The organism is Rhodoglobus aureus (assembly GCF_039527955.1).
Lineage (GTDB): Bacteria > Actinomycetota > Actinomycetes > Actinomycetales > Microbacteriaceae > Rhodoglobus > Rhodoglobus aureus.
Map to the genome: position 1 here is coordinate 1 of NZ_BAAAKW010000016.1, position 112,679 is coordinate 112,679.

The 112,679-nt window shown below is 58.8% G+C and carries 120 protein-coding genes, 1 tRNA gene and 1 pseudogene; 60 read left to right on the forward strand and 62 right to left on the reverse strand.

The genetic code is table 11. The features are described 5' to 3' along the window. Positions 1–735: transposase (locus ABD112_RS02820; RefSeq protein ID WP_343922991.1), on the forward strand; the 735-nt coding region annotated here is incomplete at its 5' end. A gap of 200 nt (positions 736–935) precedes the next feature. Here the strand turns inward: ABD112_RS02820 and ABD112_RS02825 are convergent. Both ABD112_RS02825 and ABD112_RS02830 read right to left on the reverse strand, forming a co-directional pair. Further along, positions 936–2,153, reverse strand: coding sequence for an integrase core domain-containing protein (locus ABD112_RS02825; RefSeq protein ID WP_425563791.1), 1,218 nt, complete (start codon positions 2,151–2,153; stop codon positions 936–938). Between the two features lie 250 nt (positions 2,154–2,403). After that, a tRNA-Leu gene (locus tag ABD112_RS02830) sits at positions 2,404–2,487 on the reverse strand. Positions 2,488–2,639: 152 nt separating this feature from the next. Between ABD112_RS02830 and ABD112_RS02835 the strand changes: the two genes are divergently transcribed. Both ABD112_RS02835 and ABD112_RS02840 read left to right on the forward strand, forming a co-directional pair. Next, a complete protein-coding gene (locus ABD112_RS02835) occupies positions 2,640–3,971 on the forward strand; it encodes a M20/M25/M40 family metallo-hydrolase (protein ID WP_343922993.1) in 1,332 nt (443 codons plus the stop codon). 24 nt (positions 3,972–3,995) lie between these two features. Further along, a complete protein-coding gene (locus ABD112_RS02840; RefSeq protein ID WP_343922995.1) occupies positions 3,996–4,847 on the forward strand; it encodes an undecaprenyl-diphosphate phosphatase in 852 nt (283 codons plus the stop codon). 21 nt (positions 4,848–4,868) lie between these two features. Here the strand turns inward: ABD112_RS02840 and ABD112_RS02845 are convergent, their stop codons facing one another. Continuing rightward, positions 4,869–5,804, reverse strand: coding sequence for a proteasome assembly chaperone family protein (locus tag ABD112_RS02845; RefSeq protein WP_343922997.1), 936 nt, complete (start codon positions 5,802–5,804; stop codon positions 4,869–4,871). 65 nt (positions 5,805–5,869) lie between these two features. On the opposite strand from ABD112_RS02845, the gene ABD112_RS02850 reads away from it, so the two are divergent. The 11 genes from ABD112_RS02850 (at position 5,870) to ABD112_RS02900 (ending at position 17,169) form a co-directional block, all read left to right on the forward strand. Further along, positions 5,870–6,541, forward strand: a complete 672-nt coding sequence (locus ABD112_RS02850; RefSeq protein WP_343922999.1) for an HAD family hydrolase — start codon at positions 5,870–5,872, stop codon at positions 6,539–6,541. After that, positions 6,538–7,524 carry a tRNA (adenine-N1)-methyltransferase gene (locus tag ABD112_RS02855; RefSeq protein ID WP_343923001.1) on the forward strand — a complete coding sequence of 329 codons (987 nt, stop codon included), beginning with the start codon at positions 6,538–6,540 and terminating at the stop codon, positions 7,522–7,524. Before ABD112_RS02850 ends, ABD112_RS02855 begins: the two co-directional genes overlap by 4 nt. Before the next feature lie 10 nt (positions 7,525–7,534). After that, positions 7,535–8,536 (forward strand): FKBP-type peptidyl-prolyl cis-trans isomerase, encoded by a 1,002-nt coding sequence (locus ABD112_RS02860; RefSeq protein ID WP_343923003.1) that lies wholly within the window; start codon positions 7,535–7,537, stop codon positions 8,534–8,536. A gap of 48 nt (positions 8,537–8,584) precedes the next feature. Further along, positions 8,585–9,568 carry a helix-turn-helix transcriptional regulator gene (locus ABD112_RS02865; protein WP_343923005.1) on the forward strand — a complete coding sequence of 328 codons (984 nt, stop codon included), beginning with the start codon at positions 8,585–8,587 and terminating at the stop codon, positions 9,566–9,568. Continuing rightward, positions 9,561–10,547, forward strand: a complete 987-nt coding sequence (locus ABD112_RS02870; protein WP_343923007.1) for a helix-turn-helix transcriptional regulator — start codon at positions 9,561–9,563, stop codon at positions 10,545–10,547. Before ABD112_RS02865 ends, ABD112_RS02870 begins: the two co-directional genes overlap by 8 nt. Before the next feature lie 4 nt (positions 10,548–10,551). Further along, a complete protein-coding gene (locus ABD112_RS02875) occupies positions 10,552–10,899 on the forward strand; it encodes a hypothetical protein (protein ID WP_343923009.1) in 348 nt (115 codons plus the stop codon). 461 nt (positions 10,900–11,360) lie between these two features. Continuing rightward, positions 11,361–11,579 (forward strand): Sec-independent protein translocase subunit TatA, encoded by a 219-nt coding sequence (gene tatA, locus ABD112_RS02880; protein WP_343923011.1) that lies wholly within the window; start codon positions 11,361–11,363, stop codon positions 11,577–11,579. A 47-nt stretch (positions 11,580–11,626) separates the two neighbouring features. Continuing rightward, on the forward strand, positions 11,627–12,385 hold the full coding sequence (tatC, locus tag ABD112_RS02885) for a twin-arginine translocase subunit TatC (RefSeq protein WP_343923186.1): 759 nt from the start codon (positions 11,627–11,629) through the stop codon (positions 12,383–12,385). Between the two features lie 55 nt (positions 12,386–12,440). Next, positions 12,441–14,873, forward strand: coding sequence for a DEAD/DEAH box helicase (locus ABD112_RS02890; RefSeq protein WP_343923013.1), 2,433 nt, complete (start codon positions 12,441–12,443; stop codon positions 14,871–14,873). Positions 14,874–14,885: 12 nt separating this feature from the next. Further along, positions 14,886–16,451, forward strand: a complete 1,566-nt coding sequence (lnt, locus tag ABD112_RS02895) for an apolipoprotein N-acyltransferase (RefSeq protein ID WP_343923187.1) — start codon at positions 14,886–14,888, stop codon at positions 16,449–16,451. Beyond that, positions 16,444–17,169, forward strand: a complete 726-nt coding sequence (locus tag ABD112_RS02900; RefSeq protein ID WP_343923014.1) for a polyprenol monophosphomannose synthase — start codon at positions 16,444–16,446, stop codon at positions 17,167–17,169. The genes lnt and ABD112_RS02900 overlap by 8 nt, the downstream gene beginning before the upstream one ends. Here the strand turns inward: ABD112_RS02900 and ABD112_RS02905 are convergent. The 4 genes from ABD112_RS02905 to ABD112_RS02920 all read right to left on the reverse strand — a co-directional run bounded on the left by ABD112_RS02905 (position 17,166) and on the right by ABD112_RS02920 (position 19,906). Further along, the gene (locus ABD112_RS02905; protein WP_010202408.1) at positions 17,166–17,531 is read right to left on the reverse strand and encodes an RNA polymerase-binding protein RbpA; all 366 of its coding nucleotides are present in this window, start codon (positions 17,529–17,531) and stop codon (positions 17,166–17,168) included. The two genes, ABD112_RS02900 and ABD112_RS02905, sit on opposite strands and share 4 nt — an antisense overlap. Positions 17,532–17,674: 143 nt before the next feature. Beyond that, positions 17,675–18,457: a glycerophosphodiester phosphodiesterase family protein gene (locus tag ABD112_RS02910; protein ID WP_343923016.1), complete on the reverse strand. Its 783-nt coding sequence runs from the start codon at positions 18,455–18,457 to the stop codon at positions 17,675–17,677. Further along, on the reverse strand, positions 18,432–19,346 hold the full coding sequence (locus ABD112_RS02915) for an SPFH domain-containing protein (protein ID WP_343923018.1): 915 nt from the start codon (positions 19,344–19,346) through the stop codon (positions 18,432–18,434). Before ABD112_RS02915 ends, ABD112_RS02910 begins: the two co-directional genes overlap by 26 nt. Beyond that, entirely contained in the window at positions 19,343–19,906 is a 564-nt protein-coding gene (locus tag ABD112_RS02920) for an NfeD family protein (RefSeq protein ID WP_343923020.1), read from the reverse strand. The genes ABD112_RS02915 and ABD112_RS02920 overlap by 4 nt, the downstream gene beginning before the upstream one ends. A gap of 101 nt (positions 19,907–20,007) precedes the next feature. Between ABD112_RS02920 and ABD112_RS02925 the strand changes: the two genes are divergently transcribed. From ABD112_RS02925 to ABD112_RS02950, 6 genes are all read left to right on the forward strand, one after another. Further along, positions 20,008–20,784, forward strand: coding sequence for an SDR family oxidoreductase (locus ABD112_RS02925; protein WP_343923021.1), 777 nt, complete (start codon positions 20,008–20,010; stop codon positions 20,782–20,784). A 10-nt stretch (positions 20,785–20,794) separates the two neighbouring features. Further along, positions 20,795–21,250 carry an NUDIX hydrolase gene (locus tag ABD112_RS02930; RefSeq protein WP_343923023.1) on the forward strand — a complete coding sequence of 152 codons (456 nt, stop codon included), beginning with the start codon at positions 20,795–20,797 and terminating at the stop codon, positions 21,248–21,250. After that, positions 21,247–21,732, forward strand: a complete 486-nt coding sequence (locus tag ABD112_RS02935; RefSeq protein ID WP_343923024.1) for a heme-degrading domain-containing protein — start codon at positions 21,247–21,249, stop codon at positions 21,730–21,732. The genes ABD112_RS02930 and ABD112_RS02935 overlap by 4 nt, the downstream gene beginning before the upstream one ends. A 501-nt stretch (positions 21,733–22,233) precedes the next feature. Next, positions 22,234–22,605: an ArsR/SmtB family transcription factor gene (locus ABD112_RS02940; RefSeq protein WP_343923026.1), complete on the forward strand. Its 372-nt coding sequence runs from the start codon at positions 22,234–22,236 to the stop codon at positions 22,603–22,605. Further along, positions 22,605–23,864 (forward strand): MFS transporter, encoded by a 1,260-nt coding sequence (locus ABD112_RS02945; RefSeq protein ID WP_343923028.1) that lies wholly within the window; start codon positions 22,605–22,607, stop codon positions 23,862–23,864. Before ABD112_RS02940 ends, ABD112_RS02945 begins: the two co-directional genes overlap by 1 nt. Positions 23,865–23,934: 70 nt before the next feature. Beyond that, positions 23,935–25,227, forward strand: a complete 1,293-nt coding sequence (locus tag ABD112_RS02950) for an APC family permease (protein ID WP_343923030.1) — start codon at positions 23,935–23,937, stop codon at positions 25,225–25,227. A 69-nt stretch (positions 25,228–25,296) separates the two neighbouring features. On the opposite strand, the gene ABD112_RS02955 is transcribed toward ABD112_RS02950, so the two are convergent. Further along, entirely contained in the window at positions 25,297–25,695 is a 399-nt protein-coding gene (locus ABD112_RS02955; protein ID WP_343923032.1) for a heavy metal-responsive transcriptional regulator, read from the reverse strand. 56 nt (positions 25,696–25,751) lie between these two features. Between ABD112_RS02955 and ABD112_RS02960 the strand changes: the two genes are divergently transcribed. The 5 genes and pseudogenes from ABD112_RS02960 (at position 25,752) to ABD112_RS02975 (ending at position 28,954) form a co-directional block, all read left to right on the forward strand. Continuing rightward, positions 25,752–26,051, forward strand: a complete 300-nt coding sequence (locus ABD112_RS02960; RefSeq protein ID WP_343923033.1) for a thioredoxin family protein — start codon at positions 25,752–25,754, stop codon at positions 26,049–26,051. Between the two features lie 64 nt (positions 26,052–26,115). Next, positions 26,116–27,468 carry a dihydrolipoyl dehydrogenase family protein gene (locus ABD112_RS02965; protein ID WP_343923035.1) on the forward strand — a complete coding sequence of 451 codons (1,353 nt, stop codon included), beginning with the start codon at positions 26,116–26,118 and terminating at the stop codon, positions 27,466–27,468. A gap of 117 nt (positions 27,469–27,585) precedes the next feature. Further along, positions 27,586–28,278 carry a thioredoxin-like domain-containing protein gene (locus ABD112_RS02970; protein WP_343923037.1) on the forward strand — a complete coding sequence of 231 codons (693 nt, stop codon included), beginning with the start codon at positions 27,586–27,588 and terminating at the stop codon, positions 28,276–28,278. Positions 28,279–28,481: 203 nt separating this feature from the next. Next, positions 28,482–28,574 (forward strand): annotated as a pseudogene (locus ABD112_RS14575) (hypothetical protein); the annotation flags it as partial. Between the two features lie 14 nt (positions 28,575–28,588). Then, the gene (locus tag ABD112_RS02975) at positions 28,589–28,954 is read left to right on the forward strand and encodes a DUF305 domain-containing protein (RefSeq protein ID WP_343923039.1); all 366 of its coding nucleotides are present in this window, start codon (positions 28,589–28,591) and stop codon (positions 28,952–28,954) included. 15 nt (positions 28,955–28,969) lie between these two features. Here ABD112_RS02975 and ABD112_RS02980 read toward each other — a convergent pair whose 3' ends face one another. From ABD112_RS02980 to ABD112_RS02995, 4 genes are read right to left on the reverse strand one after another with little or no spacing between them, the layout of a single operon-like run. Then, positions 28,970–29,842 (reverse strand): 5-oxoprolinase subunit C family protein, encoded by an 873-nt coding sequence (locus ABD112_RS02980; protein ID WP_343923041.1) that lies wholly within the window; start codon positions 29,840–29,842, stop codon positions 28,970–28,972. After that, a complete protein-coding gene (locus ABD112_RS02985; RefSeq protein ID WP_343923043.1) occupies positions 29,839–30,468 on the reverse strand; it encodes a 5-oxoprolinase subunit B family protein in 630 nt (209 codons plus the stop codon). The genes ABD112_RS02980 and ABD112_RS02985 overlap by 4 nt, the downstream gene beginning before the upstream one ends. Beyond that, complete coding sequence (locus tag ABD112_RS02990; RefSeq protein WP_343923045.1) at positions 30,465–31,232, reverse strand: LamB/YcsF family protein; 768 nt, start codon at positions 31,230–31,232, stop codon at positions 30,465–30,467. The genes ABD112_RS02985 and ABD112_RS02990 overlap by 4 nt, the downstream gene beginning before the upstream one ends. A gap of 5 nt (positions 31,233–31,237) precedes the next feature. Beyond that, a complete protein-coding gene (locus ABD112_RS02995) occupies positions 31,238–31,579 on the reverse strand; it encodes a DUF7882 family protein (RefSeq protein ID WP_343923047.1) in 342 nt (113 codons plus the stop codon). Positions 31,580–31,676: 97 nt separating this feature from the next. Between ABD112_RS02995 and ABD112_RS03000 the strand changes: the two genes are divergently transcribed. The 4 genes from ABD112_RS03000 (at position 31,677) to ABD112_RS03015 (ending at position 32,902) form a co-directional block, all read left to right on the forward strand. Then, positions 31,677–32,009 carry a DUF7882 family protein gene (locus ABD112_RS03000; RefSeq protein WP_343923049.1) on the forward strand — a complete coding sequence of 111 codons (333 nt, stop codon included), beginning with the start codon at positions 31,677–31,679 and terminating at the stop codon, positions 32,007–32,009. Positions 32,010–32,195: 186 nt separating this feature from the next. After that, positions 32,196–32,378, forward strand: a complete 183-nt coding sequence (locus ABD112_RS03005) for a CsbD family protein (RefSeq protein ID WP_343923051.1) — start codon at positions 32,196–32,198, stop codon at positions 32,376–32,378. Between the two features lie 9 nt (positions 32,379–32,387). Then, positions 32,388–32,558, forward strand: a complete 171-nt coding sequence (locus ABD112_RS03010) for a hypothetical protein (protein ID WP_343923053.1) — start codon at positions 32,388–32,390, stop codon at positions 32,556–32,558. 71 nt (positions 32,559–32,629) lie between these two features. Then, complete coding sequence (locus tag ABD112_RS03015; RefSeq protein WP_343923054.1) at positions 32,630–32,902, forward strand: hypothetical protein; 273 nt, start codon at positions 32,630–32,632, stop codon at positions 32,900–32,902. A gap of 37 nt (positions 32,903–32,939) precedes the next feature. Here ABD112_RS03015 and ABD112_RS03020 read toward each other — a convergent pair whose 3' ends face one another. After that, positions 32,940–33,266 carry a GntR family transcriptional regulator gene (locus ABD112_RS03020; RefSeq protein ID WP_343923055.1) on the reverse strand — a complete coding sequence of 109 codons (327 nt, stop codon included), beginning with the start codon at positions 33,264–33,266 and terminating at the stop codon, positions 32,940–32,942. Then, positions 33,259–34,251, reverse strand: coding sequence for a hypothetical protein (locus ABD112_RS03025; protein ID WP_343923056.1), 993 nt, complete (start codon positions 34,249–34,251; stop codon positions 33,259–33,261). The genes ABD112_RS03020 and ABD112_RS03025 overlap by 8 nt, the downstream gene beginning before the upstream one ends. A 94-nt stretch (positions 34,252–34,345) precedes the next feature. Between ABD112_RS03025 and ABD112_RS03030 the strand changes: the two genes are divergently transcribed. Continuing rightward, complete coding sequence (locus ABD112_RS03030; protein ID WP_343923057.1) at positions 34,346–34,588, forward strand: hypothetical protein; 243 nt, start codon at positions 34,346–34,348, stop codon at positions 34,586–34,588. A 24-nt stretch (positions 34,589–34,612) separates the two neighbouring features. Here ABD112_RS03030 and ABD112_RS03035 read toward each other — a convergent pair whose 3' ends face one another. Further along, positions 34,613–35,017 (reverse strand): VOC family protein, encoded by a 405-nt coding sequence (locus ABD112_RS03035; protein WP_343923058.1) that lies wholly within the window; start codon positions 35,015–35,017, stop codon positions 34,613–34,615. A gap of 107 nt (positions 35,018–35,124) precedes the next feature. Between ABD112_RS03035 and ABD112_RS03040 the strand changes: the two genes are divergently transcribed. From ABD112_RS03040 to glpK, 13 genes are all read left to right on the forward strand, one after another. Then, positions 35,125–35,886: a GAF and ANTAR domain-containing protein gene (locus tag ABD112_RS03040; RefSeq protein WP_343923059.1), complete on the forward strand. Its 762-nt coding sequence runs from the start codon at positions 35,125–35,127 to the stop codon at positions 35,884–35,886. 29 nt (positions 35,887–35,915) lie between these two features. Then, positions 35,916–36,662, forward strand: coding sequence for a GAF and ANTAR domain-containing protein (locus ABD112_RS03045; RefSeq protein ID WP_343923060.1), 747 nt, complete (start codon positions 35,916–35,918; stop codon positions 36,660–36,662). 108 nt (positions 36,663–36,770) lie between these two features. After that, positions 36,771–37,967, forward strand: a complete 1,197-nt coding sequence (locus ABD112_RS03050; protein ID WP_343923061.1) for a Rossmann-fold NAD(P)-binding domain-containing protein — start codon at positions 36,771–36,773, stop codon at positions 37,965–37,967. Continuing rightward, on the forward strand, positions 37,967–38,293 hold the full coding sequence (locus ABD112_RS03055) for an NAD(P) transhydrogenase subunit alpha part 2 (RefSeq protein ID WP_343923063.1): 327 nt from the start codon (positions 37,967–37,969) through the stop codon (positions 38,291–38,293). Before ABD112_RS03050 ends, ABD112_RS03055 begins: the two co-directional genes overlap by 1 nt. After that, entirely contained in the window at positions 38,290–39,711 is a 1,422-nt protein-coding gene (locus ABD112_RS03060; RefSeq protein ID WP_343923065.1) for an NAD(P)(+) transhydrogenase (Re/Si-specific) subunit beta, read from the forward strand. The genes ABD112_RS03055 and ABD112_RS03060 overlap by 4 nt, the downstream gene beginning before the upstream one ends. Before the next feature lie 116 nt (positions 39,712–39,827). After that, positions 39,828–40,355, forward strand: coding sequence for a DoxX family protein (locus ABD112_RS03065; protein ID WP_343923067.1), 528 nt, complete (start codon positions 39,828–39,830; stop codon positions 40,353–40,355). 62 nt (positions 40,356–40,417) lie between these two features. Further along, positions 40,418–41,491 carry a 2,3-butanediol dehydrogenase gene (locus ABD112_RS03070; protein ID WP_343923189.1) on the forward strand — a complete coding sequence of 358 codons (1,074 nt, stop codon included), beginning with the start codon at positions 40,418–40,420 and terminating at the stop codon, positions 41,489–41,491. Beyond that, positions 41,481–41,927 (forward strand): pyridoxamine 5'-phosphate oxidase family protein, encoded by a 447-nt coding sequence (locus ABD112_RS03075; protein ID WP_343923069.1) that lies wholly within the window; start codon positions 41,481–41,483, stop codon positions 41,925–41,927. Before ABD112_RS03070 ends, ABD112_RS03075 begins: the two co-directional genes overlap by 11 nt. Before the next feature lie 76 nt (positions 41,928–42,003). Next, entirely contained in the window at positions 42,004–42,360 is a 357-nt protein-coding gene (locus ABD112_RS03080) for a DUF805 domain-containing protein (protein WP_343923071.1), read from the forward strand. Between the two features lie 53 nt (positions 42,361–42,413). Then, positions 42,414–43,361, forward strand: a complete 948-nt coding sequence (locus ABD112_RS03085; RefSeq protein WP_343923073.1) for a YHYH protein — start codon at positions 42,414–42,416, stop codon at positions 43,359–43,361. Positions 43,362–43,363: 2 nt separating this feature from the next. Beyond that, entirely contained in the window at positions 43,364–43,993 is a 630-nt protein-coding gene (locus ABD112_RS03090) for a DUF305 domain-containing protein (protein WP_343923075.1), read from the forward strand. A 103-nt stretch (positions 43,994–44,096) separates the two neighbouring features. After that, complete coding sequence (locus tag ABD112_RS03095) at positions 44,097–44,468, forward strand: YchJ family protein (protein WP_343923077.1); 372 nt, start codon at positions 44,097–44,099, stop codon at positions 44,466–44,468. 41 nt (positions 44,469–44,509) lie between these two features. Next, positions 44,510–46,018 (forward strand): glycerol kinase GlpK, encoded by a 1,509-nt coding sequence (gene glpK / locus ABD112_RS03100; protein WP_343923079.1) that lies wholly within the window; start codon positions 44,510–44,512, stop codon positions 46,016–46,018. 31 nt (positions 46,019–46,049) lie between these two features. On the opposite strand, the gene trpD is transcribed toward glpK, so the two are convergent. Next, positions 46,050–47,105 (reverse strand): anthranilate phosphoribosyltransferase, encoded by a 1,056-nt coding sequence (gene trpD, locus ABD112_RS03105; RefSeq protein WP_343923081.1) that lies wholly within the window; start codon positions 47,103–47,105, stop codon positions 46,050–46,052. 77 nt (positions 47,106–47,182) lie between these two features. On the opposite strand from trpD, the gene ctaE reads away from it, so the two are divergent. The 4 genes from ctaE to qcrB are packed head-to-tail and all read left to right on the forward strand — an operon-like array spanning position 47,183 to position 51,374. Next, complete coding sequence (gene ctaE / locus ABD112_RS03110; protein ID WP_343923083.1) at positions 47,183–47,818, forward strand: aa3-type cytochrome oxidase subunit III; 636 nt, start codon at positions 47,183–47,185, stop codon at positions 47,816–47,818. A gap of 17 nt (positions 47,819–47,835) precedes the next feature. Beyond that, positions 47,836–48,645 carry a cytochrome bc1 complex diheme cytochrome c subunit gene (gene qcrC, locus ABD112_RS03115; protein ID WP_343923085.1) on the forward strand — a complete coding sequence of 270 codons (810 nt, stop codon included), beginning with the start codon at positions 47,836–47,838 and terminating at the stop codon, positions 48,643–48,645. A 39-nt stretch (positions 48,646–48,684) separates the two neighbouring features. Then, positions 48,685–49,761 (forward strand): cytochrome bc1 complex Rieske iron-sulfur subunit, encoded by a 1,077-nt coding sequence (gene qcrA, locus ABD112_RS03120; protein WP_343923086.1) that lies wholly within the window; start codon positions 48,685–48,687, stop codon positions 49,759–49,761. Beyond that, entirely contained in the window at positions 49,758–51,374 is a 1,617-nt protein-coding gene (qcrB, locus tag ABD112_RS03125; protein ID WP_343923088.1) for a cytochrome bc1 complex cytochrome b subunit, read from the forward strand. Before qcrA ends, qcrB begins: the two co-directional genes overlap by 4 nt. A 301-nt stretch (positions 51,375–51,675) precedes the next feature. On the opposite strand, the gene ABD112_RS03130 is transcribed toward qcrB, so the two are convergent. The 6 genes from ABD112_RS03130 to ABD112_RS03155 form a co-directional block, all read right to left on the reverse strand. Then, on the reverse strand, positions 51,676–52,137 hold the full coding sequence (locus ABD112_RS03130) for a GNAT family N-acetyltransferase (RefSeq protein WP_343923090.1): 462 nt from the start codon (positions 52,135–52,137) through the stop codon (positions 51,676–51,678). Beyond that, entirely contained in the window at positions 52,106–52,528 is a 423-nt protein-coding gene (locus tag ABD112_RS03135; RefSeq protein ID WP_343923092.1) for a cytochrome c oxidase subunit 4, read from the reverse strand. The genes ABD112_RS03130 and ABD112_RS03135 overlap by 32 nt, the downstream gene beginning before the upstream one ends. Positions 52,529–52,531: 3 nt before the next feature. Further along, a complete protein-coding gene (ctaD, locus tag ABD112_RS03140) occupies positions 52,532–54,211 on the reverse strand; it encodes an aa3-type cytochrome oxidase subunit I (RefSeq protein ID WP_343923094.1) in 1,680 nt (559 codons plus the stop codon). A gap of 5 nt (positions 54,212–54,216) precedes the next feature. After that, positions 54,217–55,074: an aa3-type cytochrome oxidase subunit II gene (gene ctaC, locus ABD112_RS03145; RefSeq protein ID WP_486374863.1), complete on the reverse strand. Its 858-nt coding sequence runs from the start codon at positions 55,072–55,074 to the stop codon at positions 54,217–54,219. Between the two features lie 137 nt (positions 55,075–55,211). Then, the gene (locus ABD112_RS03150) at positions 55,212–55,568 is read right to left on the reverse strand and encodes a HesB/IscA family protein (protein ID WP_343923097.1); all 357 of its coding nucleotides are present in this window, start codon (positions 55,566–55,568) and stop codon (positions 55,212–55,214) included. 9 nt (positions 55,569–55,577) lie between these two features. After that, complete coding sequence (locus ABD112_RS03155; protein WP_343923099.1) at positions 55,578–56,996, reverse strand: dipeptidase; 1,419 nt, start codon at positions 56,994–56,996, stop codon at positions 55,578–55,580. 38 nt (positions 56,997–57,034) lie between these two features. Between ABD112_RS03155 and ABD112_RS03160 the strand changes: the two genes are divergently transcribed. Continuing rightward, positions 57,035–57,613, forward strand: a complete 579-nt coding sequence (locus ABD112_RS03160) for a DUF3043 domain-containing protein (protein ID WP_343923101.1) — start codon at positions 57,035–57,037, stop codon at positions 57,611–57,613. 50 nt (positions 57,614–57,663) lie between these two features. Here ABD112_RS03160 and ABD112_RS03165 read toward each other — a convergent pair whose 3' ends face one another. Genes ABD112_RS03165 through hisD form a run of 3 tightly spaced genes read right to left on the reverse strand, consistent with a single transcriptional unit; the run spans position 57,664 to position 60,542 of the window. Next, positions 57,664–58,698 carry a quinone-dependent dihydroorotate dehydrogenase gene (locus ABD112_RS03165; RefSeq protein ID WP_343923102.1) on the reverse strand — a complete coding sequence of 345 codons (1,035 nt, stop codon included), beginning with the start codon at positions 58,696–58,698 and terminating at the stop codon, positions 57,664–57,666. 51 nt (positions 58,699–58,749) lie between these two features. Continuing rightward, positions 58,750–59,208, reverse strand: a complete 459-nt coding sequence (gene nrdR / locus ABD112_RS03170) for a transcriptional regulator NrdR (protein WP_343923103.1) — start codon at positions 59,206–59,208, stop codon at positions 58,750–58,752. A gap of 20 nt (positions 59,209–59,228) precedes the next feature. Next, a complete protein-coding gene (hisD, locus tag ABD112_RS03175) occupies positions 59,229–60,542 on the reverse strand; it encodes a histidinol dehydrogenase (protein ID WP_343923104.1) in 1,314 nt (437 codons plus the stop codon). 68 nt (positions 60,543–60,610) lie between these two features. Here hisD and ABD112_RS03180 point away from each other — a divergent pair, with 68 nt between their 5' ends. Next, complete coding sequence (locus ABD112_RS03180; RefSeq protein WP_343923106.1) at positions 60,611–61,114, forward strand: flavin reductase family protein; 504 nt, start codon at positions 60,611–60,613, stop codon at positions 61,112–61,114. Here the strand turns inward: ABD112_RS03180 and dnaE are convergent. From dnaE to ABD112_RS03275, 19 genes are all read right to left on the reverse strand, one after another. Beyond that, entirely contained in the window at positions 61,111–64,575 is a 3,465-nt protein-coding gene (dnaE, locus tag ABD112_RS03185; protein ID WP_425563793.1) for a DNA polymerase III subunit alpha, read from the reverse strand. The two genes, ABD112_RS03180 and dnaE, sit on opposite strands and share 4 nt — an antisense overlap. A gap of 121 nt (positions 64,576–64,696) precedes the next feature. Next, positions 64,697–65,617 carry an RluA family pseudouridine synthase gene (locus tag ABD112_RS03190; RefSeq protein WP_343923108.1) on the reverse strand — a complete coding sequence of 307 codons (921 nt, stop codon included), beginning with the start codon at positions 65,615–65,617 and terminating at the stop codon, positions 64,697–64,699. A gap of 142 nt (positions 65,618–65,759) precedes the next feature. Then, on the reverse strand, positions 65,760–66,587 hold the full coding sequence (locus ABD112_RS03195; protein ID WP_343923109.1) for a DivIVA domain-containing protein: 828 nt from the start codon (positions 66,585–66,587) through the stop codon (positions 65,760–65,762). A gap of 121 nt (positions 66,588–66,708) precedes the next feature. Then, positions 66,709–67,008, reverse strand: a complete 300-nt coding sequence (locus tag ABD112_RS03200; RefSeq protein WP_343923110.1) for a YggT family protein — start codon at positions 67,006–67,008, stop codon at positions 66,709–66,711. A 44-nt stretch (positions 67,009–67,052) separates the two neighbouring features. After that, complete coding sequence (locus ABD112_RS03205) at positions 67,053–67,514, reverse strand: cell division protein SepF (protein ID WP_343923112.1); 462 nt, start codon at positions 67,512–67,514, stop codon at positions 67,053–67,055. A gap of 36 nt (positions 67,515–67,550) precedes the next feature. Continuing rightward, entirely contained in the window at positions 67,551–68,237 is a 687-nt protein-coding gene (locus ABD112_RS03210) for a YggS family pyridoxal phosphate-dependent enzyme (RefSeq protein WP_343923114.1), read from the reverse strand. A gap of 5 nt (positions 68,238–68,242) precedes the next feature. After that, positions 68,243–69,394 carry a cell division protein FtsZ gene (gene ftsZ / locus ABD112_RS03215; protein WP_343923115.1) on the reverse strand — a complete coding sequence of 384 codons (1,152 nt, stop codon included), beginning with the start codon at positions 69,392–69,394 and terminating at the stop codon, positions 68,243–68,245. A gap of 222 nt (positions 69,395–69,616) precedes the next feature. Next, positions 69,617–70,612 (reverse strand): FtsQ-type POTRA domain-containing protein, encoded by a 996-nt coding sequence (locus tag ABD112_RS03220; protein ID WP_343923116.1) that lies wholly within the window; start codon positions 70,610–70,612, stop codon positions 69,617–69,619. Beyond that, a complete protein-coding gene (gene murC, locus ABD112_RS03225; protein WP_343923118.1) occupies positions 70,599–72,047 on the reverse strand; it encodes a UDP-N-acetylmuramate--L-alanine ligase in 1,449 nt (482 codons plus the stop codon). The genes ABD112_RS03220 and murC overlap by 14 nt, the downstream gene beginning before the upstream one ends. Beyond that, on the reverse strand, positions 72,044–73,138 hold the full coding sequence (locus ABD112_RS03230) for a UDP-N-acetylglucosamine--N-acetylmuramyl-(pentapeptide) pyrophosphoryl-undecaprenol N-acetylglucosamine transferase (RefSeq protein ID WP_343923119.1): 1,095 nt from the start codon (positions 73,136–73,138) through the stop codon (positions 72,044–72,046). Before ABD112_RS03230 ends, murC begins: the two co-directional genes overlap by 4 nt. Continuing rightward, positions 73,135–74,370, reverse strand: a complete 1,236-nt coding sequence (gene ftsW / locus ABD112_RS03235) for a putative lipid II flippase FtsW (protein WP_343923121.1) — start codon at positions 74,368–74,370, stop codon at positions 73,135–73,137. Before ftsW ends, ABD112_RS03230 begins: the two co-directional genes overlap by 4 nt. Positions 74,371–74,530: 160 nt before the next feature. Beyond that, complete coding sequence (murD, locus tag ABD112_RS03240; RefSeq protein WP_343923123.1) at positions 74,531–76,075, reverse strand: UDP-N-acetylmuramoyl-L-alanine--D-glutamate ligase; 1,545 nt, start codon at positions 76,073–76,075, stop codon at positions 74,531–74,533. Next, complete coding sequence (gene mraY / locus ABD112_RS03245) at positions 76,060–77,157, reverse strand: phospho-N-acetylmuramoyl-pentapeptide-transferase (protein ID WP_343923125.1); 1,098 nt, start codon at positions 77,155–77,157, stop codon at positions 76,060–76,062. The genes murD and mraY overlap by 16 nt, the downstream gene beginning before the upstream one ends. Next, positions 77,154–78,557, reverse strand: a complete 1,404-nt coding sequence (locus ABD112_RS03250) for a UDP-N-acetylmuramoyl-tripeptide--D-alanyl-D-alanine ligase (protein ID WP_343923127.1) — start codon at positions 78,555–78,557, stop codon at positions 77,154–77,156. The genes mraY and ABD112_RS03250 overlap by 4 nt, the downstream gene beginning before the upstream one ends. 36 nt (positions 78,558–78,593) lie before the next feature. Beyond that, the gene (locus tag ABD112_RS03255) at positions 78,594–80,327 is read right to left on the reverse strand and encodes a peptidoglycan D,D-transpeptidase FtsI family protein (protein ID WP_343923128.1); all 1,734 of its coding nucleotides are present in this window, start codon (positions 80,325–80,327) and stop codon (positions 78,594–78,596) included. Positions 80,328–80,355: 28 nt separating this feature from the next. Continuing rightward, a complete protein-coding gene (gene ftsL / locus ABD112_RS03260; RefSeq protein WP_343923129.1) occupies positions 80,356–80,976 on the reverse strand; it encodes a cell division protein FtsL in 621 nt (206 codons plus the stop codon). After that, positions 80,973–81,926 (reverse strand): 16S rRNA (cytosine(1402)-N(4))-methyltransferase RsmH, encoded by a 954-nt coding sequence (gene rsmH, locus ABD112_RS03265; protein WP_343923131.1) that lies wholly within the window; start codon positions 81,924–81,926, stop codon positions 80,973–80,975. Before rsmH ends, ftsL begins: the two co-directional genes overlap by 4 nt. A 99-nt stretch (positions 81,927–82,025) precedes the next feature. Then, positions 82,026–82,457 (reverse strand): division/cell wall cluster transcriptional repressor MraZ, encoded by a 432-nt coding sequence (gene mraZ / locus ABD112_RS03270; protein WP_343923133.1) that lies wholly within the window; start codon positions 82,455–82,457, stop codon positions 82,026–82,028. A 242-nt stretch (positions 82,458–82,699) separates the two neighbouring features. After that, positions 82,700–83,083 carry a DUF3040 domain-containing protein gene (locus ABD112_RS03275; protein WP_343923134.1) on the reverse strand — a complete coding sequence of 128 codons (384 nt, stop codon included), beginning with the start codon at positions 83,081–83,083 and terminating at the stop codon, positions 82,700–82,702. Between the two features lie 73 nt (positions 83,084–83,156). On the opposite strand from ABD112_RS03275, the gene ABD112_RS03280 reads away from it, so the two are divergent. Further along, complete coding sequence (locus tag ABD112_RS03280) at positions 83,157–84,275, forward strand: polyprenyl synthetase family protein (protein ID WP_343923135.1); 1,119 nt, start codon at positions 83,157–83,159, stop codon at positions 84,273–84,275. Positions 84,276–84,313: 38 nt separating this feature from the next. Here the strand turns inward: ABD112_RS03280 and ABD112_RS03285 are convergent, their stop codons facing one another. Next, positions 84,314–84,655 (reverse strand): Rv2175c family DNA-binding protein, encoded by a 342-nt coding sequence (locus tag ABD112_RS03285; RefSeq protein ID WP_343923136.1) that lies wholly within the window; start codon positions 84,653–84,655, stop codon positions 84,314–84,316. Between the two features lie 205 nt (positions 84,656–84,860). On the opposite strand from ABD112_RS03285, the gene ABD112_RS03290 reads away from it, so the two are divergent. Both ABD112_RS03290 and pknB read left to right on the forward strand, forming a co-directional pair. Then, entirely contained in the window at positions 84,861–86,348 is a 1,488-nt protein-coding gene (locus tag ABD112_RS03290) for a muramidase family protein (protein ID WP_343923137.1), read from the forward strand. 58 nt (positions 86,349–86,406) lie between these two features. Then, positions 86,407–88,371: a Stk1 family PASTA domain-containing Ser/Thr kinase gene (gene pknB, locus ABD112_RS03295; RefSeq protein ID WP_343923138.1), complete on the forward strand. Its 1,965-nt coding sequence runs from the start codon at positions 86,407–86,409 to the stop codon at positions 88,369–88,371. A gap of 164 nt (positions 88,372–88,535) precedes the next feature. Here pknB and ABD112_RS03300 read toward each other — a convergent pair whose 3' ends face one another. Beyond that, the gene (locus ABD112_RS03300; protein ID WP_343923140.1) at positions 88,536–89,906 is read right to left on the reverse strand and encodes a class II 3-deoxy-7-phosphoheptulonate synthase; all 1,371 of its coding nucleotides are present in this window, start codon (positions 89,904–89,906) and stop codon (positions 88,536–88,538) included. A gap of 86 nt (positions 89,907–89,992) precedes the next feature. Continuing rightward, entirely contained in the window at positions 89,993–90,688 is a 696-nt protein-coding gene (locus tag ABD112_RS03305) for a lysophospholipid acyltransferase family protein (protein ID WP_343923142.1), read from the reverse strand. A 163-nt stretch (positions 90,689–90,851) separates the two neighbouring features. On the opposite strand from ABD112_RS03305, the gene ABD112_RS03310 reads away from it, so the two are divergent. Beyond that, a complete protein-coding gene (locus tag ABD112_RS03310) occupies positions 90,852–92,675 on the forward strand; it encodes an AMP-dependent synthetase/ligase (protein ID WP_343923144.1) in 1,824 nt (607 codons plus the stop codon). Positions 92,676–92,785: 110 nt separating this feature from the next. Here ABD112_RS03310 and ABD112_RS03315 read toward each other — a convergent pair whose 3' ends face one another. The 3 genes from ABD112_RS03315 to ABD112_RS03325 all read right to left on the reverse strand — a co-directional run bounded on the left by ABD112_RS03315 (position 92,786) and on the right by ABD112_RS03325 (position 98,114). Beyond that, positions 92,786–93,277 carry a peptide deformylase gene (locus tag ABD112_RS03315; RefSeq protein ID WP_343923146.1) on the reverse strand — a complete coding sequence of 164 codons (492 nt, stop codon included), beginning with the start codon at positions 93,275–93,277 and terminating at the stop codon, positions 92,786–92,788. 4 nt (positions 93,278–93,281) lie between these two features. Then, entirely contained in the window at positions 93,282–94,604 is a 1,323-nt protein-coding gene (locus tag ABD112_RS03320; RefSeq protein ID WP_343923148.1) for a nucleotide-binding protein, read from the reverse strand. Between the two features lie 105 nt (positions 94,605–94,709). Continuing rightward, complete coding sequence (locus tag ABD112_RS03325; protein ID WP_343923149.1) at positions 94,710–98,114, reverse strand: pyruvate carboxylase; 3,405 nt, start codon at positions 98,112–98,114, stop codon at positions 94,710–94,712. A gap of 121 nt (positions 98,115–98,235) precedes the next feature. On the opposite strand from ABD112_RS03325, the gene ABD112_RS03330 reads away from it, so the two are divergent. Then, on the forward strand, positions 98,236–99,036 hold the full coding sequence (locus ABD112_RS03330) for a ParA family protein (RefSeq protein ID WP_343923191.1): 801 nt from the start codon (positions 98,236–98,238) through the stop codon (positions 99,034–99,036). Between the two features lie 64 nt (positions 99,037–99,100). Here ABD112_RS03330 and ABD112_RS03335 read toward each other — a convergent pair whose 3' ends face one another. From ABD112_RS03335 to ABD112_RS03350, 4 genes are all read right to left on the reverse strand, one after another. Next, a complete protein-coding gene (locus ABD112_RS03335) occupies positions 99,101–99,649 on the reverse strand; it encodes a MerR family transcriptional regulator (protein ID WP_343923150.1) in 549 nt (182 codons plus the stop codon). Between the two features lie 227 nt (positions 99,650–99,876). Continuing rightward, positions 99,877–100,575 (reverse strand): transcriptional regulator FtsR, encoded by a 699-nt coding sequence (ftsR, locus tag ABD112_RS03340; protein ID WP_425563792.1) that lies wholly within the window; start codon positions 100,573–100,575, stop codon positions 99,877–99,879. Then, entirely contained in the window at positions 100,575–101,084 is a 510-nt protein-coding gene (locus ABD112_RS03345; protein ID WP_343923153.1) for an FHA domain-containing protein, read from the reverse strand. Before ABD112_RS03345 ends, ftsR begins: the two co-directional genes overlap by 1 nt. 43 nt (positions 101,085–101,127) lie before the next feature. Further along, positions 101,128–101,712, reverse strand: a complete 585-nt coding sequence (locus ABD112_RS03350; RefSeq protein WP_343923155.1) for a CDP-alcohol phosphatidyltransferase family protein — start codon at positions 101,710–101,712, stop codon at positions 101,128–101,130. A gap of 83 nt (positions 101,713–101,795) precedes the next feature. On the opposite strand from ABD112_RS03350, the gene ABD112_RS03355 reads away from it, so the two are divergent. Then, positions 101,796–102,239, forward strand: coding sequence for a hypothetical protein (locus ABD112_RS03355; RefSeq protein ID WP_343923157.1), 444 nt, complete (start codon positions 101,796–101,798; stop codon positions 102,237–102,239). Beyond that, positions 102,239–102,637, forward strand: coding sequence for an RNA-binding S4 domain-containing protein (locus tag ABD112_RS03360; RefSeq protein ID WP_343923159.1), 399 nt, complete (start codon positions 102,239–102,241; stop codon positions 102,635–102,637). The genes ABD112_RS03355 and ABD112_RS03360 overlap by 1 nt, the downstream gene beginning before the upstream one ends. Positions 102,638–102,823: 186 nt before the next feature. On the opposite strand, the gene ABD112_RS03365 is transcribed toward ABD112_RS03360, so the two are convergent. The 4 genes from ABD112_RS03365 to ABD112_RS03380 all read right to left on the reverse strand — a co-directional run bounded on the left by ABD112_RS03365 (position 102,824) and on the right by ABD112_RS03380 (position 105,827). Further along, positions 102,824–103,609, reverse strand: a complete 786-nt coding sequence (locus tag ABD112_RS03365; RefSeq protein WP_343923161.1) for a thioesterase family protein — start codon at positions 103,607–103,609, stop codon at positions 102,824–102,826. Positions 103,610–103,626: 17 nt separating this feature from the next. Next, positions 103,627–103,893: a DUF7218 family protein gene (locus ABD112_RS03370; RefSeq protein WP_343923163.1), complete on the reverse strand. Its 267-nt coding sequence runs from the start codon at positions 103,891–103,893 to the stop codon at positions 103,627–103,629. A gap of 209 nt (positions 103,894–104,102) precedes the next feature. Continuing rightward, positions 104,103–105,194 (reverse strand): Rv2578c family radical SAM protein, encoded by a 1,092-nt coding sequence (locus tag ABD112_RS03375; protein WP_343923164.1) that lies wholly within the window; start codon positions 105,192–105,194, stop codon positions 104,103–104,105. A gap of 54 nt (positions 105,195–105,248) precedes the next feature. Next, on the reverse strand, positions 105,249–105,827 hold the full coding sequence (locus tag ABD112_RS03380; protein ID WP_343923166.1) for a TetR/AcrR family transcriptional regulator: 579 nt from the start codon (positions 105,825–105,827) through the stop codon (positions 105,249–105,251). 83 nt (positions 105,828–105,910) lie between these two features. Between ABD112_RS03380 and ABD112_RS03385 the strand changes: the two genes are divergently transcribed. Beyond that, a complete protein-coding gene (locus ABD112_RS03385; protein ID WP_343923167.1) occupies positions 105,911–106,267 on the forward strand; it encodes a sulfur reduction protein DsrE in 357 nt (118 codons plus the stop codon). 77 nt (positions 106,268–106,344) lie between these two features. On the opposite strand, the gene ABD112_RS03390 is transcribed toward ABD112_RS03385, so the two are convergent. Beyond that, a complete protein-coding gene (locus tag ABD112_RS03390) occupies positions 106,345–106,800 on the reverse strand; it encodes a hypothetical protein (RefSeq protein WP_343923168.1) in 456 nt (151 codons plus the stop codon). A gap of 191 nt (positions 106,801–106,991) precedes the next feature. On the opposite strand from ABD112_RS03390, the gene ABD112_RS03395 reads away from it, so the two are divergent. Beyond that, complete coding sequence (locus ABD112_RS03395) at positions 106,992–107,507, forward strand: GNAT family N-acetyltransferase (protein WP_343923170.1); 516 nt, start codon at positions 106,992–106,994, stop codon at positions 107,505–107,507. Here ABD112_RS03395 and ABD112_RS03400 read toward each other — a convergent pair. Then, entirely contained in the window at positions 107,502–108,872 is a 1,371-nt protein-coding gene (locus tag ABD112_RS03400; protein ID WP_343923171.1) for an LLM class flavin-dependent oxidoreductase, read from the reverse strand. The genes ABD112_RS03395 and ABD112_RS03400 overlap by 6 nt on opposite strands. A 145-nt stretch (positions 108,873–109,017) precedes the next feature. Between ABD112_RS03400 and ABD112_RS03405 the strand changes: the two genes are divergently transcribed. After that, positions 109,018–109,596, forward strand: a complete 579-nt coding sequence (locus ABD112_RS03405; RefSeq protein WP_343923173.1) for a flavin reductase family protein — start codon at positions 109,018–109,020, stop codon at positions 109,594–109,596. Here ABD112_RS03405 and ABD112_RS03410 read toward each other — a convergent pair. Next, the gene (locus ABD112_RS03410; RefSeq protein ID WP_343923175.1) at positions 109,593–110,117 is read right to left on the reverse strand and encodes a hypothetical protein; all 525 of its coding nucleotides are present in this window, start codon (positions 110,115–110,117) and stop codon (positions 109,593–109,595) included. The two genes, ABD112_RS03405 and ABD112_RS03410, sit on opposite strands and share 4 nt — an antisense overlap. Before the next feature lie 151 nt (positions 110,118–110,268). On the opposite strand from ABD112_RS03410, the gene ABD112_RS03415 reads away from it, so the two are divergent. Continuing rightward, positions 110,269–111,342, forward strand: coding sequence for an NYN domain-containing protein (locus ABD112_RS03415; RefSeq protein WP_343923177.1), 1,074 nt, complete (start codon positions 110,269–110,271; stop codon positions 111,340–111,342). Between the two features lie 156 nt (positions 111,343–111,498). Here ABD112_RS03415 and ABD112_RS03420 read toward each other — a convergent pair whose 3' ends face one another. Continuing rightward, a complete protein-coding gene (locus ABD112_RS03420; RefSeq protein ID WP_343923179.1) occupies positions 111,499–112,548 on the reverse strand; it encodes an LLM class flavin-dependent oxidoreductase in 1,050 nt (349 codons plus the stop codon). Between the last annotated feature and the right edge of the window lie 131 nt (positions 112,549–112,679).

Consider the following 112,679-nt stretch of genomic DNA (forward strand, 5'->3'; position numbering starts at 1 on the left):
CAGTGGTGCGCTAGGGAATCGACGGCAGCGTGGACGGCACTACTGGAACGCCTCCCCGCCCCTACGGTCGTGGTCTGTGATGGTGGTGCCGGGATCGCCTCTGCGGTGCACCGTGTCTGGCCAGAAACGAAAACGCAACGGTGTTTGTTTCACGTGCAGATGAACATCCGCCGTCATCTCACTTTGAATCCCCGCACCGATGCCGGCCGCCGCCTGCTGACGTTATCCCGAGAGCTGTCCGCCGTGCGGGACGAGGACGCGGTGATCGCGTGGCGGCTGAAGCTCGAGGCCTGGTGGCAAGCCCACGGACACCTCACGAAGGAACGCAGCTCCGACGGTCACCGGTACTGGTTCACCCACGACCGGCTCCGCAAAGCCTGGCAACTACTGGCCAAACTCAGCCGAGACGGCACCCTATTCACCTACGTTACCCATGGCAACGCCCGCACCACCAGCCCACTCGAGGGCGGCATCAATAACGGCATCCGCACCGTGCTGCGCAACCACCGCGGCATGAACGAGGCCCACATGAAACGTGCCGCGGAATGGTTCCTCACCCTGCACGAAATACCACTGGAACGCGCCCACGAACTCACCCCAGGCCCCACCCCAGCCCCGACACCCGAAGACCAGAAAACTGACGCTGAGGAAGAAGCCGAGCCGAGCTACTACGACACCAACACAACAGCCGAAGAAGGCCTCTGGGCCAGATCAGGATGGGCCGGCCGGGCATGACACGCCCAAAGCCATCCACACGTTTTGGCCTATAAGCCGCAATTTGACCCAAAACTTTATGAAGTGTGGGCAAAATGTGGGCAAAATGTGGGCAAAAGAAAACAGTGTGATGTATCAGGACATGTGATGTCTCAAGACATCGGTGACAGTTCTGCCTCAGGACATAGGTAACACTTTATGTCTCAGGACATCGGTAACACTCAGCGAGTTTTGCGTGGCCTGCGGGGTCCGTGGGGTCGGCCGCTGCCGACGTATTTGGTTCCGGGCGCCGGCCAGGGGTGCTCGATGAGCAGGGTGCCTTGGTCGTCGAAGACCATCAGCGAAGCGCCTGTCTCGACGAGGTAGGCGAGGGTGCCGAACAGGGTGCGGCTGACTTGGAAGCGGATCCCGCGAATGAAGACGGTCCCGTTGTCTCGAATGCGGGTCAGCCGAACACCGTCAGGCAGGATCGCAGCGGGCCTCGGTGTCGGGCGGGGCGGTTCGACTTTCGGTGTTGCCTCCCAAGCCTGCTGGGGTGTGATCCGACCGGGCAGCCCTTGGTGCGGGCGGTCGTTGTTATAGATCTCATCGAAGCGATCAACCTGCTCCTGCAACTCCTCGAGACTCGCGGCGAGGGGCTGTTTGTCGAGGAAGCGGAACAGGGTTTGGTGGAAGCGTTCGTTCTTGCCCTGCGTGGTCGGTTTATAGGGTTTGCCGGTGATCGGCTCGACCCCAAGCGAGGTGACATAGGCCACCAGCTGACCCAGCACACCGCGACGCGACGGGTTCAACGCCGCCCCGTTATCGCTCAGCAATCGCTGGGGAACACCGTGCGCGGTGATGCCTTTCGTCACGACGGCGATGGCGCCTGCCGAGGTTTCACCCCACGCAATATGGGAGGCGATAGCGAGGCGGGAGTGGTCATCGATGAGTTGGAAGATCACACATTTGCGGCCCCCGGTGAGAACATATTCAGTGCCATCGAGCTGCCAGCATGCATTCGGCGCTGGATAAACAAACCGGCGGTAGGAGGCTCGCGGTTTCTTCCTCGGCTCCAACCGGGCAACCCCCGCGTCGCGGAAGATCCGTGCCAACGACGAGACCGCCGGCACCGGCTCCATCCGCAGAAAGCGCATCTTTTCGTGAACACTGATCGGGCCATGATCCAAACCCGACTGCTCAAGAGCGGCACGAACGCCGACCGCTTGCGCCTTCACCTCATCCGAGATCCGGTTCGGGCTCGCCGTCGGCCGACGGGTGCGGGGCTCAAGCGCTGCAGCCTGGCCCTCCAACCGTGCTCGTTTCCGGATCGCATAAAACGTCTTCCGCGCGATCTCGTGCTCAAGACAGAACGTCGTCACCGACCCCCGCGGCGCATCATCAGGCCATCGGGCGATTGCAAGACGGACACGAGGATCAACAGGTTCAACAGGGCTCATCCCTCAAACATCGATCAGAAGTGTCACCACCAAGACCGCCAGAACTGTCACCGAACTATTGGGGCAGAACTGTTACCTATGTCCTGAGACATCACATGATGTATCAGGACATGCCTGACAAATCTGCATCAGGACATCTCTGACAGTTCGTGCATCAGGACATCTCTGACACTTAGAGGGTTCTGGGTTGTCGTCCTCGGGGNACAATGTCGCGAGACATATGCGAACTATGTCCCGCGACATCACACAGTGCGCGAAGGGGGACTTGAACCCCCACGCCCTTTCGGGCACTAGCACCTCAAGCTAGCGCGTCTACCAATTCCGCCATCCGCGCGCATCAGCGGCGCTACAAGAGCACCGCCGAGATAAGAGAATAGCACCATTTCTGAGCACGAAATGACGCATCCGACCGACAGCACTGCCTGCAGCTCATCGGCTAAACCGTGGCATGCAGATATTTCCCGGTCAGACGGCTAGCGTGTCCTTATGACTTCTGAGCCCTCTCTCGAGCGCACCGCTCGCATCGCGCAAGATCTCATCCGCCTCGACACCTCGAACTACGGTGAGGGCAACTCCAACGGCGAAACTGAGGCCGCTGAATACTTGGGCGCGCTCCTTGAAGAGATGGGCCTCACCACCCAATATTTTGATGCCGCCACTGGCCGCACCACAGTTGTTGCCCATGTAGAAGGCAGCTACGACACCGAGTCATCGGCACCCCACGCGAAAGAACGTCCAGCGCTGATCCTGCACGGGCACACCGACGTTGTGCCCGCGGACCCCAAGAACTGGTCAGTAGATCCGTTCGGGGGAGAGATTCGCGATGGCCTGCTGTGGGGCCGTGGCGCCGTCGACATGAAGAACATGGATGCCATGATCATCACCGCCCTCGGTGACATTTTGGGAGCAGGAAAGCGCCCAGCGCGCGACCTGATCATCGCCTACTTCTCCGACGAAGAGAATGGTGGCGAATTTGGTTCGCACTTCATGGTTGACCACCACTCCGATGTCTTCGCTGGTGCCACCGAAGCCATCAGTGAAGTCGGCGGATATTCGGTAGACCTCCAAGGCCAGCGCGCCTACCTACTTCAGACCGGCGAGAAAGCTCTCGTCTGGATCAAGCTCACCGCATGCGGCATGGCCGCACACGGCTCGCGAGTGATCAGCAGCAACGCCGTCACTAAACTCGCCGAAGCTGTAGCAACCTTGGGCCGCCAAGACTGGCCAGTACGGCTCACCGACACAACCACGTTGCTCATCTCCGAGCTGTCACGCATCCTCAAGATTGATCCAGAAGAGGTTGGGCCAGACGAGCTCATCCTCGCCACCGGAACCGCGTCTGGGTTCTTGCAAGCCACCTTGCGCACAACAAGCAATCCGACGCTGCTAAAGGCCGGCTACAAGCACAACGTGATCCCCGACATCGCTGAGGCGCTCGTCGACATCCGCACCCTTCCCGGTGAAGAGGATGAGGTTCTCGCCCAGGTGCGTGCGCTCCTGCCCGATGAGATCGAGATCGAGGTCATGCACCGGGATATCGGCCTCGAGACCAGTTTTGACGGGCCACTTGTCGACGCGATGATCGGCAGCCTCAACGTGTTCGATCCCGGAGCACCTGTGTTGCCGTACCTGATGTCTGGCGGCACCGACAACAAAGCTCTCAAACGACTCGACATCACCGGCTATGGCTTCGCGCCCCTGCAGTTGCCTCCTGAGATCGACTTTCCCGGCATGTTCCACGGCGTTGATGAACGTGTGCCGCTAGACGCACTAGTCTTTGGCAGGCAGGTCTTGGGAGACCTGCTTCTCAAGTACTAATTCTCAGCTGACCAGGAGCGCTCCATGGGGTATATCGAGGCCATTATTTTGGGGCTTGTTCAAGGCCTCACCGAGTTTCTACCAATCTCCTCAAGCGCCCATCTGCGCATCATGGGCGAGTTTTTGCCCTCGGCCAGTGACCCAGGGGCTACATTCACGGCAATCACCCAGTTGGGTACCGAGCTTGCCGTCATCCTTTACTTTCGCAGGGATATCGCGCGCATCCTGAGCCGCTGGTTCCAGCAGTTTCGCAAGCCAGCCGGTTCACACCATGAGGTATTCGACAAGAATCATCCGGATGTTCGGCTCGGCTGGCTCGTCATCATCGGCACCATCCCGATCGTGCTCGTCGGCTACTTCGCGCAGGAGTACATCCGTTCCACATTCCGTTCGCTGTGGTTGGTTGCGACCGTACTGATCGTGTTCGGCATTATTTTAGGAATTGCCGACTACCTCGGCAAGCGCATACGCGCTCTCGACGAGATGAAGTACAGTCACGGCATCACGATCGGACTCGCGCAAGTGCTGGCGCTTGTCCCCGGCGTTTCGCGTTCAGGCTCCACGATGACGGCCGGCCTCGCGCTCGGCTATACCCGCCCTGCAGCAGCGCGCTTCGGCTTCTTGCTCGCCATCCCCGCAGTCTTCGGAAGCGGGCTCTACGAGCTCGTCCACAGCTTCGGCGAGACGGATCGGGTGTTCACTTACGCCGAAACCGCGGTCGCGACAGTGATCGCGTTCGTTGTTGGCTACGCGGTGATCGCGGCGCTCATGCGCTACATCGAGAAGCGCTCGTTCTTGCCATTCGTGATTTACCGCGTAGCGCTAGGCGTGACGCTGTTCGTGCTGCTGTCGCTCAACGTGATTCAGCCGGTCTAGCAGTCCGCAAAAAATGCGTGGCTAGTCTTTGCCCCGCCAGGGCTCATCGCCTGCAGAACCCTGATCTGGCTTGTCGTCGCCACGACGAAGGTACTTCTCGAATTCCTGAGCAATAGCCTCACCGCTGGCTTCAGGGGAGTCGACGGTGTCTCGTGCCCGTTCCAGCTGTTCGATGTACGACGACATGTCGTCGTCTTCCCCAGCGAGCGCGTCGATACCGGTTTCCCAATCGGTGGCCTCGCTCACGAGGTCGCCACGGGGAATCACGACATCCACAATTTCTTCAAGCTTGTCGATGATCGCCAGGGTCGCCTTGGGCGATGGCGCGTTGTGCACGTAGTGAGGAACGGATGCCCAGATCGACATTGTCGTGATTCCGGCTGCCTCGGCAGCTTGACCCAAAACCGAGAGGATGCCTACGGGGCCCTCGTAGTTGCTGCGCTCAATATCGAGAGCAGTACGCACTCCGGGGTTTTCGCTTGACGTAAAGACCGAGATCGGTCGAGTGTGCGGAACATCGGCGAGCATTGCGCCGAGAAAGACGATCGATGTGATGCCGTTGTCAACAATGGTCTCGAGGATGTCCCGCGTGAACGCTTTCCACGACCGAGAAGGCTCGGTGCCCAATAGCAGGTAGATGTTCGACTGGTTGTTAGCGCTCAGTTGCAACTCTGCGTCAGCAGCAATGCTTTCGGGGCGCGCACCATTGGGGCGCGATGGACCGTAAATAGTCACCGATGGCCAGGTCAGTGAGCGATTGCCGTCGTCATCGTGAGCCACGAGGGGCCGGTTGAACTGGTAGTCGAAATAGTCTTCGGGGTCGACTTCGGCGATGGGGTAGACGTCTAGCTGTTCCTTGAGGGATCTGACGGCGCCACTGGCCGCCTCTCCGGCGTCATTCCACCCCTCGAAGGCGACGACCAAGAGTCGTCCGTTCGCGAATGGGGTGTTAGTCACTGGTCTCCTTTTGGTCGAGTGCCACGAATGTCACTTACTCAAGGATAGAACTACGATGGTGCGTTGTGACTCACTCCACTCCGGCTGCCGTCCTCTGGGACATGGACGGCACCCTCATAAACTCTGAACCGTACTGGATTTCTGCCGAGGTCGACCTCGTTGAGTCGTTCGGTGGTGAATGGACCCATGATGACGCCATGGCTGTTGTCGGCAGTGGTTTATTCAATTCGGCACGCGCCATGCAGGCTAAGGGCGTTCAGCTGGATGAACAGACCATCGTTGATCGCCTTACAGATCGCGTGATGACCCAACTGCGGGAGTCGGGAATCCCTTGGCGTCCGGGTGCCCGCGAGCTGCTGCTTGAACTACGCAAAGCAAGCATCCCTACTGCGTTGGTCACGATGTCGATTAGTCGCATGGCGCATCATGTCGTCGACAACCTTGGCTTCTCTGGCTTCGATGCGGTGATATCGGGAGACGACGTTGAGAACCCGAAGCCGCATCCGCAGCCGTACCGTGTGGGAGCCGCTGCCCTCGGCGTAGACATTGCCCACTGTGTCGCCATTGAGGATTCCCCTCCCGGTGCGACCTCAGCCTTCAGCGCAGGAGCGACCGTGGTGGGTGTTCCCTTCATGGTCGAGATCCCCGAAGATCAGACTCACGCTCTCTGGCCAACCCTCGACGGGCGTACCTTAGAACATCTTTCAGAACTTCATGCAAAGGTAAGCACTCGATGAGCGACGTATTTCGACGACAGAGCGGTGAATTCCGCGTCGGTGACCGAGTTCAACTCACCGGGCCAAAAGGCCGACTAAACACCGTAACGCTTGAGCCCGGGGGAGCATTCCACACGCACCGCGGCGTGCTGAGCCACGACGTGATCATCGGTGTTCCGGATGCCAGTGTTGTTACCTGTTCGAACGGCATCGAATATTTGGCGATGCGCCCGCTGCTCACCGACTTCGTCATGTCGATGCCACGCGGTGCCGCAATCATCTACCCGAAGGATGCAGCACAGATTATCGGTCTGGCCGATATTTTTCCGGGCGCCCACGTGGTCGAGGCTGGTGTCGGTTCGGGTGCGCTGTCGCTCTGGCTATTGCGCGCTATCGGATCCAGCGGCCAGTTGAGTTCGTTCGAGCGTCGCGAAGAGTTCTCTGAGATTGCCCAGTCAAACGTTGAGGCGTTCCTCGGTGCGAAGCCAGAAAACTGGTCGGTTACTGTCGGCGATCTGCAGGAGCAGCTGCCGGCATCCGTCGAGCCTGGTTCTGTCGATCGTGTGGTGCTTGACATGCTTGCGCCGTGGGAGTGCATCGAGGAGTGTGCGACTGCGCTGACCCCCGGTGGTGTTTTGCTCTGCTATATCGCCACTGTGACTCAGTTGTCGCGTGTTGCCGAGGCTATCCGTGCTACCGGACTCTTCACCGAGCCTGATTCCAGCGAGACGATCGTTCGCGGCTGGCACGTCGAGGGACTCGCTGTGCGGCCCGACCACCGCATGGTCGCCCACACCGGCTTCTTGATGACTGCGCGTCGACTGGCACCCGGTTCGGTACTTCCAGAGCTCAAGCGTCGCGCATCCAAAACAGACTTCAGTGACGAGGATGTCGAGATCTGGACGCCGGGAGCGCTCGGAGAACGAAATGCGAGCTCAAAGCGCCTGCGAAAGACTGCACGTGAAGCGAAGGCGGCGGCAGAGGCCGCGTCTTCAGACCGGTAGAGTGTTGGCGATGTCTGTGTTGAAGAAAAGAGTGTTTGTGCGCAAGCTTGCAGTAGTGGCCCTGAGCGCCGGAGTCGTTTTTTCGGTGTCCGGTTGCACCAATTTTCCCTTCGACCTAGCGGCGTGTTCGCCTCTCTACACTTCGGGCAGCAACTCTGCTCTCGTGAGCGCCGATGGTGAGCTCAGTGCTGACCCTGAGGCACAGTTCCCGACACCCCTCATTGCAGACGGCGTTGAGAGCGAAGTAGTCACTGTTGGCGATGGTGAGCAGCTCGGCAACGGCGACGTTGCCTCGCTGCAGATCACGATCTACAACGGAGAAACCGGCGAGCAACTGATCTCTACCGGGCACGACAACGCCGGATTGCGCGTTCCGGTAACTGAACGCGCTCCCCACTTCGGTGAGATCGCTCAGTGCTCCACTGTGGGATCGCGCATCGTGACAGTCGGAACAGCCGGCGACATCTTGGGCACCGAGAACATCGCCCAGAACCAACTTCCGCTGACCGACAACGACACAATTGTCATGGTCAGCGATGTTGAGAGCCGTTACCCGGGCAAGGCGGATGGCGCCAATCAGGTTCCGCCCGCTGGGCTTCCAGCTATTGTGCTGGCCCCGAACGGTCAGCCAGGTTTCACTTTCCCCGGCCCTGATGCTCCCACCGAACTCAAGATTGCAACGCTCAAGGCCGGCTCTGGCCGAACTGTGGCCGAAGGCGATCTTGCCGTCATGCACGCGAGCGGCATCGAGTGGAACGCCGATAAGACCTTCATGAACAGCTGGGAAGATTCTGGGGTTCCTGGAAACTATCTTGTCGAGAGCAGCGAAACTTCTGAGCGTGGGCTTCCGCCCGGGCTTGCCGAAGCTCTCATCGGGCAGACCGTTGGTTCGCAGGTTCTCGTCGTACTTCCCCCTTCTGTGGGATTCGCTCAAGGAACTGAACCCGATGGCGTGACCAGCGGATCAACGCTGGTGTTCGTCTTCGACATTCTTGGAATCCAAGAGCAGTAATCGTTCAACTACGACACGGCCGGGTGTCAGAGACATAGGATTTGACTCGTGCCAGTACCCAAAGTTCCGAATGAGGAACGACTGTTTAGCTTGGTATTAGCCTTGCTGTCGTCTGAGGCGGGGCTAACGAAGAGCGAAATATTGTCGACCGTTCAGGGATACCGTCAACGCTTCGTACACTCCGGCGATAACTCCAATCTCGAGCGCCAGTTCGAGCGCGATAAAGATGATGTTCGCGAACTTGGGGTGCCGTTGGAGACGATTGAGTCTCCTGAGCAGGCCGGCAACAATCACAACTTGCGCTACCGCATCCCGCGCGTCGACTACGAACTTCCCGACGACATCAGCTTTTCTGCTGAAGAGTCGACGCTGCTCGGTCTCGCTGCGATGGTGTGGCGCGAGGGTTCGCTGTCTGAAGAGTCTCGACGCGCAATGGTCAAGCTGCGTTCGCTTGGCATTGCTACTGCCGAGCCCGTGCTCAGTTACGCACCGCAGTTGCGGGTGCGCGAGCAGTCATTTGAGCCGTTGCGCTCAGCGCTCGACAAGCGGGTACTGGTGACGTTCGAGTACCTCAAGCCGGGGGAGCAGACCTCGACCCAGCGCACTGTTGCTCCTCTCGCCCTTGTGCAGCATCAGGGCCGGTGGCACCTCTACGCAAACGATCCCGCGACGGATCGCTTTAAGACTTTCCTGCTCCGCCGCATCGTGAGCACAGTACGGGCGAGCAAAAAGCTTTTCGAGGATTCGACGGTGGATGCCGCGGCACGCGCCCTGGCCGAGTTGGAAGCCGTGTGGCAATCCAATGTCGCTGTAGTGCGCGTCGAGGCGGGCACCGACGCAGCAACCCGTTTGAGTAAACGTCGCGGCGCAACAGCAAGTCCGACTACCGATCTTGAACTTCACTTCACTGACCTCAACATCTTTGCTGATGAGCTGGCAAGTTTTGGGCCTGAGGTGCTTGTGGTTTCCCCGCCGGCGCTGCGTGTTGCGGTCGTTGAACGCCTGACCAGAACGGCGGCAGACCATGGCTAAGAAAGTTCAACCGCTGCGCGCCCAAGACAAGCTGGTCTATTTGCTCGCGCTTGTTCCGTATTTGATGGATCAGGACCGTGTGAGCGTCGCGGAGGCAGCCGCGCACTTTGGCGTTCCCGAGCAGCAGATTCGGGATGCCGTGCGTCTGATTGCGGTGTCGGGAATTCCTGGCGAGACGGCCACCTATCAAGACAGTGACCTGTTCGACATCGCTTGGGATGACTTCGAAGAGAACGACCAGATCGTGCTTACCCACATGGTGGCAATCGACGATTCACCGCGGTTCTCTGCTCGTGAAGCATCCGCTCTGATCGCAGGCCTTCAGTACCTTTCGGGACTGCCCGAGCACGCTGATCGCGCCGCGATTGCGACGCTGATGTCGAAACTCTCACGTGGGGCATCCGCTCAACCGACGGCTATGGGCATTGAGTCGAGCGATCTCGATGAAACTCTTGCCCTGATTCGCGAGTCGGTAGCCGCTGGCACCCAAATTGCGTTCGATTACCGCAATTCACGCGGAGAGTCGGAGCGACGTCGCATCGATCCATTGCGCGTTGAGTCAGTGGATTCCGATTGGTATGTTCGCGGCTGGTGTCACTCTCGTGAAGACGTGCGTACGTTCCGCCTTGACCGCATCTCGAACCCCACTATGACGTCGGAACCGATCACGCATACGGCAGCCGATGTGAGCCTTCCAGAGACGCTGTTTGATGCGTCGCCCGAAGATTTCGAGGTCACTATCGATGTTGTTGAGAGTGCGATCCCGTTGTTGGGCGACTATGTGGCTGAGAATGCTCGATTGGTTGCGACGGGGGATCGCGTGCGCACGACGGTCCGCGTTCCGCACTTCCATGGCCTCAAGCGTCTTGTAGCAGGACTCCCAGGTGTCGTCATGGTAATCGCACCCGCCGAAGCTCGCGAAGCGGTGTCACGGTGGGCTAGCGCTGGCGCTGACCGTTACACGGAATTACCAAGGTGATGCTGTGATCGAGTGGTGGGGATGGCTTCTTATCTGGGTGGGCCTCGTGCTCGCGCTATTGGTGGTGCTTGCATTTCTTGCTTACAGGCTCTTTCGCAAGGCGATTTCCCTTATGCACGAGTTGTCTGCCGTGGTTGACAAGACGTCAGTGCTGGATGCGGACACTGCTGAGCTCTCTCAGCCGCAGATTGCTGTTCTTGCCGAAATGAGTGATATCCGTGCGCGACATGAGTCTCAACGGCGTCGGCGCCTCGACTTGAAGCTTGCGCGTCACGAGCGCCGTATTGAGCGTGCTAAACGGATCACCAAGCGCGATGCAAGCACGGCACAGTGGCCAGAGAGTTGGTCGTAGGTGGGGTGGCTTATCGCGGCAGCCCTGCTGCTTCTCGCGCTGCTCTGGACAGCGACGCGGTTGCGACGGCGCTCTATCCGCACCTTATTGCTCGCGACTGGAGTCCAAACTTCAGGGACGAGCAGCCTCCACCGTAGGGGCCCTCGCACCCCGCGCATCGCGGTGCGTTACACAGACAATTCCGGCACCGAGCGAGTGGTGGTGAAGGCCCTGGTAAGTGCAGGGGATGCCGAGTTACTCAAGAAGCCCGCTGTTGTGCTCTACCATCCGAAGCGTGCTAGCCGTTCTGACTACGTGCTGGTCGGATTCGGACAACAACCGCGTACGTGGTTTCCTGTTGAGTTCGCACCAAGCACGAAAGCAGACCCAGTCCGCGAGTAATCCGGCCAGCCTTAGCGCCTCGGCGAAGCGCTGAGTATGATGGCTACACATAGTCTTCGACAGTCAAAGGATGTACCCACATGCTCGGCAATCTCTCCGGGGCACACCTGATCATCATTCTGGTGGTCATACTGCTGTTGTTCGGCGCACCCAAACTTCCTGGGCTCGCTCGCAGTATCGGTCAATCGATGCGAATTTTCCGCAGCGAAGTCAAGACTATGAAAGACGAGAACGACGGCGACGACAAGAGTTCGTCATCGTCCGCTGACTCCAACGACTCCACGCCTCCGAAGCCTTAGCTTTTATGGCGCGTACCAGTAGGTGGCGCAATAAGAGCGACGAACGGATGTCGCTCGGAGCCCACCTGATAGAGCTGCGTAAGCGGTTGACGATTTCAGCGATCGCCATCATCGCGACCGCCATTGGTTCCATTTTCATCGTGGAGTTCGTGATTGATGCCCTTCGCGCTCCGATCACGAACATTGCAGACGCGACCGGGCGGGGTGCGGCTCTCAACTACGACGCGGTGACTCAAGCGTTTGATATCCACTTCCAGATCATTCTCACCGTCGGAATTGTGGCGGCTAGTCCGGTCTGGCTCTACCAAGTGTGGGCGTTCTTGGTTCCTGGCTTGGTGCGCAAAGAGAAGCAGTATGCGATCGGGTTCCTGTCGGCCGCAATCCCGCTGTTCTTGGCGGGGTGTGCCGCTGGCTGGCTCATAATGCCGAACATCGTGACGCTGATGCTCAGTTTCGCCGGCGATCAGGATCTTTCCAATCTGAATGCCAAATACTACTATGATTTTATCGTCAAGTTGATGCTAGCGATCGGGATCGCATTCGTGCTGCCGGTCTTCATCGTCTTGTTGAACTTCGTCGGCGTTCTTTCGGCAAGCGCGATTCTCAAGGGCTGGCGCGTAGCGATTTTGGCAATCTGTCTGTTCACGGCGATGGCCACGCCCGCCGCAGATGTCATCTCGATGTTCCTGCTCGCGATCCCGATGGTGATCCTCTACTTCTCGGCCGCTCTTATTGCCTGGCTTCATGATCGACGAGCCGCTAAGCGCGCGGCGAAGTTCGATGCTGAGCTGGGCGCCGACGCCTAGGCTGCAACCGAGCATGCTGCACTCGTCTTTGCTGCCACCGTTTAGGCTGTAGTCAATGACTGATCTGTCTCCCGCCAAACGTTTCGCTGCGGCGAAGAAGCGTCGCGGTTACCCCGTGCTTGAAGCTTTTCGCGCCAGCCAGCGTTTTGACCTTGACGAGTTCCAGGTCTCGGCATGCCAAGTGGTTGAAGACGACAAGAGTGTTTTGGTCGCAGCCCCGACCGGTGCAGGCAAGACGATCATCGCCGAATTTGCGATCTATCGGGCGATGCAGCTCGACGGCCCGAAGGTCTTTTACACCGCGCCAATGAAGGCACTCAGTAACCAGAAGTTCCAAGAACTCGTCACTGAGTACGGCGCCGAGAACGTGGGCCTCCTGACGGGAGATACCAACGTCAATGCAAGCGCTCGGATCGTCGTCATGACGACCGAAGTGCTGCGAAACATGCTTTACGCCAAGTCTGACTTGCTGCGCAATCTCAGTACCGTGGTGATGGATGAAGTTCACTTCTTGGGCGATCGCTTCCGCGGTGCCGTCTGGGAAGAGGTAATCATCCACCTTCCTGAAGATGTTCATATGGTCTCGCTGAGCGCGACAGTATCGAATGCTGAGGAGTTCGGCGACTGGCTGCAGGCTGTTCGCGGCGATACAGAAGTTATCGTCTCAGAAGAGCGTCCTGTGCCTCTAGAACAGCATGTTCTGGTCAGCAGCAAGCTTGTGGATCTCTTCGACTCCTCCGGGCTCGCCGCAACTCATCGGGTCAACCCCGAGCTCGTGCAAATGGCTCGCTTTGGTGGTCGCAGCCAGAGCGTACGCAATCGCAAGAACAGCGGGCGTTACGAATCACGTGGCGGTCGACCTGCGCGTACCAAAATGGACCGCGCGGATGTCGTCGCGATGCTCTCATCCAAAAACCTCGTGCCCGCAATTTTCTTCATTTTCAGTCGCATGGGCTGCGATCAGGCAGTGAACCAGGTTCTTCGTGCTGGGGTTCGCCTGACGACGGTGCAGGAGCGTGACGAGATTCGCGAAATCGTGGAGGCTCGTTGCCGCACGCTGCTCGACGAAGATCTAGCCGTACTTGGTTATTGGGAGTGGCTGAATGCACTCGAGCGCGGTGTTGCGGCCCATCACGCCGGCATGCTTCCCGCTTTCAAAGAGGTCGTTGAGGAGCTTTTCCAAAAGAAGCTCGTGAAGGCCGTGTTCGCAACAGAGACGCTTGCTCTTGGCATCAATATGCCAGCTCGCACGGTTGTTCTTGAGAAGCTTGAGAAATTCAACGGTGAAGCTCGCGTTCCGATTACTCCGGGGGAGTACACCCAGCTCACCGGCCGTGCGGGCCGTCGCGGTATCGATATCGAGGGCCATTCGGTCATCCAGTGGGTTGACGGGCTAGACCCGCAAGCCGTCGCCTCTCTCGCGTCTCGCCGCACCTATCCGCTCAATTCAAGCTTCAAACCGACCTACAATATGGCGGTGAACCTGATCGAGCTCTTTGGTCGGGAGCACACACGCGAAATCTTGGAGTCAAGTTTCGCGCAGTTCCAAGCAGACCGCGCGGTGGTCGACTTGGCGCGCAAAGTTCGGTCTCAAAAGAACTCGCTTGAGGGCTATGAGAAGTCAATGCAGTGCCATCTGGGCGACTTTGCTGAGTACTCGCGCATCCGTCGTGAGCTGAACGACCTAGAGCGCAAGACCTCGCCAAAGAACGATCCGAACCAGCGGGCCGATCGGGAGAGACGCCAGCGCAAGCTCGCCAGTCTCCGCAGTCAGATGCGCAAACACGATTGCCATGCGTGCCCCGAGCGTGAGTCTCATGCACGCTGGGCCGAGCGGTGGTGGCGTCTTAAGCGCGAGACAGATCAGCTGACCCGTCAGATTCAGAACCGCACGGGTGCCGTAGCGAAGATTTTCGATCGGGTTACCGATGTTCTTACTCAGCTCAACTACATCGAGCCGGGTGCCAACGGTGAGATGACGATCAACGAGCATGGCCGAATTCTTCGTCGCATTTATGGTGAGCGTGACTTGCTCGTTGCCGAGTGTCTTCGTCACGGTTTTTGGAAAGATTTGGATGCCGCGTCGATGGCGGCAATGGCGACCACCCTTGTCTATGAACCCCGCCGTGATGAGGGCGACCTCAGCGACCGCTATCTTCCCCGCGGCCCGTTCCGCGAAGCCTTCGACAAGACGTCAACTCTGTGGGCACAGCTCGACGATCTTGAACGCGATAACCGCCTCCCGGGCAGCCAACCCCTCGCCACCGGGCTCTCACTCGCGATGTACCGCTGGGCAAACGGCGCGAACCTCGACTCAGTGCTTGACCTCGCCGACATGGCTGCTGGCGACTTTGTGCGCTCAACGAAGCAGGCAATAGACCTTCTCGACCAGCTCTCGGTCGTGGCCGATGGTGATGTGGGTCGCACGGCTCGCAAGGCTCTCGACGGTATCCGACGGGGAATCGTCGCATACAGTTCTGTCGCTTAGGCTCAACGAGTGATGCCCCACAAACCCGTTGCTGTGTTGCCCCTCTGGGCTGCAGTAGTTACTGCACTCGCCTCGGGGCCTGTACTGGATGCTGGATTCCCTGACAAGAACATCTGGCCGATGACCTTCGTCGGCATTGCTCTCGTGCTAGTTGCTGCGCGGGGCAGAAGCGTCGGCGGCTCTCTGCTGGTCGGCTTTCTCGCCGGCGCGGCATTCTATTTCACGCATATTCAGTGGGCCTCGCTCTTTCTGGGGCCAGTTCCCATGTCAGCTCTCTCAATTCTTGAGGCGATGTTCTTCGCTGTCGGCACGCTGGCGATCACTCTGGCCTATCGATGGTTACCGCGCGCGTTCGGAGCGGGGTGGGGTTCCACGATGGGGCTCGCGTTTGTTGTCGCCGGATTGTGGACTGCTCGGGAGGCCTGGGCAAGTGTGTGGCCGTATGGCGGATTCGCCTGGGGTCGCGTCGCGCTGTCGCAGTCAGAGAGTCCACTTGCAGAGCTTTTCGCCTGGCTCGGCATCTCCGGAGTCAGTTTTGTCATGGTTCTCGTTGTCGCGCTCCTCTTGGCAGCAGTGGAGTATTCCTGGGCGCACTATCGTGAGCTTCCCCTCGACGAGCGGTCGCAGCACGTCTCCCGGGCCTTGCGCACGGCATTTGTGCCGGTCGCAATCTTGACGCTCCTCATCAATGCTCCGGCGTGGACTGTGGTGACTGACGGCTCGCTTCGGGTTGGCGCCGTGCAAGGCAACGGCAAAGCCGCATATTTCGATAAGCGTGATCGCGGCGATCTTCTGACTGCACAGCTCGAGGCGACTGAACCCCTTTATGGCGAGGATTTGGATCTCGTTGTCTGGCCAGAGGGCGGCACCGATGTCTCACCGCTGAGCAACAGTTACGCCGCCTCCGCCTTCGACTACGTAACTGAACAAGCCGGAGCGCCGCTCATCTCCGGCGACATTACTGAACGTGACGGCAAGCTCTATAACAGCCAATTGCTGTGGATGGAGGGAGACGGAGTAGTAGATATATACGACAAGCGTCACCCTGTTCCGTTTGGCGAATATGTTCCCAATCGCGAGTTCTGGGCACAGTTCGCACCAGACCTCATCGGTCTAATCGGCCGCGAGTACACCCCAGGAACGACTGACATGGTCTTCGACGTCAATGGCGTCACGGTTGGCGTGAACATTTGCTTCGACATCGTCGATGACCAGATTCTGACCGAGTCGATCGAGCAGGGCGCGCAAGTGATTATCGCGTCATCGAACAACGCTGATTTCGGTCGCACCGATGAGAGCGCCCAGCAGTTAGCCACGGCGCGAATCCGTGCCCTCGAGCTCGGCCGCAGCGTTGTCAACATTTCTACTGTCGGTCTGAGCGCCATCATCGCGCCCGACGGAACGACGATCACTGAGCTGCCCTGGTACACCGCGGCGGCGATGATTGAGGATGTTCCGTTGAGTAGCACCATCACACCTGCGGTGGTATGGGGTCGCGAGCTTGAATGGCTCGTGTCTGCTATCGGACTCGGCGCGCTCATCGTCGCAGTACTCGCGGCTCGGAGAAAAAATGTCTAACGTCATCGTGGTCGTCCCCACCTACAACGAGATCGAGAACGTTTCGTCAATCGTCGGCAAGCTGAGGCAGGCCGTGCCGCGTGCGCACGTGTTGGTCGTCGACGACTCAAGCCCAGACGGCACAGGGGGGCGGGCAGATGAACTCGCATCCGCTGATCCAGGTGTATCCGTTTTGCACCGGGCGAAGAAGGAGGGGCTAGGTAAGGCCTATCTTGCCGGCTTTGCTCACGCACTTGACCATGGTTATGACTACATTGTTGAGATCGATGCGGATGGCTCACACGACCCAACAGAGCTGCCGGCAATGATCAAGCTCGCCAAGGCCGGAAATGATCTCGTCATTGGGTCCCGCTGGGTAGATGGCGGGTCTGTAAAGAATTGGCCATGGTTTCGACATAGCGTTTCGCGCGCCGGCAATGCCTACGCGCGTATGGTGCTCGGCTCACACATTCAAGACCTCACGGCCGGCTATCGGGTATTCCGTGCGAGCGCGCTAAAGGAGCTTGGTCTCGAAGGAGTCTCGTCGCAGGGTTACTGCTTCCAAGTGGAGCTGGCCTGGAACTTGGAACGTGCGGGCTACCGAGTGGTAGAGCATCCGATCACATTCGTCGAGCGTTCAACTGGCCGGTCAAAAATGCATGCAGGAATTGTTGCAGAGGCACTGCTCAGGGTCACCGGCTGGGGGCTATCGGCGACCCTGAGATCAGTACGTCGTTAGGCGCCGATTTTCTGCTGACCGCGACGGGCCCGCAGGAAATCGAGACGTTCCTGAAGAAGTTCTTCCAATTCGGGACGCGTGCGACGCTCAAGGAGCATGTCCCAATGACTACGGGGAGTTTTGACGTCCACGAGATCGAGTTCGACGAGTTCGCCGTCGCTATCGAGGAGCGTTCCCTCCTGACCAGTCTTGGCATCGTGCCACTGCTGGGGCACCTCGGCGTCTGACGAAAACATCACTTCGAACGTGTTGCCGTCTGCTGCCCTATATGTGCTCTTTTTCCGCGGGGAAAACTCGACACCCTCTTCGCTCTGTAGGCTCTGGGTTCCAAGTCGCATGCCGCGCAAGCTGCGATCTGCCATCGTGTGGCCTCCTTCAATTCGCGGTTTCTACAAGTAATAGACCCTCTTGCTGAACGAATGCTTCCAAGCGCGCAGTGTTCACAGCGAGTTGTCAGTCTTTAACAACGATTTCGCTGCTGAGACGTGGATTATGCACTGCCTGGTTAGGCGCGCGAGTCCACGACTTCGAGGGCTAGATCTGCTCGATCGGTGACGATTCCATCGACTCCCAAATCAAACAAGTGACGCATTCGCTGCGGTTCATTGATCGTCCACACATGTATCTCTAGTCCGAGAGCGTGCACACGTTGAATCATCCGCTGAGTGGTCACCCGCAACCCTAGCGCCTTCTCGGGCACTTGGATGGCGACGAGGCCGCTGAGCGCGCGGCGCGTTGCCGGCGAAATGCCTGTCTTGGCGCTGAGCAGCGCAACTAAAAAACGTCGGGCGGATGCCGAACTCGCCACCCCTGGCAAGTGTGCAACGGTCGCAGCCCGACGTTTCTCATCAAATGAGGTCACCAGTACGCGATCTGTTGCCGAAAGATCTCGGATGGCACGAACGGTGGGCAACACGGCGCCTCGAGATTTCACGTCGATGTTGAATCGTGTCTCGGGGAATGCGTCGAGGGCTTCGGAGAGTGAGCAGAACCCTTGACCATCGCCGAGGTCAATTCTTCGCAGCTCGGCCATGGTGAGTTGCTCCACTTTGAGATCGCGGCCGGCGACGCGAGTGAGGCTGGGGTCGTGGGCGACGACGGCCACACCATCGAGACTCGCGTGCACATCCGTCTCGATGTATTGAGCGCCGGTTGCTACTGCCTTGGCAAAAGCGAGCATCGTATTTTCGGGTACGTCGACCGCAAGCCCCCGGTGCGCGAGCACGCGGGGGCTTGCGGGGGAGAGGTACGACGAGTTGTCGCTAGCGCGCGACTGGTCCTTTGCCACTAAAGAATCCCTCACCAATGCCCTTGAGTGCTTCCGTCAGTTCAGACGGGATGATCCACATCTTGTTGGAATCACCGTTTGCAAGTTTAGGCAGCGTTTGCAGGTACTCATACGCAAGCAGCTTCGGGTCAGCGTCTCCTTCGTGAATGGCGGCGAAGACGGTCCTGATCGCTGCGGCTTCACCGTCTGCACGCAGCACAGCAGCCTTTGCTTGACCTTCAGCTTCGAGGATCGAGGCCTGACGTGAACCTTCGGCTTCGAGAATCGCGGCCTGTTTGGTTCCCTCAGCAGTAAGAATCTGTGCGCGGCGGTCACGCTCGGCACGCATCTGCTTCTCCATCGAGTCTTGGATCGAGAGGGGCGGGTCAATCGCTTTGAGCTCAACCCGACCTACGCGGATGCCCCACTTGCCGGTCGCTTCATCGAGTACGACACGAAGTTGCGTGTTGATGTTGTCGCGGCTCGTGAGTGCCTGTTCGAGGTTGAGGCCACCAACCACGTTACGAAGTGTGGTGGTGGTGAGTTGTTCGACAGCTCCCAAGTAGTTGCCGATCTCGTAGGTCGCGGCGCGAGCATCCGTCACCTGGAAGAAAACAACAGTGTCGATAGAGACGACAAGGTTATCTTCGGTAATAACCGGCTGCGGAGGGAACGAAACGACTTGTTCGCGCAGATCGATGAGCGGCAGCATCCGGTCGATGAATGGCACCAAGATGTTGAGTCCTGGCAGCAATGTCTTGCGGTACTTGCCGAGGCGCTCAACAACTCCTGCGCGAGCTTGCGGAACAATGCGAATCGCGCGGAACAGCGTCGCGATCACAAATATGGCGAGAACTACGAGGAGTATCACCACGAAGATTTGGCCTATGAAACCAGCGGGATCAATCACTTTTCTTCCTTTCTCGGCGATTTTCTGGTCGCTCGAGGTTTAGCGGTGCGGGGTTCGGATGCGGGAGGCGTGGGGTCCTTGGGCGGCACGGCAGCAGCAGGTTCGGGAATAACCACGGCGATCGCGCCTTCTATCGCGGCAACAGCCACGCGTTTGCCGACCGGGATCGCGGATGCGGCCGAGAGGTCGTCGATGCGAGCGGTCCAAGTCTCACCGTTGTCGAGCTTGACCTCGCCAACGCCGTTTACGAATGCACCGGTAACGCGTCCGCCGAGTTCGTAAAGCGCGTCGACGTTGCTCTTAGCCGGATCTGAGCCCTTTTCGAGGTTCATCAGCAGCACAGGTCGGATCGTGAAGATGAGCAGACCCGAGAGGGTAGCGGCGAGAGCGATCTGAAGCCACCAAGGCCAACCAAGCAGGTTGGCGCCGAGGCCGCCGAGGAGCGTTCCGGCAGCGATCATGAGGAAGGTGAACTCAAGAGTGAGCACTTCGATCACAATGAAAAGCACGACAAGGGCAAGCCACAGGATCCACAAGTATTCGGTTAGATCAATGAGCATTGTGCTGCGCCCTTCATCGTTGCGCTGATCGACAAATCTTCATTCCCGACGCTAGCACTTAGATCACTGCACGGCTCGGCTTCGACCGCTAAAGTCGTAGGGTGAATAGCGATAATTCGAATCCTCTGGCAGCCCACTCGCTCGACGGCGCACGCGCGCTCATTACCGGCTCGTCGCGAGGGATTGGTGCCGACACGGCCGCCTACTTCGCGCAGGCCGGCGCACGCGTTGCGATCAACTACCGCAACAAAGAGGCTCGCGCCCTCAAGTTGGTGGCTCAGCTCAATGAGACTGATGGGTCGGCGATCGCTATTGGCGCAGACCTCACCGACCCCGAGACAGTTTCGGCCCTGTTCGACACGGTGAAGGCCGAGTTCGGTGGCCTTGAAATTTTGGTGCTCAACGCATCCGGTGGCATGGAAGGTGGCATGGCCGAGGACTACGCCATGCAGCTCAACCGTGACGCACAGGTCAATTTCTTGAAGGCGATGTTGCCGCTGCTTCACGAGGGTTCGCGAGTTGTGTTTGTGACGAGCCACCAGGCGCACTTCATCCGCACCGTTGAGACGATGCCCGAGTATGTGCCCGTTGCTCTCAGCAAGCGCGCCGGTGAGGATGCTCTGCGCGAGTTGATCCCGGAGCTTGAGGCAAAGGGCATCAGCTTTGTTGTTGTTTCGGGCGACATGATCGAGGGCACCATTACCGCGACGCTGCTGCAGCGCGCTAACCCTGGCGCGATCGAGGCTCGCAAGGAGGCTGCTGGCCGCCTGTACAACGTGAGCGAGTTTGCTGCCGAGGTAGCTTCGGCGGCTGTCGAGCCGATTCCAGAGAACAACACGCGCTACGTTGGCGACGTCTCAGACTTCCTCAACAAGTAGCGAGTTGCGCATGCCGGTGAACCGGGCGACCAGTCGCGTGCTGCTGTTTGATCGCGATCAACGTTTCTTGCTCTTCCTCACGAAGGCGCCAGACACGAGCGGTGTCGCGCGCTGGCTGACGCCCGGCGGCGGCGTGGATCCGGGGGAGTCGCACTACGAAGCCGCTGTGCGCGAGCTCCAGGAGGAAACCGGGCTCGTGCTAACGGAGCTCGGCGAACCGGTGTGGACTCACGACTTTGCGGTCGAGTGGGATGCTGCCGACCATGACACCGGTCACGCGGTGTTCTATTCGGCCTCGACGGATGCGTTTGAGCCGTCTGATGCAATGTGGACCGATGATGAACGTGTGGATGTTCTCGAGCACCGCTGGTGGACGCTCGATGACCTTGCAGCCACACAGGATTGTTTTGAGCCCACTGAGCTTGTCAGCGTGATTCGTACACAGCTTCAGGAGATCAACAGATGACCCGACCACTACCTCACTATTCAGCGGCCGAAGTTGAGTATCTGAATGCGGTCGAGTTTGAGAGCATGACCAATGACGACGCCGTGACACTCGGGCTGATTGCGGTCCAGGTTATTCAGGCGTGGGATCTCAATCTGGCCGTCGAGATCGTCTTGCGCGATGACGTGGTGTTCAAAGCAAAGCTGAAATCAACGAATGCCGACAACGACCCTTGGCTTGCCGGCAAAGCCGCTACAGCGACACGATTCGGAGAGCCATCTCTTCTGGTGAAACTACGCCACCTTGAGGCCGGTACGCCCTTCGAAGAGAGAACAGACATCGACCATGACAGGTTCAAAGCTCATGGTGGATCCATTCCGCTAAGGGTCTACGGAGTTGTTGTTGGCACGCTCACCATGTCGGGGGAGCCGGACGCTCTCGATCACGAAGCCGCCGCAGAGGCCATGGCACGATTCATCAGCAGTCGGAAGTCACGATCCTAGGGAACGAATTACTTGAGACCTTATCAAGTTAAAGGTGTAGTCTGTTGTTGCCAGCGAAATCTGACAGTTCAACGGCTGTAAACATATGATTTGACGCGGAAATTATCAGGGGAGCGCCGCCGAAACTTCCGTTATGTCAGCTACACCGGAATTAGCCGAGATCGACGCCGCATTGGCGACCAGTAGCAACATCGGTGGATCCATCTCATCGTGACGAACTCGACATCGAGCCCGACGTCGCCTACTCGATTACCGTCTCGGCGGACGGCAACCCATTGTGGGCAGTGAGCGTTCCGTCAATAAAATGATTCTGGACCGAATCAAGCCCCCTCTCTAGCGGTAATTGAACATCCGATAATGCACATTATGTCAGTTAGCCTGAACGCGGGCTCCCCGACGACGGCACACTGGTCCGACCGGCCTCTCCCCCGAGACGCCAGGTCGGAAACGAGAAACCCGCATCGCGATGCGCCTTCCTGCGTCCTATGCGATAATCTGCGTATGAATGCAGATAATAGCGGAGTGCGGCACACGGAGCACCTATCCGTGGAACTGACGGTTGAAGTGTTCTCGATGCTCGCCGACGCCACACGGGTACGAATTATCCTCGCTTTGCGCGACGCGGAGCTGCCAGTGAACAGCTTGGCCGAGATCGTTGACAAGTCGCCAGCTTCCGTTTCACAGCACTTAGCGAAACTTCGATTGGCCCGGATCGTGCTCACCCGCAACGAAGGCACACGAATCTTCTACCGACTTGCCAATGAGCACGCGAGCCTCCTGGTCACCGAGGCCATGTTCCAGGCCGAGCACTCGTTGAGCATCGATCCGGCACACCACCGGGCCGCACATCCCGCAACTCCGGATGTTTCCTGATGCTGCAGGTGCTGCGAAACCCCACCTACGCCAAGCTTTTCTCGGCGCAGGTGGTTGCACTGCTGGGAACGGGCCTTCTCACGGTCGCCCTTGGGCTGCTCGCGTTTGACCTTGCCGGCGCAGCGGCAGGATTGGTGCTCGGCACGGCACTAACCATCAAGATGGCCGCCTATGTGGGAGTAGCCCCGCTCATCGCAGCAGCGGTCGATCGATTGCCGAAGAAGGCTGTACTGGTTAGTGCGGATCTAGTGCGGTTGGCGATTGCGCTCATGTTGCCGCTGGTCACAGAAGTCTGGCAGATTTATCTGCTCGTGTTCATACTGCAGTCTGCTTCAGCGACCTTTACTCCGGCGTTCCAGTCGCTCATTCCCTCAATCTTGCCCGAATCGCGAGACTATACACGGGCACTCTCGCTTTCTCGGCTCGCCTACGATCTCGAATCGCTCTTGAGCCCAATGATCGCGGCGGTGTTGCTCACTGTAGTGAGCTACAGCAATCTGTTCGTCGGCACAGCGCTCGGGTTCACCTCATCCGCCGTTCTCGTACTCGTTTCGACGCTTCCCGGTAGCGCCACCGGGCCAACAATTGCGACATTCTGGCAGCGACTCCCCCTCGGCGTCATTATCTTCGCTCGCACAAAAACCCTTCAGTTCCTCCTGCTCACCAACGTGGTCGTTGCCGCTGGCACTGCGCTGGTGCTGGTCAATTCGGTCGTATACGCCCGCAGCGTTTTTGCTCTCGATGCCGCGGCACTCGCTATCACTCTTGCCAGTTACGGGGCTGGCTCGCTGATCGTCGCGTTCAACGTTCCCTGGCTTGTGGCGCGCTTCGGGGTAATCCGCATCATGATTACCGGAATGGGCTTCGTCGTCGCAGGGCTCCTTGCCGCCGTGATCGTAACCGCATCTGCAAGCTCCTCCTTGGCCGGGTGGGGCTGGCTTTTGGCTACCTGGGCGTTGCTTGGCATGGGCACATCACTGGTGAGCACCCCCTCGGCAAGGCTGCTCGCCGACGCATCTACGCCAGCAGACCGTAACTTGGTCTATACAGCGCAGTTCGCGCTCTCCCACGCCTGTTTCCTGGTCACTTACCCGATCGCCGGATGGATCGGGGCAAGCAGCCTTACTGTCGCGGCCATCGTGCTCCTCGTTGTTGCCATAACCGCTGCTGTTCTCGCGAGTGGGTTTGCAATAAGACAAAGGCTGTACACCAAAAACGAGAAGCCAGTTGCGGCTTCGACTGAGATCGACGCAAAGTGAACTTCTCAAGATTATTTTACGATCATCACACCGTCTCGATAAAACACACTATGAACGGAAGGACAGGCGTATGCCTAAACGCACAGGCAAGATCTCGCTGACGGGGTCTGTCTCCTTAGGAACTGGCGTAATGATCGGCGCGGGAATCTTCGCACTCGTCGGCCAAGTCGCCGAATTCGCCGGCGACTTTTTCCCGATCGCCTTCCTCCTCGGTGCGATTGTCGCCGCAGTCAGCTCGTATTCTTACGTCCGCTATTCCAGCGTGAACCCTTCGTCCGGTGGAATTGCCATGCTGCTAAAAGATGCCTGCGGCCCTGGTGTCGCTGCTGGTTCGTTCTCACTGTTCATGTTCGTGTCCATGGTGGTAGCCGAGAGCCTTCTGGCGCGTACCTTCGGCACCTACCTACTGCGGCCGTTCGGCCTGCAGGACTCCGTGATTCTCGTTCCTGTGCTGGGTGTTGCCGCGATCGTCACTGCCGCGATCGTGAACTTCGTCGGCAACACGGTCGTCGAACGTTCAGCGACAACCACTGCAATAGTGAAAATTATCGGCATCGCCGTCCTCGCCATCGCGGGGCTGATCGGTGTCGCCGCTGGCGGCGACGGATTCTTTTCGAAGTCATCCGGCGACTCCATCGACCTCGTCGGTCTCTTGGCAGGCACCACATTGTGCGTGCTCGCATACAAAGGCTTCACCACCATCACCAATCAAGGTGATGATATTCGCGACCCGAAGCGCAATATTGCCCGTTCTATTCTCATTTCGCTCGCGATCTGCACTGTCCTCTACCTTCTGATCACGGTGTCTGTGAATTCGAGCATTGGCGCGAGCGGCGCAGTAGAAGCCCGCAACTATGCGCTGGCTCAGGCTGCAGAACCATTCTTCGGCGCATGGGGCGTTGGCATCACGGTTGCGATCGCCGTGGTCGCCACCCTTTCAGGCTTGCTCGCCAGCCTGTACTCTGTGTCACGGCTCTACGCGATGCTGCAGAAAATGCGGCAGGCGCCCTCGCTGCCGAAATCGGTCCCCCATCAGCCGATGATCATCACCGCAGGGCTCGCCATCCTCGTCACGGTATTCCTCGATCTCAGTCAGATCGCATCAATGGGGGCGTTCCTCTATCTGTCCATGGACATGGCAGTGCAATGGGGCGTTATCCGCCACCTTCGGTCGAGGATCGAGGCCAACATCTGGATCCCGATCCTGACCATCGTGCTTGACCTGGCGATCCTGATCCCGTTCACCATTCTCAAGGTTCAGAGCGACCTTTTCACCGTGATCGTCGCGGCCGTGGTGGCCGCTGCCATAGTCGCTGCGCAGATTGTCACGATCCGCACACAACGGCGCACAAGAAAAGGATAGCTAGAACTACAGCTGCAGGGACTCTCCCCACGAACGGCACACGCTCACCAAGGCGACGTTCACTCCTGACTACAAGGGAGCGATGATGTGACAAACTTCGGCGTCAGTGCAACGTGCAGGATCGAGCCGATCGCTTCGACTGATTAGTCCTTCGAGTTCTGTCTCGAGCGCCGCCAGCTCGGCCTGTCGTCGTCGAACATCGTGCAGCTTATCGGCGAGAAGCACGCTGACATGAGCACACGGGGCTATGCCTTCACCGCGCAGTTCGAGCACTGTCGAGATTTCGAGCAGAGTTAGCCCGGCTCCTTGCCCGCTGCGGATAAACCCAAGCCGGGAAAGCACGGCGGGGTCGTAGGCGCGGTAACCATTCGAATCACGCTGAGGTTGAGGAAGCAAACCCTTGCGCTCGTAAAAGCGAATGGTCTGAGTGGGCACCCCGGCGGCTGACGCGACTTCTCCTATACGCATTCTTTGATCCTAGACGCTTGACCTTGCACCATGGATCAAGGTTTAGTCTCGCAGTTATGGAAATCACTCTGCTCTACTTCGAAGGCTGCCCCCACTGGAAGATCGCCGATGAGCGATTGAAACTGCTGGCGATCGAGCGCCCTGAGATCACGGTTGCTCACCAGTTAGTGGAGACGCCTGAACAGGCGGAAGACGTCGGCTTCTTCGGCTCTCCTAGCCTGCAAGTGAACGGTGTCGACATATTCGCGGCGGATGGTGCCCGAGTAGGCCTCGCTTGCCGGAGATACCCCACTCCCAGCGGATATGACGGTGCGCCTACCGTCGATCAACTGCGCATTGCCCTCGCGAAAGCGTGATCTTCCGCAGCTCAGCGCGGCGCATCCCACTCCACATCCTGGCTAATTTAAAGGAAGATCGCTCATGAGCAAACCTTACGACCTAATCGTTGTTGGTGCCGGCATGGCGGGCATCGCAGCCGCCAACAAGTGCGCATCTGCCGGATGGCGGGTCGCCATCGTCGACTCACTGCCATACGGAGGTACGTGCGCATTGCGGGGATGTGACCCAAAGAAAATTTTGCGCCGCGGTGCCGAGATCGTCGATAGTGCTCGTCTCCTACGAGGTAAGGGCATCGACGAGTCAGGGCTAGCGATCAACTGGGCTGACTTGATGAAACACAAACACGGGTTCACTGACCCCGTCCCTGAGCGCATGGAGGACAACCTTGAGCACAACGGTGTCGACACTCTCCACGGTCACGCACGTTTCACTGCGCCCCACGAGATCGATATCGACGGCACCGGCTACCAAGCTGACAGATTTCTCATTGCAACAGGAGCACGTCCACGTCCCCTCGGATTTCCTGGACACGAGAGCGTTATCGACAGCACTAACTTCCTGGACCTCGACTCTCTTCCGGCGCGGATTCTCTTCATCGGCGGAGGCTTCGTTTCTTTCGAGTTCGCCCACATCGTTGCTCGCGCTGGTAGCAGCGCCGTCATCGTCGATCGCGGCAGACGCCCGCTTAAAAACTTTGACCCAGACCTCGTCGAACGTCTCGTTGACCGCGGTCGCGAGGTCGGCATCAACCTTAAGCGAAGCGCAGAGATCACATCAGTCGAGCAGACCGGACGGGGATATGTCGTCACCATCGAACGCGACGGGACCATTGAGACCATTGAGACTGATCTCGTTGTGCACGGCGCCGGACGCGTCGCTGACCTCGCCTCGCTAAACCTCAGCGCAGTGGGCGTGGAGTGGAACGAGCGTGGCGTCGCAGTCAGCGACCACCTTCAGAGCACAACCAATCCAGCGATCTGGGCCGCCGGTGACTCAGCAGACACCGCAGGGATGCCACTCACTCCAGTAGCGGTGTCAGAGGCGAAGGTCGCTGCATCCAACATGATCAAGGGCACAACCGCTATTCCGGACTACGCCGGAATTCCGACCGCTGTCTTTACGATCCCCGAACTCGCGAGCGTTGGACTGTCGGAAGCTGAAGCACGAACACAGGGATTCGACCTAAAGGTCCGTTACTCGGACACAAGCGGCTGGTACTCCAACTACCGTATCGGCGAGAATACAGCCGCGGCCAAAATCCTCATCGACCGTTCAACGGACCAAGTCATCGGTGCCCACCTTCTCGGGCCTGAATATGGGGAGCTCATCAATACCTTCGGACTTGCGATCAAACTCGGGCTCACTGCCCGTCAGCTCAAGTCTGCAACGGCCGCCTACCCCACGGTGGGATCCGATTTGGGTTCCATGCTTTAGGAACATTGCTTCAGCTCAGCCTCTACTTCGCTCTCCACTGTCCTCACAAATTGGGTGAACTATTCTTCGTAGATACAACTGTTCCCTGCCCGCTACACCGATGACAGGATCACCGTCGTGCCGCCTCGTAGTTCACAATCACCGCTCATTCCGCCAGCCGCCCCCACAGATCTGACCGTGAAGCAGCAGCGCACTGAGCGACGAGCGGTGAAAATCGCCGCCCTCAAAAAGAAGCAGGCTTCCGAGAAACGGAACCGGGTCATCGGCATCGTGACCGGCAGCGTCGCAGCGGTTGGTGTGCTTGCGCTGGTCGTCACCATGGTGGTCACGAACGGCACCCCGAAAGTAAGCCCGGACGCGATAGAGATCACCGGATTGCAGAACTACGCAGATGTCATCGCAGGGCATGTCGAGGGCGCGGTCGACTACGCGCAGAGCCCTCCGGCTGGCGGTGAGCACGCAGCTGCGTGGCTTAACTGTGGCGTGTATACCGAACCCGTCCCCAATGAGAACGCTGTGCATTCGCAAGAGCATGGCGCCGTTTGGGTCACCTACGACCCGGCTCAAGTTTCGGGAGACGACCTGGAGACGCTCCAAAGTTCTATGCCTGCGACCTATTCGGTGCTCTCGCCCCAGCCTGGCCTGCAGTCCCCCGTCGTTATCTCGGCCTGGGCCAATCAGGTTGAGTTGGACGGCGTTAATGACCCGCGACTGCAGGACTTCGTCGACAAATTCTGGCAGGCCGGCGACTCACCTGAGGCAGGGGCTTCCTGCTCGGGCGGGCTTGACGGTCCAGGTCGCATCGCTTGAGCGATCCGGCAGGCGCCCACTCAGGGAGGCCGCTGGCGCAAGTAGTCGTGGCGATACTCACCGCAGTCCTTTTGCTGACCGGCGGCGTCGTTCTTGGACGGCTGATGTTCCCGCCTGCTCCAACGACGCCCTCAACGACAAGCGCAGAAGCCGGCTTCGCACGCGACATGCAGGCTCACCACCAGCAGGCGGTCGAAATGGCCATGATTATCCGTGAGAACGGCGAAAATGAGGCCATCCGCACTCTCGCCTACGACATTGCAACCTCGCAGGCGCAGCAGTCGGGCCAAATGCATGGCTGGCTGACGATGTGGGAGTTGCCGCAGGCTTCGCCGGAGCCTTCTATGACGTGGATGATGCAGCCAGCGCTCGACGGCACCCCAGTGACATGGATTCTGCGGCCACATCCGACGCCACGATGCTCGGATTCGCCACATGGGAACAAATCGAGGCGCTCAAGGCCAGCGGGACTAGCGGGACTAGCGGAGCTAACGCCGAAGAGATGTTTCTCAAACTCATGATCACCCACCACGCCGGCGGCGTAGAGATGGCTCAAGCCCTAATTGAGCGTTCGGCCAACGAGGTAGTGACATCCCTTGCCGAAAGAATCGTGCGCACACAACAGAGCGAGATGACGTATATGAACGAGCTTCTCGTTCTGGTCGAGGGGCAATGACGGCCAAGCCAGTAGTCAGCTGCGGCCCGTCGCGAGCCGAAACTGGATGCCCTGCCCCGGGCGCAACTGAGCCAGAGCGTCGAGCGAGTCATTCGTGACAACTGCGATGACGGGGTAACCACCGGTCACCGGATGGTCAACAGCAAGGATTGTTGGCACACCATCCGGCGACACCTGAATGGCTCCAGACAGCATGCCTTCGCTGGGCAATTCGCGCCGCTCAGTGCGTTCCAACGCAGGGCCTTCGAGTCGGATGCCGGAACGATCTGATCGGGGCGATACGCGCCACTCATGGTCAAGAAGTTGCTCCCACGCCGCCGACGCGAACCAGTCTCGACGGGGGCCCGGCCGCACTTCGAGCATCACAACGGTGTCCGGGGGCGCATCGAGGGGAACGGCATCAACGGGAGGAACAGGGCGGTGGGGTTCGATTCCCATCAGGAGAATATCTCCTTCGGCAAGCGGTGCGGGACCGAGTCGTGCGAGGGTGTCACGTGAGCGCGAGCCAAGAACAAGCGGTGCCTCGATTCCTCCGCGCACCGCCAGGTAGTAACGGATGCCGTGAACTGCAGTTCCGAATTCGAGAGTCTCCCCTGCGTCAAGATGAGCTGCAGTGTTCTGCGGCACCGCGTGTCCGTCGATGGTCACACTTCCCCACGCACCCGTAACGGCTATCCACATCGCTTTTTCGGCTCGCAGCTCAACTGCACCGAATAGAATTTCGAGCCCGGCAGCATCCGGTTCATTGCCAACGAGTCGATTGGCAAGGGCCAGTGCGGCGCGGTCCATAGCGCCAGACGCACCAACGCCAAGACGCGCCAAGCCAGGGCGCCCGAGGTCTTGCACGAGCGTGAGCGGGCCGGGCTGAGCAATCACTAGTCGAGTCATGGTGCAGCCACCTCGAATCGCACAGTCATTCCCGGAGTAATCGCCGAGGGCGAGTCGCGAGATTCATCCCATAACGTCACGGCAGTTGTACCGATGATCTGCCAGCCGCCCGGTGAGGTTCGTGGATAGATTCCGGTGAATTCACCCGCTAGCCCAACCGAACCGGCCGGCACTGCTGACCGAGAAGTTTCTCGCCGGGGTATGTCAAAGTCAGTGTCCGTGCTTGCGAGATAGGCGAAGCCGGGTGCGAACCCGATGAACGCGCAGTGCCACTGCGCCTGTGAATGCCGCGACACGAGCTCATCGACGCTGATGCCCAGCAGTAGAGCCGTTGAGGCGAGATCTGGGCCCTCGTACCGCACCGGAATGGTGACGCTCTGAGCTTCACCCTCGCGCACGTTGTCGATACCGGTCGCGCACGCATAAGTGTCAGTGAGCCACTGCTCGGCAGCACGCAGCGAGAGCCTGGCCGGATCAACTCGGGCAAGCACCGTGGATGCTGCCGGAACGAGTTCGATAATTCCAGGTGCACGAGCCGCCTCGAACGCCCGAAACGCACTAATCGTCTCGTCGAGGCTAGTGAACTCAGCCAGAAGTGCTCGCTCACCGAACGGGAGAATTTTCATACGAACGCTCGGATTTCGAGGCCAGCGTGCTCGAGAAAGTTCCGGACAACCGCGGCCATCATGAACGCCCCCTCGGTATCGCCGTGCACGCAGAGGGAGTCAAATTCGACTCGCAAGAGACTGCCGTCGATCGCGACCACCTGACCATCAACCGCCATCCGCGCCGCCCTCTCCCCCGCCGCGAGTGGATCAGTGATGAATGCGCCATCCATCGAGCGTGGCGCCAGCGTCCCATCCGGCAGGTATGCACGGTCAACGAACGCTTCGCGAAAGAATTGCACACCGTGACGATCTGCAGCTCGGTGGATCTCAGTTCCGGCAAGCCCCAACACGGGCAAGTGTGAGCCTTTCGCGGCAAGCGCCACAGCATCCGCTTGCGCGTTGTCGACAGCGATCCGGTTGTAAAGAGCGCCGTGGGGCTTCAGATAGCGCACTCGCGTACCAGAAACGCTGGCAGCGGTGGTGAGAGCCTCGACTTGCTCCATGATGTCGCGCATTAGCGTTCCGGAGACGATCTCTGTTGCGCGACGTCCGAAGCCATCACGATCGCGGTACGAAGGATGAACCCCCAAACTCACACCGTGTCGAACCGCTAACCGGGCGCTAGCAAGCATGCTTCCGTGATCGCCCGCGTGAAATCCTGCGGCTACGTTCGCACTAGTGATGACGTCGAACATCACGTCATCGTTCGAGGCAGCGGCATCCGAAATTTCCTCGTCGAGGTTCCACTCGCCGAGGTCGCTGTTTAGGTCGATAGCGCTCACGGTTGTTAGCCAGTCGACAGGGTGGGCGGATGATCTCGCACGTATGCTGCAGCTTCTTCTTCGTCCAAGACGACCATTCCGCGATCGCTCAACGCCGTCATTGCGAGAGCTTTCAGCCACACTCGGTTCAGGTCTTCTGGGTGCGGGGTTTTAAATTGGAACTGCACTGGAATGGACGGTGACAGCCAGACGGTGACTCTGCCGGATCCTTCAGAGGCAGGTTTCACCCAGCTCAAGTAGAAGGACTCTTGACGACGCAACTTCAATCCTGCAGCCACTTTCACATGAGCCAGAGTTCGATCGGTGAAGTCGTACTTTGCGCCCGCACCGTACACGAATTGTCCCATCTCCATATACTGCGCCATGGTCTCTGCGAAAGCGACAGAAAACGTCACATGGACTTTTTCTCTTGCGCCCCAACTTTCTGTGTCGCGAGCTGAGGCAGTGGGTGAACTCATTTACGGCAGTGGAACTCGATACGACCTTGAAGACCGCACTCTGGCGCACATCAGGGTTGTCACCGGGGCAAGACTTCGCCGGTGGGAATCGTTCTATCTCAGCTGGATGTCCTCGAATGATCCTGAGACCGGACGAGTAAGCGTCTGGTTATCACCGTCAATCCCCTTGCAATTCCATTTCTTCGGCAACACTCCCCCGAAGATCAACCCGGTCTGGATTAGGGCTTTAGAGCTGAACGCCGCCGGGGACCGCGGAATGGTCGTCATGAACGAGGTCGAAGCAGCGAACTACATCCGTCAACGCCCTCCTCTCGACTAGTTCGACGGCTCGACTGACAGCCGCAACTACCCGCTGCCAATTACCGCGTTGGCTGCCCCGACCAGAGGTCAAACGTCGGGATCTTGCATCGCCAAGCGTCAAAAGTCAACCCCTTGTCGTGTGCGGTGTCGCTGGCGAAACTATCTCTGCCACACCACCTCACCTATCAAAAGAAGGGGTAATCTGATGAGCAATAAGGATGAGATCCACAACAGTGCCGAGAATGCTATCGGCAAGATGAAAGAGGGCGTCGGAGAAGCGACCAACAATGAGTCACTGGCCGCTGAAGGGCGAACCGACCAAGCAAAAGCAAACATCAAACAGGCTGGCGAAGACGTAAAAGACGCCGCCAAGAATCTGAAAGATTAGGTCCACATCATGAATCTTCTACTGATTATCGTCATTATCGTCGCGATTGTTCTCGCGATCACCGGTGGCCTCGTCCAGTCCCTGAACTTTTTGCTCTGGGTTGGATTAGTCCTCGCCGCCATCGCAATCGTGGCGTGGCTGATCCGCAAGGTCGCCGGCGGGAATGGATCCCGCGTGTAACCACATCGGATTGAGGGGGTATGCTTACCGCCCCGTAGGTGTACCCCTCTCTTATTTCACGCGGGAGCGTAATGAAGAACACACTGACGACCATGATCGACCTCAACGTGTTGCTGGCTGAAGTCGAGAAAAGCAAACGAAACGACGCGACTATCGACGAGAACAGCGTCCTCAAATTGACCTTGGCCTGGGAGCTCGATATCGATCGAGTAGCGGCAGGCAAGGAATCTGCCCCAATCGAGAAGCCCTCCTATGCAGCCGGAGCAACGACCCCAGACGCTGAGCGCGATAGCAAAAAGTCTGACGACTGGCGAGCTACGGTCGCTCAATTTCCGGATGATTGACCCGCGACACGAACTTCTGATCGCTTGGTGAAACGAGTTAGCCCGACCAGGCGCGGCGAAGGGCTGTGACCACATCATCTTCCCGAATGTTCTGGTCTTTCGCTTCGGAGACGAGCTCGCGGATTCGCACGACGATCGCGCCCGGCAACACGGCCGCCGCATCCGAGACTCGGGTGCCGGCGCCGGTGCGCGAGACGACAAGGCCGTCGGCTTCGAGCATTTTGTAGGCCTTTGCAGCGGTTCCATTGGCAACACCGAGGTCGTTGGCGACTTGGCGAACGGTCGGGAGGCGCTCGCCGCTGCCGACATGGCCAGAGACGATCATCCCGCGGAACTGCTCGTAGATTTCGTTAGCGTCAGTCATTGCTGCTCACGAGCTCCGGGGCTGCGGCGCGAACCCGCTTGCCGCGAACTGCGGCGACGAGGATCACGACGGCGACGGCTTGCAATACCGCGCCGATGACTGAAAGTGCCGGTGCGAAGTATGAGTAACCCAGAGTGAAGTTGAACTCACCCACACCAGGAATGCCGAACCCTGATGAACTCTGACCCGAACCGCCGATAGAAGTGAGCGCGCTACCCAGCGGCAAAAGCACGGTGCCGGTGAAAAATCGGAGAAGAGCTGACGTCGTGACTTTACGCTCACGTGTCTCGACGTCTACCGTCTCCGGGCGAACGAACGGCCTAACTGAACTAGTGCGGATCGCCCACCCGACGAGAAGCGCGAGCACAGCTGCCCCCAGCATCACCGGCACCGAATATGCCCAGCCATAAAAACTGGCTACGCCCGACGAGGAAAGTTCGGGATCGGTCACCAAATTTGCACCTGGGAGCAAGATGAGTGTGTGCAGTCCGTTCTCGTCGGTAATTGACGCGAGACCCGCGAGACCCGATACGACGCCGAGAAGGCTGAGAACGCTTGCTGCCGCGACTACCTCGGGTGTACGCGAGAAACTCAACCACCCCCGATACCGAACGGGCAGTACAGGAGCTTCGATGCCGGAATTCTCTCGGGCTAAGCGGTTCAGCACGACAACCATCACAATAATCGCGGCGACAACGGGGAACGGGTGGATCCACCAGAGATAGGCCCCAGGAGCGGGGCTGAAGTCGAGAGACGAGTCGGGAAGCGGGTACCGCTGCGCGAGGTCTAGAACCGGAAAGCATTTCACGGCGAGATAGGTCAGCAGCACGGCAAGCGATCCCCCGAAGGCGACTCGGCGCATGAATGTGCTTCGGCCGGCAGGTACGGCGACCTTTGTGCGGCCGCGGGTGACGATCAGCCATACGATGAGCGCGATCGTTGCAAGAATCAGCGGTGTCTGTAAAACAAGCAGTAGATCTAGCATTGAAAGCTCCCGTAGTTTGTGTCACTTGAATGATACAAGATTGAGGTGACTGATTGTCAATAGCTGGTAAGCGGTCATTCCACGAGTAGCTGAAGTGTTGAGGCGCACCAACCCTCGCGATAATGGTGACGCGGCATACGCGAACTCACACCGTCCCGACCTCAGGGAGGCACCCACGATGGCCAGCACCTCCAACCAGCACTCCCCCAGCCCGCACACCGCCGATACCCACGACGGTGGAAACGTTGTCTTCGAGGGCACACCAGCCGTTCTCATCGCAGGGAAGTCGACTCTCACCGGTGAGCACCTCGCGGCCTACGTCACTTCACGCAACTAGGCCACTCCCCTAGTGCGCGACGGACTACCAGCGATAAATTCGAGGGATGATCTTATGTCGGGTGACCTGATCTGGCCCGGGATACACGATCACGATCGGCATGTGATCAGGACTGAGTCCCTCTACTGCATCGAACCCATCAAGATGCTCTCGGCGCACCTGGGGTGATTCTCGGCGCAGGGCCTCCTCGCATCGTTGCAGGTCTTCCACACTGTCGGTACTCCACATGAGGTACTGAATTCCGATTGAACCGACCGCGTGACTCGCCTGCGCACCTTTTCCGCGCAGATACAGCTCATAATTTTCTGGCCCGACGAGCAGCGCTGCTGAGCCATCGCGAATAGAGCACGTGAGCTGCAGGAGATCGCAGTAAAACGCGATCGATCTGTCGAGATCAGAAACAAAAATGATTGCGGATGAGAGACGCATAGTTGCTCCTCAGTGAACGATTTCGGAGTCTCGCCGATTAGCGCGCTCAACCAGACAGTCTCAAAGAGAGCCAGTTCGTCGTCCTGTGCCAATGATAGGCTCCCCGCATGGGAGCAGGATCTTCCCGAACTCTTCCGACAATTGCCTGGGTTCTTCGTTGGATCAACGTTTCGTTGAAGGCCGTCATGAGTTCGGTACCGCTTCTCCAGAAGGCGCAAAACAACGAAGCCTTGTCTCTGTGCTCCCCTTTCCTGAAAGCCCTTGAAGTTGCGGGCGCATCGATTTCCGTCGCCGGCGAACTCAATCGGCACTCAACGATTTGCGTCAGTAGTCCTTTGGCTGCGCGACTTGATGCGTTGCAGTTCGAATTAGGAGAAGGCCCGCGGTGGGAAGCGCTCGCCTCGCGTTCCGCCATCATCTGTCCTGATCTTGCCCACGTCATCCAATCGCCGTGGCCCATCTTTCTCGGGGAGGCCCGCGCACTCGGAGTCCGCTCCGTGTTCTCATTCCCCATGAAGGTGGGTGCAGCATTGGTTGGCACCGTCGACTTGTGCTGCACATCATCGCGAGCCGCTGACGAGAAATTCGTCTCAATGGCCACCCTCATGGCCGGCCACGCCGCGAGCAACGCGGTGCAGCAAGCGGTGCGTTCAGCCGAAGATCACAACTCCTTAGAATCCGAGTGGTCGCCAGCGCTGCGACGGGAGGTCCACCAAGCGACCGGGATACTCATTTCCCAACTCGACCTCTCTGCGACCGATGCGTTCTCACTCCTCCAGGGGCATGTTTTCGCAAGCGGCAAGCCAATCGACCAGATTGCGCACGACGTTGTCTTGCGCGCGCTGGTGTTCAGCCACATCCCCGAATGACTCTCCCACTCATCAGAAAATTGGATCATATGGACGGCACGTCCCGCGAAGCTGAGATCAACGCCGCATTCGTCGCGGTCGCAGACACTCTCACAACCGACTACGACATGGTGGACCTGCTACACACACTCGTCCAACGTTGCGCAGCAATCCTTCATATGGAGGCTGGTGGGCTGATGCTCGTCGACGGGGCAGGTGAACTTCAACTAATGACGTCAACCAGCGAGGCGGCGGGGTTGGTCGAAGTCATGCAACTCAACGCCGCAGCCGGGCCGTGCATTGATTGCTTTCGCACCGGATCTGCTATCTCGGTTAACGACATCTCGGTGTCGACGTCGTGGCCAGCCTTCCGCACGGCCGCGCTCAAACAGGGTTTCCACTCCGCGCTTGCCACGCCGATGAAACTGCGGGGAAAGATCATCGGAACGATGAATCTCTTCGGCGCAGCCAGTGCAGGTGTTAGCGCTCGCGATGCGGCCGTTGCTCAGGCACTCGCAGACGTCGCGACGATCGGCATCCTCCAAGAGCGCGTCATTCAGGAAGGCCACCTGATGGAGCAACAATTACACCGTGCTCTCGACAGCAGGATTGTCATCGAGCAGGCTAAAGGAGTCATTTCGAATGGACTCTCGCTCAGCATGGATGATGCCTTCTTACTGCTGCGAAAGTATGCTCGGGACCACAATCTCACGATCAGAACCGCGTCGGAGAGTGTGAGCAGACGCGTGGTCTCAGTGCAGTCGATTGCCTCCAACCCCGCAAAGTTGAGACGCTAAACACACCTGAGGTTGCGCGCAACACAGCACGTTCAGCAGGTGTACAGTGCCACTAGTTGCTCCAATCCTTGGCAACGGAATTTATTCCGTTATGACGCGAGGATGGCAATGGCCAATTCAGGTATCAGCCTCACAGTTGGGGTGCTTTCCGAGCGCGATTCCCACGAGCATCGGGTTGCACTCGACCCCAGTGCGTGCGGCCGCCTCGTTCACTCCGAAATGGCTGTGCTCGTTGAGTCAGATTGTGGATTGGATGCCGGTTTCCCCGATCACGCCTATGAGGCCGCTGGTGCAACCATCGCCACTCGCAGCGGTGTCATCGCAGACTGTGACGTGCTCGCGTCGCTCAGCTTCCCGCCTCGTGCCGTCACTGATCAACTTGTCGCGGGGCAAACAATAATCGGGCTCCTTGATCCTCTGAACAGCCTTGACAGGGTTGGCCCACTGGCCGAGCAGGGCCTCACCCTCGTTGCACTCGAACTGCTTCCTAGGACGCTCAGCCGCGCCCAGGCCATGGATGCTCTGAGCTCCCAATCAAGTGCGGCCGGTTACCGTGCAGCAATCGTCGCGGCAGAGAAATTTGGTCGATACCTTCCCATGATGATCACGGCTTCGGGAACCGCGATTCCGGCCAAAGTTATCGTCATCGGAACGGGCGTAGCCGGGCTACAAGCCATCGCGACCACAAAACGTCTTGGGGCTGTGGTCACCGGATACGACGTGCGAGAAGCATCCCGCATGGAGGTCGAATCACTCGGAGCCAAGTTCCTCACCTCTTCCGTTGCCGCGGGCACTGGCGAAGGAGGGTACGCACGCCCCATGACTACCGAGGAGCAAAGCACTCAGCAGCAGGAGCTCGCGGCGGCATTGGCAGCCTTCGACATCATCATCACTACGGCGAAAGTTCCTGGCCGCACTCCCCCACTCTTGGTTTCTGCCGAGACCCTCACGACACTCAAGCCCGGAACCGTCTGCGTTGATCTTGGCGCGAGCGACAAAGGCGGAAACGTTTTTGGCTCGATCGACGGATCTACTACCACTACGACCTCCGGAGTCGTCGTTGTCGGCGCTGGCAATCTCGCGGCCGACCTTCCCGCATCTGCATCACAGATGTATGGCAAAAACATCACTGCCGTAATCGAAGCACTCGCTCCGATGGGCGCCATCACTATCGACCCGACAGACGAGATACACGCCAGCCTCGTTGCCTCCCACGATGGCATCGTGACCAACCCGGTCCTGCGCGCCGCAATGAAACTCGAGCCCCTCGGCTCGAGCGAACCTCTGAAAGCCCAGGCCCCTTGATGCAAATTCTCTTCGGCAACCTCGCTATTTTCGTCCTCGCGCTTCTGGTTGGAGTCGAAGTGATCAGCAAGATCCCCTCAACCCTTCACACGCCAATGATGTCCGGCGCCAACGCGATTCACGGTGTTGTTATTGCGGGTGCTGTAGTAACCGCGTCACTCGCCAATTCACCGACCGGCTACATCCTGACCTTCATCGCCGGGGCCTTTGCCGCCGCGAATGTGTTCGGAGGTTATGCCGTGACGGACCGCATTTTGAAGATGTTTATGAGGCCCAAGGCTGTCGAACCTGCCGACGAAACAAAGACCTCGAAGGATGCATCATGACCGACTTTGAATTCGTCGTCGGGTTGATATACCTGTTGTCCGCATCCCTCTTTGTCGTAGGACTGCACATGATGCGTGCGCCAGCTACCGCACGCAACGGCAACCGCATCTCGGCAGTGGGCATGATCATTGCGGTCGCGGCGACGGTTGCGCTGTCGCTCGTCACCTCGGGTGGCGAGTGGATCGCTTGGGCGGTGCTCGCCGTAGGCGTTCTCCTCGGTGGGATCTTTGGGGTTTACCGGGCACGCACCGTCAAGATGACAGACGTGCCTCAGCTAGTGAGCGTATTCAACGCTGTCGGCGGCAGCGCCGCAGCCGCGATCGCCTTCGCAGCGTTTATCCTCGCCACCAGCAGCAACCCGCTCGATTTAACCGTTTCCATCCCCATCGTGCTCGATGTGCTCATTGGCTCGATTACGTTCTCAGGTTCGCTGATCGCTGCGGGAAAGCTTCAAGGAGTAATCCCAGGCAACCCCGTGACATTTCCCGGCTCGCGCGCGCTCAACGCTGTAGTCGCTCTCATCGCACTTGGCGCGAGTGTTGCGGCCATAATTCTTCCAGAAAATACATTGCTCTTGGTCGTGGTTCTCGTGACGGCGCTCATTCTTGGAGTACTCATGGTGCTCGCGATCGGCGGCGCCGACGCGCCCGTCGTAGTGTCACTCTTGAACGCGCTTACCGGCCTAGCCGTAGCGATGGCGGGCTTCGCGATTGACAATCAAGCACTGATCATCGCTGGCGCACTGGTCGGAGCCGCGGGCACAATCCTGACGCTTCAAATGGCTAAGGCGATGAACCGCTCTGTGCTGTCGATCATCCTCGGCGGGTTCGGCACAGGCGAGATAGCAGCCTCCGCCGGACCAGCTGACGAAGAACTAGCCAACGTCCGCAGCCTCACCACCGACGATGTCGCTATCCAGCTCGCCTATGCGCAGCACGTGCTGATTGTTCCGGGTTACGGTCTCGCCGCCGCCCAAGCTCAACACGAAGTCGCGGAGCTCGCTTCGCTGCTCATCGCGCACCATGTAGACGTCAAGTACGCGATACACCCCGTTGCGGGACGGATGCCAGGCCACATGAACGTTTTGCTTGCCGAAGCTAATGTGCCCTACGAACAAATGCTGCAACTCGACGAGGCCAACACCGCGTTCGATAACTGTGACGTCGCGCTCGTTATCGGAGCCAACGACGTCTGTAATCCCAACGCTCGCACTCCAGGTAACGCAGTATCTGGGATGCCCATCCTCAACGCTGATCACGCCAAGTCGGTCGTCGTTATCAAACGTTCGATGCGGCCTGGCTATGCGGGCATCCCAAACCCGCTCTTCACGGACCCTAAGACGGGAATGCTATTCGCGGACGCAAAAGAGGCGCTGAACGACATCACGGTGGGTGTCAAAGAATACGTGTCCGCGTGACCTCACCCGAAGCCGCTCGACTTCTTCGCCTAGACCGCTCGACACCAAAGGAAAACGATAATGACTAGTCCCTCAGTTGCTGCGCCACCAACCGCCCAGAGTGCCGCCACCAGACGGTGACCTACGAGTCACCCGTTATCGGGTCGGCGCGCGGACGTCACGCTCTTGCAGTGCTGCACCTAGCCACCGGGTTCATCTTCCTGTGGGCATTCTTCGACAAGACCTTCGGTCTCGGATTCTCCACACCCGCAGAGCGAGCGTGGATTAACGGCGGCACGCCCAGCCAGGGATTCCTCAATAGTGATGGAGTTGTCGGGCCTCTCAAACCGCTATTCACCGCGATTGCGAGCCCCACCTCCGACGTCCTCTTCATGCTCGGGATGCTCGGAATTGGCGTTGCAGTAATGCTCGGTATTGGGCTTCGCGTCAGTGCAGTGGCTGGCACCGTAATCATGATCTTGATGTATCTAGCGGAGTGGCCCTTCGCCGCGAATGCCGGCTCCACTAACCCGGCCGTGGATTACCACATCATTTACGCACTTGCATTGATCGTCCTAGCGTCGCTGGCCGCCGGAGACACGTGGGGTGCAGGCCGCGTCTGGAAGCGACTCGGTTTCGTCCAGAAGATGCCGTGGTTGATCTGACCGCTGACGCGACTACCCACGACCGACTTCCCACTAACCATCGAGCAAGAAAGCTGACCACGATGAAGGCTGCACGATTTCACGGTCGCAAAGACATCCGGATTGACGATATTCCCGAGCCACAGCTGAGACCAGGTGCCGTAGCGATTGACATTGCTTGGTGCGGTATTTGCGGCACCGACCTCCACGAATATCTCGAGGGTCCCATCTTCATTTCCGCTGAGGGCCGTCCGCACCCGTTAACTCATGAACACGTCCCAGTCACGATGGGGCACGAGTTCTCTGGGACGATCACCACACTAGGGGACGGCATCACGGATCTCACTGTCGGTGACAACGTGGTCGTGGAGCCGTACTTCGTCTGCGGCGAATGTGCTCCTTGTCGCGCAGGAAACTACAACCTCTGTACGAAGATGGGCTTCATTGGACTTGCAGGCGGCGGAGGAGGACTCAGCGAGAAGATCGTCGTCGACCGCCGGTGGGTGCACCCGATTGGCGACATCCCGCTGGATCAGGCCGCCCTCATCGAACCCCTCGCCGTAGGGCATCACGCGTTCGTGAGAAGCGGCGCAAAGGCCGGCGATACGGCTTTCATCGGAGGCGGAGGCCCTATCGGTCTGCTCCTAGCCGCCGTGCTCAAAGCGGAAGGCATCACGGTGATCATGTCCGAGCCCGGGGCTGCTCGTCGTGATATTGCCTTCTCTACGGGCGTCGCACACCACGTGATCGACCCGACGGTTGAGGATGCCGTGGCTAAGGTTCACGAGTTGACCGGCGGAGTAGGCGCAGACGTTGGCTTTGAGTGCTCGAGCGTCAACGTCGTTCTTGATCAACTCTTCGACGCAGTTCGACCCGCCGGCGTGATCGTCAACGTCTCGATTTGGAGCAAACCAGCCCAAATCGACATGCAGAAGCTTGTGCTCAAAGAAATAGACCTCCGCGGCACCATCGCGTATGCCCACGATCACCCTGCAACGATCAAGCTTGTGCAAGACGGGAGAGTCGACCTTGAACCGTTCATTACCGATCGAATTGATCTCGACAGACTCGTTCAAGATGGATTCGCAACCCTCATCGATCACAAGGACACGGCGGTAAAGATCATCGTCCAGCCGGAGGTAAGTAATGTCTCATGACACGTCGGAAGCGGGCTGGTCGCCCCAGGGGCCAGTCCTAGAGCTGTCGGATCAGGCAAGTTGGGATTTGCTCGCGAGTAAGAATTTTGGGCATCTCGCCCTCAGCAATGCTGTACGGCCCGATATCTTTCCGGTCAACTACTACTGCGACAAAGAAACAATTCTGTTCCGCACGGCTTCCGGCTCCAAACTGCACGAGATCACAGAGAATATTCACGTCGCATTCGAAGTTGACGCCCACACTCCCGACAATGTGTGGAGCGTCGTAGCGCAGGGCCTCGCCGCTGTGCTCAATGGCGACCATCCGGTAACGGCTCAGGCTCTCGAAGCACTCCCGGACTGGGTTCCCGTTGAATCATTCATGTACATATCGATAAAACCTCACACCATCCGTGGCCGCTTGTTCGAGAACCACCTCAAGATCGGACACGCCTGATCGATGCTCGGCATCGAAGGCGGCCGCGGCAGCGAAGGCCTACCCTTGGCTCTACACAAACCAACCGGGAGTTACCGTGACGTTCTTCGAATCCATCTCGACCGTATTCCGCAAGTACGCGGACTTTAGTGGGCATGCCAGCCGGTCGGAATACTGGTGGTTCGTGCTCTTTTCCTTTATCACCACAGCGATCCTCGGATCACTCAACCTAACCTCATCAGAAGGAACACTCGACCTTGGCACCAGCCTCAGCACCGCTTGGTCACTCGCGCTGCTGCTCCCCCAGCTTGCGGTTACCGTGCGACGCTTACGCGATACGGGCCGCGACTGGACCAACATGTTTTGGATCCTCGTTCCTCTCGCCGGAGTCATCGTGCTGGTGATCTACCTGACTCAACCGAGCATTCCCGAGCGTATGACAGCCAATCCATAACTAATCCATAGACTTCTCCGAAACCATGGCTCTCACCACGATCTGGAGTGACCATGACACGACTATTCACGACCGCAGCGGTAGCAAGTGTGTTGCTTCTCGCCGTAGCAGGCTGCACCACCGCTGAAAGCACTGCTACCGACATCAGCACGCCAACCACGGAAGCCACCAACGCGATAGGCACAACTAACTTCGCAGCATCCAACGGCGACTGCGACGCGATGGTAGCGACCCTGCGCGATGTCGAGAGCGCCAACTCTGACCTCGAAGACCCAGAACTCGCGGGCGTCTGCGACGGTGAAACACTGACCATCACGAGCAACAGCATCCCCGACTACTTTTACATTGCAACAACTCCCGGTTCTCCGCAGGTATCAGATCTGACAGTAAGCATCCCCGTGACCCCGACTGCAGCGGACGAACCGAGCTCAGTCCCCCTCTTGGGAGCGCTTGGAGTCGCCATCGACGGCGTGCCTATGTACGGCCCCACCGAAGGGACCGGCGGCGACGTGCAATCCCTCGAAGGTGCACTCTCCGTCTGCGGTAGCCACAGCGGCCCGACTGACTTCCACCTGCACTGGTTCGGCTATGCCGATGACGTTGACTGCCTCTACGACGCAGACGAGATCGAAACTGGCGAATCGCTTATCATCGGTTGGGCTGCTGACGGCTACCCCATCATGTCTGGTGTCGTGTGCTCAGATGAGGCCTGCGACGAGGTCGTTCAACTCACTAGCAGTTGGGAACTCACCGACGAATCACTGTTCGCCACCGACACCTGGGCTGCGCATAGCTACGTCGAAGGCTCGGGAGACCTCGACGAGTGCAACGGTCGCGTCGACAGCGACGGACAGTACCGTTACTACTCCACAGCGACATTTCCTTACCTCCTCGGCTGTTACCACGGAGAAGTTGCGGATGACGCCATAAACGGCAACAGCGCTGCAGCCCCCGGCCCCGGAGCCGTCGGTCCCGGCGATATGCCCGCCATGGATGGCTAACAGTGCGGACCGCTATCCGAAGAACTGAAGCGGTCACCAACCCCGCCAGACGTAACTTCCTTGCGTTTGGCATGCTGGCCGTGACCGGAACCGCGTTGGCAGCGTGCGGCGCGCCCGCCGCCAACGAGACGGATTCGCTGGAGACGCCAAACGAGACCGACATTGGCTTCTTCACAGACATGGCCCTTCATCACGCACAAGCGCTCGCTCTGTGCCAGCGGGTCTTGGGGCGCGACAACGGTGATTCAGTGCAATCGCTGGCCACAGAAATCCTGCAAAATCAGTCGTACGAACGGGGTGTGATGTACACCTGGCTCACCGTCTGGGGAGAAAGTACTGCTCCGCCGAAGACCGTCATGGCCTGGATAGGCATGGAGATTCCTGCTGCTGAGATGACCGGTCTCGCAACCGACGAGCAAGTGATTTTACTCAGCACGACAACGGGAATGGCTCAGGGTCGTCTTTTTCTCAGCCTCATGCGTGCCCACCACGTTGGTGGCATGCACATGGCTGCCAGTGCACGTGAAAATGCAGCCACGAGCGTAGTTCGCTCGACTGCGGACCTCATGTCTTCATTCCAGAACTATGAGATCGGAATCATCGACCAACTTCTCGCGACCACCTATCTCTAACCGCGAGCAAGAATCTCTCCCCCTGAGACGTTTCTATTGACTGGTGGCACCTGTGCTTCTCCACGCTTAGCGACACTGGCCCGCTAGTGGCTAATCTGGGAAGATGCGAGTGTGCCCCTGCCAGTCCGGAGAAACCTACGACGAGTGTTGCGGGCGTTTCCATCGCGGCGATGCCCTCGTCCCCACGGCTGAACGGCTCATGCGCTCGCGGTACAGCGCCTATGTGCTGGGTGAGATCACCTATTTGCTGAAAACGTGGCATCCGTCAACACGTCCCCGAATTCTCGAACATGACCCGGCTGTGCGCTGGCACCGACTCGATATCGTCTCGCGCACCGGCGGCAGCATGCTCGACACTCGCGGCACGGTCGAATTCCGCGCCCACTACCGGCACGACGGAATTGCTGACCAACAACACGAAAACAGCAGCTTCGTTCGCGAGAATGGCACCTGGCTGTATGTCAACGCGGTTTAAGAACTCCAGACGCGCCCCAAACTGAGAACTGAGGAGAAACAGTGGACTACATACTCTCAATCGACCAGGGCACCACAAGCACGCGCGCGATCATCTTCGATCACGACGGCAATCCGGTCACCTCTGGCCAGCTGGAACATGATCAGATCTTCCCCAAAGCGGGCTGGGTTGAGCACGACGCTACTCAAATCTGGAACAACACACGCGAAGTCATCGGTCAAGCGCTCTCCAAAGCGAATATCACCCGCCACAGCATCGCTGCCGTCGGCATCACCAACCAACGTGAAACCACCATCATCTGGGATCGCGCCACCGGCGAACCTGTCTACAACGCCATCGTCTGGCAAGACACCCGCACGCAAGCGATCATCGACCGCATCGCTGACGGCGACACCAACAGGTTCAAGAAGAAGACCGGGCTTCCGCTAGCGACGTATTTTTCGGCATCCAAAATTGTGTGGATGCTCGACAACGTCGACGGAGTTCGTGAACGTGCCGAAGCTGGCGAACTTGCCTTCGGAACCCCCGACACCTGGGTGCTCTGGAATCTCACTGGTGGCCCTGATGGCGGCGTCCACGCCACCGACATCACCAACGCAAGCCGCACGCTGCTCATGGATCTTGAGACGCGCACCTGGAGCGAAGAGATTCTTGCCGAGCTCAAGATTCCGGCGACGCTCATGCCCGAGATCCGCAGCTCTTCAGAGGTTTACGGCACGGTCTCGAGCTCGAGCCTGCTGCGCGAGGTGCCCGTTGCTGGCATCCTTGGTGATCAGCAGGCGGCAACGTTTGGTCAGGCCGCTTTTGACGCCGGCGACTCTAAAAACACTTATGGCACCGGCAACTTCTTGCTCACGAATACGGGCACAGAGATCGTGCACTCCACAAATGGGCTCATCACGACTCTCGCCTACCAGCTCGGCGACGAGGCTCCCCGATACGCGATCGAAGGCTCAATTGCGGTTACTGGCTCGCTGGTGCAATGGTTGCGCGACAATCTGGGCATCATCTCCCGTTCTGAAGAGGTGGAAACACTCGCGGCATCCGTTGATGACAACGGCGGTGTCTACTTTGTGCCCGCATTCTCCGGACTTTTTGCCCCACATTGGCGACCGGATGCCCGGGGTGCGATTCTCGGACTCACCCGTTTTGCTAACAAGGGTCATATTGCCCGCGCCGCGCTCGAGGCCACCGCATTCCAGACCAGCGACGTTGTCGACGCGGCTAACGCGGATGCCGATGTTGCGATGACCGAATTGCGCGTCGATGGAGGCATGGTCGCCAACTCCGCGCTCATGCAGTTTCAGGCGGACATCCTGAACTTGCCGGTTATTCGCCCGGTTGTCGCAGAAACGACTGCACTCGGTGCCGCCTACGCTGCGGGGCTTGCCGTTAACTATTGGAGCGGAATTGACGAGCTTCGCACCAACTGGCAAGAGGGCGAGCGGTGGGAGCCGAGCATGCCTGCCGAGGAGCGTGAGCGACTGCTGCGCAACTGGAAAAAGGCGATTTCGAAGACCCTCGACTGGGTTGACGAAGACACCGACTAATCCGCCGGACTCGGCCGCCCAAATCGACCGTCTAGCGGTTGGTAGCCGCAACCCATTCATCGAGTTTTGCACTCGCGCGCCCGGAGTCGACCAGGTCTTCAGTACGGTCGAGCTGCTCACGAAGACGCACCAGCAGCGGTCGCTGGCTCTGTTCGGGATCTTGCGCGAGATTGAACGACGCGAGTCCGGCCGCAGCGTTGAGCAGCACAACGTCTCGTGCTGGCGACTTTTCACCGGCAAGTACCGATCGAATTACTTGTGCATTGTGCTCGGGGTCCCTGCCGAGCAGCGCTTCGATCGGCGCACGCGGGATGCCGAGCTCAAGCGGATCTAGATCGTGTTCTGTCACGAAACCTCGCGATACCTCCCAGACGTGACTGTGGCCGGTGGTGGTGAGCTTGTCGATGCCATCATCCCCGCGGTACACGAGCGCCGTTGCACCGCGCGTTTGAAACACGCCGACAAGCAGGCTTACCCGTTCGCGGCTTCCCACACCAACTGCGGAGGCCTGTGGACGTGCGGGATTACACAGTGGACCAAGAATGTTGAAAAGAGTCGGTATTGCCAGCTCGCGCCGGGTGGGGCCGGCATGCGCGAAGCCAGGGTGAAAGAGCGCCGCGTAAACAAACGTGATGCCCACTTCGTCGAGCACCTCAGCGACCCGCTCCGGAGTGAGATCAAGATTCAACCCCAAAGCACTGAGAACATCGGATGCTCCGCTCTTGCTGCTCGCCGCACGGTTCCCGTGCTTGATCACTGGCACATCGCCAGCAGCAGCAATTATCGACGCAACTGAGGAGATATTCAGCACTGCGCCATAGGGATCTCCTCCTGTGCCCACGATGTCCAGAGCCATCGGATCTACGGGCAACGGTAGAGCGCTTGCGAGTGCTGCATCTCGAAATCCAACTATTTCATCGACCGTTTCGCCCTTAATGCGGAGGGCAATAAGCATGGCGGCAAGCTGGGCAGATGTCGCTTCTCCGTTCATTACGGATTTCATTGCCCACTCGGCCTGACTGATAGACAAATCGCTGCCCGAGACGAGAGAACTAAGGATTTCGGGCCAAGTTGGGGTAGATGCCATAACTGAAATACTAACGATGCTGTGCGACTGGCCGGAGATTGAAAAACGAACCCGGAGATATCCGCCATAATAGGTAGGTGACCACAGCTGCCCTCAATCGCTCGCTCGGAGCCCAGTCTGTCCAACGACCGAACATTGTTGCGGTCGGAACCATCGTCTGGCTCGGAAGCGAGGTGATGTTCTTCGCTGGCCTCTTCGCCATTTACTTCACTCTGAGGTCCACTTCGCCTGGGTTGTGGGCTGAGCAGACTGAGAAGCTCAATGTGCCGTTCGCCACCACGATCACGATCATCCTCGTGCTCTCGTCGGTGACCTGCCAATTTGGTGTGTTTGCTGCGGAGCGCATGCAGGTGCACCGCACAGGCAAGCTTTTCGATATGCGCAAGTGGGGAATGACCGAGTGGTTCTTCCTCACCTACGCCATGGGCGCCGTATTCGTTACCGGTCAGGTCTTCGAGTACGCAACGCTCGTATCTGAGTATGTCAGCCTCTCGAGCGACTCTTACGGCTCGGCCTTTTACATCACCACCGGATTCCATGGACTTCACGTTGCCGGCGGCCTCATTGCCTTCCTGCTCGTACTAGGGCGCGGATTCGCAGTCAAAAACTTCGGTCATAAAGAAGCAACAACCGCGATCGTTGTTTCGTACTACTGGCACTTCGTCGACGTGGTCTGGATCGGCCTCTTCCTCATCATCTACGTGCTCAAATGAGAAACGGAAATAAAGCAATGGCCTCATCGGCAGTCCGCGCGTCTCGCAGGTCACGACCTGTCGGTCGACGCCATCCTCTTGCGACCGTAGCCCTGTTGCTCGTCGGTCTCGTCGGCACAGGTGGCGCCTACGCGCTCTTCACCTCAAGCGCCACAGCAGAGACCAACGCCTCCGCCGAGGCACTGGTTGAAGAAGGCGGGAAGCTCTTCGTAGCGAACTGTGCCACGTGTCACGGACTCAACCTTCAAGGAACCACCCAGGGGCCGACGTTGATCGGTGTCGGTGCAGCTGCTACCGATTTCCAGGTCGGAACCGGCCGTATGCCACTAGCCTTCACTGGTCCGCAGGCAGAAAGGAAGCCTGTTCAGTTCACCGAAGAGCAGATTCAAGCGCTTGCAGTATTTGTCGCTTCGAAAGGTCCCGGCCCCGCTATCCCGGCGGACATGTACCTCACGGGTGAGGCCGATGTCTCAAACGGAGCCCAGCTTTTCGTTAACAACTGTGCAATGTGCCACAACGTTGCCGGTGCCGGTGGAGCGCTCACCGAAGGCAAATATGCTCCGCCGCTTGCGGACATAGCCCCCAAGTACACATACGAAGCTATGCTCACGGGCCCGCAGAACATGCCTGTGTTCAACGACACCAACCTCACGCCTGAAGAGAAGGCCGACATCATCACGTACCTCAAGTACTTGGATGAGACGCCGTCAGTCGGTGGATTTACCCTCGGGTCTCTCGGCCCCGTTTCAGAGGGACTGTTCATCTGGATTTTCGGTCTCGGCGGGATCGTGGCAATCACGGTCTGGCTCACGGCTAAGTCAAACTAGTTAGCGGCCGCTACACAGCGGACGGTTGAAGGGATAAGAATGGCAGACGACCACGGCGACACCGCCGGCAGCATCGCTGCGGGTAAGGACGTCGCGCAGCACAGCGCTTCTGCACACGATGCAGGCACCGCTGTCGTCGCAACCGACGAAGTACCCAACCCTGGGTTCCCTCCGTACCGCCCACGCGTGACCGATCTCGATCCTAAGGTTGATCGGCAGCAGGAGCGCCGCGTTTCAGCGCTCTTCTTCGTTTCCATCATCGGAAGTGTGCTCGCCGTAGCCGCGTACATTGCATTTCCCATCGAGCCGGGCAACATGCAGTCGGTTCGTAACAACACCCTGTTCCTTGGTCTCGGAATCACGATGGGACTGCTCGGCATCGGAATCGGTGCAGTGCATTGGTCAAAGTCGCTCATGGAGGGCCACGACCTCGTTGAGCAGCGTCACGGTACCCGCGGTAGCGATGAAACTCGCGCCAAGGCCATCGAGGTCTTCACGCTCGGCAATAAGGAGTCCGGCTTCGGCCGACGCACACTGCTTCGCAACACCCTTATTGGTGCTCTCGTCGTCACGCCTCTTCCTGCAATCGCTCTATTCCGCGACCTTGCTCCAGAGGAAGACCCAGTTCCGCTTCTCCGGCACACGTTCTGGGATAAGGGCATGCGCCTCGCGCAAGACCCTAGCGGCACCCCCATCAAGGCTTCGGACGTCACACTTGGCTCGGCATTCCAAGTCATCCCTGAGGGAATCAATGACTCTGAACACCGAATTGAGGAGAAGGCCAAGGCTGCCGTACTTCTCGTGCGCCTCAAGCCCGAGGACCTAAAACCTTCTGAGGGACGTGAAAGCTGGAGCTATGACGGAATCATTGCTTTCTCCAAAATATGCACGCACGTCGGATGCCCGGTTGCTCTCTACGAGCAGCAGACCCACCACTTGCTGTGCCCCTGCCACCAGTCGCAGTTCGACATCACGCGGGAAGCCGCAGTGATCTTCGGGCCAGCCGCACGTCCACTTCCGCAATTGCCGATCTCGGTCGACGCAGAGGGCTACCTCATTGCACAGAGCGACTTCAAAGAGCCCGTCGGACCAAGCTTCTGGGAGCGCCCGCTATGACAACCACACCCACCCAGAGCGCACAGCAAAAGTCGCGCGGCCAGCGTTTCACTTCAGCTGCAGCGAACTACATTGATGAGCGCACCAGCATCTCTGGTCTCGCCAAAGAGGTAGGTCGCAAGATCTTCCCCGACCACTGGTCATTTATGCTCGGTGAGGTAGCCCTCTACAGCTTCATCGTGATTCTTCTGTCGGGAACGTTCCTTACGTTCTTCTTCGAAGCCTCCATGGTCGAGGTCGAATACGACGGCTCCTACGCGCCGCTCAAGGGCATCGAGATGTCTGTCGCTATGGCGTCGACTCTCGATATCTCCTTTGACATTCGCGGTGGTCTCCTGATGCGTCAGGTACATCACTGGGCTGCGTTGCTCTTCGTGGCAGCGATCGGCTTGCACATGCTTCGCGTGTACTTCACCGGTGCGTTCCGCAAGCCACGTGAGATCAACTGGCTCATTGGTTTTGTTCTCTTCATCCTCGCAATGGCCGAAGGCTTCACCGGCTACTCACTGCCCGATGACCTGCTCTCCGGTAACGGTCTGCGCATCATCGACGGAATGGTCAAGGGGATCCCGGTTATCGGAACGTGGATCTCGTACCTGCTGTTTGGCGGAGAGTTCCCGGGTGTAGACATCATCAGCCGCCTCTACATCCTGCACATCATGCTGTTGCCTGCGATCATCATTGCGGCAATCGGCGTGCACATGCTGCTGCTCGTGATCAACAAGCACACCCAGTTCGCCGGCCCCGGTCGCACCAACGACAATGTTGTCGGTTCACCCGTCATGCCTGGCTTCGCTGCGAAGGCCGGTGGATTCTTCTTCATCGTCTTCGGTGTGATCACGCTGATCGCGTCCACGTTCTCGATCAACCCGGTGTGGGTCTACGGACCATACGACCCCTCCCCTGTATCTGCGGGTACTCAGCCTGACTGGTACATCGGATTCGCCGACGGAGCCCTCCGACTTGTTCCGTCAGGGTGGGAAACCGTATGGCTCGGGCACTTGTGGTCGTTCAACATCATCGCGCCACTAGTCATCCTCGGGCTCTTCATCGCGATCGTTGCCTTCTACCCCTTCATCGAGGCGTGGGTTACAGGTGACAAGCGTGAGCACCACATCGCTGACCGTCCCCGCAACGCACCGACGCGAACCGCGATCGGTGCAGCAGGTGTCACGTTCTACGCAGTCCTCTGGGCCGCAGCGAGTTCCGACCTGATAGCGACGCACTTCAAGCTGACTATTGAGGGAGTCATCCTCTCCTCCCAGGCGCTGCTGATCTTCGGCCCGATCATCGCGTACTTCCTCACGAAGCGCGTATGCTTGGGTCTGCAGAAGAAGGATCGCGAGATCGCACTCCACGGCTACGAGTCCGGTCGAATCGTGCGCCTGCCGCACGGTGAGTACATCGAAGTTCACGAGCAGCTCGACGAGTACGAGCGCTGGAAGCTCGTTACTTTCGACGACTACAAGCCGTTGATGATCCGCCCGAACGCTGAAGGCAAGATCTCTGGCGGCCAGCGACTGCGCGCATCCGCATCGCGGTGGTTCTTCGAAGACCGTATCGCGCCCGTATCTAAGGGCGAGATCGAAGAATCAAAGGACGGGCACCACTAGCTCTCCGCCACACAAACGCACTGTGGGCTCTGACGGATACTCTCCGTCAGGGCTCACAGTGCGTTTAAGGATGCTGAGTCCTGGCCGGATACTCCCGCCGGCAAGCGGCAAGCGAGATGGGGGCGTCTGTACAGCGCGAAAGGTCGTTATAGCCCGGATACAGCGACCGCCGGCGGGAACCAGACGGGGCCGCGTGACACGTGCCCTCGGCAGGAGCCCGCGGTCGTTCGCGCCACAGCGCAGAAACACGCGTGCGCCTTCCCGGCTCAGAGCTAGGAACCCAGGGCGGCGAACGCAGCTTTTAGTCGAAGACGCGCTTAAGGAAGTCGGCCGTCGAACGGTAACCGATTCGCTCGAAGAAGTCGGCGGAGCCACGGCTAGGAACGGTGAGTTGTCGAACGCCGCGCTCTAAGCACACTGCTTCGACGGCCTCAACGAGGCGTGTGCCGATGCCCGAGCTCTGAACTGTGCCATCCACAACGAGTTCTTGCAGTTGAGCTGAACTTCCGTTGGTGTGGAGCAAGTGCGCGATGGTCGCGAAAGCATAGCCAACAACGCCAGTACCCGGCTGTTCAGCAACCAGCATAAGAGTGGTGGCTTGATCGTCTACGGCATGCGCGAAGCTCGCGTCGTACGCCGCACGGTCCGGTGCGTACTCGGTGCCTAGCTGCTTGAGAAGCTCGAATACCGGGCCAGCATCAGCCGCGGTCGCAGAACGTATCTGCACAGTATTAGCGTGCGAAGTATCCGCGGTAGTACTCATACGTCCACCCTACGAGGCTAACGATGAGAATTCCGCCACCGATGAACGCAATCCATGGTCCGATCGCTACGCCCAAGAACACGAGGGACACGGATGCGGCGAGCACGATGGGCCACCAGCTCCACGGGCTGAAGTGTCCCTGCTCTGCATCACCATCTTCAATGTTGGCATCGAGACGGTCCTCTGCGAGCTCTGCGCCCTGTGCGCTATGTACTTTGCCCAAGTAGAAGGCGATCAGTGCCCACAGCAGTCCGCTAAGAAGCAGAGCGATCGTTCCTACCCACTCAACTCGCTGATGTGCCTGGTCAAGGAGCGACCAAACTGTGTAAAGAGCCGCAACAAGGAAGAAGAAGACGGTCAGAATCCAATAAAGCTTGACGTTAGCCTTCATGAGCTATTTCACCTTCTCGTCCGCGAGATCGTATACGGGTGCATCCGGAGCATCTTTGCCTGGGCCGATTCCGACAGGAATTCCTGCTTCAGGGTGATTCAAATCGAACGCTGGGGACTCCGAACGAATTCGCGGAATCGAGGTGAAGTTGTGGCGCGGCGGCGGGCAGCTGGTGGCCCACTCGAGCGAACGGCCGTAGCCCCACGGGTCATCAACGGTGACGCGAGGCGCCTTTCGTGCAGTGATGTACACGTTGTAGAGGAAGGGGATCATCGATACAGCGAGGATAAACGCGCCGATCGTTGACACCTGGTTCATCCACGTCACACCATCCTCTTCGAGGTAGGTGCGATAACGACGAGGAAGCCCAACAACGCCAATCCAGTGCTGGATAAGGAACGTCGTATGGAAACCGATAAACAGCAACCAAAAGTGGATCTTTCCTAGTCGCTCATTGAGCATTTTTCCGGTCCACTTAGGCCACCAGAAGTAGAATCCACTGAACATTGCGAAGACGACGGTACCGAACACCACGTAATGGAAGTGCGCAACGACGAAGTAGGTGTCGGACACTACGAAGTTGAGCGGGGGGCTAGCCAAGATCACGCCGGTGAGTCCACCGAAGGTGAAGGTAACGAGGAATCCGATTGCCCACAACATAGGGGTCTCAAAGGTAATTGAGCCTCGCCACATCGTGCCGATCCAGTTGAAGATCTTTACCCCTGTCGGCACCGCGATGAGCATTGTCATGAGGGAGAAGAACGGTAGCAATACCGATCCCGTGACATACATATGGTGAGCCCAAACCGTGACGGAGAGAGCCGCGATTGAAATTGTCGCGTAGATCAGAGTCGAGTAACCGAAAATTGGCTTGCGGCTGAAGACCGGGAACACTTCAGAGACGATTCCGAAGAACGGGAGCGCGATGATATAAACCTCGGGGTGGCCGAAGAACCAGAATAGGTGCTGCCACAGGATGACCCCACCGTTTGCGGGGTCATATATGTGTGCGCCGGCTACTCGATCGGCTCCAAGGCCGAAGAGTGCTGCAGCTAGAACGGGGAACGCCATGAGTACGAGCAGCGAAGTAACGAGCGTGTTCCACGTGAAGATGGGCATGCGGAACATCGTCATGCCAGGTGCACGCATCGTGGTGATCGTGGTGATGAAGTTGACGGCACCGAGAATGGTTCCGAAGCCGCTCATCGTAAGGCCGAATACCCACAGGTTTCCGCCAATACCGGGTGAGAACGTCGTGGTCGAAAGCGGGGCGTAGGCAAACCAACCGAAGGATGCTGCACCCTGCGGAGTAAGGAATCCAGCGACAGCAATCAGCGAACCAAAGCTGTAAAGCCAGTAAGCGAAAGCGTTGAGTCGCGGGAACGCAACATCCGGCGCGCCGATCTGTAGGGGCATGAGCACGTTGGCGAAACCCGCAAAGAGTGGCGTCGCAAACATCAGCAGCATGATTGTGCCGTGCATCGTGAACAGCTGGTTGTATTGCTCACCGGTTGCAACAACTGCCAGGCCTGGCTGAAAGAGCTGCGCGCGGATGACGAGAGCCATCACCCCGCCGAGGAGGAAGTAGAAGAAGGAGGTGATCAGGTACATGTACCCGATAGTTTTGTGGTCCGTCGAGGTGACCCAGTTCACCAAGACATTGCCCTTATGTTCAACGCTCATGAGCCCTATTCCTCGTCGCTGCTGCCGTTGCCGGGCAAGTTCTGGTTCACGTTGTAGTCAATACCGAGTTGACCCTCGTAGCCGGCGGCACGCTGGCCATCGATGTAGTCCTCGTACTCGGTTTCGGAGACAACCTTGACAGTGAAGAGCATGAGTGAGTGGTACTCGCCACACAGCTCAGCGCACTTGCCCTGATAGGTGCCTTCCTTAGTAGGAATGAAGTACATGTAGTTGCTCTTGCCGGGGACCATGTCCTTCTTGTATAAGAAGTCGACCACCCAGAAGGAGTGAATCACGTCGCGCGATTCGATCTTGATTTCAACCTTCTTGTCGACAGGAAGAACCAACTGTGGCAATGAGTCCACGTTGATCGTGCCGTCGGGGTTGAAGTCAGCCTGAACGCCAGGGCTGTAGACATTCTCATCGATGTAGTTGAAGTCCCACGCCCAACGCTTTCCAACGACCTCGATCGAAACGTCGGGATTGACCTCGACACGCTCGATCGCTGCTTGGTCACGAGCGGTGAACGCGAAAAAGCCGATTACCAGAATCAGCGGAACGATTGTGTAGAAGATCTCGATCGGCATGTTGTACCGCAACTGAACGGGAAGCCCGGTCTGTCCGCGACGACGACGGTAGACAACGGCGGTCCAGATGATGAGGCCCCACGTAATGACACCCACGATCAAAAGCACGATCCACGACGTAACCCAAAGCCCTATAACGCGACTCGTGTTGCTAGTGGTTTCGGGATCTCCTGGGAGGTAACCCTGAAGTTGATCCTGGGTACAACCGGCCAAGACCAGCATCGTAACCAGAGCGATGGGGATCGCTGCCCATCGAATTCGGCGGTTAGAGCGCACCTGTGACCTCTCGAAGAACACGGACTAATACCTGTCCAGTCTATAGGGAGCCAGACGGTCTCATGATTACCGGCTCGCCCCATACAAGTGAAAAGGTGCACCAAATCGGCGCACCTTCTCAAAAAATTGCTGTGAAATTAGTTGAAACTGTCACCACAGGCGCAACTGCCCTCAGCGTTCGGGTTGTCGATAGTGAAACCCTGCTTCTCGATGGTGTCTTCGAAGTCGATGCTTGCACCGTCAAGGTACGGAACGCTCATCTTGTCGACAACGACTTCTACGCCGTCACCGAAGTCAACGCTCACGTCACCGTCGAGAACGCGCTCGTCGAAGTAGAGCTGGTAGATGAGCCCAGAGCATCCGCCCGGCTGAACAGCCAGACGTAAGCGCAGGTCATCGCGACCCTCTTGCGACATCAGGCTACGGACCTTGTCCGTGGCAGCCTGAGTCAGTGCAACTCCGTGGGCAGCAGTTTCAACAGCGGTTTCAGTCATGACCCGATTCTACGCCCGACGTTCCAACTTTGCGAGCAGCAGCGCCTCCGTAAGGATGGCGCGTTTGAAAACCCCCAAATGCAGCGACTCGTTTGGGCTGTGCGCACGCGACTCAGGGTCCTCAACTCCCGTAACCAATATCTGCGCCTCCGGAAACACGTCAACGAGGTCGGAGATGAAAGGAATCGATCCGCCGATTCCAGTCTGAAGAGGCTCATTGCCCCACGCCTCGTGCATCGCAGCGCTCACGACCTCAACGGCCCAGCTGCTGGTATCGACCAGGAATGGGCTGCCACGGTTGACATCCGAGATCTCAAGGTGAGCCCCAAAAGGAACGTTGGCTTCAAAGTGGGCTTGCAGGGCATCGAATGCGTCATTGGGGTCCTGACCCGGCGCAATACGCGCACTGAGTTTCACGGTAACGCTCGGCGACAGAGTGTTGGATGCGTTCATTACTGTCGGCGCATCAATGCCTGTGATCGTGATGGCCGGCTTATCCCAGAGCCGGCTGAGCACGCTACCGGTGCCCACTGAGCGAACGCCCTCGAGCAGTCCGGCCTCATTCCGCAACTTTTCTTCGCTGTATTCGGGCGTCTCGCCATCGCGGGTGATCAGTCCATCCACTGCAACGGCACCGGCCTCATCGTGCAGGGTAGAAAGGAGCTTTACGGTCGCTAGCATCGCATCCGGCACCGCTCCCCCGAACATTCCAGAGTGTGAGGCGTGAGCAAGCGTCGAGACCTTGAGCTTGAACGTGACGTTTCCGCGCAACCCCACGGTGAGCGACGGGGTGTTGATGTCCCAGTTGTCAGAATCAGCTACGACGATGACATCAGCGGCAAGCTTGTCGCGATTCTCGGTGATGAAGTTCGCGAACGAGCGCGAGCCGAACTCTTCTTCTCCCTCGAAGAATGCCACGAGTCCGAGATCGAAATCTTTACCCACAGTTGCAACGAAGGCGCGGATCGCGGCGACGTGGGCCATGATGCCCGCTTTGTCATCGGCGGTGCCACGGCCGTAGAGGCGATCGCCGCGCACGGTCGGCTCGAACGGAGGCGAATCCCAGTCCGCATCCTGGCCGGGCGGCTGCACATCATGATGGGCATACAAAAGAATTGTTGGCTTGCCATTCTTAGCCGTGCGCGTAGCAAGAAGCGCCGGATGACCGAGGGTGTTCTCATCAATCGGTGCCCGCGCTAGTTCCACGCTGTCGAAAACGCCAATGCCCTCGATTAGTGCTTTGGCAGCCTCGGCGCTGCGCTGAACCTGCTCCGAATCGAAGCCATCCCACGACACTGAAGGGATTCGCACAAGCGATGACAACTCCGCAATCGTTGCTGGCATTGCCGCAACAACAGCCTCAGAAAGTGAATCGAATAGCGGATCGAGAGTCGTCGACGCGGACGTCGGCTGCGGCGTGTGAGTCATACGGGTAATCTTAGATTGACATCAACGCAAGGAACCTAGTGGCAAAAGCATCTTCGTCCGATAGCAACTCAACTCCCGAAACCCCGGCTGACCACGAAAGTGTCGCCGGAAAGGGACGCCCGACCCCAACGCGCAAAGAACGCGAAGCGGCCAACCAGCGCCCGCTCGTCTCTGACGACCGCAAGCAGGCCCGTCGCCAGGCACGCACGCAAATGCAGGCTGAGCGTGAACGGGCTCGCGTCGGCATGGCCAACGGTGAAGAGAAATACCTGCCGGTTCGGGACCGTGGCCCTCAAAAGCGCTACGTTCGCGACTATGTAGACGCCCGCTTTAGCGTCGGAGAACTACTGGTTCCCGCGATGTTTGTGGTCATCATCTTGACGCTCTTCCCGCAGCCCGAAGTGCAGGTATTTGGACTGTTTGCGCTGTGGGGCTTCTTCATCGTCGCAACCATCGACGCAATCCTGCTTGGACTTCGCCTCCGCCGCAAGATCGCCGAAAAGTTTGGCGAGTCACGCGTTGAGAAGGTGCGGTGGTACGCCGCGATGCGTTCATTGCAGCTACGCATCATGCGACTACCCAAGCCACAGGTCAAGCGCGGGCAATTCCCGAGCTAGGCCTCGCGCTCATCACCCAACGCGGCGATCGCACGACCGTGCGACGTTGGTCAGGCCGCGCGCTCAGCACGTAGGAGTGTTGCAAGCCTGCGATTAATCGACCGCGCCCAGAAGGGGCCGCGGTAGATGAATCCGGTGTAGCCCTGAACGAGCGTTGCACCGTCTCGCAGGCGCTCAGCGACATCCTCAGCCGTTTCGATACCACCGACCGAGATCACACAGAACTCGGCAGGTACGACACCGCGGATCACTCGCAATAGCTCTAGCGACCGCGCAGCAACAGGTTTACCCGACACCCCACCGGTGCCAGCAGCTTCGATGATGTCAGGTTCGGTTACGAGCCCTTTGCGAGAGAGCGTCGTATTCGTCGCGATGATGCCATCGAGTTCTTCGACGGCAAGTCGTGCAATTGCCGCAGCTTCGTCATCCGTAACATCCGGGGCTATCTTGACAAGCACCGGGGTAACGCCGGCGGCAGACTTCACTGCCGTAAGCAACGGCTTGAGCTTGTCGATCTCTTGCAACCCACGGAGCCCCGGAGTGTTTGGCGAGCTCACATTCACGACCAGATAGTCGGCAAGGGGGGCGAGCGCTCGAGCGCTCGTGAGGTAGTCGGCAACAGCATCCTCAACAGCAACGACTCGCGACTTGCCAATGTTGATTCCGATTACGGGTCGCTGTGTACGCCGCCGTTCACGCTCAATAATCACAGCTGCTTTAGCCGCGCCCGCATTGTTGAAGCCCATTCGGTTAATAACACCACGGTCGGCAACAAGGCGAAAGAGCCGCGGTTTAGGGTTTCCCGGCTGCGGAAGGGCAGTAATCGTTCCCACTTCAACATGGCTGAAGCCCAATTGCCCTAGACCCTGAATGCCGACACCAGACTTATCGAATCCTGCAGCGACCCCAAAAGGCGAATCGAAACTCAGACCGAGCGTCTCAACATGAAGCACCGAATCTGGTGTGCGCTGCTGTAAACGGCCAAGCCCAATCACGGGAAGCGTTCGGATCACCGCAAAAGCTAGGGAATGCGCGAACTCGGGGTCGAGTCGCTTGAGAACAGTGCGGAAGAAAAAGTCATACATGGGCAGCGATGCTCTCAGCGATAGAAGACAGTGGTCGACAACGGGGCCAAGCTAGGTGGTGGTGCCGTGATCCAGACGAAGCTGGCTGATGGCCAAGTCGAAGTCCTCGAGCGAATCGAAGGCTTGGTAGACGCTAGCGAACCGAAGATACGCGACTTCGTCGAGATCTCGCAGTGGCGAAAGAATCGCCAAGCCAATTTCGTTCGCATCGATCTGGGCGGCACCTGTGGCACGAATTGACTCTTCGACCTTCTGAGCAAGCACTGCCAAATCGCCGTCAGTAACTGGTCGCCCCTGGCATGCCTTGCGCACACCGCTGACGATTTTTTCGCGACTGAACGACTCCACGACACCGTTGCGTTTGATCACATTGAGTGATGCCGTCTCGGTCGTCGAGAATCGTCGCCCGCACTCGGGGCACTGTCGGCGTCGACGAATCGAAAGGCCATCGTCGCTCGTGCGAGAATCGACAACCCTGCTATCGGGATGCCTGCAAAAAGGGCAATACATAGTGGGTCAAGCGTACCCGGTTAGTGGTCTGGGAACCGCGCACTTACCGCAGCCCCGTGTGCGGGTAGATGCTCCGCGGCGCTCAGAGCGGCAATGTGCGGCTCGAGAGCTTGCAAGGCATCGTGGCTATAGCGAATCACTTGCTGGGGGCGCAAGAAGGTATATGCGCCGAGTCCTGACGAGAAGCGCGACTGACCACCGGTGGGAAGCACGTGATTGGAACCCGCCAAATAGTCGCCGAGGCTCACTGGCGACTGCGCGCCGAGGAAGATCGCACCGGCGTTGTCGATCATGTCGAGAACAGTGCCAGGCTCCTCGGTCTGGATTTCGAGGTGCTCGGGCCCATACGCATTGCTCAGCGCCGCGGCGGCCACCATGTCGCTCACCAGCACAATTGCGGACTGCTGGCCTTCAAGGGCAGTTCCTGCGCGCACAGAGTGTGACGTCGCAGCAAGTTGCTTGGCCAGCTCGATGCGCACGGCATCCGCCAACTCCTCGGAGTCCGTGACCAAGACTGCGGCTGCAAGCTCATCGTGTTCGGCTTGGCTCAGCAGGTCTGCAGCGACCAGTCGAGGGTCAGCATCCGCATCCGCAATGATCAAAATTTCGGTCGGACCAGCCTCGGAGTCGATGCCGACCATGCCCCGAACCGCGCGCTTAGCTGCCGCAACATAAACGTTCCCCGGACCGGTGATCATGTCAACGGGATCGAGCCCCAGATCTGGGATTCCGTAGGCGAACGCGCCAATGGCTCCCGCGCCGCCCATCGCGTAGACCTCGTCAACGCCAAGCAAGCCTGCGGCACCAAGGATTGTTGGATGCACCGCTCCCCCAAAAAGGCGCTGCGGAGGTGATGCCAGCGCTACCGAAGAAACGCCGGCGACCTGTGCAGGCACCACATTCATGATCACGCTCGACGGGTAAACCGCCTTGCCGCCAGGAACATAGAGTCCAACGCGATTGACGGGCTGCCAACGCTGCACGATCTCAGCGCCATCGCCGAGCTCGGTCATGATCGGTGGGGGAACCTGGGCTTTGCTCGCGGTGCGAACACGGTCAATGGCAAGTTCGAGAGCCTCGCGCACAGCTGGCTCGAGTGCGCGGGTCGCACGGGTGATTTCATCCGCGTGGATCCGCACCCGATCAGGTAGCACCCGGTCAAGGCGTTCAGCCTGATCAAGCAGCGCCTGTTCGCCTCGCTCACGAACATCGTCAATGAGCTGAATCGCCGCAGCAGAGGCGGCCGAAACGTCCATTTGAGCACGAGGGATGACACGGGAAAGTTCAGCGCGGCTCAGAGTGGCGGCACGAAGATCGATTGTATTCAGCGACATGGCTCCACCATGCTAGTTCGTTCTGCGCGTGGAATTCTTGCACGCCGATTAGGCTTGATAGAAGACATATGGAAAATTCAGCAGCAACAGACGGAATCGACGCTTTCAAGAGCGCCTTCAGGCGCCACGCGGCTGGCGTCGCGGTAGTGACCTCGATCGCACCCGACGGTCATCCGGTGGGTTTTACAGCCACGTCCCTCGCGTCGTTGGCCGCCGTTCCCCCACTTGCCACCTTCAACATGGCTCAAGTCTCGAGCTCGTGGCCCGCCATCACCGTTGGCAATCAGGTTGCGATTCACATGTTGGGACCACGAAGTCGTCATCTTGCAGAACGCATGGCGGCCGACCATGACCTCCGCTTTGTTGGCGACCACTGGCATGCCGATGACAGCGGTCTCCCACTGCTCGACGGCGCGACGGCAATTGCAATTGGACGCATCGTAGACGTGCACCCGGTGCACAACAACGCGGTCGTGGTCGTTGAGATCGATCACGGCATCCTCGGCGAGGAAGACGAAGCCTTGCTCTACCATGAGCGCACCTACATGCGCCCGCACGCTCTCGAGAACTAACCCAAGCAGCCAGGGCCGAGCAGCGTCTTTAGTTCGCCGTAGAGATCGGCTGAGACCTTGACGCGATAGGGCACCTCAAAGACTCGCGCTACGTCACCGCGAACCAGGCGCAATCGCACTTCGACGTCTCCGACATGCCGAATGAGTACATCACCGAGCCCCGCAACCACATCTGTGGTCGCCCGTTGCTCATTGATCGACACCACTATTGGTCCGGAACCCAAGCTTGGGCCGAGCTCTGGTGAGAACATGCTGACTGCATGCAAGTTCATTCCGTCGTCTCGGGCGCTTGCACGCCCACGAACCACAACGATTGAGTCATTGACCAGCCCCGGAGCAAACTCCTGATAGGTCTTGCCTAGGAACATGACACTAATCTCACCACCGAAGTCTTCGACCGTGACAATGCCGTATTGGTTGCCGCTGTTTCGAGCAACCCGGTGCTGAACACTCGTGACAAGCCCCGCGATCGACACGTGCTCGCCATCGGAGACCACATCGCCCGACAAGACCTCGGTGATGGTGGCATCCTGATGCTTCGCGAGTTGAAGCTCGAGACCCGACAGCGGATGATCAGACACATAGAGTCCCAACATCTCGCGCTCGAAGGCGAGCTTGTCGCGCTTTGACCACTCCGGCCGGTCAGGCACGCCATCATCGTCTTCATCGAAATCAAAGATGCCGCCAAACAGATCTACTTGGCCGTTGGCTTCGTTGCGTTTGAGGCTCACTGCCGAGTCGCACGCATCCTCGTGGATCTCAAGGAGTCCGCGACGGGTTGCCCCCAGAGAGTCAAATGCACCCGATTTGATCAGAGATTCCACCGTGCGCTTGTTCGCCACTTGGATGGAAACCTTGCGCAAGTAGTCGTGGAATGACTCGAAGCGACCCTTTTCGGTGCGCGCACGAACAATCTGCTCCACCACCGCGGTACCAACGTTACGAACAGCACCGAGGCCGAACCGGATGTCGCCAGAAACAGCAGTGAAGTTAACGGTGGACTCGTTGACATCGGGTGCCAGCACTTTGATGCCCATGCGACGGCACTCACTCAGATACATTCCGAGCTTGTCTTTAGAATCTCCGACACTCGTGAGTAGCGCTGCCATGTACTCGGCCGGATAGTTGGCTTTGAGGTAGGCGGTCCAATAGCTGAGCACGCCATAGCCGGCACTGTGAGCCTTGTTGAAGGCGTAGTCGGCGAACGGCATGAGGGTTTCCCACAGCACCTTGACGGCTTCTTTGCTGAAGCCGTTGTCGAGCATGCCGGTTTCGAAGCCGATGAACTGTTTGTCGAGCTCTTCCTTTTTCTTCTTGCCCATTGCGCGACGCAAAACGTCTGCTTGACCAAGCGTGAATCCTGCAACTTTTTGAGCAACGGACATCACTTGCTCTTGGTACACGATCAGACCAAAAGTGGTGCCGAGAATGTCCTTCAGCGGCTCTTCAAGCTCGGGATGGATCGCATCGATGTCTTCCAAGCCGTTCTTGCGCAGAGCGTACTTGGTGTGAGAGTTCATTCCCATGGGGCCCGGGCGATACAGTGCGATCACGGCGGAAATGTCTTCGAAGTTGGTGGGTTTAAGCTGCTTGAGCAGCGCACGCATTGGCCCGCCATCCAGCTGGAACACCCCCAGGGTGTCGCCGCGGGCGAGCAGGTCGTAGGTCTTTTGATCGGCATCCAGATCGAGGTCTTCGATGACCAGTGGCGTTCCAGTGTTCGCCTTGATCATCGTGAGCGCGTCTTCGATGACGGTGAGGTTTCGCAGCCCCAAGAAGTCCATCTTGATGAGGCCGAGGCTCTCGAGCGGTGGCTGATCGAACTGAGTGATGATCGCACCGTCGTCTTCGCGACGCATGATGGGCAGCACATCGAGCAACGGCTCAGCCGAGAGGACTACGCCGGCAGCGTGCACGCCCCATTGGCGCTTCAGACCTTCGAGCCCTACAGCCGTGTCAAAGACTTTGGCAGCTTCGGCGTCGGTGTCGACGATTCCTCGGAGATCCGCCGCTTCTTTGTACCGTGGCGCATCCTTGTTGCGCACATCGTGGAGCGAAATATCTTTACCCATGATGGCCGGCGGCATCGCTTTGGTGAGCTTCTCCCCCACCGAATAGGGCATGCCGAGCACTCGAGCAGAGTCTTTCAGCGCCTGCTTTGCCTTAATCGTTCCGTAGGTCACGATCTGAGCAACGCGGTCGTCACCATACTTGTCGGTGACATAGCGGATGACTTCGCCGCGTCGCCGATCATCGAAGTCGACATCGACGTCGGGCATCGATACACGTTCGGGGTTCAAGAATCGTTCGAAGATGAGCCCGTGGGCCAGTGGGTCTAGCTCAGTGATTCCGACCGCATACGACGCCATCGAGCCCGCTGCAGAACCACGACCGGGTCCGACGCGGATGCCCTGCGCTTTCGCCCACTCAATGAAGTCGGCGACCACCAGGAAGTAACCGGGGAACCCCATCTGCTGGATTACGTCGACCTCGTACTTGGCCTGCGCCAGGTGTGCGTCGGATGGTTCGTTGTTGAATCGCTTGTTCATTCCACGTGCGACCTCTTTTTCAAACCAGGTCGCCTCGGTTTCCCCTTCGGGAACCGGGAAGCGTGGCATGAGGTCGCGGCCCTCAAAACTGACTTCGCAGCGCTCAGCGATCAGGAGAGTGTTGTCGCAGGCTTCAGGATGCTCGCGGAACAACGAGCGCATCTCAGCGGCCGATTTGAGGTAGAACTCGTTCGAATCGAACTTGAAACGATTCGGGTCATCGAGCGTGGACGCTGACTGCACGCACAGCAGTGCCGCGTGTGCGGTCGCATCGTGAGAGTGCGTGTAGTGCAAGTCATTTGTCGCAAGCAGGGGCATGTCGAGCTCTTTAGCGAGCTTAATGAGATCGAGAATCGTGCGGCGCTCGATGTCGATGCCGTGATCCATAATCTCAGCGAAGAAGTTCTCTTTGCCGAAGATGTCCTGGAAATCTGCTGCGGCCTGTCGCGCCTCGTCGTAGAGACCAAGGCGGAGCTTGGTTTGAACCTCGCCACCGACGCAACCCGTCGTAGCGATAATGCCCTTGGAGTACTGGCTGAGTAGCTCACGATCCATTCGAGGTTTGAAGTAGAAACCCTCGATCGACGCCTTCGATGACATGCGAAACAGGTTGTGCATGCCCTCATTGTTTTGAGAGAGCAACGTCATATGGGTGTACGCACCGCTGCCGCCAACATCATCCCGAGTCTGATGGCTGCCGCCCCAACGCACGCGTGTCTTGTCGCTGCGAGCCGTGCCTGGCGTGATGTAAGCCTCGGTGCCGATAATCGGCTTAATGCCGCGGGCGGTGGCCGACTTCCAGAAGTCGTAGGCACCAAACATATTGCCGTGGTCGGTGATCGCGATCGCCGGCATTCCCTCTTCAACAGCAGCGTCGAGCAATGGCCCGACACGCGCTGCACCATCGAGCATCGAATACTCGCTGTGAACGTGCAAGTGCACAAACGAGTCGTTATTAGCAGCCACAGACACTCCGAATTCTTTCGAAATCCAGCCTAAGCCAGCACTCCAAACAGACTCTAACTGACGCGCCCTAGTCGGCCCGAAGCACCTCAAGTGCAGCCTGAAGGTCAGCCGGATATGGCGACTCGAACAACACCTGTTCGCCCGTTGCTGGATGCGCGAAACCGAGCTTGTGAGCGTGCAACCATTGGCGAGTCAGGCCAAGCCTGGCCGAAATCGTGGGGTCAGTGCCATACATGCTGTCACCAACACAGGGATGACGCTGAGCTGCCATGTGCACCCGGATCTGATGGGTGCGCCCGGTTTCGAGTTGCACTTGGACCAGAGCAGCAGAGGGAAACGCTTCAAGCGTCTCGTAGTGGGTTATCGAGTCTTTGCCACCAGCGACAACCGCAAACTTCCAGCTTGACCCTGGATGTCGACCGATCGGCGCATCAATTGTTCCCGCGAGCGGGTCGGGATGTCCTTGCACGATGGAGTGATAGATCTTGTTCACTTCGCGGTCGTGGAATGCGCGCTTGAGCTCCGTGTAGGCGAGTTCTGACTTCGCTACCACCATGAGACCGCTCGTTCCCGCATCGAGGCGGTGTACGACTCCTGCGCGTTCAGCGGCGCCCGAGGTTGAGATGCGGTATCCAGCACCGGCAAGCGCTCCCAGCACAGTCACCCCGTCCCATCCGATTGATGGGTGGGCTGCGACGCCGGCCGGCTTGTCAACGACGACGATATGTTCATCGTCGTAAACAATGCCCAGGGCATCGAGAATGACAGGCACAATTTGCGGCTCCGTCTTTGAAACCCAAGAGACTTCAATCCACGCGCCCTCAGCTAGGCGGTCAGACTTGCCGACCTCGACACCATCCATCGTCACGCCGCCCGATTCAGCGACCTCTGCGGAGAACGTCCGAGAGAAGCCAAGAAGCTTAGCTAAGGCTGCATCTACTCGCTGCCCGGCAAGACCTTCAGGAACCGGCATACTACGGGTTTCCACTACTGCTCCTTGGGTTAGTGCTCAACGTAATAACGGATGTTGCGCTGCGGCCAGTTCTCCGACTCGAGCGCAAACATAACGAAAGCCGCCAGCAGCGGCGGAGCCGAAGCTCTCACCGACTGCTGACGGCCAGTGCGAAAAACTAGCTTCCGGAGAAACCGGTGAAGCTTGCCGGAGGCCGCTGAGCAGACTGAGGCGCAGCGAAGTCTTCGGGTGACAAGTGGCCAGCTGACTGAGCAGCAGGAGCGGCATCCTGCTGAGAAGATTCCTGCTGAGAAGAGTCTTGCTGAGAAGAGTCCTGCTGAGCAGAGTCCTGAGCCGGTGCTCCAGCGGAAACGAGGCTATCGGAGTCGAGCTCGTGGAGCTGGCCCTCGATGTAGCTCTTCAGCTTCTCGCGGTACTCACGCTCAAAGTTCTGCAGCGACTCGATGCGGCTTTCAATCGCTTGACGTTCCTCATCTAGCGTGCCGACGATTGCTTCGCGCTCCTTCTCGAGCATGCCAACCTGTTCGCGCTGCTTAGCTTCTGCATCAGCAAGGATCTCTGCTGCGGATTCTTGACCTTCAGCGATGAGTGCGTCGCGCTTTGCAATGCCGTCACGAACGTGCTCTTCGTGCAGGCGGCGGGCGAGCTGGAGCAAGTTGTTGGTGCTGCTGGCATCGTCGAGAGCCGACGAAACGGGCTCAGGTGCGGGTGCAGAAGGTGCCGGTGCGCTCTCGATCGCCGCAGGAACGGACGCCGCAACCGGCGCGGGGGCAGCGGGAGCGTTGCTCGTCGACTGCTGCAGTTCGTTCGAACGCGACTCGGAAGCGGTCAAACGCTGACGAAGTTCGTCGTTCTCTTGGTTAAGTCGACGCAACTCAACAACGACCTCGTCGAGGAAGTCATCGACGTCATCTTGGTCATATCCCTCGCGGAATTTTGTCGATTCAAAGCGCTTGTTAACCACATCTTCTGGAGTCAAAGCCATTGCCGTCACCTCTAAAACTTTCTTTCAACGTATACACAACGTTTAACGTTTGAGTCATATCCTAACTACGAATCCTGACTTGTTGCCGCATGCTCTCTGAACAAGAGTACATCTGCCGAAGCTAGATCAGGAAGCCCCTCAAAATGGAGGTGAGAATAATGCACCCAAGCATGACGAGCATCCACGACAAATCAAGTGCACCGCTGCCGATGCGAATCATCGGAACAACCTTGCGAACCGCCTTGATGGGTGGGTCCGTAATCGTAAACACGATCTCCGACAGTACAAGCCCGACACCGCTCGGTCGCCACCCTCTGGCGAAGACGACAACAAGGTCGAGAATAAACCGAGCCCACATCGCAAACATGAAGAGGTTGATGGCAAAGATGGCCACCGTGGCGACAATTGAAACCGGATTCACTCTTCTAGGTTACCGGTCAAACTCGGTGGCACTGCGCAAAGTGGTTACTGAGCGAAGAACGAGGCGTCGACGTCAGACTCAACCTCGGCCTGCTCACCGCTAACCGCAACGTGTGCCGGCGACAGTAGGAAGACCTTGCTGGTGACTCGTTCGATCTTGCCGTAGAGCCCCTGTGACAAGCCACTCGCGAAGTCGACCAGGCGACGAGCATCCGGCTCGCTCATCTGAGAGAGGTTGATGATTACGGGGATGCCCTCGCGGAAGTTCTCAGCAATGAGCTGGGCGTCTTTGTATTGGCGCGGGTGCACCGTCAAAATCTCGTTCATCTCTGCCTCCGCAGTACTGGGCGCAGCGCGACGCAAAGGAGTGACTGGCGCGCGATTAGAGCTCGCTGGTGCCTGTGCTGCTGCAACAGGGGCAACCGGCGCAACCGGCCCCTGCTCGTATTCGTAGTCTTCATCGGCGAGGCCGAGGTAGACCATTGTCTTGCGCAGTGGGTTGGCCATGATAATCCTCCGAATGGTGAAGCTTCTGCTTCGAGATTAACCATGGTCGGGTCGTTTTCCCGTGATTGCCGTGCCAATTCGTAGGTGTGTCGCACCTTCGGCGATTGCTTCTGCGAAGTCGCCTGACATTCCCATGGAGAGTGCACGGGCGTGCGGATGCTGGGCCCCTATGCGCTCGGAAAGCCCCCGTAGAGCGGCGAACGCGGGTCGCGGGTCCTCGCCGAGCGGAGCCACGCCCATGAGGCCCCTCAGCTCGATTCCTGCGGCGCTAGCCACACGATCCGCGAAACCTTCAAGTTCGCTGGGAAGAACTCCTCCACGACCTGGATCATCGGTGAGGTTGACTTGCACAAATACGTCGAGCGCGGTGGCTGCCTCGTCATTGGTGAGCGCGGCGATCAAGGAGTCGCGGTCAACCGAGTGGATGGCCTGACAGTAGGCGCGCACTTGGCGTGCTTTTTTGCTCTGCAACTGACCCACGAAGCTCCAGCGCGCATCGAGGTCCGCAAGCTCAGCAACTTTTGGCTGCGCCTCCTGGTGCCGGCTCTCCCCGAAATCTCGCACACCGAGTTCGTGCAGCTCACGCACCAAGCTCGCAGGATGAAACTTGGTGATGACGATTCTCGAGATCGACGACAGATCGCGAGATGCCGCGCGTGCGGCATCCGCGATCTGGTCGTCGACGTCTGCGAGTCGTTGGCCTAACGGTGGCAGGTCAGGCATAGCTGCTACTTCAAGAAGTCAGGAACGTCGAGATCGTTCTCGGCATCATCATCAAAACTGCGATCGATAGTTGCCGCTGGCACAACACTCGGCTGCGACTTCCAGTCGGTGTCTTTCTCCGCCGACTTCTCAGCGGCAGCGATGTGCTCGGCTGGTGCCTCAGGTACGACGTAGTTGGTGCGGCGACCTTCAACAGGCTTCGACGACGGCTCTCCCCCGTCGAATCCCGCAGCAATGACGGTCACGCGCACTTCGTCGCCGAGAGTGTCATCAATAACCGCACCGAAGATGATGTTGGCTTCTGGATGCACGGCCTCTTGCACGAGGCGTGCCGCATCGTTGATCTCGAAGATTCCGAGATTCGATCCGCCCTGAATCGACAGCAACACACCATGTGCACCGTCGATGCTGGCTTCAAGCAATGGGGACGCCACAGCTAGTTCAGCCGCTTTTATGGCCCGGTCGGCCCCGCGTGAAGAACCAATTCCCATCAGCGCAGAGCCTGCGCCCTGCATCACTGACTTGACGTCGGCGAAGTCGAGGTTGATGAGGCCCGGAGTCGTGATGAGGTCTGTGATGCCCTGCACACCGGCGAGGAGAACCTGGTCGGCGGTGGTGAAGGCTTCGAGCATGCTGATGCCGCGGTCGCTGATCTCAAGGAGGCGATCGTTGGGCACAACGATGAGAGTGTCGACCTCATTCTTGAGGGTTTCGACACCGATCTCTGCCTGTGATGACCGACGCTTGCCTTCGAAGCCGAATGGCTTCGTGACAACACCGATCGTGAGAGCACCGATCGACTTCGCAATGCGGGCAACTACCGGGGCGCCACCGGTACCGGTTCCGCCGCCCTCGCCTGCAGTAACGAACACCATGTCGGCGCCGGCAAGTGCTTCTTCAATTTCTTCTGCATGATCCTCTGCAGCACGGCGACCGACCTCGGGGTCAGCGCCTGCGCCGAGTCCACGGGTCAGTTCGCGACCGACGTCGAGCTTGACGTCTGCGTCGCTCATAAGCAGTGCTTGGGCGTCGGTATTGATCGCAATGAACTCGACGCCTCGCAGGCCGAGCTCGATCATTCGGTTGACGGCGTTAACTCCGCCACCACCGATGCCGACTACCTTGATGACTGCGAGGTAGTTCTGGTTTGATGTCACGTTCGGCCTCCACTGGAAACTATCAACCTCGACTTGAGGTTTAAAGTTATGCTCAGTATGTATTTCTTTTGTTGAGAATATGCGGACACTGGGCAACACAGATGCACCGCTCACCGCGTGTCGGAAAGTGTTCGGGCAATTCGCGGAAATCACCCCTCAAGTTCGCCAAGATCGGCCAGCACGACCAACGCAGCACGCCAGTCGAGCCCGGGGCAATTCGGGTTAGCTCGGTCGGAAAATCCCGTTGCTCGGAGCCGACACATCAAACTCGCCTGCCCTGCCGGCATCCGTTATGGAAATCAGCGACGCCAAGAGCGCAGCCTTCTTGGCAGAGTCACTCGCGCTACCCCAGACGACACGTTGGCCGACGCCCGCAAGCACGAATGACACATCGTCTTTCGTCGTCGCCGAAGCACTCGTCACTTGCGCCCTCAGATCAGACGGGAGCGAGAGGAGGACGCCGGTAACGGCAACAAATGCCGGACTCGCCGTATCCGCTCCCCCGACACTGATCAACGGCACCCCATCGATACGCTCCGCAGACTCCTGAATCGTGATGCCAGCCGGATCGACCAAGCGGAACACTCCGTCAATCTTGACTGAGCCGATCGGTTCGCGCTCAACAATATGTACGAGGAGCGTGTCTGGAGGAACGATCTCCGTGACGTAGCTGCGAATAAGCGGGAACACCGAAAGCTCTTCAGTGATGGCGTCGAAGTTGAGCAGGGCAAGCGGAGTGCCCCTCTGCGTCTCTACGGCAGCTTGAATCTCCGCGGGGTCGATGCGGTCTGTGCCATCAATAACCACAGTGCGGAGCGCCAAAATCGGCGAGAACACGGCAACGGCGATGAGAGCAAGAAGCAAGGCAACTAGACCTGCCACTGAGAGAAGAACAAACTTGCGCGTGCGTGCTCGCCGAGTAAAGCGACGCAACTCTGCTCGCTCTGCCCGCTTTCTGGCTCGCGCTGCCTGACGAAGCTGCTTCCTTGCCAGCGCATCCGGACTCGGTTCACGTCCGCGCACTTTCGGACGAGGCGCGCGTTCGGGCCGAGGCTTCTTGGGCGTTTGCTTGGGCGTCGGCTTGCGCGTCGGCTTGGGAGCGCCTGAGTTGTCTGACTTGAGTGCGCCAGCAACAGAAGTGGAAGGCTTGCGTCGCGGCTTGGCGCTCGGAGCGGCCGACTCGGCGACAGGCTTATCGAAACCCTCAGGCCTCTTCACTCGGCACCTGATCTGCAACACTCGGTTCGACAGCACGAGACGAGCCGCGACTTTCCATTGCCGCAACCAGTTGCGGGATGATGCGGTAGACATCGCCACAGCTCAGCGTCATAACAATGTCGCCCTCATTTGCGAGCTCGGCCACACGCTCTGCCGCCAGCTGCCAATCCGGAACAAAGTCGACGCGGGTGGCATCCGCGAACTGTGATGACACAAGCTCGCCAGTGACACCCGGAATTGGATCTTCACGAGCACCGAAGACGTCGAGCACCACCGTGTGATCTGCGAGTCGCTCATAGACTTCGGCGAACTCGGTGGCCATGTCGCGCGTGCGACTGAATAGATGTGGTTGATGCACGGCAATCAGCTTGCCCGCTCCGAGTACGCTTCGCGCACCGCTCAGTGCCGCCTCAACCTCCGTGGGGTGATGGGCATAGTCGTCATAGACGCTCACACCGTCAACCACCGCGTGAAGTTCGAAGCGACGTTGAGTGCCGGCAAAGGTCGACACAGCATCGATTGCGGGGCCAAGTTCGAAACCGAGACCCACGAGCACTGCGATTGCTCCCGTGGCGTTTACAGCATTGTGGCGCCCAGGAACAGACAACTGCACGCGCTCTTCGCAGCCATCAACGACGATCAAGAAAGCAATAGGACCTTCAGAGGTCAGCGAATGCATCCGCACCGTCGCATCCGGGGCTTCGCCGAACGTGACGATGTTCTTGTGGGTCAATCGTTTCGTGACCCGAATCGCGCCGGCATCATCGCTAGACACCACAACCGCTTCAGAGGCTCGAGACGCAAACTCTACGAAAGCGTCGTCAAACGCCTCGTGCGAGCCATAGTGATCCAAGTGATCGGCGTCAACGTTTGTAACCAGGGCAATCGCAGTTGAGTACAGCAAGAATGAGCCGTCTGATTCATCGGCCTCGACGACAAAGAGATCGTCCGTTCCTGACCCGGAACTTGTTCCGAGGCCCTGGATGACACCACCATTGACGAAGCTTGGCGAGGCGCCCAGCTCGCGAAGAGCAGTAATAATCATGCCGGTCGAGGTTGTCTTACCGTGCGCCCCGGCAACTGCGACTAGGCGCGTGTCGCCAACAAGCCAGGCCAACGCCTGAGAACGATGAAGTACCGGGATGCCCCGCTCAATAGCCGCCAAGTACTCGGGGTTATCTGGCCACAGTGCACCTGTGTATACCAGCGCGTCGGCAGCGCCGAGATGTGCGGCGTCATGCCCAATGTTGATCGTGGCACCAGCCGTGCGCAGCGCGTCGATGTTGGCGTTTGCTGCACGGTCAGATCCTGTGACGGTGATTCCGGCATCCAGAAACAACTGAGCGATACCGCTCATACCCGCGCCACCGACACCGACGAAATGGGCCGAGGTCAACGGACCAGGCAACGGCATAGTCAGGTCAGGAAAGATCATGATGTCAATGGTAGATCGCGCCCGAGTGCCCGATCGACGAGCTCGAGCATCCGGTCGGTTCCATCAAGTGAACCAATGGTCGATGCGCGTGCTGCCATATCGGCAATTACCGCACGTTTGCGCAGCATCGGAACAAGTTCGCCGCTCACCCACTGACCGCTGAACTGGGCATCCGCAACCAATACAGCGGCGCCCGCGTCAACGGCGGTGCGCGCGTTGTACTTCTGTTCGCCATTGCCCACCGGATAAGGAACATAAATGGCGGGGATCCCAAGGCCGGTCAATTCGGCGACGGTCGACGTTCCTGCGCGGGCGATTGCCAAGTCAGCCGAAGCCAACGCAAGCTCCATGCGGTTGCAATACTTCACGACGACATAACCGGGCAGGTGTGGATCTTCAACAACATCGCGATACTCGCCGGTGATGTGCAGAACCTGCCAACCGGCACCTAAGATTCGTGTAATTGATCCCGCGACTGTGTCGTTGATGCGCTTGGCCCCCGACGATCCGCCGGTGACGAGGAGGGTTGGCTTCTTGGGATCGAGCCCGAAAAAATCGTCTGCTTCGGCACGAGCAGCAAAACGGTCGAGCGATTCAATCTCAGCGCGGAGAGGCATCCCGACGACTACGCCACCACGAATCGGCGTGCGGTCAAAGGCGGTCCCCACAAATGATGTGAAGAACGAGCCGAGGCGATTAGCGATTCCCGGTTTGCTATTGGCCTCATGGATCACGAGAGGCACGCCAGCTTTGCGCGCACCCAAATACCCCGGAGCCGCGACATAGCCACCAAAACCGACGACGACATCAACATCGCGCTCGGTGATGAGCTCAGCCACATGGTCGATCGTTTCGCGCAAGCGACGCGGAAACTTTAGCGCCGCGCGATTGGGTCGGCGCGGGAACGGAAGTTTATCGATCGTGAGCAACTCGAAACCACGCTCAGGAACCAGTCGAGCCTCAAGGCCCTCCTCAGTGCCAAGCACCAGAACTTCAGCCTCCGGCTCGCGCACACGAATTCGCTCAGCGACGGCAAGAAGTGGATTCACATGACCGGCTGTTCCGCCGCCGGCGAGTAAATAGGTGGTCATCGACGTCCTCGTGCTCGATCAGCTGCGAGCATGCGTGAGCGATCCGCAGCAGACTGGGTTGGCGGTATTGCTGCCGTGGCTGCGGCCGTGGCTGCGCGCGGTTCAGGCTTGTTGCCCGCTCGCGCAAACGACAGCACTATTCCGATCGCGAGAAGTGTCGCGATCAGTGCAGAGCCGCCGGTTGAAATCAGGGGCAACGGTACTCCAAGTACAGGAAGAACTCCCAGCACCACCGCAAAGTTTACGAACGCCTGTCCAACAGTCCACACCATGACACCGGCAGTGGCGATCCGCACAAAGCTGTCGTTGGTTGAACGGATGATGCGGATGAACGCAATAGCCAGAACAACGAAGAGCAACAGCACTACGGTCGCGCCGATGAGTCCAAGCTCTTCGCCAATAATGGCAAAGATGTAGTCGTTGTCGGCGTGAGGAAGCCAGCCGCGCTTGGCGACCGAATTACCGAGACCGGTGCCAAAAATGCCGCCGCCCGCCAAAGCCCAGTAGGCGTGATCGATTTGCCAGCACGCATCCTGATAATCGAGATCGGTGCATCCATTTATCCACACACCGATACGCGAACTTCGGGAACTGCTCGTTCCTGCAAACAGCAACGCACCGACCGCTACGCCCAGCACGCCAACGGCGAGAAAACGCATCCGCACACCGGCGAAGAAGAGGCACCCAAACACGATGAGCAGCATGATGGATGCTGTTCCCAAGTCGTTTCCGATGAGCACGAACCCGATAGCAGCGCCGGCAACCGGGGCGACCGGCAGAAGCACATGGCGCCAGTCCGAGAGTAGATCCTGCTTAGTAGACAGCACCCATGCAACCCAGACGATCACGGCGACTTTGACAAACTCTGAAGGTTGCGCAGTGAACGACCCGAAGCGAATCCAGTTTTGGTTTCCGCCGTAACCGTAGCCGATGCCGGGAATGAAGACGAGCAGCTGAAGCACGCCGCCAAAGACGAGTCCGGGCCACGCCCACCGCTTCCAGAAACCGACCGGCGCGCGCGACGCGATGAGCATGAGCGGCACCCCGATCACGGCGAACATGCCTTGCCGAAGGAACCGCCCGAAGAAACCTTCGTCAGCGGTGAACGACTCCACCGACGACGACGAGAGCACCATGACAAGCCCGAAAATAACGAGAAACAGCGTGGTGCCCAGCAGTAGGAAAAAATTGCTCGACTGTGTCGAGAAGATCCGTTTTACGGGGACGCGCAATGGCGCCGTCGGTGCAGACGAAGAAGAAGGCGCGGCGGGCGACGAGGATGTGGATGAAGGCGCACGCTCAGACGAAACTGTCGGACGCTGTTTGCGAGACGCTGCTGGCGTTTGACGCGGCTTGGGCTTCGGCTGTGGCTGTGGCGGGACCGACGCAGAGCTATTCGGCCGTTGGGGTCGCTGTGGGGGCGTCGGTGGTGTCATCGTCGCTCCCTCCTACTCGCTCACGCACGGCAGCCGCAAATTGCTCTCCGCGATCGGAATAACTGGTGAATTGATCCATGGATGCCGCTGCCGGCGCCAATAAGACTGTGTCACCTTCGATAGCGATTCCGTGCGCGATCTCCACGACGCGCGGCATCACGTGTTCAGTGTCAGTCGGGTCCACCTCGAAGACCGGAATCTGCGGCGCGTGTCGCTCGAATGCCGCAAGGATTGCCAGCCTGTCGGTGCCGATAACGATGGCAGCCTTAAGGCGTTTAGCGTGCTGCTGGATGAGTGGCGCGACATCCACACCCTTCAGGAGCCCCCCGACAATCCACACAACGGGGTCGACCGCGGAGAGCGATGCGCTGGCAGCGTGAATGTTTGTGGCCTTGGAGTCGTTCACCCACGTCACTCCCCCGCTCTCAAGCACGAGCTGGTTTCGGTGTGCATCCACTTCGAAGCTGGCGACGCCGGCACGAAGCGCCTCAACACTGATTCCGGCTGCTCTCGTGAGCGCACTCGCCGCGAGAATATTGGCGAGCATGTGCGGAGCTGCCAGATTACGCTGCCGAAGCTCATCAAGAGTAAACAGCTCCACTGCCGCATTATGGCGGTCGTCGTGAAATGCACGTTCAGCAAGCAGGTCGCTGACAATGCCAAAGTCGCTGGGGCCAGGAGTGTCGAGACCGAAGCCGATGGCGCGGCACCCCTCAACTACGTCTGCTTCTTCGACCATCGACTGCGTTGCTTGAACCGCTCGGTTGTAGACGGCGGCAACTTTCGTGTTGGCGTACACAGTGGCTTTGGCCTGCGCGTAGGCGTCGCGAGAACCGTGCCAGTCGAGGTGGTCGTCGGCGAGATTGAGGCACACGCTTGCCAGTGGGGAGATCGCCCCCGCACCGTGACGCGGCATCCCGTGAAGTTGAAAACTTGAGAGTTCAACGACGAGAAAGTCGAAGCCATCAGGGTACCGAATTGCATCAAGCACTGGAATGCCGATATTGCCGACAGCGCCGGCCCTCAAGCCTGCGGTCGTGAGAATGTGCGCGGTCAATTGCGTGGTCGTTGTCTTACCGTTGGTACCCGTGATCGCGATCCACTCAGCAGGGGTACCGGTCTTGTCGCGCAATCGCCAAGCAAGTTCAATCTCGGTCCACATCGGCACGCCAGCGCTGCGACACCACTCAAGGAGTATGTAATCGACCGGATACCCGGGCGAGACAATAACGACCTCTGGCATATGCGCGCTAAGAGCTGAAATCTGCTCTTCGGCGGTGCCGCCAAGCGCTAGGGTCGCGCCAATGACCTGCGCCATTTCGACGCGGTTCTCGGATGCCGAATCCGCGACCACAAGAACGTCAGCCTTCAGCTCCGTGAGAGTGTCAGCCGCAGAAAATCCGGTAGCGCCAAGCCCGAGTACAGCGACTTTGAGGTCGCTCCATTCGGAGTTCCAACTGGTGAGGGTGTCGAGATCGCGCACAGCTACTGGTTGATCCATTCGAGGTAGAAGAGTCCAACGCCCGCGGCAACGAACATTGCTGCGATCAGCCAGAAGCGCACCACTACCGTGACTTCTGCCCATCCTTTGAGTTCGAAATGATGGTGCAGCGGACTCATTAGGAAGATGCGCTTACCGCCGCTGATCTTGAAGTACGCGCGTTGCAGGATCACCGAACCGGTGACGATGAGGAAGAGGCCACCGATGAGTACGAGAAGAAGTTCGGTGCGGCTCATGATGGCAAGAGCTGCGAGTGCTCCACCGAGGCCGAGCGAACCCGTATCTCCCATGAAGACCTGAGCCGGCGAGGTGTTCCACCAGAGGAAGCCGATGAGCGCTCCCGCGATAGCCGCGGCGATGATCGCGAGATCTAGCGGGTCGCGCACTTCGTAGCACTTGTACAGCACTTCACGGTCGATACCAGAGTTGCTGCACGACTGATTGTTCTGCCAGAAGCCAATGAAGATGTACGACGAGATCGCGAAGATTGCGGAGCCGGTGGCGAGACCGTCGAGACCGTCAGCAACGTTCACACCATTCGATGTGCTCACAATGATGAGAGTCACCCAGATGGCGAACAGGATCGCGCCAATGACGACGCCGAAGGTTGCCAGATCGAGCCAACTGATGTCGCGAACGGCCGAGATCATGGATGACGCAGGCGTAAGCCCACCGGGGTCGGGGAAATTGAGGGCAAGGGCAGCGAACCCGGCGGCCACTATGACTTGGCCGGCGATCTTGGACCAACCACCGAGCCCAAGACTGCGCTGTTTGCGGGTCTTCAAGAAGTCGTCGAGGAATCCGATTAGGCCTAGGCCGACCATCAGGTAAATCACGAGAAGCCCCGACAGCGTGACGGTTTCGCGAGCGACCCAGTGCCCTACAAAATATCCGGCAGTCGAGCCGATGATGAAGACGATTCCACCCATCGTGGGCGTTCCGCGCTTCGTGTGGTGGCTCTCGGGGCCGTCGTCACGAATGAACTGGCCCCACTTCAGCCGCACAAATAGGCGAATGAACATTGGGGTCAGCAGAAGGGTGAAAAGGAGCGAGAAGCCCGCTGCAATAAGTAGAGCGATCATGCGGTGACACCCGCAATCCGGTCACCCAGGTGTCGCAGACCAGCAGAGTTCGACGATTTCACCAACACAACATCGCCCTCCCGCAGTTCCTCACGCAGCACAGCGTATGCCTCTTCGATGCTATCTACGAGTACCGACTCTCCATCCCACGAACCTTCAAGACCGGCTGCATTGTGGATGTGACGGGCCGCGTGACCAACGACGATCAGCTTCTGCACGTTCAGACGCACAATAAGTCGGCCGATACGGTCGTGCTCTTCGTTGGCGTACTCGCCCAACTCAGCGATCTCGCCGAGCACAGCAACCGAACGATTTTCGGGGCCAACTATTTGCACAAGGGTCTTCAATGCAGCCGCCATCGAGTCAGGGCTCGCGTTGTAGGCGTCGTTGATTACTGTCACTCCGCCTGGACCGTTAAGCAGTTCCATGCGCCAGCGCTCGGCGCGCTCGATCGATTCGAGAGCAGCAGCTGAGCGCTGAGGATCAATGCCCAACGCACGAGCGGCAGTGATCGCGGCGAGCGCATTCGTGACGTGATGCTCTCCCAAGATCCGCAACTGTACGGGGATGACGGTGTCACCGATATGAAGGTCGAACGCGGTTCCCCGTGCCGTCGCTTCGATCTCGTCGGCCCACACATCTGCGCTGAAGTCGAGGCCAAAGGAGCTGACGGATGCTTCGGTCTGCTGGCCCATCGCCTTGACGCGGCCATCGTCGTAGTTGAGAACGGCGGTTGCGTGCGAAGGCAGCGCGGTCACCATTTCGGATTTCGCACGGGCGATGGTCGCAGCATCACCAAATTTTCCGACGTGCGCAAGGCCAACCATGAGCACAATGCCGACATCGGGCATCACGATCGATTGCAGTCGGGCGATATCTCCGATGCCGTCGGCACCCATTTCTACAACCAAGAACTTGCTGTGGTCAGTTACGCCGAGCATTGTGATGGGCGCACCGACGTCGTTGTTGAACGATCCCTGCGGGGCTACAGTCTCTCCCTCACGTTCGAGGATACTCCGCAGCATATTCTTGGTGGTGGTCTTGCCATTCGACCCGGTGACCGCAACAACCTTAAGGTCGCCACGAGCGCGAACGTGCGCAACGACAGCGCGAGCAAGAGCGTGAAGCGCGTGTACTCCGTCGTCGACAATGATCTGCGCGACATCTACGTCAAGGGGGCGTTCGGCAATCACAAGTGCAGCACCATTCGCGACAGCGCTGTGAGCAAAGAGATGGCCGTCGGTCGATTCGCCCCGAAGCGCAACAAAGATTGACCCTGCCGTGCTCAATCGAGAATCAGTTTGCACGGCGACTGCAGGCAAACGCCGATCGGCAGTCGATTCATCAACGAGCGTCCCGCCGACGGCGGTGGCAATTTCGGCGATACTCAGTTCGATCACGTGGTGTGCTCCAGGTTGGGTAAACGCAGCGATAACTCACCAGCGCAGCGGCAGATCCGGTCCCGACGATCCCGACGGAGTAACTCGGTAGGTGGTCAGCGTCTGGGCCATTATGTCGCGGAATGTCGAGGCAATTACGCCCGAATAGATGGTATCGGGGATACCTGCGGTCGCGATCACAACATACTCAGGATCATCAACTGGGGCTATTCCTGCATAGGAAATTACGACCTTATCGCCGTAGCCCCCACTTTCGGCTACCTGAGCGGTTCCACTCTTGACTGCAACTCGATATCCCGGAATCTGAAGGTTCGGCGCCGATCCACTGGAGCTGTACACCATTTCCATCATCTGGAGGGTCTGCTCAGATGCCTCTTTAGAGATGACGCGAGTGCCGTCGGTCGACGGAGTGTCAGTGACGCTGCCGTCGGGCCAGTAGCAGCCTTCGACAAGAGTCGGCGGAAGCCGCACGCCGTCGTTGCCGAGCGTCTGATAGGCGCTGGCCATCTGGATCGAAGTCGCGCTAAGGCCCTGACCGAACTGCACTGCATAATTTGTGCGCGCATCCCATTGGCTCGCGTCGTGCAGCGTGCCGCTTGACTCGCCATTGAAGCCGACTCCGGTCTTCTCACCAAGCCCGAATGCCTGCAAGTAATCATGACGAGCAGACGCCTTGAGCAGGTCGGTGTACTGCGCGATCGCGGTGTTCGACGACTCCACGAGAGCACCAGCGAGTGTCAGTCGCTGATCCGCGTGATAGAAGGAATCGCTGATCACTCCGCCACCATTGGCGAGCTCAAGGGCATAAGGAGACACGACTTGAGTCCGCTGGTTTGCGCTTCCGGAATCAATGAGGGATGCGGCTGTTAGCGCTTTTATGGTCGATCCGGGCTCGTACGGGGTACTGAACGCGCGCGAACCAAGATCTCCAACGTCAGAGAGATTCACATTGTTGGGGTCTACCGTCGGCCAGTCGCTCACAGCGAGCAGGTGCCCGTCGCTCACGCGCATGACGACTCCGGTCGCCCAGGTCGCTCCCAGAGCTTCTGCGGTTTGTGCCATGCGCTGCTGCACATAGAACTGCAGGTCGCGGTCAATCGTTAGCTTGAGAGTTCCGCCGTCTTTTTGCTCAAGAATGTCAACGGAGCTACCAGGCAGCGCAACACCATCTTCCCCGCGTGCATAGCTCGCTTCGCCGTCTTGGCTCGCCAAGCACTCGTCCTTGGTCAACTCGAGACCCGCTTGCGGGCCGTCCGTGCCGATGAATCCGACCAGATTGCCGGCGACTTCCCCGTTCGGGTAGCTGCGTTCAGGCCGCAACTCGTAGTAGAGCCACGCGATGTCGAGTTCAACGACCGTCTGGTACTGCTCGAGAGTGATCCCCTTAGCCAAGTACTCGAAATCTGACTCTGGGCTCTCAAGGATGGTCGTGAGTAAAGCCGTTGGGTCTCCCCCAATGACATTGGTGATCTTTGTAAGGTCCTCCAAAACCACCACAGACGCATTCTCGCGCAACAGGGTCACGCGGGGAGAGATCACGATGTCGAACCGCTCGACACTATCGGCAAGAACAGCACCACGCGTGTCAACGATGTCTCCGCGCGTGCCATAGGTCACTCGAGTCAGAGTGCGCTTGGTGTCTGCTTCGGCGGATAGCGCTTCAGCTTGAACAACCTGGAGATCGATGAGCCGAACCATGAATACTGCGGTCAACGCCACAATCGTGAAAACTACAAAAGTAATCCTGGCACGAGTCGAGCGCGGCTTCATCGGTTCTCCCCCGGTGTGGTCGGTTCCATCATCGCGTGACTGGTGCGGGAATCGCGTTATTCGCCGCCTCTGGCGCGGCGCTGGATGCTGCGGTACCCGACGAGGTCGATGAGGACGCTACCGTCGTGGCTGCAGCTGCTGCTGCCGTCGCTTTCGCGGCTTTCGCAGCGGCGGCGACCTCGGTGCTCACAAGCGGCATCCCGGTCAGGAGCGTGTTGCCGACAAGGCCGCACTTTCCGCCACAGCCGGTCGGATCTGCGCTACCGGGAAGACGGAAGACGGATCCGTTAGCAACGTTGAGTGAGTACGGAGCGGCGTTGGGGATCATTCCGAAACCAGCTGCTTGTGCGGCGAGGTTTTGCGACGACGATTGCAGCGCAAGCGACTCAAGCAAGTTCTGCTCAGTGCGATTGAGAAGCTTCTGCTGGTCCTGAAGCGAATCGATTTGGTATGCACCCTGAGTGACCACGATGCTCAGCAGAAGCTGCGCTGCGAGGATCACAAACATGCTCGCGACCGTGACTACGGCGTAGAGGGCTCGTGGACGGGCCTTGCGCTGTGCCCGAGTCGTGACGATCTCGATGTGAGATGGTCGCTGCCCAGGGGTCTGCAGCGGCTGGGGCTGCGCATAAGCGAGGTTAGTGCTCATGAGATGACTCGCATTCGTTCAATGGCTCGCAGTCGTACGGGCTTGGCTCTGGGATTGGTTTGTTGTTCTGCGTCACTTGCTTGCTCAGATCCGCGAACAAGCAGTTTCAGCTCGGGCTTGTGCTCGGGAAGCTCCACAGGGAGCCCCGCAGGTGCTGTTGAGCGTGAGCGTCGCTGCAGCTCGCGCTTGACGATGCGGTCCTCAAGCGACTGGTACGCCAGCACAACCATTCGGCCGCCAACTTCCAGAGAGTTGATAGCGGCTGGGATCGCACGCTCCAGTACTGAGAGCTCTTGGTTCACCTCGATGCGAAGGGCCTGGAACACCCGTTTTGCCGGGTGCCCTGCCCGTTGTGCGGCCGCAGGTGTCGCCGCAATGATCAGTTCAACCAACTGTGCGGATGTGGTCAGCGGCTGCTGCTCACGGAATTGCACGATGCGGCTGGCGAATCGCGGTGCCAACTTCTCATCGCCATACGCATAGAAGATGCGGCGGAGTTCTAGTTCGCTATAGGTAGCGAGGATGTGCTCGGCAGTAACGGGAGTCGAGGCATCCATCCGCATATCTAGCGGAGCATTTTGTGAATAGGAGAACCCGCGCTCAACTCGGTCGAGTTGAAGCGAGGAGACACCGAGGTCGAAGAAGATTCCCTGGGCGTTCGAGAATCCCAACGAAACGAGTGCCTTCGGAATCTCGTCGTAGACAGCATGAACAAAGTGCGTGCGGCTAGCGAAAGGCTCAAGCCGACGTCGAGCGATAGCAAGAGCGTCCTCGTCTCTATCAATCCCCACGAGAGTGAGGTGGGGGAACCGCTGGAGGAATGCCTCCGCGTGACCGGCCATACCGAGCGTGCCGTCAACAAGTACGGCTCCGGGAGCATCAAGCGCAGGCGCGAGCAGTTCAATGGAACGCTCGAGGAGCACTGGGGTGTGGATTGTGTTGTCAGCCATGGTGATTAGGGCTAGTTCTCGGATGCTGATCCCCATCCGATGCGACCTGATATCGGGGAAGAAAATCAGGGCGTTCGGCTGGGAGTCAGCATCTAAGAGCTAGAAGAGTCCCGGAATCACCTCCTCGGTGGTGTTGACGTAGTCGGCCTCGTTGGCCTCGTAGTAGTTGTTCCAGGCCTCGGTGTCCCAGATTTCCGCACGATTGCCCGCGCCGATGACGGTGAGATCGCGACCCAAACCGGCGTACTCGCGAAGGCCTGCAGGAATAGTGACTCGGTGTTGTTTGTCTGGCGTCTCTTGGTTTGCCCCCGAGAGGAACAGCCGCAGAAAGTCGCGCCCCTGCTTGCTCGTTACTGGCGCCTTGCGGATCGCTTCGTGCATGACCTCGAACTCGCGCTGGCTAAAGACGTAAAGGCAACGCTCTTGCCCGCGAGTAACAACCACGCCAGAAGCGAGCTCTTCGCGAAACTTTGCCGGCAAAATGATGCGGCCCTTGTCGTCGAGCTTGGGGGCATAGGTGCCTAGAAACACGGCAGCCTCCCCTCATTCTCCGGCCCGGGTTTAGGTATTCTCCACTTTACTCCACTTTCAACCACAAATCGAAGGTTTTCGGACATAAATATCCGAAAATGCCAGAAAAGGCCTGTAAACATATAGAGAAACGAGGTGGAGGAAAATGGAGTGATTTCCCTGCATCACCGGAAATTGACCCCGTTCAGGGCACAAAAAAGGACCAGCCCGAAGGCTGGTCCTAAAAGTGGAGGAAGTTGGGGTTATCCGCGGCCGTCCTGGCGGCGATCCCAACGAGCGTTGATTGTGTCCATAAATGATGCCCCGCGCTTGGACGAGCGACGCGACGAACTTGAGGGCGCCGCGTCCTCGGCATCAGAAGCGGACAGGCGCTGCGGGGACGCGAACAACAGCACGCCAACGAACATCACAACAAAACCGAGTACGCCCACGAGCGGCAACTGAACGATGACTCCCGTAAGCAACGTAACAATGCCGACGACTCCCACGAGAACGCCGATCACCATCATTCGGTAGTTGGGCTTGCCACGGCGGGGGCTGACTGTAGTGACGAAATCAGCGTCGTTTTGATAGAGGCTGCGCTCCATCTCATCGAGGGCCCGCTGCTCTTGCTCTGAAAGCGGCATTTCGTTCCCCTCTCTTTGGGATCCACGGCTAAGTCTCTATAGTACGCCCCGATTCAGTCGCTAGGGTAGACGAGTGCCTGAGAGTAACCAGTTAGTTGACCTAGTCCAGCTGAAGATCGACGAATTTCTCGCTGAAAAGCGCGCGGAGTTGAACACCATCGCGCCCGAGCTAACTGCGCTCGTCGACGTCGGCGGTGACCTACTCTCGGGGGGGAAACGATTCCGCGCCCTGTTCTGCTACTGGGGATGGCAATCCGTAGCTGGGCTTCCCTCAGCGGAGAACCCGCTCAACGACGATGAAGTCTCCCGAGAACTGCCCGGAGTACTCATGTCGGCATCTGCCCTCGAGCTCTTTCACGCCGCAGCCCTCGTGCACGACGACATCATGGATCGCTCAGACACCCGTCGGGGAGCTCCGGCTGCGCATCGCCGCTTCGAGCAAATGCACATCGACGGAGGGTGGGCTGGCAACGCAGAGAATTACGGTGAGTCCTCTGCTCTACTCCTCGGTGACCTTCTTCTCGGCTGGAGCGACGAACTACTCGGCCGCGGGCTCGCGTTACTTCCCCGACCTTCAGCGCTTACTGCGCGTCGGGAATTCATGACCATGCGAACTGAAGTTATGGCCGGCCAGTTTCTCGACATCCACGACGAAAGCGCCTGGACAAGTTATCCCGAATCCGAAGCGCTAGACCGCGCACAGCGTGTGCTCATCTACAAGTCCGCGAAATACAGCGTCGAAGCGCCCCTAGCCGTTGGCGCGAGCCTAGGTGCAGGCAGCGACGAACAGCTCGCGGCGCTGCGCGCCTTCGGGCTTCCGCTTGGCGTCGCGTTCCAGCTCCGAGACGACATATTGGGGGTATTTGGTGACCCAGAGTTGACGGGTAAGCCTGCGGGCGACGACCTCCGCGAGGGCAAGCGAACCGCGATCATTGCTATTGCCCGCCAAAAGCTCTCTGCTAGCGCAAATTCGATCTTGGATGAACTTCTCGGCGACCCTGATCTCACGACGGAGCAAGTCAACATAATCCGCTCAACCCTGCAGGATTCGGGAGCGGTGGATCAGATTGAAAAGGTCATCGCTCGCAACCTTGAGCGCGCCTGCGAAGCGATCGAAACAGCTAATTTGGCGCCTACGGCTAGAGCACGACTACTCGAACTAGCGACAGCAGCGACAACCCGCACCTCATAGGGCAACTCGCACGTCATAGGGCAACGCTGCGGCGAAAGTTAGAAGCCGAGCGCCTGAGCGACGCGGCGCACTTCTGCTTTTCTTCCCGCCCGTAATGCTTCGACAGGCGATACGCCCAAACTTGGTTCGATATTGAGGAGCCAGCCCATGGACTCTTCTGAGCTGAAGCCAGCATCGCCGAGAACACTCACAGTTCCTTTGAGCTCTCGCAACGGTGCACCGTCGACGATGAAGACGTCGGGTACTTGCCACACTCCGTCGATTTTGCTCGCGAGTAGTGCGCCCTCTTCGATCAGACGGCGGACTTGGCTTACCTTGAGCCCGAGCTGCTCGGTGAGGTCCGGAACGGTGAGCCAGTTAGTGGTGGGTGATTCAGTCACCCCTTAAGAGTGCCATGACCAATGCGGGAAACCTGACAGTTCGCACGGCATACCCAGAATATTCACGAGTGAACTCAAGTAACACCAGTCACATTTGCCACACCTATCACAGTAGTTGACACTAGATCGCTTCTGTGACAGCTTGGAAGCCGTGATCTAGGTGATCACACACACCTTCTCGGGGCCGGGAGCAGGAAGAAAAGCTATGACACATTTCACTATGAACGACACGGATAGCGTCGCGCACACAGTTTTCGCTGGGCTAGTTCCCGCAGCAGTTGACAATGGAGAGCGCGCACGTCGCCTCGCTCAACAGCGAGCGCGAGCCGGCCGCAACCTCATGAATACGGTTCCCGTGATTCTTGTCGGATCCCTTGCAGCCGCAACCTTCAACCTCACCGGGCCAGTTGAGCCAGTCAACGCAAAGACGCCAAACGACCCTCACCTCTCGACAGAACGCGCAAACAAGCCAACGGCAGCAACCACAGCATCCGTCAGCGAAGCAGCCGCCACGGTAATCAGCCCCGCGCCCGCAAGCTACACCGTGGCAGAGGGCGACACTGTCAGCGACATTGCGTCTCGCTACGGGCTATCGACGGCATCCGTTCTTGCGCTCAACGGCCTGAGCTGGTCATCAATGATTTTTCCCGGCCAGAAGCTCACCCTCACCAAGGGCGCAACAGAACCTCTGCCGAGCGTGAGCCACACCAAGACCACCAATGGCCAATACACGATCGTCGCAGGCGACACCATTAGCGGAATCGCCAACAAGTTCGGCATTTCGACGATCTCGGTGATGTCAGCGAACGGTCTCGGCTGGTCAAGCATCATTTACCCAGGCCAAACGATCGTGATTCCGGGCAACCTCAGTGCACCCGCCGAAGATACCCAGGAATACGACTTCACGACTGACAACAACGACGGAGATACTGCGGATGCCGACGCTGGCACCACAGACAATGCCGACGAGAGCACTACCGAGTCAGCCGACAGCACAGAGGTCGAGCCTGAATCTGCAGATGCAGTAGTCGAGCCTGAAGAAGTTGCACCAGCTCCAGCTCCAGAAGTATCGACCCCCGCTCCAGCACCCGCCCCAATATCAGGCAGTAGCTACCTCGTTGTTTCTGGGGACACCATTTCTGCGATCGCAAAAAGATTTGGACTCTCCACTCAAGCCCTGCTCGAGGCCAACGGCCTCAGCCAGTCGAGTGTGATCTACATCGGCGACAAACTGACAATTCCGTCGTCAACCTCAGCTCCGGCGAGCAGTGGTGGCAGTGTCACCTACTTGACCGCTGAGATGCGCACCAACGCTCAGGTCATCATCCAGGTCGGCCGCGATCTCGGGGTATCCGACTACGGAATCACTATCGCACTCGCGACGGCCATGCAGGAATCTAGCCTGCGCAACCTCAGCTGGGGTGACCGCGACTCAGTCGGACTCTTCCAGCAACGACCCAGCTCTGGCTGGGGCACGGTCGCGCAGCTCACGACACCGTCACACGCAGCGCGGCTTTTCTACGGTGGATCGAGCAACCCCAACAAGGGCATTACCCGGGGACTCCTCGACATCTCGGGCTGGAAAAACATGACCCTGACCCGCGCTGCCCAGGCGGTTCAGATCTCGGCCTACCCCGACGCGTACGCAAAGTGGGAGACATCGGCGCGTTCATGGCTGCAAGAACTCGGCTAACCCGCCGAACCGCCGTGTCTAGCGGCACTCTCGGAGCTCAGAACTTTAGACTCTGAGAGTGAATGCGAACAACACTGATCCGATGATCGGCCGTCTACTCGACGGCCGGTATCAGATCCGTTCGCGGATCGCCCGTGGCGGCATGGCCACCGTGTACCTTGCCACCGACCTTCGGCTTGAGCGCAAGGTCGCCATCAAGATCATGCATGGCCATCTTGCCGACGACAGCAAGTTCAAAGAACGCTTCGTTCAAGAGGCTCGATCGTCTGCGCGTCTCGCGCATCCCAACGTCGTGAACGTCTTCGATCAAGGGCAAGACAGTGACATGGCGTATCTCGTCATGGAGTACCTGCCCGGGATTACCCTGCGCGATCTTCTACTTGAGCACCGCGTCCTCACGACCGAGCAAACGCTCGACATTATGGAAGCAGTGCTCGCCGGGCTAGCCGCAGCCCACAAAGCCGGGATCGTGCACCGCGACTTGAAGCCCGAAAACGTTCTGCTCGCAGACGACGGGCGCATCAAGATTGCCGATTTCGGGCTGGCACGTGCTGCCAGTGCGAACACCGCAACAGGGGCAGCTCTGCTTGGCACCATCGCCTACCTCTCCCCCGAACTCGTGACTCGCGGTATAGCTGACACTCGCAGCGATATCTACGCCGTGGGAATCATGATGTACGAAATGCTCGTTGGCGAGCAGCCCTTCAAGGGCGAACAGCCAATGCAGATTGCCTACCAGCACGCAAACGATGCGGTGCCGAGCCCCAGCGCCACCAACCATCTTGTTCCGGCTGAACTCGACGATCTTGTGCTGTGGTCGACCGCCCGTGAGCCGGATGATCGTCCTCGCGATGCGCGAGTTCTGCTCGACCAGCTGTACCAAACGCACAGTTCGCTGATGACCGCACTGCCGCCGACAGCGTCCACCGCGGTACAGCGCACGATGGTGCTGCCTAGCGCGCCAGCGGCGGAGTCGATGAGGTCAACCGCCGAGACCCAGATATTCGGCGCAGAGCTGCAGCATGTAGCGCCGCCGGCCCCAACACAGGTTTCAGAGAACACGACAACGCTCTCGACGCGCGCAACCAAAAGGAAGTCTCGCGGCTGGTGGTTGCTCGTACTGATCGTCTTGCTGGTCGGCGGCGCAGCAGGAACCGGTTGGTACTTCGGGTCTGGTCCAGGATCGCAAGTGACGATTCCCGAAAGCATTCAGAGCGCGACGCCCGAAGACGCGCGAGCGATTCTCGAAGACCTGGGACTCGAGGTTAGCGATGAGCTTGGCGAAACCTTCGACCCGGTCGTCGCCATCGATCTAGTCGCCAACTCGACGCCCGCAATCGGCTCATCAGTTCCGAACGGTGCGCCCGTAACTCTGCTGATCTCCCAAGGCCCGCAACCCATTGCTGTCCCCGCTTTCGCCGGAATGACCGAACAAGAGGCACGCGACGCTATTGAGGCCGCGCCATTCACCCTCGTGGAGCCCGTCATCAAGCAGTTCGACGGTGACATCGCCGCTGGGCTGGTGATTGACGTGCTCGGCGCCGACGAGACCTCAATCCTCGGCGCAGAGACCTACGGCGAACAGCAAAACGTTTACCTAATCGTTTCTTCGGGACCGCTACCTAACGTTGCGTGCGCGACCGTCGATGAAGCGTCACAAATCCTTGCCGGTGTCGGGCTCAAGTCGGAGCGTGGCAGTGAGGTCTTCAATGACTGCGCAGAAGGCACCGTCGTCGCAATCGATCCCGAACGTGATGGCGATGGAAACGCCCGCACCTTCCGTGAGGGCGATACCGCGACGCTCATCATTTCTCGCGGGCCAGACCTCGTGCAGATGCCCGACGTGATCGGCGACAACATCGCCGCAGCAAAGCGAGAACTCGAAGAAGCAGGATTCGTCGTCACCGTCGATACCGCGATTCAACAAATTTTCTGGAGCTTCCCTCCCGCGCAGGTCACCGATCAGAACCCCACAGGTGGCGAGATGATCAAGCGCGGATCCGACGTCACAATCTACGGCTAGCTAACTCGACACCGTCTGGCTTCTCGTCTCAACCTGTCTGGCCTCGACTCGCGCTGCCCTTCTTCGCCCGGCCCCGCGACAAACACAAACGCTCGCCAGCGGCCAAATCCCGCGAAGGAAGGAAGACCAACTAGCGAGCGCTGATGGTGCTGAAACGCTATCGCTTAGAAAGCGCGGAGTTCCTCGGCTACGAGAAACGCCAGCTCAAGCGACTGCATGTGGTTGAGTCGCGGGTCACACAACGACTCGTAGCGAGTAGCCAAGGTGGCCTCGTCGATCTGTTCTGAACCACCCAAACACTCGGTGACATCGTCACCAGTGAGCTCAATGTGGATGCCACCTGGGTACGTTCCTGCGGCACTGTGCGCCTCGAAGAAGCCCTTGACCTCATCGACGACGTCATCGAAACGACGCGTCTTGTAGCCAGTCGGCGTGGTGAGGCCGTTGCCGTGCATAGGGTCAGAAACCCACAGCGGCGTCGCATCCATCTCCTTTATCGCTTCAAGCAGGGGCGGAAGCGCATCGCGGATCTTGCCAGCACCCATGCGAGTGATGAACGTCAATCGACCGGGCTCGCGCTGAGGGTCAAGCTTGTCGATGAGTTGCTTCATCGTTTCCGCAGTGGTCGATGGGCCAATCTTCACACCGATGGGGTTGCGCAGGCGTGAGAAGTAGTCGATGTGGGCACCATCAAGATCACGGGTGCGCTCCCCGATCCACAAGAAGTGGGCGCTCGTGTTGTATGGCGTTCCGGTTCGCGAATCGATGCGCGTCATCGGGCGCTCGTAATCCATGAGCAAGCCCTCGTGGCTTGAGTAGAACTCGGTGCGCTTGAGCTCGTCGAAGTCGGCGCCGGCCGCTTCCATGAAGCGCACCGCCTTGTCGATCTCCTTAGCGAGGCTCTCGTACTGGCGGTTGGCGGGGTTCGCCGCAAAGCCCTTGTTCCAGGAGTGCACCTGGCGGAGATCCGCAAAGCCACCCTGGGTGAACGCACGGATGAGATTCAGAGTGGATGCCGCGGTGTGGTAGCCCTCAACCAAGCGTGCGGGATCGGCGGTGCGCGATTCTGGCGTGAAGTCGAAGCCGTTGACGATGTCACCACGGTAAGCAGGAAGAGTGACATCTCCGCGGGTCTCGAAGTCGCTCGAGCGAGGCTTGGCAAACTGGCCTGCCATGCGCCCCATCTTGACGATGGGCTTGGACGCACCATACGTAAGAACAACGGCCATCTGCAGAATCGTCTTAACTCGATCACTGATCTGCTGGGCCGTAGCGCCAGCAAAAGTCTCAGCGCAGTCGCCACCCTGCAGCAAGAATGCTTCACCCTGCGCCGCACGCGCCAAACGATCGCGCAAGCGATCAACTTCACCGGCGAATACCAGCGGAGGCAGCGAGGCAATCTTGCTCGACGCTTCACCGACAGCATCGGCATCCGGCCACTGTGGCTGCTGCTTGATGGGGAGTGTGCGCCAGTTGTCGAGACCAGCGATCACGGCTGGATCAGCGAGCACGACTGGTTCTGACGGGTCGACCACAGGGAGATTCCTTCATACAGTTACTGCGAAAATGGCTGGGCTTGTGACCCACCTATGAGCTTACCGGCTCAACTGGGCGTCTCGTGTCACTGCTGGCGACGAGCAGGAGTCGCGCGTTCCTTGACCGACGTAGCGTAGACATCCACGTATTCCTGACCACTGATGCGGTTGAGTTCATACATGATTTCGTCGGTAATCGAACGTAAAATGAAGCGGTCACCCTCCATACCTTCGAAGCGGCTGAAGTCGAGCGGTTCGCCGAAGACGATGCCAATGCGGCCCATGCGAGGAATCTTGGTGCCGATGGGCATGACCTTTTCGGTGTCAATCATCGCCACAGGGACTACAGGAACGTGGCCCTCCAAGATCATGCGAGCAACACCGGTGCGGCCGCGATACATCTTGCCGTCAGGGCTTCTCGTGCCCTCGGGGTAGATACCGAGCACCTCGCCACGAGCGAGAACCGCGAGCCCAGTATTGAGCGATGCCTCGGACGCTTTGCCACCGGAGCGGTCGATGGGAAGCATCCCTGTGCCATTAAAGAAGGCACGCGACAGCCATCCGCGGATACCGCGGCCGGTGAAGTAATCGCTCTTAGCGAGGAAGAAAATGCGACGATCCATCACGAGAGGCAAAAAAACCGAATCGATGAACGAAAGGTGATTGCTGGCGAGGATTACGCCGCCCTTGCGTGGCAGATTCTCAAGCCCGGAGACCCACGGCCGAAACACGGTTTTTAGGATGGGACCGGCAACCAGATTCTTCATAAACCAATAGAACATGGTGCCTCTTTCTCCTGCTCGCGGGATCTTCTACTCTACCGCGCAGCAGAACGTACCCCACAAACGGGTGCAAATAGTCTCCCGCACCAATGCGCGGATAGCTAGGCGTGCAAGACGTAGCTAGAGTGGAGTAGACCACCTTACCGGTGCCAAAGGAGTTGCCGTGAAACAGTTTGATGTACCAGCCATCGTTGAGGCTGACCCGGAAGCGAACGTTACCGATCTCTTAATGGATCGTGTCGCGGCTACGCCCAATAGCGCGTTATTTTCACTCCCTACAGCCAATGGCGGCTGGAGTGATGTCACGTCGTCAGAATTCCTCACCCAAGTAAAGTCGGTTGCCAAAGGCCTTGTTGCCGCAGGCATTCAGCCCGGCGACAAAATCGGGCTCATGTGCAAGACGCGCTACGAGTGGACGCTCATCGACTTCGCGACCTGGTTCGCGGGTGCGGTGCTTGTTCCAATCTATGAGACCAGCTCGCCAACACAGATCCAGTGGAACCTCACTGACTCTGGTGCGATCGCGATCATCACCGAAACTCCCGACCACTTTGCGCGGTTCGATGAAATTCGCGCTGATGTGCCCGCCGTTACCAACGTGTGGCAGATCGATCTTGGCGATGTTGACAAGCTCGCGGTCTCAGGCAAGGACGTTACCGACGAAGAGATTGAGCGTCGTCGCAACTTGGCCAAGGGTTCCGATCTCGCTACCCTCATTTACACGTCTGGCACCACTGGCAAGCCGAAGGGGTGTGTTCTTACGCACTCGAACTTCGTCGAGCTGTGCCGCAACTCGCAGAAGGCAATTCCCGAGGTCGTAAACCCCGAGTCGAGCACACTGCTGTTCATCACAACGGCACACATCTTCGCTCGCTTTATCTCGATCCTGTGCATCCACGGTGGCGTAAAGGTCGGACACCAGCCTGATACAAAACTGCTGCTGCCCTCAATGGCATCGTTCAAACCGACATTCCTCTTGGCAGTGCCGCGTGTGTTCGAGAAGGTCTACAACTCCTCGGAGCAAAAGGCTGAAGCCGGTGGCAAGGGCAAGATTTTCCGCAAGGCTGCTGACGTTGCAATCGCGCATTCGAAAGCATTGGATGCCGGACACGTGCCTCTCGGCATGAAGATTCAGTTCGCGATCTTCGACCGACTCGTGCTGTCAAAGATTCGTGCAGCACTCGGAGGGCGCGTCAAGTACGCCGTTTCTGGTTCAGCGCCGCTGGGACTTCGCCTCGGACACTTCTATCGCAGCTTGGGTCTGACGATTCTCGAGGGCTACGGCCTCACAGAGACAACGGCTCCGATCTCGGTAAATAAGCCATCCAACTTCAAGATCGGTAAGGTCGGTCCCCCACTTCCCGGGGTCTCCGTTCGTATCGCTGAGGATGGCGAGATTCAGGCCAAGGGCGTCTGCGTATTCGATGGCTACTGGAACAACCAGGAAGCCACCGACGAAGTCTTCGATGGTGAATGGTTCAAGACCGGCGACATCGGCAAGTTCGATGAAGACGGCTATCTTGAGATCACCGGTCGCAAGAAAGAGATCATCGTTACCGCTGGCGGAAAGAATGTCGCCCCAGCCGCTCTCGAAGATCCCATTCGCGCCAACCCGATCATCGGCCAAGTCGTGGTCGTTGGCGAGCAACGCCCGTTCATTTCGGCGCTCGTCACACTCGACGAGGAGATGCTGCCGGTCTGGCTCAATAACAACGGTCTCGATGCAACGTGGACGGTGGAGCAGGCAGCCAAGCACCCGGCAGTACTCGCTGAAGTACAGCGTGCGATCGACGTCGGCAACGCGAGAGTCTCGCGGGCAGAATCGATTCGCAAGTTCCATATCCTTGATTCGGATCTCACCGAAGCCAGTGGTCACCTCACGCCGAAGTTGACCATCAAGCGAAACGTGATTCTCGCGGACTTCGCCGACGTAATCGATGCTCTGTACTCGAACTCACCGGCGACTGAAGGTATTTCGCTCAAGTAGAAGTCACCTCTCAGCAGTAGTTACCGAGGAGCAACGCTCCGATTCAAGAAATCCCTCGCAGCGTGCGAACGCGGCGGGGGATTTCTTGTTAAGGGATCGAATTGTGCCGGCTAGTACCAAGACGCTTGGCGAATCGCGCGCATTGCTTCACGCTTAGACTCGGGCTCGAGACCTTCAATATAGAGATGTCCATCGAGATGATCGGTTTCGTGTTGAAGTGCCTGAGCCATCAGCCCTTCGCCGCTGAGCTCTACAGGATCGCCATCGAGGTCAACACCGGTCACGCGAGCGAATGGGTGGCGCCGCGTCAGAAAGTAGAAGCCGGGCACTGACAGGCATCCCTCATCCATAAGCTCGGGCTCGCCTGACACTTCGACGAGCACGGGATTGATGATGTAGCCGACTTCGCCATCGATGTTGTAGCTAAACGCGCGCAGGCTGACCCCTATCTGGTTGGCGGCCAAGCCAGCGCGGCCAGGGATCTGAACTGACTCGATCAGATCATCGATAAGCGCCGCAGCACGCGCGTCGCCGATAATAATCGGATCGCACGCGGAACGAAGCACGGGATCGCCAAAGAGACGAATCTCACGAACAGTCATAGGTTCAGTCGGTCCGAACCTCAGGGAGGCCATCCATGACCACTGCAGCAAGCTCAAGGGCAGCGTTCTTGGTCAACTTATTGAGGTCACGGTAGTGCACCACCGAACCTGTTGCGAGGCTCGGGTCGTACGGAACACGAACAATTTCACGCACGCGCGATTTGAAGTGCGCCTCGATCTCCTCGAGCTTCACCAGGTTGGTCCCCTGCGTGGCAGTGTTCAACGCAACGACGGCGTTCTTGACAAGGTCGGCATGACCGTTCAACTCAAGCCACGTGAGTGTCTCGGATGCCAACCGTGCTTCGTCAACACTGCCGCCCGAAACGATGACAATAGAATCAGCTCGCTGAAGTGTGGCGCGCATTACGGAGTGCACGATGCCAGTGCCGCAGTCGGTGATCGCAACCGAATAGAAACGCTCGGCCATATCGGCGACGACGTTGTAGTCATCCTCGTCGAATGCCTCAGAGACGTGGGGGTCGGTGTCGGAGGCGAGAACGTCGAGTCGAGTTTCATCGCGCGAGACAACGGTCTGGAACTCGCTAAAGGTGTGAAGCGAGTCTGAGCGCATCACAACATCGCGCACCGTGGCACGGGTCTGCTTGTCAATGCGTTCCGCGAGCGTTCCACGGTCGGGGTTAGCATCGATCGCAATGATGCGGTCTTCGCGGGTATCGGCCAACGCCATACCGAGCAGGGCCGTGATCGTTGTCTTGCCAACGCCACCCTTGCGGGTAAGCACAGGAACGAACCGGGTGCCGCCAGTGAACATCTTCGTAATGCGAGCCTCAAGAGCCTTGCGCTCACGCACACGATATGAGTCGCCCATGTTGACCAAGTGGAACGTCACCGCGTAGACGAGTTGCTGCACGAAACCCTCAGGCGCTGGGCGGCGACTTTTCTTACTCTGGTTGATGAGACGCTCGGCAGTAAGCATCGTTGCCGTCTCCGGCGCTGGGCGAACTTCGGCGCGCTGACGACCTCGACGAGTCGTCGGATGATCGACCGGCGGTAGCTCGGGAATAACCGCAGCCTCAGGGGCAACCTCAGGGGGCATGGTCACAACCGATGCCGGAACAAACGAAATTGACGTCGTAGCCATCGAGGCAGGGTCGACGTGATGGGCGTTCACCGCAACATCATCGATCGCGACAGCGGCCTCATGCGCTGGAGTCTCCCGAACGGGAGTCGGCAACGACAACGTAAAGGTGAGACTTTCGCTGCTCGGTGCCTCTTTGACCGTCGAATCTTTCGAGTCGTGATCGGCCAACGAATTTTTGTCGTCAGCGGACGACTGCACATCGGGTTCATTGCGCTTAGTAGCCACTTATCGATCCCTTTCAGAAAGCAAACACACAACTTTACCGCGTAAAGGAGCCAAACGTGACCGTTGCTTCAACAACGGCCACGTTCGTAGCCTATAGAAGTGTGCCTAGCTGGGCTCAATCTCGACCAAAAGGTCACCAGCATCCACCTGTTGAGTCTTGGGGATCGCGAGACGTTTGACCGTGCCAGCAACGGATGCAGTAATTGCTGCTTCCATCTTCATCGCCTCAATTGACGCAACTGGCTGGCCTGCTTCGACCTTCGCGCCCTCCTCAACTTGAAGTGTCACTACACCAGAGAACGGTGCCGCGACGTGGCCCGGTTTCGAGGAATCTGCCTTCTCTGTTGCGGTCGAGTCGACCTTAATGCCGTGATCACGCACAAAGACCGGACGTAGCTGGCCGTTGAGCGTAGCCATCACCGTGCGCATGCCCTTGTCATCAGCCTCACCGATCGCCTCAAGCCCCACGAAGAGCTGAACACCCTTGGCGATCTCGACAACGTGCTCGTGACCCTGCTGCAACCCGTAAAGGTAGTCGGTGCTAGCAAGAGCAGAAAGATCGCCGTAAGCCTCTCGAGCCTTTTCGAAGATTTGCGTCGGACCAGCAAAGAGGAGCCTATTGAGCGCGGAACGACGTTCAACGGGTTCACCGTCGAGAGCAGCCTGATCCTCTTTACTAATCTCCTCAACGCCAATCTTGACGTTACGCCCCTTGAGAACCTTCGAGCGGAACGGCTCTGGCCAACCGCCAGGCAGTTCGCCCAACTCCCCCGCCATGAACCCAATCACGGAATCAGGGATGTCGTACTTGTCTGGATTCTCTTCAAAGTCAGCCGGGTCAGCCTTGGCCGCTGCAAGCGCAAGTGCGAGATCTCCCACAACCTTGGACGACGGGGTGACCTTTGGCGGACGTCCAAGCATCTTGTTTGCCGCAGCGTAAAGATTTTCGATGGTCTCGAACTGGTCTGCAAGGCCCAACGCAATCGCCTGCTGGCGCAGGTTCGACAGCTGACCACCCGGAATTTCGTGGTGGTAGACCCGGCCGGTTGGCCCAGGGAGCCCAGACTCGAAGGGTGCGTACGTGTGACGCACGGCCTCCCAGTACGGCTCGAGATCCGAAACTGCATCGAGCGAAATTCCGGTGTCCCGTGCGGTGTGTGCGAGGGACGCGACGAGAGCCGACAGAGAAGGCTGGCTTGTCGTTCCCGCCATCGGGGCGCTAGCGACATCCACAGCATCCGCACCGGCACGCGATGCGGCGAGCAGAGTAGCCAACTGGCCACCGGCGGTGTCGTGCGTGTGCACGTGCACAGGAGCGTCAAAACGCTCACGCAGCGCCGAAACGAGGGTCTCGGCGGCCTCAGCACGCAAGAGTCCTGCCATGTCCTTGATGGCCAGCACGTGAGCGCCGCTTTCCATGATCTGGTCGGCAAGCTTGAGGTAGTAGTCGAGCGTGTAGAGGTCTTCGTTGGGATCGAGCAAGTCACCCGTGTAGCAGAGTGCGACCTCAGCGACAGCGGTGCCCGTGTTGAGCACCGCATCGATAGCCGGGCGCATCTGCGAAACATCATTGAGTGCATCGAAGATACGGAAGATGTCTACACCGGTGTCTGCAGCCTCGCGAACGAACGCATCCGTCACCTCGGTGGGGTATGGCGTGTACCCGACAGTGTTTCGACCACGAAGCAGCATCTGGATGGCCACGTTGGGCAGAGCCTCGCGCATTGACGCGAGTCGCTCCCACGGGTCTTCTGCCAAGAAGCGCAAAGCAACGTCGTACGTTGCCCCGCCCCAGGCCTCAACCGAGAGCAGCTCGGGTGTCATGCGTGCAACGTGCGGCATTACAGCAACGAGATCACGCGTGCGCACGCGAGTAGCCAAGAGCGACTGGTGTGCGTCGCGGAAAGTGGTTTCCGTGACCGCCAGAGCCTTCTGCTCGCGCAGTGCCGAAGCGAAACCGGCCGGGCCAAGCTCCAGCAGCCGCTGGCGCGAACCGGCAGGTGCCTCAACTGACAAATCAACCGTCGGAAGCTTGAGCTGCGGATTGATGATGCCTGCACCATCGCCATTCGGCTGATTGACTGTAACTTCAGCCAACCACGTGAGGATCTTCGTGCCACGGTCTTTCGAGCGGTGCGAGTTCACCAGCTCGGGGCGCTCGTCGATGAACGCCGTGCTCAGGTCACCAGCAATGAACTCTGGGTCGTCGAGCACACCCTGAAGGAACGGGATGTTCGTAGTGACACCGCGAAGACGAAACTCCGCGAGTCCACGACGCGCACGACGCACCGCCGACGCAAAGTCGCGGCCACGGCAGGTCATCTTGACGAGCATGGAGTCGAAGTGGGGAGAAATCTGCGAACCGGCAGAAACCGTTCCACCATCCAAACGGATGCCGGCGCCACCGGGCGAGCGGTACGTGGTGATTTTGCCGGTGTCTGGCCGGAACCCGCTTGCCGGGTCTTCGGTCGTGATGCGGCACTGGAGGGCCGCTCCGCGTAGCTTGAGCTCGTCTTGACGCAGTCCTAATTCTTCGAGCGACTCCCCGAAGGCAATTCGCATCTGTGACTGAACGAGGTCGACGTCGGTGACCTCTTCGGTGACCGTGTGCTCAACCTGAATGCGCGGGTTCATCTCGATGAAGACGTGCTCACCTTTGCGCTCTCCCGCGGTGTCGAGCAAGAACTCGACGGTGCCAGCGTTGACGTAGTCGATCGACTTCGCAAACGCGATGGCATCGCGGTACATCGCTTGGCGCGTGTCTTCGTCAAGGTTGGGCGCCGGGGCAATCTCAACAACCTTTTGGTGCCGACGCTGAACTGAGCAATCACGCTCAAACAAGTGGATGATGTTGCCCTGCGAGTCAGCAAGAATCTGCACCTCAATGTGGCGCGGGCGCACAACCGCCTGCTCAAGGAACATCGTCGAGTCGCCGAAAGCACTTTCGGCTTCGCGCATCGCAGCCACTAGAGCATCGCGGAGATCCTCTTTCTTCTCGACGCGACGCATTCCACGACCGCCGCCGCCAGCCACAGCCTTGGCGAAGATCGGGAAACCGATATCGTCGGCGCCAGCAAGAAGCTCATCGAGGTCAGTGCTTGCCGGAGTCGACTTGAGCACGGGAACTCCCGCAACAATGGCGTGCTCTTTGGCGGTGACCTTGTTTCCGGCCATCTCGAGCACCTTCGTCGGCGGACCGATGAAGGCGATTCCCGCATCCGCTGCCGCATGAGCGAGCTCCGGATTCTCAGACAGGAAGCCGTAGCCAGGGTAGATAGCGTCAGCGCCGCACTCTTGAGCGACCCGGATTATCTCCGAAACATCGAGGTAGGCGCGAACGGGGTGCCCCTCGTCGCCGATGAGGTATGCCTCGTCGGCTTTAAGCCGATGGACCGAGTTTCGATCCTCATACGGAAAAACGGCAACAGTTCTTGCACCGAGCTCGACAGCCGCGCGCATTGCACGGATTGCGATTTCGCCTCGGTTGGCAACGAGAATCTTCTTAAACATTCGGTCCTTCCCGACAAAAACCAAGCCTAGAGTGATTGAACTCTGGCAGTTTCCTCAAGGGTGCGCAAAAGTTGGTGGAGTTTTAGGTTTCTTAACAGTAGTGAAGGTATCGTCGTTACTCGTGCACGTACTTAGCGTTAGCTCTCTCAAGGGGGGCGTAGGAAAGACGACTGTGACGCTCGGGCTCGCTTCGGCAGCCTTCGCTCGCGGTCTTCGAACTCTCGTTGTCGACCTTGATCCCCAGTCCGATGTGTCGACCGGCATGGATATCGATGTCACCGGTCACCTCAATGTTGCCGACGTGCTCGCTTCTCCCAAAGAGAAGATCGTGCGCGCGGCCATCGCGCCCAGTGGGTGGACTAAGGGTCGCCCCGGCAAAATAGACGTACTCATCGGCTCGCCATCGGCGATTAACTTTGATGGCCCGCACCCGAGCATCCGCGATATTTGGAAGCTCGAAGAAGCTCTCGCTAACGTCGAAGCTGACTACGATCTGGTGCTCATCGACTGCGCACCGTCGCTTAACGCGCTCACACGTACTGCGTGGGCTGCGAGTGACCGCGTCGCGATCGTCACCGAACCTGGACTGTTTTCTGTCGCGGCCGCCGATCGTGCGCTTCGGGCAATTGAAGAGATTCGTCGCGGGCTTTCTCCCCGACTTCAGCCACTCGGCATCATTGTGAATCGTTTGCGTTCACAGTCTCTCGAACACCAGTTCCGCATCAAAGAACTGCGAGACATGTTCGGCCCGCTTGTGCTTTCCCCGCAACTGCCAGAGCGCACGTCGCTTCAGCAGGCCCAGGGCGCCGCGAAACCACTTCATGTATGGCCTGGCGAGAGCGCTCAAGAGATGGCGCGCAACTTCGACCACCTTCTCGACCGCGTCATGCGCGCGGCACGAATGGGCGAGTACAACAACTAGCGCGGCGCCCGAGAAGTCAGCGCGTGCCGGTGAGACGCGTGCGCGCCTGAGAAAGTGTGGGCGCCTAAGAGGCGCGGGATACGCGGCGTTTAGCCAGCTCATCCATAGGGTCTTCACCCTTGACAGTGTCGAGATCGATGAGGCTTGTCTCGACCTCGCGAAGAACTTTGCCAACAGCGATGCCGAAGACACCCTGGCCGCGGCTGACGAGGTCGATGACTTCGTCGTTGGACGTGCACAGGTAGACACTGGCGCCATCGCTCATGAGCGTGGTCTGTGCGAGATCGTGGATGCCCGATTCGCGAAGCTGGTTGACCGCAACGCGGATTTGCTGCAGTGAGATGCCGGTGTCCAGGAGGCGCTTTACGAGTTTGAGAACCAAAATGTCGCGGAATCCATAGAGTCGCTGCGAGCCTGAGCCTGCGGCACCGCGAACGGTCGGTTCGACGAGCTCGGTGCGGGCCCAATAGTCGAGCTGGCGGTAGCTGATGCCTGCTGCGCGAGCGGCAACCGCACCGCGGTAGCCGGCGGAGTCATTGAGGTCTGGCATTCCGTCAGTAAAGAGGAGGCCGAGGTCGTAGCGTGATGTTTCGCTACGGTTCAATTCACTCATGGCATTGCCCCTCTAGATTCTGATTCGACCAGCACGACAAGCAAGCAACCTTCATGTTGAAGTTGACGCTTAGTCTTTCGTGTTACCCCACGGTAGTCACGCCCGCCGCATCGATCAACGACATTCGCAAAAACTCCGCGGCGTGTCGGAATTAGTCGGGAAAACTGCGCCAATGCCCGTCAATAGTGATCGGCCGAAGCCAAAAAACGATCAACAAATCGACCGTACTACGAATCGAGTCTGCTGAGGGCGGATCGGATAATACTGCTGCGAACAATCTCCAACTGCCCCGCGATTTCGCGAGCCATCTCTGCAGCACGAGCGCGGCTTGATGCATCTTTGCGACGAGCAACCGGCATCAAAGCACTCTCGATGAGCCCAAGCTCTCGCTCAGCCGCGGCGCGAAAACCACGCAAGTGCCTCGGCTCAATACCGCTGCGCTGAAGTTCCACAAGCGACTTGAGCACCGCAAGAGAATCTTCGCCAAAAACATCGGATGCCACAATGAGCGACGACGAAATAGCGTCACCCAAGAGCATGGGGCTTGCGCCCGACTCTCGGATCAATTCGTCGCGAGTGAGCTTGCGCTCCGCAGACAGCATGGAGGCGGCCGCGATGGTGCCACCAGGCAGCTCAGGGGTGCGCCCAACATCCATCTCTTCGAGATAGCCACGGATTACTTTGAGCGGCAAATAGTGATCCCGTTGCATGGAGAGAACGAAACGCAGTCGCTCCATGTCGGACGGCGAAAACTTGCGGTACCCCGACGCAGTGCGCGCTGGCGCTACAAGCTTTCGCTCCTCAAGAAACCGAAGCTTCGACGGAGTGAGATCAGGAAACTCAGGACTGAGTTTTGCGAGAACTTGCCCAATGCTCAAAAGCACTGGCGCTGGAGATGGACGCGCTTGACGCGCAACCCCAGCCACTAATTACCAGTCGCAGAGGGAAGATCACGGCGCGACGCATAGAACGTGAGCCTGTACTTGCCAACCTGAACCTCGGCACGGTCGCGAAGGACCGCAGTCGACTCGATGCGATCACCACCGAGGTAGGTGCCGTTGAGCGAGCCTAGATCTTTGACATCGAACGTGGTGCCCTGTCGCAAAAACTCGACGTGACGACGCGACACAGTGACATCATCGAGAAAAATATCTGCCTCAGGATGACGACCAACCGTGGTGACATCGGCATCCAACAAAAAACGTGCTCCAATATTTGGCCCGCGGCGCACGATCAGCAGGGCAGAACCCGACGGCAGCGCGGTAATCGCCGACTGCTCGTCGGCCGATACATCGCCGCCCATGGCAGCAACCTGAGCAGCAAACTCGAGACTATAGGTCGCCGTGGTGTCGGTCGACTCGACAACTGGCTGCGCGGACGTCTCGTTTGCCGACTGTACGTCGGCGCCGTGACCATTATTTATTGACTCAACCATCGCAAACCTCCTGACTAACCAGCGTATCGGATGGGAGCACTCCTCAACCCCTCGGAATGCGAGAAATTCGAACGGATTGTGCAACATAAATGAAGCCAGCCCACCAATACAAGAACGCGCCCCAAAGCGCGAACGCCCAACCGATCGGATCTGTGGCCCACGCGACGTCAGGGAACGCCTGCCCCAACATCAAAATCGGAAGCGCATAGAAGAGTGCGGCTGTAGCAACTTTGCCCAAATGATGAACCGGAAGTGGCCCGAAACCATAATTGGCCGAAATGATTCCTAGGATCACGAGCACGATGTCGCGCGCAACAATCACGAAGAATAGCCACCACGGAATCACATCTCGGACCGCTAACCCAATCAGCGCAGCGAAGATGAAAAGTCGATCGGCAGCGGGGTCAAGCAACTGACCCAACCTGGTGATCTGGTTGAACCGTCGCGCGATCACACCGTCGAGGTAGTCACTGACGCTGGAGACGACAAGAACGATGAGCGCTAGCGCGTCTTGAGCCGAGATAATGAAGAAGAGAAAAAGCGGCACCAGAGCGAGCCTGATGAAACTCAAGATATTGGGCACAGTCCACACACGATTGCTGATCTCGGGTGAACTACTGAATGCCACACCCCGAGTGTAGCCAGCATCCGCGAACGAAATGCCGCTATAGCAGCACGAAGTTGATGGGCATCAGGCGTAGCCTTGACTGCATGTCATGCATCCGCTTTAACACTCCGGCGCAGCGGGCCCAAATGCGGGCAATGGCGCCGTCGATGGTCACCGCCGAGGAGGCAGCTGCACAGCACCCCGCCCCCGAGGTCACTGACAGCAAAATTGCGCGGCTTCGACTTCTCGCCCGTAATGCAAATCCTAAGATTCGCGAAAGCGCGGCCAGCAATCACAACACACCGGTCGACGTATTCGAAGCGTTGGCACAAGACTCCGATGACGGCGTTCGAGCGTGTGTGGCTCGCAACGAGTACGCACCGTGTGACGTCCTGCGGATGCTCGCCCATGACCCGTCAGACACGGTGCGTGGATTTCTCGCCATCAACTTTTTCGTTCCCGACGACGCAATGAGCACGCTCGCCGCCGATGAAAGCGCCACAGTGCAGCGTCTTGTGCGCTGGAAGCACGAACTCGCTAGTGTCTGATGGCTGCGGGATCAGTTCGGGTCGATAGTTGGCTATGGGCGGTGCGCGTTTTCAAGACGCGTTCGCAAGCGACCACGGCGTGCCGGGCAGGACACGTCAAGATTGGCGGCGCAAGCGTTAAAGCTGCGCAAGCGGTGAAAGTCGGCGATCAGGTGCAGATCCGCATCGCAGGGTTTGATCGAATTCTCGTTGTGAAGCAAACTATCGTCAAGCGGGTCTCCGCGGTAACGGCGGCGGAGAGTTTCATCGATGAGACTCCCCCGCCGCCGTCCCGAGAAGAGGTTGCTATGGCTCCTCGGCGCGACCGTGGTGCGGGCCGCCCAACTAAACGCGAACGACGCGAGCTTGAGAAGCTGCGTGGTCGCGATGAACTGGACTCGCGACCACGCGACAACTAACTCGGTTTGCTCGCTACGCCGTCGAGCCAGAGGGTCTCTGAATCATCGCGATGCGCACCACTCGTGCCGACGTGCTTGGCACCGATTTGGGGTCCGTTCGTGATGGCGTGCACCATCGACATCTCGGCCGACCGACCGACCCGAATCCGGGCGCAAGAGGGACTGGGAAAATTTGTCCGAAGGTGGCTAGAGCTTACGCAGAGTGAGAATCTGCTCAGCCCGACCGAGGGGGCCATCCACATCGTGGAGCACCGTAGAGGTCAAGCCCACGCCATCCGCACCAAAGTTGACCGAGTTTTCTAATCCCAGCCACTCCCCCGCTGGAACCCGGTACAGATGCACCTGGAGGTCGACATTCGGGAACGCGTAGCCCCCCTCGCCCGGTTTCACCCGCGTGGCAATTCCGTTGCTGGTGTCGACCAGACCCGTAAGCCGAGCAAAGTCGCTAACCGGTTCGGTGGTGAGCAGCGGATAGGGCGTGCGCAACCACACTCGACCACTCCCGGCGGCATGATCCGGTAGCGCTCGCGCTTCGATCGACTGAATGTAGCCACCGGGCCACTGGGCGAGGTTCACTGGCGCACCCGCATGCTTAAGCGAGGGCATCCGTTGGTCAACAATGCCGAGAACGTCGGTGGTATCGGAAGTCTGCAGGCGCCACGCAGTCGCGCGGACCGCTATGCGACCGCCAGCGACCAGCTCGGCCTGCACCAGTTCGATGGTGCGGCCGGGGCGCACCATCGACGTGACGATCTCAAACTCGCCGTCAGGAATCAGCCCGAGGATCTCATAGCTGATCCGCGCGATGCGGAGCCCGGGTCGCGCCTCAAACGCTTCGAGGACGTGCGCCATAATGCCCGCAACCGGAGCCATATGTTGCTCGTGCGGATTCCACGCACCCTGTGCATGGATTGTCGACTCAAAGTGGGTGTCGTCGTGCCGCACGTAATACGACTGCGCTGTAGGGGTCACAGCACCAGCCTATCCAGCTAGTGCGAACGCAACTTTTCAATCAGGGCACTCTTGTTGAGAGAAGAGTAGCCGTGAAGGTCGAGTTCCCGCGCGCGTTCCTTCAGTTCTGCTACTGTCCAATCGTCGTAGGAGCCGGACTCTCCGCCACGTTTTCCTATCGTGGAGCGGCCCTCCTTTGCTGCTGCATTGGAGATGCGCGCTGCCTTCTCCTTGGATGCGCCATCGTCGCGCAAATCTTCGTAGAGCTCGGGGTCTTTGAGTCGTGAATTCTTGTTGCTCGGCATAGCGACATTACTCCTTATCGGCCGCATCATTCGCGAGGCCCTGTCTCGGCTCAGACTAATCACGTGGGCAGCTCACGAACCCGCCTCACCGAGAACCCGAAGCCAACGCTGAGGGAGCATCCAGAAATCGACTGCGAGCGACGGTGAGCCTCTGATAGCGACTGCGAAACCAGGGCGCTTCCGTGCGGCGGCTTCTCGCGCCGAGGGTTCTAGAACAGCGTTGGCTGAGGCATCGCTCGAGCCGCCAATTCGGGCGGCATCTCTTCTGCGATCAGTGAGCGCTCACCGTTGCTGTCACGGGTGCGAAACTGTGTACTCGAGCCAACGATCCCCGTTGCAGGGTCGAGAGCTGTGCGCTCTAAACCGTGACGACGGATGATCGGGTGCAACTTTGCCGCAAGCCACTGTCTGTACTCCTTAGGCGCGTAGGTTCCGTACGAAAACATAGAGCGATACTTCTCCACCAACTCGGGATGAGCTCTCTCGAGCCACTGAAAGTACCACTCCTTCGTGCCGGGCTTCAGGTGAAGTGCCGAATACGCAATCGACGTGCCTCCAGCCGCTTTCACTTGCGCCACAGCACGTTCGAGATGGTCCCGCGTGTCGGTAAGAAACGGCAGGATTGGCATGAGGAACACTGCACAATCGAGACCCGCTTCCCTAACCGCTGTAACCGTCGCCAGCCGGGCCGTCGCCGTGGGAGTGCCCGGCTCAACCGACTGCTGCAACTCGTCGTCGCAGATCGCGATAGACATTCCCACATCAACGGGCACATGCTCGCTCGCCTCCGCCAAGAGGGCGAGGTCGCGCCGCAACAGGGTGCCCTTCGTGAGAATGGATAGCGGCGTGCCCGACGCCGCAAGGGCTGCGATGATCCCCGGCATCAGGCGATAACGGCCCTCTGCCCGCTGATACGGATCAGTGTTTGTGCCCAGAGCTACCGGATGCCGGCCCCAACTGGGCTTGCTGAGCTCCTTGGCCAGAACCTCAGCAACGTTGACCTTGACGATGATCTGAGTATCGAAGTCTTTTCCGGCATCAAGATCTAGAAACTCGTGGGTGGGTCTGGCGAAGCAATAAGTGCACTGGTGGAGACATCCGCGCATCGGATTGATGGTCCACCCGAATGGCATGTCACTGGCGGTGGGAACTTTGTTAAGCGCACTCTTGGCGAGCACCTCGTAAAAAGTGACGCCAGCAAACTCTGGGGTTCGTACGGTGCGAACGAGATTGTTGAGGCGCGCGAGCCCTGGCAAAGCATTGGGTGCTTCGCTATTGACCTGCTGCCCGCTCCACCGCATTTATGTATTCGAACATATATTCGAATATCGCGCAAGCTGAGGTTACGCCTGCGCCTACGCCTGCGCCTGCGCCTGCGAAGACACCAGCCTGCGCACGAATTCCGCGATCTCGCGGACTCCCCCGGCCACGCCGGTCAACTTGGCCGACGTGAGCGCACCGTCGTAGATCACCGTGACATTCGCGACGAGCGGTTCGCCGCCCACGCCGCTGAGCAAGTCAGCAATGTGGAGATGGAGCACCCTGCGGTAGCGAACGATCGCAGCCTGCACATCGGGCATATCCGGGCACTCGATCGCCGCATTAGTGAAGGGGCAACCATGGAATTTGCCCGCATCCACCTGGTCAGCAAGCGCGCTGAACAACTGTGCGACACGGTCAGCAGGTGCCGCGCTCGTATCGTCGACTGCCCTCACGCGCTCCAACCAGGCATCCGCTTCCTCATGGAGGTAGGCGGCGATGAGTGCTTCTTTGCTGGGGAAGTGATGGTACATGCTCCCCTTGGCAACGCCCGCCTGTGCGATTATGGTGTCGATGCCCGTCGCGTTGATGCCGTGGGAGTAAAAGAGTTCGGCTGCGGTGTTCAACAGTTTCGTTCGTGAAGTGAGCGGAGCCTGAGTGGTTGTTGTGGGCATTTTGCAATTCTAGACGAACCTGTCTATATTTACTAGACGGATCCGTCTATAACTGTTGGACGGCCAACTCAAGGAGCTAATAAATGTCAGATCTCAAGATTGCCGTCGTCATCCTCGAAACCCTCGAGAACAACAGCGCACGCGTTTATCGCGGCCTCAAGACCGCCCTGGAATTCAAGGCAGCCGGAGACGACGTAATCGTCATGTTCGACGGTTCAGGAGTCGAGACTCTCGCCAAGATTGCAGACCCAAGCCACGCAATGAACGGACTCGTCACAGCCCTCGACGACACCATCGTCGGAGCATGCGAATTTTGCGCCAAGTCGCACAAGGTTTTCGCGCCCATCCGCGACGCTGGATTTCCGCTACTTTCCGACAACGGCGGCGAAGCAAGCGTTCGCAAGCTCGTTGTCGACGGCTACCAAGTCATGAACTACTAGCAGCATCCAGCGACCTGCGCGGACCCGGCCTCAGCCAACCCCAGTCGTTGGCGAGGCGTGGGTCCGTGGGCTAGTAGCTATCTGACAAGAACACGCACAGCAACAAGTCCGAGAATGGCGCCGTAAATCAGGTGGCCCATCAGAGAAAGCAGCGCACCCGCATTGATGGCAAAGAGCGCTCCGCCGAGCATCATCGGCATGATCATGAGGGGTCCGAGTACCCACCAGATCGCACCGTAGACCATTCCGACGACCAGGCCACGGATGTATCCGGTCAGCAGTCGTGAGCCGAACAGCACCGTGAGTCCGATACCGAAGACGATGGAAATCATCATGTGCACGAGGAACCCGACGATGGGCGATTGAGAACCGACCATCATCGCCAGCGTCGGGAGCGTCCCCATCATCGCCATCAGCATCCCGAAGACGATGCCGCCGGCGACTCCGCCGATGACGCCCGCGACGACGCGGCGCGCGAAGGACGGAGAAGTCGTTGATGTACCTGATTTGGTTGAATTAACTGTCGTGGACATTGAAATGCCTCCCGATAGGTGCTGCGTGGTTTCCCGAAAATGGGTGGTTGCCACTGACGCTACGGATAAGTGCACGCGTGCTCTGCGATCTCAGTTACACAACGGCAAAGCAATTGCTTGAGATAGCGAGTACTGCCGTTATGCCGCGATGCACGTCCGACGTCACCGCCCACGCTGATAACGTCATAGTCGTGTTTTCTAAAGTGACGGTCCCGACAACTCTCCAGACGCGCGATGGGGAGATGACTCTTCGGTACTCCGAATTAGGAGACATCGACACCATCCTTCAACTGTTGGCGGATGACCCTGTCAGCTCGCTTCGTGGCGATAATGCACGGCCCGAGGATCGCCCCGCCTACGAGAAGGCATTCCACGCGATAGCAACCACGCCAGCAAACGCGCTGCTCGTTGTTGTTGCCCCATCTGGTGATGTCGTCGCGACAATGCAACTGACCGCGATTCCCGGAATGGCGCGACGCGGTTCGCACCGACTTCAAGTGGAGGCCGTGCGCGTTGCCGCCAGCCAGCGCTCCTCTGGCATCGGCGGCGCGATGATGCGCTGGGTAATTGAAACCGCAGCGCCCGCGCTCGGCGCCACACTGATCCAACTCACGTCGGATGAAGCGCGCACTGACGCCCACCGCTTCTACACAAAGCTGGGCTTCGAGGCGTCGCACATCGGCTTCAAGTACTCCATCAAGCTATAACGACCGACGGTAGCGTGCGCCCGCGTGCTCGTCAGGCAGCCGATCTCCTCTTCCGTGCAGCTTGTTGCGCAAGGTGCCTTCGACATACTCCTTGGGGTAGAGACCGCGCTCGCGCAATACGGGAATGACATGCTCTACAACGTCTTCGAAAGTGCCAGGTGTTATCGCGTAGGCAAGGTTGAATCCGTCAACATCGGTTTCTTCTACCCACTGTTGCAACTCATCCGCAATTTCTTCGCCAGATCCGATGATGAACGGGCCTAGCCCGCCAATAGCGCCAAGCCGCGCGATGTCCCGAACCTTCCATTCGCTTCCGTCGTCGTTTGCCTGTTGAAAGTTGGCGACAGTGGACTGAATCGCATTGCTCTTGACGTTGCCAATGGGCTCGTCGAGGTCGTACTGCGAGAGGTCGATTCCCATCCAGCCGGACATGAACACGAGGGCACCTTCTTCGCTTGCGTAACTCAGATAGTCGGCGTATTTTTCCTGAGCCTTCTCGGGCGTTGCATCGGTAATTATCGTCAACAAGGTGTAGATGCGCGCTGAGTATCGATCCCGACCTGCCGCCTCGAGCGCATCCCGAATCCGTGCAACTGTCGCTGTTAACCCCGATTTTGTTGAGGCGGCGACAAAGATCGCTTCTGCATTTCCGGCGGCGAACTTGATGCCGCGGGGTGAAGCTCCGGCTTGGTAGATCACCGGTGTGCGCTGCGTCGACGGTTCTGACAAGTGGATTCCGGGCACCGTGAAATGTTTGCCTCGATGATCGATGTCGTGGACCTTGCTTGGATCGGTAAACACTCCCGATTCTCGGTCGCGAATCACGGCGTCGTCCTCCCAGGAACCCTCCCATAGCTTGTAGAGAACTTCGAGGTATTCGTCGGCATGATCGTAACGATCATCATGCTCGAGCTGATCGTCGCTTCCCATGTTGCGTGCTGCCGAGGGAAGATACCCCGTAACGACGTTCCATCCGACCCGCCCCTTTGTGAGGTGGTCGAGCGTCGACATACGACGGGCGAACGGGTATGGATGCTCGTACGCCGTGCCGGCGGTAATTCCGAAACCCAGGTGCTCGGTAACGTGCGCCATGGCTGAGACGAGCAGCAGGGGATCATTGACGGGAACTTGGGCGCCGTGACGAATGGCGGCCTCGTTGGACCCGGCATACACGTCGTAGGTGCCAAGAACGTCAGCGATGAAGATGCCGTCGAAGGTACCGCGTTCGAGCAACTGAGCGAGTTCAGTCCAGTAGTCCAAGTCTTTATAGCGCCAGGATTGGTCGTCGGGGTGACGCCACATTCCAGAGGACTGATGAGCGACGCAGTTCATGTCGAAGGCGTTGAAACGGATTTGTCTAGGCATGCCACCATGGTGCGCCGAGCGACCCTTCTGCGCACGCGGCAGTGAAACAAATGACGCAACACAGGGAAACAAAGAGAAACATTCTCGCGTAGGCAGTGAATGCGGCGCACTCTTGTTCGTATCCCCCTAACTTTCGGATGGACGAATGCAGACAACGACGAATCACAAGGAACTGGCTCATCACGACGCTCACATCTCGAGTGAATGCTACTCAGACCGTGCCGAAATTAGTGGCGAGGACTTCGCTCGCGCCTTCCGCCAATACCCTGGCGGTGTCGCCGTCATTACGGCGGACTCCCCCGATGGTCCCGTTGCCCTCACTGCTACGTCGGTTGTTTCTGTGAGCGCCGCGCCACCACTGCTTGCGTTCTCTATTAGCCATCGCGCGTCGACCGCGGCCAGCATTCGAAGCGCACACTCGTATGTCGTGCACTTCCTAGGGAAAGACCAACTGGAGATCGCCCAATTGTGCGCGACGAGCGGCGTCGATCGATTTGCCGATACCCGGCTGTGGGCACGCCTACCAACCGGCGAACCGTATTTTCCCAGCGCACCGGCGTGGGTCGCTGGAACCCGGATCGATCAGCTTGACGCTGGGGCTGCCTCAATCATCCTGTTACGCGCAACGCAATCGAAGGTTACCCCCGGAGCAGATGGCACCCCACCCCTCGTGTATTTCAATCGTGGTTGGCACCATTTAGGCGAGCACTCGCAAGTGAGTTAGGCAGGTTCGACGACTGAGATGGCGTCCTCGTCGCCCCACGACTCAACGAGAGTCACTCGACCACGCGAATCTCCAATAGCGAGCACGAGCGCAATGATCGCTGTCGCGATCCCGACGACACCCAACGGATTCGCGATACCGATAGCAATCCCCAGTGCTGGTTCTGTGGGGCCGCTGATGATCGTCTGGAGACCATGGGGTGTCGAATCTGGGATGGTCAGGCCCAAGAGGAATCCGCAGACTCCCGAGGCGATGAGCAGCGCATGCGTGAGGGCACGTGTCTCGAAACCACGACGTGCTGTGCGTCGCACCGCTAGCCCGGTGAGCACCAGCAATACGGCAAAGATCACACCTAACGTTGCCGCGTAAGCGATCGTGAGGTCGCCGCCGATACCGAACAAGTGTCGGCCGAACGAGATCCACCCAGCCACGGCGATGCCTGCCACAATGACGGCGATACCGGTGCGGCCTGATCGCGGAACTCCAGGGGTCGCACGAACCCTAATTGCGCTGTACGTCATCACACGCCCCCATTTACTGTCCTCGCCATAATCGTAGCGATGATAGCGCGCATAAAGTCGCTCAATCGCGCGGCGAGTACTGCTAACGTGAGCCGAAGAAGCCTCAGGAAATGACCGCGTGATGTCGACCGCTCAAGCCATAGGAGACCACATGACTGCCTCAACAGAGGGCCGCGTTGCTGTCTATATCGACTTCGATAACATCGTGATCTCGCGTTATAACCAAAAACATGGCCACGGCCAGTTTTACAAAGACAGAGCCCGGTCCCACAATTCGAGTCGTACTGTCTCGAGCGCGGTAGGTATCAAAATCGCTGAGGCTGAAGTGGATGTCGAAGCCATCCTCGACTACGCATCATCGTTCGGAACGGTGGCCCTCAGTCGCGCCTACGCCGACTGGTCGGTGCCCGTCAACTCGGGCTACCAGAAGCAGCTCATCAACCGCGCGGTTGAACTGGTACAGCTCTTTCCGTTGACCGCCCAAATGAAGAATGGGGCCGACATCCGCCTAGCGGTTGATGTGATGGAAGACCTGTTTCGACTGCCCGATCTTACGCACGTGGTTATCGTCGCCGGAGACTCTGACTATGTAGCGCTCGCGCAACGTGCCAAAACACTCGGGCGCTTTGTCGTCGGTGTTGGGGTTGCTGGCGGAACGAGCCAAGCACTCACATCGTCGTGCGACAAGTTCGCCGACTATGACTCTTTGCCAGGGATTGAATTCGATAGCAACGTGCTGCCAGCTCCCGCTGCCATTCCAGCTGTAGCGGTATCGGCACCGGCGGCGGTATCCACAAAGTCCGCTCCAGAGGTCACTCCCGCCAAAAAACCGGCAGGCACTTCCCTCTCGTCCCACTCATCCGCGACGGCCAAGAAATCGCCGACGGCGGCAGCGAAGCAGTCCGCAAATGCAGCCAAGAAAGTCAGTCCAACACCAGCGGGCGCTGCGCAAGGCACTGCCGAGCAGCAGACCGCAAAAGTTAGCCCGCTCAAGCTGTTAGTGCGGGCAATTCGGCTCGTGCAGCAGAAGGAGGACTCCGACTGGTCGAACAGTTCTCCCGTAAAGAACCAGATGCTCCGAATCGATCCATCGTTCGACGAGGCATCGTTGAAGTTCAAGACGTTCAGCGACTTCGTGACCTCGTTCAGCGCACACGTTGAGATGCGTGAGCACGAGGGAGTCCGGCAGCTGCGGCTTCGGCCAAACGCGTCAAACCCCAAGTAGGCCTAGCGGTCAGAGCCACAGGCGAATCCGAAGTCTCTAACTCACCGCAACAAGAAACGAGACTGCCGCTGCGCAGCTTCAGTGGCAGCAACAGACATGGCAACTCACTTTCACACCGTTCTGGGCGACGATGCGAGTGTAGCGAGCGCACTAGCGCTAGGCGAGCAGTTGCTCAGCCAAAAGCTCGAGCGCTTTGACGCGCGCGGGTGAAGTGTTCGCCGCATCCGCATCGTGTGCCGATAGTCCTGGCGTGACCATAACCTCGTCGACGCCGAATCGGGATGCCAGCGAGCGAATGCGCGTCGCAGCAGCGACCGGCTCGTCGATGACCCAACGCTCGGCCATGTCATCCACCATCTGCTGTTGCGGCGCCGCGAGTTCGGTCGCCGCGGCCTGTTCGATAGTCGCCAGCGGACCGAGTGGCATTCCGCTGAGCAGGCGGGCCATTTGTTGCAGCTGCGGCAGCGCGGCGGCGCGAGCGTCGGCCGCGGTCTCAGCGACCGCAACATTGAGCGTCAAGAACGTGCGCGGTTCCTTCAGCAGGTCAGACGGCACAAAGTTGTCGCGGTAGAACCCCAAGATGCGCTCGGTTCCCTCGCCCGAAAAGTGGTGAGCGAACACGTAAGGCATGCCCTGCGCAGCGGCGAGGCGTGCCGAATATTCGCTCGATCCGAGCAACCAGAGCTCGGCGACCGATGCCGCCTTCGGCGTGGCGGTAAGCTCGTAAACTTGGCCGGACTGCAGCTGGAGAGCTGCACCCCCCGGATGCATGAGGCTGCGGATGTCAGCCACGTTGCGCGGGAAGGCATCGACATCGCTCGTCGTTCCTGTCATCCGCAAATATGACGTGATCACGGGGTCACTGCCAGGAGCGCGCCCGATGCCGAGGTCGATTCGGCCGGGGAAGGCAGCCTCAAGAATCGCGAATTGTTCTGCGACCACGAGCGGCGCGTGGTTGGGAAGCATTACTCCCCCAGAACCGATGCGGATACGTGTGGTTCGAGCGGCCAAAATGCCGATCAACACGGCGGGGTTAGTGGATGCCACCGCCTTCATATTGTGGTGCTCGGCAACCCAGTAGCGCGAAAACCCGAGTTCATCGGCACGCTGCGCAAGCGTTGTAGTCGCGGCAAGCGCGTCAGCTGATGTTTGGTTGCTGCGAACAGGAATCAGGTCGAGAACAGAAAGACGAAGTGGTGTAGTCATCACTACTATTCAACCGCTGAGCGGTCGGGATATTCCTGAGCGTCACACGTGCTGCACGCTCGGGCGCTGCTCCGACCGAATTGTCGTCGCCACGCTAGTAGAGAGCTCAGACTCAATAGCCTGCGCGAGTT

What these genes read in the sequence shown, in the direction of transcription:
- ABD112_RS02825 (WP_425563791.1), bottom strand. Translation starts at nt 2,153, where the DNA reads ATGAGCCCTGTTGAACCTGTTGATCCTCGTGTCCGTCTTGCAATCGCC.
- ABD112_RS02835 (WP_343922993.1), top strand. Translation starts at nt 2,640, where the DNA reads ATGACTTCTGAGCCCTCTCTCGAGCGCACCGCTCGCATCGCGCAAGAT.
- ABD112_RS02840 (WP_343922995.1), top strand. Translation starts at nt 3,996, where the DNA reads ATGGGGTATATCGAGGCCATTATTTTGGGGCTTGTTCAAGGCCTCACC.
- ABD112_RS02855 (WP_343923001.1), top strand. Translation starts at nt 6,538, where the DNA reads ATGAGCGACGTATTTCGACGACAGAGCGGTGAATTCCGCGTCGGTGAC.
- ABD112_RS02860 (WP_343923003.1), top strand. Translation starts at nt 7,535, where the DNA reads ATGTCTGTGTTGAAGAAAAGAGTGTTTGTGCGCAAGCTTGCAGTAGTG.
- ABD112_RS02870 (WP_343923007.1), top strand. Translation starts at nt 9,561, where the DNA reads ATGGCTAAGAAAGTTCAACCGCTGCGCGCCCAAGACAAGCTGGTCTAT.
- tatA (WP_343923011.1), top strand. Translation starts at nt 11,361, where the DNA reads ATGCTCGGCAATCTCTCCGGGGCACACCTGATCATCATTCTGGTGGTC.
- tatC (WP_343923186.1), top strand. Translation starts at nt 11,627, where the DNA reads ATGTCGCTCGGAGCCCACCTGATAGAGCTGCGTAAGCGGTTGACGATT.
- ABD112_RS02890 (WP_343923013.1), top strand. Translation starts at nt 12,441, where the DNA reads ATGACTGATCTGTCTCCCGCCAAACGTTTCGCTGCGGCGAAGAAGCGT.
- lnt (WP_343923187.1), top strand. Translation starts at nt 14,886, where the DNA reads ATGCCCCACAAACCCGTTGCTGTGTTGCCCCTCTGGGCTGCAGTAGTT.
- ABD112_RS02900 (WP_343923014.1), top strand. Translation starts at nt 16,444, where the DNA reads ATGTCTAACGTCATCGTGGTCGTCCCCACCTACAACGAGATCGAGAAC.
- ABD112_RS02905 (WP_010202408.1), bottom strand. Translation starts at nt 17,531, where the DNA reads ATGGCAGATCGCAGCTTGCGCGGCATGCGACTTGGAACCCAGAGCCTA.
- ABD112_RS02920 (WP_343923020.1), bottom strand. Translation starts at nt 19,906, where the DNA reads ATGCTCATTGATCTAACCGAATACTTGTGGATCCTGTGGCTTGCCCTT.
- ABD112_RS02930 (WP_343923023.1), top strand. Translation starts at nt 20,795, where the DNA reads ATGCCGGTGAACCGGGCGACCAGTCGCGTGCTGCTGTTTGATCGCGAT.
- ABD112_RS02935 (WP_343923024.1), top strand. Translation starts at nt 21,247, where the DNA reads ATGACCCGACCACTACCTCACTATTCAGCGGCCGAAGTTGAGTATCTG.
- ABD112_RS02940 (WP_343923026.1), top strand. Translation starts at nt 22,234, where the DNA reads ATGAATGCAGATAATAGCGGAGTGCGGCACACGGAGCACCTATCCGTG.
- ABD112_RS02945 (WP_343923028.1), top strand. Translation starts at nt 22,605, where the DNA reads ATGCTGCAGGTGCTGCGAAACCCCACCTACGCCAAGCTTTTCTCGGCG.
- ABD112_RS02950 (WP_343923030.1), top strand. Translation starts at nt 23,935, where the DNA reads ATGCCTAAACGCACAGGCAAGATCTCGCTGACGGGGTCTGTCTCCTTA.
- ABD112_RS02955 (WP_343923032.1), bottom strand. Translation starts at nt 25,695, where the DNA reads ATGCGTATAGGAGAAGTCGCGTCAGCCGCCGGGGTGCCCACTCAGACC.
- ABD112_RS02960 (WP_343923033.1), top strand. Translation starts at nt 25,752, where the DNA reads ATGGAAATCACTCTGCTCTACTTCGAAGGCTGCCCCCACTGGAAGATC.
- ABD112_RS02965 (WP_343923035.1), top strand. Translation starts at nt 26,116, where the DNA reads ATGAGCAAACCTTACGACCTAATCGTTGTTGGTGCCGGCATGGCGGGC.
- ABD112_RS02980 (WP_343923041.1), bottom strand. Translation starts at nt 29,842, where the DNA reads ATGACTCGACTAGTGATTGCTCAGCCCGGCCCGCTCACGCTCGTGCAA.
- ABD112_RS02985 (WP_343923043.1), bottom strand. Translation starts at nt 30,468, where the DNA reads ATGAAAATTCTCCCGTTCGGTGAGCGAGCACTTCTGGCTGAGTTCACT.
- ABD112_RS02995 (WP_343923047.1), bottom strand. Translation starts at nt 31,579, where the DNA reads ATGGGACAATTCGTGTACGGTGCGGGCGCAAAGTACGACTTCACCGAT.
- ABD112_RS03005 (WP_343923051.1), top strand. Translation starts at nt 32,196, where the DNA reads ATGAGCAATAAGGATGAGATCCACAACAGTGCCGAGAATGCTATCGGC.
- ABD112_RS03010 (WP_343923053.1), top strand. Translation starts at nt 32,388, where the DNA reads ATGAATCTTCTACTGATTATCGTCATTATCGTCGCGATTGTTCTCGCG.
- ABD112_RS03015 (WP_343923054.1), top strand. Translation starts at nt 32,630, where the DNA reads ATGAAGAACACACTGACGACCATGATCGACCTCAACGTGTTGCTGGCT.
- ABD112_RS03020 (WP_343923055.1), bottom strand. Translation starts at nt 33,266, where the DNA reads ATGACTGACGCTAACGAAATCTACGAGCAGTTCCGCGGGATGATCGTC.
- ABD112_RS03025 (WP_343923056.1), bottom strand. Translation starts at nt 34,251, where the DNA reads ATGCTAGATCTACTGCTTGTTTTACAGACACCGCTGATTCTTGCAACG.
- ABD112_RS03035 (WP_343923058.1), bottom strand. Translation starts at nt 35,017, where the DNA reads ATGCGTCTCTCATCCGCAATCATTTTTGTTTCTGATCTCGACAGATCG.
- ABD112_RS03040 (WP_343923059.1), top strand. Translation starts at nt 35,125, where the DNA reads ATGGGAGCAGGATCTTCCCGAACTCTTCCGACAATTGCCTGGGTTCTT.
- ABD112_RS03045 (WP_343923060.1), top strand. Translation starts at nt 35,916, where the DNA reads ATGGACGGCACGTCCCGCGAAGCTGAGATCAACGCCGCATTCGTCGCG.
- ABD112_RS03050 (WP_343923061.1), top strand. Translation starts at nt 36,771, where the DNA reads ATGGCCAATTCAGGTATCAGCCTCACAGTTGGGGTGCTTTCCGAGCGC.
- ABD112_RS03055 (WP_343923063.1), top strand. Translation starts at nt 37,967, where the DNA reads ATGCAAATTCTCTTCGGCAACCTCGCTATTTTCGTCCTCGCGCTTCTG.
- ABD112_RS03060 (WP_343923065.1), top strand. Translation starts at nt 38,290, where the DNA reads ATGACCGACTTTGAATTCGTCGTCGGGTTGATATACCTGTTGTCCGCA.
- ABD112_RS03070 (WP_343923189.1), top strand. Translation starts at nt 40,418, where the DNA reads ATGAAGGCTGCACGATTTCACGGTCGCAAAGACATCCGGATTGACGAT.
- ABD112_RS03075 (WP_343923069.1), top strand. Translation starts at nt 41,481, where the DNA reads ATGTCTCATGACACGTCGGAAGCGGGCTGGTCGCCCCAGGGGCCAGTC.
- ABD112_RS03085 (WP_343923073.1), top strand. Translation starts at nt 42,414, where the DNA reads ATGACACGACTATTCACGACCGCAGCGGTAGCAAGTGTGTTGCTTCTC.
- ABD112_RS03095 (WP_343923077.1), top strand. Translation starts at nt 44,097, where the DNA reads ATGCGAGTGTGCCCCTGCCAGTCCGGAGAAACCTACGACGAGTGTTGC.
- trpD (WP_343923081.1), bottom strand. Translation starts at nt 47,105, where the DNA reads ATGGCATCTACCCCAACTTGGCCCGAAATCCTTAGTTCTCTCGTCTCG.
- qcrC (WP_343923085.1), top strand. Translation starts at nt 47,836, where the DNA reads ATGGCCTCATCGGCAGTCCGCGCGTCTCGCAGGTCACGACCTGTCGGT.
- qcrA (WP_343923086.1), top strand. Translation starts at nt 48,685, where the DNA reads ATGGCAGACGACCACGGCGACACCGCCGGCAGCATCGCTGCGGGTAAG.
- qcrB (WP_343923088.1), top strand. Translation starts at nt 49,758, where the DNA reads ATGACAACCACACCCACCCAGAGCGCACAGCAAAAGTCGCGCGGCCAG.
- ABD112_RS03130 (WP_343923090.1), bottom strand. Translation starts at nt 52,137, where the DNA reads ATGAGTACTACCGCGGATACTTCGCACGCTAATACTGTGCAGATACGT.
- ABD112_RS03135 (WP_343923092.1), bottom strand. Translation starts at nt 52,528, where the DNA reads ATGAAGGCTAACGTCAAGCTTTATTGGATTCTGACCGTCTTCTTCTTC.
- ctaD (WP_343923094.1), bottom strand. Translation starts at nt 54,211, where the DNA reads ATGAGCGTTGAACATAAGGGCAATGTCTTGGTGAACTGGGTCACCTCG.
- ABD112_RS03150 (WP_343923097.1), bottom strand. Translation starts at nt 55,568, where the DNA reads ATGACTGAAACCGCTGTTGAAACTGCTGCCCACGGAGTTGCACTGACT.
- ABD112_RS03155 (WP_343923099.1), bottom strand. Translation starts at nt 56,996, where the DNA reads ATGACTCACACGCCGCAGCCGACGTCCGCGTCGACGACTCTCGATCCG.
- ABD112_RS03165 (WP_343923102.1), bottom strand. Translation starts at nt 58,698, where the DNA reads ATGTATGACTTTTTCTTCCGCACTGTTCTCAAGCGACTCGACCCCGAG.
- nrdR (WP_343923103.1), bottom strand. Translation starts at nt 59,208, where the DNA reads ATGTATTGCCCTTTTTGCAGGCATCCCGATAGCAGGGTTGTCGATTCT.
- hisD (WP_343923104.1), bottom strand. Translation starts at nt 60,542, where the DNA reads ATGTCGCTGAATACAATCGATCTTCGTGCCGCCACTCTGAGCCGCGCT.
- ABD112_RS03180 (WP_343923106.1), top strand. Translation starts at nt 60,611, where the DNA reads ATGGAAAATTCAGCAGCAACAGACGGAATCGACGCTTTCAAGAGCGCC.
- dnaE (WP_425563793.1), bottom strand. Translation starts at nt 64,575, where the DNA reads ATGCTCGATGGTGCAGCGCGTGTCGGGCCATTGCTCGACGCTGCTGTT.
- ABD112_RS03195 (WP_343923109.1), bottom strand. Translation starts at nt 66,587, where the DNA reads ATGGCTTTGACTCCAGAAGATGTGGTTAACAAGCGCTTTGAATCGACA.
- ABD112_RS03205 (WP_343923112.1), bottom strand. Translation starts at nt 67,514, where the DNA reads ATGGCCAACCCACTGCGCAAGACAATGGTCTACCTCGGCCTCGCCGAT.
- ABD112_RS03210 (WP_343923114.1), bottom strand. Translation starts at nt 68,237, where the DNA reads ATGCCTGACCTGCCACCGTTAGGCCAACGACTCGCAGACGTCGACGAC.
- murC (WP_343923118.1), bottom strand. Translation starts at nt 72,047, where the DNA reads ATGATCTTTCCTGACCTGACTATGCCGTTGCCTGGTCCGTTGACCTCG.
- ABD112_RS03230 (WP_343923119.1), bottom strand. Translation starts at nt 73,138, where the DNA reads ATGACCACCTATTTACTCGCCGGCGGCGGAACAGCCGGTCATGTGAAT.
- murD (WP_343923123.1), bottom strand. Translation starts at nt 76,075, where the DNA reads ATGGATCAACCAGTAGCTGTGCGCGATCTCGACACCCTCACCAGTTGG.
- mraY (WP_343923125.1), bottom strand. Translation starts at nt 77,157, where the DNA reads ATGATCGCTCTACTTATTGCAGCGGGCTTCTCGCTCCTTTTCACCCTT.
- ABD112_RS03255 (WP_343923128.1), bottom strand. Translation starts at nt 80,327, where the DNA reads ATGAAGCCGCGCTCGACTCGTGCCAGGATTACTTTTGTAGTTTTCACG.
- ftsL (WP_343923129.1), bottom strand. Translation starts at nt 80,976, where the DNA reads ATGAGCACTAACCTCGCTTATGCGCAGCCCCAGCCGCTGCAGACCCCT.
- rsmH (WP_343923131.1), bottom strand. Translation starts at nt 81,926, where the DNA reads ATGGCTGACAACACAATCCACACCCCAGTGCTCCTCGAGCGTTCCATT.
- ABD112_RS03275 (WP_343923134.1), bottom strand. Translation starts at nt 83,083, where the DNA reads ATGCCGCTTTCAGAGCAAGAGCAGCGGGCCCTCGATGAGATGGAGCGC.
- ABD112_RS03290 (WP_343923137.1), top strand. Translation starts at nt 84,861, where the DNA reads ATGACACATTTCACTATGAACGACACGGATAGCGTCGCGCACACAGTT.
- ABD112_RS03305 (WP_343923142.1), bottom strand. Translation starts at nt 90,688, where the DNA reads ATGTTCTATTGGTTTATGAAGAATCTGGTTGCCGGTCCCATCCTAAAA.
- ABD112_RS03315 (WP_343923146.1), bottom strand. Translation starts at nt 93,277, where the DNA reads ATGACTGTTCGTGAGATTCGTCTCTTTGGCGATCCCGTGCTTCGTTCC.
- ABD112_RS03325 (WP_343923149.1), bottom strand. Translation starts at nt 98,114, where the DNA reads ATGTTTAAGAAGATTCTCGTTGCCAACCGAGGCGAAATCGCAATCCGT.
- ABD112_RS03335 (WP_343923150.1), bottom strand. Translation starts at nt 99,649, where the DNA reads ATGAGTGAATTGAACCGTAGCGAAACATCACGCTACGACCTCGGCCTC.
- ABD112_RS03345 (WP_343923153.1), bottom strand. Translation starts at nt 101,084, where the DNA reads ATGGTTGAGTCAATAAATAATGGTCACGGCGCCGACGTACAGTCGGCA.
- ABD112_RS03355 (WP_343923157.1), top strand. Translation starts at nt 101,796, where the DNA reads ATGTCATGCATCCGCTTTAACACTCCGGCGCAGCGGGCCCAAATGCGG.
- ABD112_RS03360 (WP_343923159.1), top strand. Translation starts at nt 102,239, where the DNA reads ATGGCTGCGGGATCAGTTCGGGTCGATAGTTGGCTATGGGCGGTGCGC.
- ABD112_RS03370 (WP_343923163.1), bottom strand. Translation starts at nt 103,893, where the DNA reads ATGCCGAGCAACAAGAATTCACGACTCAAAGACCCCGAGCTCTACGAA.
- ABD112_RS03375 (WP_343923164.1), bottom strand. Translation starts at nt 105,194, where the DNA reads ATGCGGTGGAGCGGGCAGCAGGTCAATAGCGAAGCACCCAATGCTTTG.
- ABD112_RS03380 (WP_343923166.1), bottom strand. Translation starts at nt 105,827, where the DNA reads ATGCCCACAACAACCACTCAGGCTCCGCTCACTTCACGAACGAAACTG.
- ABD112_RS03385 (WP_343923167.1), top strand. Translation starts at nt 105,911, where the DNA reads ATGTCAGATCTCAAGATTGCCGTCGTCATCCTCGAAACCCTCGAGAAC.
- ABD112_RS03390 (WP_343923168.1), bottom strand. Translation starts at nt 106,800, where the DNA reads ATGTCCACGACAGTTAATTCAACCAAATCAGGTACATCAACGACTTCT.
- ABD112_RS03400 (WP_343923171.1), bottom strand. Translation starts at nt 108,872, where the DNA reads ATGCCTAGACAAATCCGTTTCAACGCCTTCGACATGAACTGCGTCGCT.
- ABD112_RS03405 (WP_343923173.1), top strand. Translation starts at nt 109,018, where the DNA reads ATGCAGACAACGACGAATCACAAGGAACTGGCTCATCACGACGCTCAC.
- ABD112_RS03410 (WP_343923175.1), bottom strand. Translation starts at nt 110,117, where the DNA reads ATGACGTACAGCGCAATTAGGGTTCGTGCGACCCCTGGAGTTCCGCGA.
- ABD112_RS03415 (WP_343923177.1), top strand. Translation starts at nt 110,269, where the DNA reads ATGACTGCCTCAACAGAGGGCCGCGTTGCTGTCTATATCGACTTCGAT.
- ABD112_RS03420 (WP_343923179.1), bottom strand. Translation starts at nt 112,548, where the DNA reads ATGACTACACCACTTCGTCTTTCTGTTCTCGACCTGATTCCTGTTCGC.